The sequence below is a fragment of the Nakamurella lactea DSM 19367 genome (assembly GCF_000426645.1).
Classification (GTDB): domain Bacteria; phylum Actinomycetota; class Actinomycetes; order Mycobacteriales; family Nakamurellaceae; genus Nakamurella; species Nakamurella lactea.
On sequence record NZ_AUFT01000001.1, the window covers coordinates 513,429 to 627,364 of the forward strand.

Genomic DNA, 113,936 nt, shown 5'->3' on the forward strand with positions numbered 1-113,936 from the left:
ACCCGGAAGTGCTTGCTGATGTCCACCGCTTCCAGCACCGCGGTCGGTTCCGGCCCGCTCCGCTCGTTGCCGGCACTCATGACGGATCCCTTCGCTGGATTTCCGGCCGGCCGGCGCGACCTGCGGTGTCGCGGGAGACCGGTCGGGCCACGTCCGGATCCGCCCGGGGCGGTGTCGCGCCCAGTTCCAGCGGCACCGGGCCGGTGCCGTCGTGGCGCCAGCACTGCACCTCGCGCGGGCCGGACTCGTCGGTGATCGTCAGCAGCGGTGGCTCTTCGCTACGGCAACGGTCGAGAGCAAAGCCGCAGCGCGGGTGGAACGGGCAGCCGGCAGGAACGTCCCGCAGGTCCGGCGGTGATCCCTCGATGCCGGACATCACCTGCCGCTCGCCGTGCAACGACGGGAACGATCTGGTCAGCCCGTAGGTGTACGGGTGTCGAGGTGCCCGGAACAGCGCCTTGGCCGGCGCCTTCTCCACCAGCCGACCGGCGTACATCACCGCGATCGTGTCGGCGATCTCGATCAGCAACGACAGGTCGTGGGTGATGAACAGCACGCTGAAGCCCAGCCGCTGCCGCAGCTCCATCAGTTCTTCCAGGATCTCCCGCTGGATCACCACATCCAGCGCGGTCGTCGGCTCGTCCATGATCAGCAGGCTCGGCCGCAGAGCCAGCGCGAGCGCGATCATCACCCGCTGCCGCATGCCACCGGACAGTTCGTGCGGATAGCTGGACAGTCGGTCCTGGCTGATCCCCACCAGGTCGAGCAGTTCGATCGCCCTGGCCCGGCGTCGGCGACCCGACATCGAAGCCTCGTGCGCCTTGAGCACGTCGTCGATCAACGTGCCGATTCGCAGCACCGGATTCAGTGCGTGCAAAGCGCTCTGGAAGACGACGGCGATCTGCGACCAACGAACCGCGTGGATCACTCGGGGATCCGGGCTGAGCAGATCGATCGTGCGTGGGCGCACCGTGCCGGGAGCGCCTGTCGGCCCGTCGGCCGGCTGCTGGAAGCTGCCCTTCGGCCATTGGTAGAAGCGAACCTCACCGGCGGTGATCACCCCCGGGTCACGCAACAGTCTCGTCACCGCATAGGCCAGGGTGGATTTACCGCTGCCGCTCTCACCCGCCAGCCCGATCACCTCGCCACGATGAATGGTCAGATCCACATCGTCGACCGCGTGCACCGGTTGATCGCCGAGCCCGTAGTCGACGCTGAGCCCGCGGATCTCCAGCAGCGTCTCGGCAGGCGCCGGCGTCGTTGCGGCAGGCGACGCCTGGCGCTCGGCGATGCTCATCTGCCCTCCCCTGAGGTCGCGGGCGCGGCCGAAGGGACGGTGCGTCGGCCGATTGCCCGGGCGGAGTCGTGTCGCACAACCGGAGTGAATCCCAGTTGTGGTCGCAATTTCACCCCGAAGGCCTTGCGTGCCTGACGCCCGCCGTCGGCCACCCTCAGCCTGGGATTGATGTACTCGTCAACGCCGAAGTTGATCAGCGCCAAACTCGTTCCGAGCAGCGCGATGGCGATGCCGGGCGGGATGTACCACCACCAGAACCCCGACTGCACAGCGGAACTGGAGGTCGCGTCGAACAACATGGTCCCCCAGTTGTAGTCCGCCCCCGCGCTCACTACGGTGAGGAAGCCGAGGCCGACGTAGGTGCCGATGGCATAGATCGTGGTGAACAGGAACGAGGAAGCGATCACCGCGGTCAGGTTCGGCATGATCTCGGCACGAATGATCCGCCAGGTGCTCTCGCCGCTGATCTTGGCGGCTTCGACGAAGTCGCGGCTGCGGATCGAGAGTGCCTGGGCGCGGAGGACTCTCGCTCCCCAGGCCCAACCGGTCAGCGCGATGATCACGCTCACCACCACCGGGTTCCCGGTCCGATCCGGACCGAGGAAGGCACCGATGGCGATCAATAGCGGCAACGCCGGGATCACCAGAAAGATATTGGCCAGCATGGAGAGCACTTCGTCGACCAGACCTCCGATATAACCGGCCGCGATACCGATCACCACTGCCAGCAGGGTCGCCAGCGCGCCGGCGAGCAGCGCCACGATCATCGTCGGTCGAGTGCCGGCGAGCAGCTGGGAGAAGATGTCCCCACCGATGGTCGTCTGCCCCAGCCAGTGCAGACTGCCCGGCTGTTGCGAGGGCGCGGTCGACCCTGGCAGCGGCGGCCCTTCGAGCGGTCCGAGCGCGGACGGGTCGTGCGGGGCGATGATCGGGCCGATGATGGCCAGCAGCACAAAGATGCCCAGCAGCACCAGGCCGACCAGCATCTTCTTCGAGCGTCCGAGCCGCAGCCGACGTCCGGCTCCCTTACCGGCCGGCGGGATCGCCCCCACGGCCGGGTCCGCGGCGATGTCGATGGTTGCCACGATGGTCAGGCCTCCCTTCTGGTGCGCGGATCGAGCGCGACGTACAACAGGTCGGCCAGGAAGTTGGCGGCGAGCACGACCAGAGTGATCACCAGGAAGATGCCCTGGACCAAGGTGTAGTCCAGGCTCTTCACCGCGCTGAGCAGAATGAAGCCGATGCCCGGGTAGGAGAAGACGATCTCGGTGAGCACCGAGCCGCCGACGACGAAACTCAGCGCCATCGCAAAGCTGGACACCTGCGGCAGTATCGCGTTGCGCGCCGCGTACCACATGACTCGGCGACGTGGCAGACCGGCGGCCTCGGCGAGCAGCACGTAGTCCTCGTCGCGCACCGTCACCACCATGTTGCGCATGCCGATGATCCACCCGGCGAGCGAGGCGATGACGATCGTCGCCGCCGGCAGGATCCCGTGGTACACGGCATCTTTGATGAACGCCCAGTTCCAGCCGATGGTGCTGTTGAGATAGTCGTAGCCATTGATCGCCGGGAACCAGCCCAGATGGACGGAGAAGATCAGCACCAGCAGGGTGGCCAGGAAGAAGTACGGCATCGCCTGCAGGAAGGTGGTGACCGGTAGCAGCGACTCGAGCCAGCCACCGCGCCGCCAGGCGGCGAGCATGCCGATCGCGGTGCCCAGCACGAAGCTGATCACGGTGGCGATGCCGACCAGGACCACCGTCCAGAAGAAGTGCTCGGCGATCACCTTCGTCACCGGCACGTTGCCCATGCTCATCGAGTAGCCGAGGTCGCCGTGCAGGATCATCCCCCAGAAGTGCAGGTACTGTCCCCACAGGCCTTGCCCGGTGCCGACCCCGTACTGCAGTTCGAGAGCCTGGATCGCCTGCGGCGGAGCGCTTTTCATCTGAGCGAGAGCGGTCAGCACCGGGTCACCGGGCACCATCCGCGGGATGAAGAAGTCAAGGGTGACGGCAGCGACCGCTGCCACCAGGTAGAAGACGACACGACGCAGGAAGATGCGCACCCCTCACCGCCTCCCGTCGTGGCATCGGAGCCGACGCCGCGGGCTCACGCCGTCAGCTGTCCACTGCACGCCCGGTGCTCCGACGATCTCGGTGGACGTGCCATCGGTGGTGGTGATCGCACCCGACTTCGCCGTGGTCCCCGTTGTGCGCCGCGCCGGCCGGCGACAGAGCGTGTCCGAGATCGACGGGCCCGCGACCGTGGCCATCGTGGGCGCTTTTCCGATCTGGTACGCCGAGGTGGCAACACTCCAGATGAAGTCACCGGGAAACACCTTCGTGGTCATCCTTGACGACGTCCTTTCGACTTCCTGGACGGACAGTAACGGTTGGAGCGCCGCACCATCGCAATTCGGGCCTCTCGACAGTGGCGACGGGATGCCTTGCGCCACTGTGTTTTTGCCTAATGCAAATCGTTATCCAATTGTCTCCCAGGGCGAAAGGTTGACCCGGACACAGCCGGATCCACCGATCGAACACTAGGAGGATTCGCGAATGATCAGGGTTGTGGGAATGACATGACGACTGTGCGGAACCGTAGTGCCATTGACGAAAGACATCAACATCTGCGCCGCTGCTTCGCCCATTTCACGCAGCGGCTGATGCACGGAGCTGAGCGTGGGAACGGTCACCTCCGCCAGCGGAACATCGTCGAATCCGACAACAGCGACGTCATCGGGGATCCGGCGACCGGCGGCCAGCAGCGCACGGATGGCACCGGCTGCCGACAGATCGTTGTGGGCGAACACCGCGTCGAACGGCAATCGGTCGGCCACCACCTGCTCGACCGCCCGTACCCCGCCGGCCAGGGTGAACTCGCCGTCCAGGACCAGTTCCGGCTCGACCGACAGACCCTCGCCGGTGTACACGTCAGCGAAGCCCTGCAGCCGTTCGACGGTGCAACCGAACTGCTCCGACCCGCGGATCACCAGCGGCCGGCGGCGGCCGGACCCGAACAGATGGCGCGCGGCCGACGCGGCCCCGGCGTAGTTGGTGGTGGCCACCGAGGGAAAGCCCGGTTGCCTGGCCCGGTCGTCGATCATCACCACTGGCAGTCCGTTGGCGTGCAGTCCGGCGATGTAGTCCGTGGTTCCCTCGGGTTCGATCACCACCAGACCGTCGAACGAACGCGCCGACACCTGGGAAGCGAACCTGCGCATCGACGCGTCGCCCTGGTTGCAGGTGAAGAGCATGACGCCGCGGCCGGCGGCCTCGACCGCATCGATCACGCCCTGCAGCATTTCGCCCATCCACGGCCAGGTCAGCGACGGGATCAACACTCCGACCACGTCGGTGCGACCGCGAGCCAGGCCCACGGCGCCCGAACTCGGCACATACCCGAGTTCCTCGATCACCTGCCGCACCCGGCTGGCGGTCACCTGGTCGAGCTCACCCTTGCTGTTGAGCACCCTGGACACCGTGGTCTTGCTGACCCCGGCGCGAGCGGCGACATCGGCGATGGTGATCCGCATCAGCCCTGCCCTCCCGGCGTCGATGGCGAGTGAGTCCGAATCCGTTCCCGGTTTCGCGTGCCGGGCTACCCCTGAGTCCCGGCCCCGGTGTCAGGTTGTGGTGCCGACCCGGCCCCGGAAGCGGTTCCGGAACCGGTTCCGGGGCCAGTTTGGTCGCCTCTTGGCCCGCCGTCAATCACGAACCGGTAACGATCGGGACATCCGCGTGTGCCGGTCGGCGGCCTCACCCGACCGTCAGCGCCGACGCTCCGAGCCGCCGCCTGCGCAGCAGTTGGCCGTAGCCGACCTGCCACAGCACCGGCACCAGTAGCAACCAGCCGACGGCCGCAACGGGCAGTCGCGGGGCCAGCAGGCCGATCACCACTGCGGCCAGCGAGCTCGGCACCGCCCAGCCGAGAAGCCAAGCAAGGCTGGCGTTTCCGGCGATTCCGCAGACGGCGCCGACGGCGAAGTGCAATGCCAGCCCGCCGCCAAGCACCCAACCGATCACCGTCGGCAGCGACTCGCTGCTGTGCACCAATCCGCCGAGGCCGGCCGCCACCCCGACCAGTCCCAGGGTCGACAGCAGGTGCAGCGGCAGGCCGAATCTGGGCGGCAGATCGGCGAAGGTGGTGTGCGGGGCGCCGGCGAAGCCGTAGACGAAGGTCAACCACCACAGGCCGATCAGCAGTACGAAGCCGGTGATCGCGGCGGTGTCGAAGGTGTTGGTCCACTCCTCGGTCGCCGCCGCGAGTACCAATTGGGTCACCGACTCGCCGAGCACGATGATCACGAACAGGCCCAGTCGTTCGTCCAGGTGCGACCGATCGACATCGACGGCCACGAACTCCGCGGGTCGCTCACCGATTCCCCGTTGCGGCTCGCCGATCCCCCGCCGCGGCCCCCGATCCCGTCGTCGGCCCCGATCCCGCCGCTGGCCCCGATCCCGCCGGTCGCGCCGCTGCCGCTGCGCCCGCTCGGTGGCTGCCTCCACTGCCTGGTCGGCGTCCAGGCCGCCGCGCAGCAGGACCAGCAGCAGTTCCAGCACCAGGCCGGCCGCCCACAGGTAGTACTTGCCGGGAGCGTGTACCCAGAACGAGACGATCCACGGCGCGGAGGCTCCGCTGGTCTGCAGCAGCGGCCAGGAGGCCAGCACCCGCCCGGTCCGCATCGCGTTGCCGGACACGATGCCGCGCAAGGCAAGTACGGCGAACAGGAAGAGGTTGGCCCGCTGCGGATGATGCAGCGGCACGGTCGCGACCATCACCGCGATCAAGAACATCGCGATCACCAGCACCCTGGTTCTGGTCCGCTCGCCGGCGACGTTCGTGTACATCACCACCAGCACCCAGCTCAGCCAGATCGTCCCGTACATCAACGCCAGCAGGCCCACGGCGCCCAGACTCGGGTCCGTCAGGAGTCCTTCGGTCAGCACTGCGACCGCGGCCACCACGACCAGGTCGAAGAAGAGTTCTAGCCAGTTCACCGACTCCGGTCGATGGCTGTCAACAGGCCTGTCCGTCACCGCCGGAAGTATCCCCGCCCGGAGCCTTCCGTGCATCCGCGCCGCGACGGGTCTTGACCTGTGGGCTCCGACGGTATCTGATAGGACAACTTCCCTAACAATTAACGCCGAACCCGCCCATCGATGCAAGGAGAAGCCATGAGAACCCCGCACCGCCTCCGCGCCGTCACCGCCGCCCTGTCGGTCGCCGCGCTGTTGACCGCCGGCGCCTGTTCGTCGGATTCCGGCACTGCCGGGACGTCGACACCGTCGGCCGCCGGCGCCTCGCCGGCTGCCGCGCAGTCGTCCGCCGGCGACCCGACGAGTGAAGAATCCTCGACGGCCGCCGCCGATCCGACGACATCGGCCGGCGACTCGTCCGCCGCTCCCCCCGCAACGTCGGCCGCCGCGCCCGTCAAGGACGTGACGCTGACCGTGTGGATGCAAGGCGACACCTTGAAGGACATCGACATCACGGCCCTCAACAAGGAGTTCCAGGCCGCCCATCCCGGGGTCACCGTTGATCTGCAGGAGCAGACCTGGGGCGAGTACACCACCAAGGTCACCACTGGCCTGGCCGATACCTCCGGCGGTGCACCGGATGTGCTGGAGCTGGGCAATACGCAGGTCGCCCAGTTCGCCGGCGCTGGTGCGCTGCTGGAGTTGAGCGCCGACGACTTCGACAACTCGAAGACCTGGCTACAAGGGCTGAAGGAGTCGGCCACCTACGACGACAAGCTGGTGGCGGTGCCGTACTACGCCGGGGTTCGGGTCGGCATCTATCGCACCGATCTCGCCGAGCAGGCCGGCATCAAGACGCCGTTCAACTCGCTGGACGAGTTGGAATCGGCCGGCGCGAAGCTGCTGGCCGCCCATGGCGATGACGGCTCGTATTCCGGGTTGTACTTCCCGAGCCAGTACTGGTACGAGGGCATCTCGTTCATCTGGGACGCCGGCGGCGAGATCGCCGTGCAGCAGAGCGACGGCAGCTGGAAGGGCGCGCTCGACTCCCCCGAGTCGAAGGCGGGGCTGGCCAGGCTGAAGAAGCTGGTGGACGCCACCTCCCGCGGCGGGGAGGGTCAGAACGAGGCCGACGACGCACTGGTGATGGCGCAGGAGCAGGCGGCCATGTTCATCGACGCGTCCTGGAAGCCGGGCGTGGTCACCGCCAAGGAGGACGGCAACCCGAAGCTCGAGGGGAAGGTCGGCATCTTCGTGGTTCCGGGTAGCAAACCTGGGACGGTCATGCCGCAGTTCCTCGGCGGGTCAGACATCGCTATCAATGCCAAGACGCCGAACGCCGACCTGGCCAAGGCCTACACCAAGCTGCTGACCGGCCAGAAGTACCAGCAGGTGTTGGCGGGCAAGGGATACATCGCCAACTCGACCTCGTTCAAGCCGAAGGCAGGCGACGCCACCGCCGCCATCGTGGTGAAGGCCGCATCCACCGGCCGATTCGTCCCGAACTCGAAGAACTGGACCAAGGTCGAGGACGGGCAGGTGCTGCAGAACATGTTCGACGCGGTGCTCACCGGCTCCAAGTCGATCGACGATGCGACGGCCGAAGCCAGTGCGGACGTCACCAAACTGCTCAACGGCTGACCGCACCCGATGACCACCACCACCTCAGCCGACCTCGCACCCGGGGGCCGCCGTGGCCCCCGGGGCGGTCCCGGCGGCCCCCGGGGCGGTCCGCGCTGGACGCCCTACGCCATGGTCGCACCGCTGATCACGGTGCTCGCGCTGGTCCTGCTGGTACCGCTGGTCCGGCTGATCATGGTCTCGGGACAGGAGTACGGGCTCGACCAGCTGATCGGCGGCAAGCCGGTCCGTTGGGTCGGCCTGGACAACTTCGTGAAAGTCCTGACGTCCCAGGACTTCTACGACGCGCTCTGGCGAACGGTGAAGTTCGTGGTGGTCTCGGTCGCCCTGACGATCGGTCTCGGGCTGGCCCTTGCCCACCTGCTGGCCAAGGTCTCCGCGCCGGTCCGGGTGTTCCTGCTGCTGTCGCTGGTCACCGTCTGGGCAATGCCGCCGATCATCGCGATGCCGATCTGGCGGTGGCTGATCGACCAGCGGTTCGGCGTGCTGAACTACGGCCTGTACAAGGCCGGGCTGCTCCCGACCCGGACCTTCAACTGGTTCGCCGAGCCGTTCACCGGCTGGATGGTGATCACCGCCATCGTGGTGTGGGGCGCGCTGCCCTTCGTGGTGATCAGCCTGCATGCGGCGATGACGGCGGTGTCCGCCGATCATGTCGAGGCGGCCCGACTGGACGGTGCCGGGGCGTGGCGGGTCTTCACCGCCGTGACCCTGCCGGCCATTCGCTCCACCCTGCTGATCGTCACCACGCTCTCGATCATCTGGAACTACCGGGTGTTCGCCCAGATCTGGCTGTTGCGCGACATCGGGGCGAACAAGGATTCGTACTACACCCTTGGCATCTGGTCGTACGTGGAATCGTTTTCCAACAAGGACTTCGGGTACGGAGCTGCCATCGCACTGGTCAGCGTTGTGCTGCTGGCGGCGCTGTCTGCGGTGGCGGTGCGGCACGTGCTGCGCAGCGCCGCCGACGAGAACGGGAGCTGACCGATGGCGATCTCCACCGCGCCGGATCCGGTGCGCATTCCGACGGCGTCCACCCCCGGGCGTCCGCCGCGTCAGCGCCGTCGTTTGGGTCGAACGGTGCGCCGATCCGGATGGAATCTGCTGGGCGTGCTGGTCGGTCTGGTGATGATCTTCCCGGTGTACTGGATGGTCTCCAGTTCGTTCAAGACCGGGATCAACCTGCGTCGGGTGACGCCGCAGTGGTTCCCGTCGCCGTTCACCTTCGACTCCTATGCCCGGGCCTTCGCCCAGCCGCGGTTCCTCGGCAGTCTGCTGAACAGCGTGCTGGTGGTGACGGGTGCCGCACTCGCCGCATTGGTGATCGGCTTCCTGGCCGCGCTGGCGCTGGCGCGGATGAACTTTCGCGGCCGGGGCGCGCTGGTGATCCTGGTGATCGCCATCCAGATGGTGCCGATCGAGGGCCTGATCATCCCGATGTACCTGATGCTCAACAAAGCCGGGCTGACGGATTCCGCCTTTGGCCTCATCCTTGCCTACCTCTCGTTCGTGCTGCCGTTCACCGTCTGGATGCTGCGCGGCTTCATCGCCGCGGTGCCCAAGGACCTCGAGGAGGCGGCCATGGTCGACGGCTGCAGCCGGGGCCAGGCGTTCCGCCGGATCATCCTGCCGCTGGCCGCGCCCGGGTTGGTCGCCACCACGGTGTTCGCGGTGATCCAGGCCTGGAACGAGTACCTGTTCGCCTACGTCCTGCTGAAGAAGAACGACAAGCAGACCATCACCGTGTGGCTGGACACCTTCATCACCACCAAGGGCGTCGACTGGGGGGCGCTGATGGCCGCCTCCACCCTGGTCGCGCTGCCGATCGTGGTGTTGTTCGCCCTGATCCAGCGCAAGGTGGCCGCCGGCATCACCGCCGGCGCGGTGAAGGGATGACGACGACCCGGTTGCCGCGCGATCTCGTCGCAGCGGCCGAGTCGGTCCTGCTGCCCTGTTTCGACGGCACCACCGCGCCGGACTGGGTGCGCCGCAGGCTGTCCGAGTCGCTCGGTGGCGTGTGCCTGTTCGCGAGGAACGTACGGGACGACGAACAGGTGCGGGAGCTGACCCTGTCGCTGCGCGCCGAGCGGGACGAATTGGTGGTGGCCATCGATGAGGAGGCCGGCGATGTCACCCGGCTGGACGCGCCGACCGGTTCGCCGTACCCCGGGGCGGCAACGCTCGGCCGGCTGGACGAGCCACAGCTGACCCGTTCCGTCGGCTACCTGGTCGGCCGACGGCTGTCCGCGGCCGGCGTGACGTTGAACTTCGCCCCGTGTGCCGATGTGGCCTCGGACCCGGCGAACCCCGTGATCGGGACCCGTTCGTACGGACCGGATCCGGTGTTGGTCGCACGCCACACCGCCGCCTATATCCAAGGACAGCAGGCGGCCGGGGTGGCCGCCTGTGCCAAGCATTTCCCCGGTCACGGCGCGACCGACACCGACAGCCACCTGGACGTCGCGACCTTGGCCGGCGACCTGGAGTTGTTCAGGGCCGGCGATCTGCTGCCGTTCGCGGCAGCGATCGGGGCCGGGGTGGCCGCGGTGATGTCCGGCCATCTTCTGGTGCCGGCCGTCGACCATCGCCCGGCGACCGTCTCCCCCCGGTGGCTCACCGAGATCCTGCGCGGGGAGATGGGTTTCGACGGGGTGATCGTCAGTGACGCGTTGGAGATGCGCGCGATCTCCGGGCCGGACGGCGCCTCCGGAATCCCCGACGGCGCGGTGGCGGCGCTGGCCGCCGGCGCCGATCTGCTGTGTCTGGGCGGCCGGCCGCACAGCGCGGAGTTGTTGGATGCGATCACCACCGCGGTCATCGACGCGGTGCACGAGGGCCGGCTCGCCGAGCAGCGACTGTTCGACGCCGCTGCGCGAGTCCGTACGCTGAGCACGACGCCGCCGGCCGCGCCGGCAGCAACCCCGGCCGCGGTGAACCTGTCCGCCGCCGCCCGGCGGGCACTGCAGATCGCCGGGCCGCTTCCGCAGTGGTCGGAACCGGTTCTGGTGCTGCGCTGCGAGGGCACCCCGAACATCGCCGTCGGCGACATCCCGTGGGGGCCAGTGAGTATCGGAGCCGCGGTGGACGAACGTGAGTATGGTCCGGACAGCCGGCCGCCGGAGGCGGACCTGCGCAGCGCCGGCACCGTTATCGTGCTGACCAGGGACCGGCACCGGCATCGCTGGATGCGGGACTTGCTGGCCACCGTCCGGACGGTCCGGCCGGACGCGGTGCTGCTGGAACTGGGACTTACCGGGGTCGAGGCGGCCCTTGCTCCGGCGGTTGCCGGCTACGGGGCGACCATGGTCAACACACGGGCGGCGCTCGATGCGCTGGGTGCGCCGGTCGACGGGTCACAATGACCCTGATGGATCCCGATCACGACGATCAGCGCTCGACGCCTGCGGGCGGCCGCAGCGCCGATTCGCCGCGGCTGCTGCGCGAGATCAACGACCAGGTGGTACTGGGGCTGCTGCTCGAGCAGGGTCCGATGACCAGGGCAACGATCGGTCAGCAGTCCGGCCTGTCCAAGCCGACCGTGTCGTCGCTGCTGAGTCGGCTGGAGCAACGAAGCCTGGTGGTGACCACCGGCGAGATCGCCAACGGCCCGGGGCCGCGGGCGCGGATCTACGCGGTGAATCCGACTGCGGCCTACGTGATCGGCATTCACGTCGAACAGCACGGTTGCGTCGCCGCGCTGGCCGGACTCACCGGAGAGATCGTGGCCAGCTGCACCGTCGACGTGCCGGCCCGGCGCCGGTCCGCACCGGTCGACGAGATCGGCCGGGCGGTGTCCGGGGTGCTGGCCAAGGCGGGAGTGTCCGGCGACGACGTCCAGCAGGTGCTGATCGCCACCCCTGGGGTGATCGACCCGGTCACCGGTGCGCTGCGTCATGCCCGGCACCTCAGTGGCTGGGAGTCGCCGGATCTGATCGCCGAGCTGACAAGCACCTTGGGCATCCGGGTCTCGCACGGCAACGACGTGAACCTGGCGGCCGTCGCCGAAGGCGTGCACGGATCGGCCAAGGGCCAGCACGACTACGCCCTGCTCTGGCTGGATCGCGGCGTCGGGCTCGGGATGGTGTTGGACGGCCGGCTGCGACACGGCGCGCACGGCGGCGCCGGCGAGGTCGGCTACCTACCGGTACCCGGGGTCGAGCGTCCGCGGGTCGACCGCGGGGCCCCAGGCGCCTTCCAGCAGCTGGTCGGCGGGCAGAGTCTGCACGCCTTGGCCCGCCGCTACGGCATCCGCCGGCGGGAGCCGGCGGCGATCGTCACCGCGGCCCTGGCCGCAGGCGCGGCGGGCCAACCGCTGATCGACGAACTGGCTGACGGGGTGGCGACGGGCGCAGCCGCCATCACCACCCTGCTGGACCCGGGTCTGCTGGTGCTGGGCGGCCCGGTCGGGTTGGCCGGCGGAAACGTTTTGCTGGACAAGGTTCTTGTCCGGATGCGACAGATCTCCTTCGTCCGGCCGCAGGTGGTGCTCAGCACGGTTACCGCCGACGGGGTGCTGCGCGGCGCGGTCGAGGTGGCGCTGAACGAGGCCAGGACCGTGCTGTTCGGTCGGCAACGGCCGGGATTGCCGGCCGGCGCGGTCTGAGCCGGCCGGCAGACCGACCGCCGACTACCCCGCGTCGCTGGAGCGTTCGGCCGCCAGCACCTCGTGCGTCTTCGACGGCCGGGTGCCGGCCGTGGCGTTCTCGGATCCGGTGAAGGCGCCGCGATACTGCCGGGCGGGATGTCCGTGCGCCACCTGCGGTGAGTCGCCACCCAGCAGCTTCTCCCGGAAAGTACCTGCGATGTACTCGGTCTGCACCCGTCCGCGTCGTTGAAGTTCCGGCACCACCAGCTCGACGAAGTCGGTGAAGGTGCCGGGTGTGATGGCGTAGGCGATGTTGAAACCGTCCACCCCGCCGACCTCCATCCACCTTTCCAACTCGTCCGCGACCGTCTGGGGGCTGCCGACCAGCACCGGACCGAGTCCGCCGATCGAGCGGTGCTTGACGATCTCCAACGGCGTCCAGGTCCGACCGGACTTGTCGGCCTCCAGCAGTTCCAGCGTGGAGCGCAACGCATCGTTCTGCACCGCTCGCAGCGGCTCGTCCGGATCGAGATCGCCGAAGTCGAGTCCGGTCCAGCCGCCGTAGAAGGCGAGCATTCCCTCGCCGGAGGCATATTCGAGATACTCGTCGTACTTGGCCCGCGCCTTGGCATCCGTCTCGTCGGTGATCACCGTCAACAGGGCGAAGATCTTGACGTCGTCGCGCCCTCGACCGGCCTGTTCGGCCCGGTCGCGGATGTCGTCGGTGACCGCCCTGGCCGTCTCCGGCGTCGGCGGCGCGATGAACACGCCCTCCCCATGTTTGGCCGCGAATCCACGGCCGCGGGGCGACGCTCCGGCCTGGAAGATCACCGGCGTCCGCTGCGGGCTCGGCTCGAACAGCGCGATCCCTGGCACATCGAAGTACTCACCGTGATGGTTGATCGGGTGCACCTTGGTCGGGTCGGTGAACACGCCCCGCTCGCGGTCGCGAATCACCGCACCGTCGTCCCAGCTGCCCTCCCACAGCTTGTAGGTGACGTCAAGGAACTCGTCGGCCAGGTCGTAACGCTTGTCGTGGGCGACCTGGGTCGTCATCCCGAGATTGCGGGCAGCCGAGTCGAGGTAGCTGGTCACCACGTTCCAGGCGATCCGGCCCTTGGTCAGGTGATCGAGGGTGGCGAACTTGCGGGCCAGCGCATAGGGCAGCTCGTAGGTGAGCGCCGAGGTGACGCCGAAGCCGAGATGCTCGGTCACCATCGCCATCGCCGGCACCTGGAAGAACGGATCGTTCACCGGGACCTGGTCGGCGTCCACCAGTGAGGTCTCCACCGAACCGCGGTACACGTCATACACACCCACAACGTCGGCAATGAAGATCGCGTCGAACCGCCCGCGCTCCAACACCTTCGCCAGATCGGTCCAGTACTCCAGGTCCTTGTACCGCCAGGCCTGGGAGTCCGGATGCCGCCAGGTTCCCGCCGCCTGGTGACTCACGCAGGTCATGTCGAACGCATTGAGGATCATCCGTTGTTGTGCCATGCCGGGCGTTCCCTTCGTCGGGCTTCCCGGCGTCGTCCGCGGACCCGGGTTCGACGCCGAAGCTACCCGCAGCCGAATCGGAAGAACCCGTCGGAGGCTGTCCTTCCCAACCGTTGGGACGGGTGGGCCGACGCGCTCAGGGTCGGCCGATGGCGGTGATCGCGTCGACGACCAGATCCCAGAACGCCGGTGCGTCCAGGGTGATCGCCACGTCCGTGTCCAGCCGTGCACCGTCCCGGCCGAGGAAGTCGCAGACCGTCATCCCAGCGGTGAGCCGGCCGGCCAGCTCCACCTCGACGTGCGCCGGACGGACCGTCATCACCGACGGGTCGATCACCCTGGCCACCGCGCACGGGTCGTGCACCGGCGGGTCGCCGAAGCCCTGTTCCGCACGGTAGTTGGCGCCATAGGCGGCCAGCAGGTCGACCACGAACTGTGCCGCCGGCGTTCCGATATCGGAAATCCGTTGCTGCACGGCAGGTGTGGCCAGAGCCTGATGGGTCAAGTCGATGCCGACCATGGTCACCTGCCACGGCGCGGTGAAGACGATCTGGGCGGCCTCCGGGTCGACGGCGATGTTGAACTCAGCGGCCGGCGTCACGTTTCCCTTGCTGTACCCGCCGCCCATCAGCACTACCTCGGCGACCCGCTCGACGATCGCCGGACACTTGCGGACAGCCAGCGCGATGTTCGTCAGCGGAGCTGTCGGGACCAAGGTGATGCTGCCCGGCGGATTGTCCATCACGGTGTCGATGATCAGGTCGACTCCGTGTCGATCATCCAGCGGCACAGTCGGTTCGGGAAGCACCGGGCCATCCATACCGGACTCGCCGTGGATCGCCGCCGCGGTCCGGATCGGCCTGATCAACGGGACCGCGGAACCGGCTGCGATCGGCACTCCGGTCATGCCACAGACGGTGGCGACCACCCTGGCGTTGTGCGTCACCTTGTCCAGGGTCTGGTTACCACCGACCGTGGTGATGCCGACCAGCTGCACCCCGGGGTCGCCGTGCGCGAGCATGATCGCGATGGCGTCATCGTGTCCCGGATCGCAATCGATCAGGATGCGCCGCGGTTCGCCGCCCCGGTTCCCAGCAGTCATCGGTGCTCGCTCCTCGGTCTCGTCCGCCCCGTTGCATCCGCCTCGTGTCATCGCGAACCGGCGTTGCTGCCGGCCGTGGCTATCGCCAGCCTGCCTCGTTGCTGCCGGTCTCGTAGCCGACCGAGGTCCGGAAGGTCCAGTCGGAGCCGGTCTTGTGCTCGAAGGCCACCGGCGCCACATACAGCAGTTCCTCGGCGCCCAGGTCCCAGGTGTCGGACATCGCCGACGGATCCTGCAACACCTTCTGCCACACCTGCCGGCCGGAGGCGACCACCGCGCACCGCGCATACAGGAAGACCTCCTTGGACAGCGGGAACGCCGGGCTCTCCGGACCGTCGGCGGTGTCCCGGATCGGCTGCGCCATCCGATCCCGGGAATCGATCGCGTGCAGCGCGCTCGCCAGGTGCTCGGCGAAGGACTCGATCCGCTCGGTGTCGCCCTGGGTGAGGTTCTCGGTCAGCACGGCGACGCCCTCGGGCTCGGCCCTGCCGTGCAGGCCGGCGATCAGCTCCCAGAATTCCTCGTCAGTCATGGGTAGATCATGCCCGATCGACGGTTACAGCCCGGCGACCAGTGCCTTGATCTGCGGGATCCGGGCGGGAGCCATCGACAGCTCGACGACCCCACGATCCACCAGTGCCTTGACCTGTTCGGCCATCGCGGCCATCTCGCCGCAGACGGTGACCGGGACGTGATGCCGGCGCGCAGTCTCGCAGAGCGTGTCCAGTAGGCGCTGGACCGGAGGTGCCCCGACGTCCAGCAGATCGGCAACGCCGGGCTCGGTGCGTTCGGCCGCCATCGTGTAACTCGTCAGATCGTTCGATCCGACGGAGAAGAAATCCGCGATCCCGACGAACTGCTCGGCGTACAGCGCGGCGGCCGGGATCTCGATCATGATGCCGATCTGCTCGGGCGCGGCGTGCTCGATGCCCTCGGCCACCAGGGAATCGACCGCGTCGTCCACCGCCTGCCGGAACGCGACCGCCTCCGCCCGGACGGTGACCATCGGGGCCATCACCGACACCCGGTGTCCGGCAGCGGCCCGGCAGATCGCCCGCAGTTGGGTGCGCAGCATTGCCGGCCGTTCCAACAACAACCGCAGCCCGCGGATCCCGAGGAATCCGTTGTGTTCCGGGGTCACCGAAACGGAGGGGATCGGTTTGTCTCCCCCGGCGTCGACCACCCTGATCACCACCGGCCGCCGGCCGAGAACGTTCAGGATCGCGGCCAGATCTGCGGTCTGGGTGTCCTCGTCCGGGAACTCGGGCCGATCCAGCAGCAACAACTCGGTTCGCAGCAGGCCGACACCGTCGGCGCCGTTGGCCACGGCCGCCCTGGCGTCGGCCACCGACCCGATGTTGGCGGCCACCAGCACCGGGCGGCCATCGCGGGTACTCACCGGAGCGGCGGCGGCCGCCCGCAGTGCGGCGTCGGCCGCGGCATTCCGGTCGATCCGGTCGGCGATCTCCTCGAGTTCGGCGGTCGGCGGATCCACCCGCACGGCGCCGGTCGCGCCGTCGATCGCCAGGGCAGTCCCCGTCGGCACTCGATTCAGTGCCTCGCCGGCCCGCAGCACCAGCGGCAATCCCAGGCCCCTGGCCACGATCACCGCGTGTGCGGTGGTCGAGCTGCCGGTGAGCACCGCGGCGACCGCTCCTCGTTCCACCAGGGCCGGGACTTCGGCCGGGCCCAGCTCGGCTGCCACCACTATCGCTCCCCGCACCGCGTCGCCGATCCGATCCAGCCGCAGGCCGAGTTCGGCCAATACCACCAGGCCGGCCTCTTTCAGATCGATCGCGCGGGCGGCGATCAGCGCATCGCTGGACGCCTGAAGCTCCTTCGCGGCTGCCCCCACTGTCTCCCACCAGGCTCTGGTGGCCCCGCGGTCCAGCCGCGCGTACGCGGCCTCCCGCAGTTGCGGGTCGGCCACCAGGGCGGCGTGCGCCTGGCCGAATTCGCCCTGCCCGGCAAGCTGTTTCGCCGCCGATCCGATCGCGGAATCCAGCCGGGCCCGCTGCGTCGCCCGACCCGCGTCACCGACGATCCGGTCGGCGCCGGCCGGCAGTTCGTCGGGCAGGGCGGTCAGCCGGTACAGCGGGCCGAGCGCCAGGCCCGCTGAGCCGGGGACCGCCAGCACTGTGCCGTCGGCGTCGGGGCCGGGCGGCCGGTCCGCATCCGCCAACGGCCCGCCGTCGTCGGCCTCGCCGCCATCGCCGGCCTCGCCGAAGCCCCCGGAGATGGTCGCGGTCAGCCGTTCGAGGACGGCGTCCGCGTCCTCGCCCCAGACGGCGATGCGCACGGTATCGCCGCCGCGCAGCGCCAGTCCGACCACCCCCAGCACCGAACGCAGGTCCACCGTCGGCCCGTCGGACCGGCCGATCCGCACGGTCGCCGACGTACCGGCCAGGTGTCTGGCCAGTTCGGCAGCCGGCCTGGCGTGCAGACCGAGCGGATTGACCAGCACCACCTGCGCCTCACCGGTCGCCGGCGCAGCGCCAGTCCGTGAATCATCATCGGCGGGTCCGGCATCGGTGGTGTACCCGGCAGCTGCGGCCGCCGCGGCGACCGCCGCCAGATCCGCGCCGCCCTCGGCGGCAACCGCGGCGGCAATGGCGCCCTCGACCAACGGGGCATCGACGATCCGGCACCGCCCGGCCGCGGCCCCGTCGAGCCCCTCCACCGCCATCTCGGTGGTCATCAGCGCCGAGCCCAGGTCGTACAGGATGACGGTTCCGTCGGCCTGGTCGGTGCGCCGCAGGGCATCGCTGATCCGGTCGTAGGAGGTACCGATCCCACCGCGGCCGTCGCCGCCGGCGGCCGCGATGGTGACCGACGGTGCCATCTGCGCCGCGACTTTCGCTGTCCCGTCGGCGATGTCGTGGCTGTGCGAGACGAGGACCAGGGCGACGGTCATCAGCCCGCCGCTGCCGCCGCAAACGCCCGCAGTAGATATGCCGAGCTGCGGGATCCCGGATCGACGTGGCCGATGGACCTGGCGCCCAGATAGGACGCCCGGCCCTTGCGGGCCTGCAGCGGTGTGGTCGCGACCGCTCCGCCCTCGGCCGCCTCGGCCGCGGCGGCCAGCACAGCGGCCACGTCACCGCCGTTCCTGGCGGCCGCTTCCGCTGCGTCCACCGCCGGGGTCAGCGCATCGACCATGGTCTTGTCTGCCGGCTCGGCCTTACCCCTGGAGACCACGCCGTCGCGGGCGGCGCCGAGAGCGGCGGCGACGGTCGCGGCGTCCAGTTCGGCTGCCTCCCCGGCGGCCGCGGCAGCCCGCAGGAAAGCAGTTCCGAACAGCGGACCAGATGCACCGCCGACGGTCGAGATCAGCGTGGTGGCAACCAGTTTCAACACGGCGCCGGGGGTGGCGGGCACCTCGGCGTCGAGCTTGGTGATGACCGCGGCGAATCCCCTGGCCAGGTTGTCCCCGTGGTCGCCGTCGCCGATCGCCCGGTCCAGGCTGGTCAGCTCCGCCCGGTTCACCGCGATCGCGTCGGCCGCGGCCCTGATCGCGGCGGCTGTGGTCTCGGCTGTGCAGCCCATCGTCGTCCTCACCTTCCCCATCGCAGCGCCGCAGTGTGTACCGGGGCGTCCCACAACATCGTCGTCTGCTCGTCCAGTTGCAGCAAGGTGATCGACAGGCCCGGCATCTCCAGCGAGGTGATGTAGTTGCCGACCAACGACCGGCTGACCTCGATTCCCTTGTCCGCCAGATACTTCCGAGCACCGTTGTAGGCCAGGTAGAGCTCGGCCAACGGGGTGCCACCGAGCCCGTTGACGAACAGCAGGACCCGATCACCCGCGGTGAACGGCAGATCGCCGACGATCGCGGTGAGGAGCGTGCCGACGATCTCGTCGGCAGTTGCCATCGCGGCGCGTTCCCGGCCGGGTTCGCCGTGGATCCCGACGCCCATTTCGATCTCGTTGTCGTCCAACACGAACGACGGCTCGCCGGAATTCGGCATCACGGCCGGTCCGAGCGCGACCCCCATCGAGCGGACCTTCGCCGTCACGGCTGCGGCAATGGCGGCGACGGTTGCCAGATCGTCGCCACGGTCGGCGGCGGCACCGGCGATCTTCTCCACCAGAACGGTGCCCCCGACGCCCCGCCGACCCGCGGTGAAGGTCGAGTCCTGGACCGCGACGTCGTCGTCGACCAGCACGGTGGCCACCGGGACGCCGTCGGCAGCGAGCAGTTCGGCAGCGGTCTCGAAGTTGAGCACATCGCCGGTGTAGTTCTTGACGATCAGCAGCGCGCCCCGCGGACCGGCCGCCGCCTGCACCGCGGCCTGCACCTGATCGGGGGTCGGTGAGGTGAAGACCCGGCCGGGAACGGCGGCGTCCAGCATGCCGGGCCCGACGTAGCCGATGTGCAGCGGTTCGTGGCCGGCCCCGCCGCCGGAGACCACCGCGACCTTGTCGGCCACCGGCGCGTCCACCCGGACCAGGTGGGTCGGACCGGCGCCGATCCTGACCAGGTCACGGTGGGCTGCTGCGAACCCGGCGAGCGCCTCGTCGGTGAAAGTGGCCGGGTCGTTGACGAACTTCTTCATCCGCGGATCGCCGTCCCCGGCGTGCTGCGGAGCCGGACCGACAGGCAGGTGACGCAACCCTCGAGCTTCTCGAACTCGCTGATGTCGACGGCCACCGGCCGGTAGCCGAGTTCGGCGAGCACGGCGCCCGATCGTGGGGCGGACGCGGCGATCAGCAGTTGACCGTCGCCGAGGTCGACGACATGCGAGCCGGCCTCCTCGGGCATCGGCCGGAAGTGCGGGAAGAAGGACGGGTCGTCGACCAGCGGCGGATAGCCGACGATGCTGCCGTCCGGCAGCGCAGTGACCGCAGACTTCAGGTGCAGCACCTTGCTCGTCGGGACGCCGATCACGGTGTGCCCCAACGGTTCCACCAGCGATCTGAACCCGGCCAGCCCGGCGGCATCGGTGCGGCCGCCGCGGCCGACGTAGACCCGTTCGCCGACCTTCAGCACGTCACCACCGTCCAGGGTGCCGGCCGGCATCGACAGCACCCGGTAGCCAAGTTCCTGCAATGCGGCCCGGGTCCCCGCGGTCTCGCCGGCGCGCTGATCGGCACCGGGGCGGGTGATCACCGCAGTGTCGCCGAACATCACCACGGTGTCCTCGACGAACACGCCATCCGGATGATCGGCGGCCGCGGGCACCTCGACGATGCCCCAGCCGGCCGCCTGCACCGCATCCAGATAGCCGTGCCACTGACGCTCGGCCAGTCGAACGTCGACAGGTCGGCGGTCGAGATGGGTGACCAGTCCTTCGGCCAGCCGCGGTGACGGCTGCCGCACCAGTGCTCTCACGTTCGCCTCATTCATCGATCCGGTCGTGGCAGGAGGTACCGGCCGGGTCCATCTTCGTTCAGTCCGGCTCGGCTGTCGAAGCCGGAGGTGCGTACACGTCCGGCACGCCGTCGGCGTCGGCATCCAGACTCTCCTGCTCGCAGATCCGCCGGTAGACGCGGTTGCGGATCCGCAGGAGTACGGCGGACAGTAGTGCCGCCAGCACCGAGCCGAGCAGAATCCCGACCTTGGCATGATCGTCAGCCGCGGTCCCCGGCCCGAAGGCGAGCTCGCTGATCAGCAGCGACACGGTGAATCCGACCCCGCCGAGCATCGCCAGCCCGATGACGTCCCACCAACTCAGATCCTCGGCCAACGGCTGCCGGGCCAACTTTCCGACGACCAGCGTGGCCAGCGCGATGCCGATCGGTTTGCCCAGCACCAGCCCGGCGGTGATGCCGAGCATCACCGGGTCGGCCAGTGCACTGCGGATGCCTGGCAGACCGCCGATCGCGACCCCGGCAGCGAAGAAGGCGAAAACCGGAACGGCGACGCCGGCCGACAGCGGCCGGATCCGGTGCTCGAAGATCTCGGCCAGGCCGGGGCCGGCCTCCGGACCGCCGTTGGCCCGGCTCCGGAGCACCGGCACGGTGAAGCCCAGCAGCACGCCGGCGACCGTCGCGTGGATGCCCGAGGCGTGCACCAGCGCCCAGGTGATCACCCCGAGCGGCACCAGCAGGTACCAGCTCCGGACCCGTCGCTGGACGCAGAACCCGAAGAGCGCCAACGGGATCAACGCCAACGCCAGGTATCCCGGGTGCAGTTCGTCGGTGAAGAACAGCGCGATGACGGTGATCGCGAGCAGATCGTCGACGACCGCCAGGGTGAGCAGGAACGTCCGCAGCGCCGTCGGCAGGTGGGTGCTGATCACCGCCAACACGGCCAGCGCGAAGGCGATGTCGGTGGCGGTCGGGACGGCCCAGCCACGGCTGATGCCCGCGTCGCTGGTGGTGTTGACCAGCAGGTACAGCAGCGCCGGCACGATCATGCCGCCGACCGCAGCAGCCACCGGGACCATCGCCCGTCGCGGATCCCGCAGGTCACCGGCGACGAACTCGCGTTTGAGTTCCAGGCCGGCGACGAAGAAGAAGATCGCCAGCAAGCCGTCCGATGCCCACTGGCCCAACGTGAGGTCCAGGTGCAGCGACGCGGGCCCGACGACGGTGTCCCGCAGGTTCAGATAGGAGTCGGCGGCCGGCGAGTTCGCCCAGATCAGCGCCACCGCGGTGGCCACCAGGAGCAGGGCGCCGCCGACCGTCTCCTGCCGGAGCAGCCCCGCGATCCGACTGGCCTCCGGCCAACTCCCTCGTCCGAACAGGGTCCGACCGGTCCGGCGCCGGGCGGGGCGGACCGGCTCCGGCTGGGTAGGGCCGGGGGTGTCGATGGGCACGACGGGCATCTCCTTGGCTGCGGCGGCTCACTGCTGGCCCGAACCGAAGAACCCTGCGGGCACCTCGAATTCGACGCCGACCAGGCTTCCCGGCACACCGGGGTCCATCGTAGTGGCCGCCGCCGCACCGGGCAGTTGCGTACTGAAGTCCCCATCTACTCCTTTGGAGCAGGGGATCACTCGTTCGGTGCAGTGCGACTACGTAGCGCCATCCAAGCCGTTGGCCGGTGTTCGGACCCGACCTTCTCACGCGCGATCCGTTGCCGGCGCGGCATCCACGCCGGGCGGGCGGTATCGGACGCGGCTGCCGAGCCGCCGACCAATTGTCGATCGCGCTCCGGTCGTGGTTGATGTGCGGCCGCCCGGCGCCGGCGGGGTCGCCGATGGAAGGCGCTCTCCGACGGCTCCGATCGACACATCGTGGTCCGATAGTGTCTACCCTCCCCCGTATGGGGTTCCTCCGGCCGGAACTATTGAAAGCGCAGCTACAACGGCTATTCTCTAGTGGCACGTCGCGCTCCCTTCGAAGACCGCAGGGCACGGAACGATCAGTCGGGTGGCATTTCGCGGACCCACGGGATCCCCCGATCAGAGCGAGCTTGCCCAGGACAGAAGGGGGCACCATGCAGTCTGATCAGTTCGCCACGCGACTGACCGAGAGGGCATCCGGGTGGTTGTCCGAGCACGCGCCGGACCACCCCTCGCTGCGCAGTGCACACCGGGCGACGGAGGAACATCGGGTCGATGAGCCGATGGGGGACCTGGACGCCGATCGCCCGGACGAGGACACTGTCTGGCTACACACAGTCAGCGAGCCCGCAGTGCGACCCGGTCCGCTGCCGACCGATCCCAAGCAGCTGTCGAGCAACCCGGCCATCCGGCGACGGATGGCCACCAGGTACGACCATGATCTGTTGCGGGCGATCTTCACCGAATGCGCGTCGCCGACGTTCGCCTCGCTGCCGATCTCACTGGCGGCGGCGTTGCTGGACGCCCAGTTCCGAGCTCACCGGATGGATCGTCAGCAGAACTGGCCCGACGCTGTCGACCAGATCATCGAGATGCACGGCGTCCCGGCCGGCCGCCTCACCCTGGCCATCCGCGGCGACAACCTGCGAATCCTCGACCTCGGCCTGCTGACCGGCTTCCGTAACCAGGGCGTCGGTGGCGCGGTACTGACCGACCTCATCGAGGAGGCCACCGCCCATCAGCTGAACATTCGCGGTGCGCTGGCCAAGGACAACCGCACGCTGGCGCTCTACCTCCGCAGCGGCCTCGAGGTGGTCGCCGAGACCGACACCCATTTCGAGTTGGAATGGGCGTGTTGAGCGAACCGGATCAGTTCGCCGAGCCGGATCAGACCGCCATGAGAGAGCCGTTCGTCGGTGAGATCCGGGAGTTCGTCGGTGAGACGGCGCCCGCCGGGTGGGCACTGTGCGACGGCCGGGTCCTGCAGATCAACGACCACCGGACGCTGTTCGCGTTGCTCGGCAGCCAGTTCGGCGGTGACGGACGATGGACCTTCGCGCTCCCGGCGCTCACCGGATCCCGGAGCCCGGCGGCCGGTAACAAGGTCGCCAGGAACCGACGCGAGGACGACCGGAGTGCAGCGCACGGGACCGATCGTCCGCCCGGCGGCACCCGGTTCATCATCTCGCTGGACGGCTCGTCGCCGCGGCAATAGCCATCCCCGCGCGAACAGCTCATCGGTCGCATCATCACCGACAGTCCCTGCATCCCCAGCTTTATCCACAATGGGGTGAACGCCTTGGGCCGACCACGACGACTGCGTTAGGTTGCCAGGGGCAAATGGTCGGGAGGGGGCACGGATGGGCGCTGTCGTCGGGCTCTTCGGTGGCCTCGGCCTGCTGTTGATCTGGCAGGGCTTCACCTCCCCGGCCCGCCCGGCCCGGACCCGTCGGTTCGCCGAACACACCCGCGAGCAGCTCGCCCAGGCCGGCCTGAGCAACATCAGCCCGGCCCAGTTGCTGGCCAGCCAGCTGGTCTGTGCGCTGTTGGCCGCCACCGCGACCCTGGTGCTCACCCAATCCATCTCGGTGTCGGTGATCTTCGCGCTGTTCGCGGCCGCTGTGCCCCGGCTGCTGGTCACCCGGCTGCGCCGTAAACGGCAGGCCGATCTGCGCGAATTGTGGCCGGAGGTGGTCGACAACCTGACCTCCGGCGTGCGCGCCGGGTTATCGCTCCCCGAGGCCTTGACGGCCATCGGTGCCCGGGGACCGGAGGCGATGCGCGAGGCCTTCCGCCGGTTCGGCAGTGACTACCGCACCACCGGACATTTCAACGATTCCCTCAACCGGCTCAAGGCCGCGCTCGCCGACCCGGTCGGCGACCGGGTTTGCGAGTCGCTCCGGGTGGCCAGGGAGGTCGGAGGTACCGACCTGGGCCGGCTGCTGACGACCCTGTCGTCGTTCCTTCGCGACGACGCGCGCACCAGGGCCGAGTTGATGGCCCGCCAGTCGTGGTCGGTCAATGCGGCACGAATGGCGGTCTGCGCACCATGGCTGGTCCTGGTGCTGCTGGCCACCCAGAACGAGACCCTCGACGCCTACGACACCCCGACGGGTACGGCGATCCTGCTGGTCGGTGCCGCGCTGTCGATCGGCGCCTACCGACTGATGCTCCGGATCGGCCGGTTGCCGGAAGATCGGCGGGTGCTGCGGTGATCGAGCGGCAGGCGGCCAGGTGAGCACCGAATCGCTGATCGGGGCGCTGCTCGGCGCCGTCGCCGCGGTCGGCCTGCTGCTGGCGGTGCTGTCGTCACCCCCGTTGCGGCGGCGCTCGCTGGCCGACCGGGTCGCGCCGTACCTGACGGAGTCCGACGTGCCGTCCCGGCTGCTCAACTCCGGCCCGGACCGCAAGAGCTCGACCCTCGGCCGACTCGCCGGTCCGCTGCTCAAGGACGCGGTGACCTTCCTGGACAAGGTGGTCGGCGGACAGGCGACGGTCCGGCGGCGGCTGGCCGCCCTTGATTCACCGATGACGGTGGACCAGTTCCGCACCGAACAGGTGCTGTGGGGCGCGATAGGCGCCGGAGTCGGGTTACTGATCGGGCTGCTCGCGGTGGTCACCGGCCAGTCGAACCCGGCGATCCTGGTGGTGCTGGTGCTCGCCTGCGCGACGGGTGGGGTCCTCGGTCGGGACTGGTGGCTCAGCCAGGCCGTCGCCAAACGCGATGCCGAGATGCTGATCGAGTTCCCGGTGATCGCCGAGATGCTGGCGCTGGCGGTGACCGCCGGCGAGGGCCCGATCGGTGCCATCGATCGGGTCAGCCGACTGGCGAACGGGCAGTTGGTCTCGCAGCTCGCCGGGCTGCTGGCCGAGACCAGGGCGGGCACGCCGCTGCTGGAAGCCCTGACCAACCTCCGTGACCGGACCCGGCTGGAGCCGTTGGCCAGATTCCTCGACGGCATGGCGGTGGCCATCGAACGCGGCACCCCGCTGGCCGACGTCTTGCGCGCCCAGGCGGCCGACGTGCGCGCACTGGGCAAACGTCAGCTTCTGGAATCCGGCGGCCGCAAGGAAATCGCCATGATGGTTCCGGTAGTTTTCATTGTTCTGCCGATCACCATTGCATTCGCGATGTATCCAGGGCTGATGGCTCTCACGTCGGTGGCCCAGTGACCCACTTCGGAATTCGACATCTTTCGGCCGGTTCTGGTATTTGTCTACCGACCCGAGAGACCTGCCCACCTGGCCGAATGGCCGGCCGGGCCACCGATACGAAACGCTCAACGCCGTCCCCCACCGCAGGAGGAAATGATCATGATCGACAGACTTACCTATTCAGCGTTGGCGGCGTTGTCCGTCGTCATTCGCGCCGCCTTCGGTCCGCCGGAATCGACGGACGACGAGAAATCGGACCGCGGCGACGTGCCAGGTTGGGTGATGATCACGGTGATGACGGCGATCGTGGTGATCGCGCTGCTCGCGGTATTCCGCGAACAGGTACTCAATGCGGTGAAGAGCGCCTTCGACAAGGTGAACGACTCGGGCAAGACGAAGTAGGTCCGGTCGTCGCCGGGCAGCGCCGCGCCACCGGGTCCGATCGCGGGTCGTCGGTGGCGGAGTTCGCCATGGTCACGGTGCTGTTGATGATGCTCTTCCTGGCCCTGGTCTCGCTGGGGCTGTGGGTGTATTCGCGCACCATCCTGACCTCGGCCGCGGCCGACGCCGCGCGGTACGTCGCCAACGCCGACATCCGGCCAGACCAGGCAGCCGCGAAGGTTGCCGAACTACTCGGCGACGGTGTTGTCGGTTCGACGTCGAACTCGTTGGTGTGCACCAATTCCGCCGAAGGCCGCCTGGTCGGCGTGACCTGCACGATGAAGGCGCCGGGGATCGTTTCGCTGCTCGACGGGGTGCTGCCCGACATCACCGGGAGCGGGCACAGCGCCCGGGAACTGCCGTGACGGCGGTGGCCGCCCGGGCCCGCCCGGACCAGGTCGGCGACCAGGATGACGTCCGCGGCACCGACCGGGCTGATGGCACGGCCACTGGCCGGGATGACGGGCGGGCCACCATCGAGGTGATCTTCCTGGCCGTGCTGCTGTTGATCCCCACCGTCTACATCCTGATCGCCGTGGTCCGCGTTCAGGCCGCCACCTTCGCTGTGACCCAGGCTGCCAGGGACGCCGGCCGGCTGTTGGACACCGCGCCCACCATCGACATCGGCCTGTCCCAGGCACGCGAGGCGGCCGCGATCGCGCTCGCCGATCAGCGTGTCCCCGGCGACGCGGTGACCATCACGTTCGTCGATCCCGGCGGCTCCTGCGCCGACGGTGTCCAGACACCGCCGCCGCTGGCGGCGGGCGCGTCGGTCGACATCTGCGTCACCACGGTGATCTCGCTGCCCGGCGTACCAACGGTGCTCACCGGCTCCGGCAATACGGTGACGGGCGTCTACACCCTGCATGTCGGCGAATTCCGGGAAGGCCCCTGAGGAACCCGCCCGGTTGGCTCGATGGCGCTGTGGCGTCAGCCGTCGATCTCGGCCCGCCGCGGCATGCCTTCGGCGGCGCCCTGACGAGAGGCCGCCAGCGATGCCGCCTTCACCGCCACCGCCGCCGCATCGGCCCGCGTCATCCCCTCGGCCAGGGCAGCGGCGAACACCCCGCAGAAGCAGTCGCCGGCGCCGGTGGTGTCGATCGCGTCGACCTTCGGCGCCGGGAACTCGGTCACATCAACCCCGTCCACCAGCAGCGCACCCGCGGCGCCGCGGGTGACGATCACCGCCGCCGGCCCGTCGATCGTGCGGACCGCCGCCACGATCGCGTCGGCGTCGGCCACCTCCCGGGCACCGGACAGCCCGGCGATCATCGCCAGCTCGACCTCGTTCACCACCAGCACCGCGGTGGCCGCCAGCAGCTCGGCCGGCAGCGCCCGCGCGGGCGCCGCATTCAGCACGGTGATCCCGGACGCTGCGTCGAACGCCGCCTGCACCGCCGGCAGCGGGATCTCCAACTGCGCCAGCAGCACCGCGGCCGCCGCCACCACGTCGTCGCCCGCGGTCACATCGACCGGCGACACCTGCAGATTCGCCCCCGAGCTGACGATGATCCGGTTCTCCCCCGACGGCTCCAGGATGATCAGGGCCAGCCCGGTGGCCGCGTCGTCGCTGGTCCCGAGCAGCGCGCCGTCGATGCCCTCGTCGGCGAACGCGGCACGGATCTTGCCGCCGCCGGCATCGTCGCCGAGCCGGCCGATCATCGCCACGTCGGCGCCGAACCTGGCCGCGGCGATGGCCTGGTTGGACCCCTTGCCGCCGAGGCCCCAGTCGTGCGGGCCGCCGAGCACCGTCTCCCCCGCGGCCGGCACCGACGGCGTCCGCACCCGTAGGTCCTCATTGAGGCTGCCGACTACCACGACCCGTCCGGAATTCGTCATCCGGCACGTCTATCACACCCCGACACCACCGCCCGGCGCCGGTTCACCGGCTCGGGTGGGCGGCGGTGTGGTCGGCGGCCCCGCCCGACCCGGTAGCCTGGGCTGTTGTGAATCCCGACGTCGCCACCCAGATCGAAGAACTGTCTGCCACGATGACCAGCATCGAGAAGGTCATCGATGTCGATGCGCTTCAGGCCTCCATCGACGACCTGTCCGAGCAGGCCAGCAAGCCCGATCTGTGGAGCGACCAGGAGAAGGCACAGCAGGTCACCTCGGCGCTGTCCCACGCCCAGGCCGAGATCAAGAGGATGCGGGAGCTGCGACAGCGGATCGACGACCTCGAGGTGCATTTCGAGCTGGCCGACGAGGATCCCAGCTCACTGCCCGAGGCCGAGGCCGAACTGGCGTCGGTGAACGCCGCGGTCGAGGCCCTTGAGGTCCGCACGCTGTTGTCCGGCGAGTACGACCAGCGCGAGGCGCTCGTCACCATCCGCTCGGAGGCCGGCGGGGTGGACGCCGCCGACTTCGCCGAGATGCTGCTGCGGATGTACACCCGCTGGGCCGAGCGGCACGGGTACCCGCTGGAGGTCTACGACACCTCGTACGCGGAAGAGGCCGGCCTGAAGTCCGCGACCTTCCAGGTGAAGGTGCCCTACGCCTACGGCACCCTGTCGGTGGAACAGGGCACCCACCGGCTGGTCCGGATCTCCCCGTTCGACAACCAGGGTCGACGGCAGACCTCGTTCGCCGGTGTCGAGGTGGTCCCGGTGGTCGAGACCTCCGATCACGTCGAGATCGAGGACAAGGACATCCGGGTGGACGTCTACCGCTCCTCCGGCCCCGGCGGGCAGGGCGTGAACACCACCGACTCGGCGGTCCGGATCACCCACCTGCCGACCGGCATCGTGGTGTCCTGCCAGAACGAGCGGTCGCAGATCCAGAACCGGGCGTCGGCGATGGCCGTGCTGCAGGCGAAGCTGCTGGTCCGCCGCCGCGAGGAGGAGAAGGCGACGATGGACGCGCTCAAGGACGGCGGCAACTCCTGGGGCAACCAGATGCGTTCCTACGTGCTGCACCCGTACCAGATGGTCAAGGATCTGCGCACCGAGTACGAGGTGGGAAACCCGAGCGCGGTGTTCGACGGCGACATCGACGGGTTCATCGAGGCCGGGATCCGCTGGCGCCGGTCGGCCGAACTCGCTTCCTGAGCGAAGACAGCTCAACTGCGACCAGTCCACCCATCCGGCGCCGGTCGGCCGATATCGAGCCACTGGCCGCATCCAGGATGAATCGCGCAGGGTCAGCCGACCAGCAGGAACGGCGGCCGGGCCGGCAGCGGGTCGTGCAGCATCCGCTCGGCGAGCAGCAGTCCGCCGGCCAGTGCGTCGCCGGCCGGCCCGTTGACCGCACGCCCGGCACCGGCCACCGCATCCAGAAAGGCGCTGAGCACCACCTCGGCGCCGAACACGCCGCCGGTGTAGCTCAGCGGCGCGTCCGTCGGCAGCCCGGTCGCGGCGGTCAGCAACGAGTCCGCCAGCTCGGCCCCGGCATCCCGGCAGATCCGCAACGCCTCCGGATCGGTCGCGGCCGCCGCCGTGACGGTCGGGGCGAACCCGGCGAGCAGCTCGGTGGCATCCTTTCTGGACATCACCTGCTGTGGCCAGCGCTCCTGCGGCCCGAAGTGTTGCAGCGCAGCAGATCCCATCGGAAGATCGGCTAGCGCGGCGCCATTGTCGCAGGCCCGGACGACGGATTGCAGACCGCGCAGCCCGATGGCGGCGGCCGACCCTCTGTCGCCGAGCACGAAGCCCCAGCCATCGACCCGACGGTAACGGCGATTGAAGTCGCTACCGAAGGCGATCGCCCCGGCGCCGGCCGCCACCACCGCCCCCGGCCGCACCGATCCGATGGCACCGACCAGCGCGGTGACCGCGTCGATGCACACCACGGTGCGCCGGGCGTCGAGGTCCAGCAGTTGCCGCAGCACCTCATCCGGGCTGGCCAGGCTCATGATCCCGCGGGCGCCGAAGACCAGCACGTCGACCGGGGTGTCCGGCAACCCGGCAGCGGTCGCGGCCACCAGCGACGTCACGTCCAGCCCGCCGGCGCCGATCCGAGCCCCTTGATCGGTACGCACCGGCCCGGTCACGCCATCGACCGACAGCACCGACCGCATCCCGGAGCCACCGACGTCCACCGCAGCCAGCACCGTCATGGGCCTATTGTTCACCGTTCACTTGCTCATGCCCGCGGTCAGGCCGGCCACGATCTGCCTGGTGGCCAACAGGAACAGCACGATCAGCGGAATGGTGGTGATCACCAGGCCGGCGAAGATCGCGGAGTAGTTCGCCGAGTTCTCGGCGAAGAACTTCGTCAGCCCTACCGGCAACGGGTATTTCGTTTCGTCCCGCAACAACACCAGCGGGAACAGGAAGTCGTTCCAGATCGGCACGAACCGGAACACCGCGACCGTCACCACCGCGGGCCGGACCAGCGGCAGCATGATCCGCACGAACGTCTGCCAGGCGTTCGCCCCGTCCAGGGCCGCCGCCTCCTCCAGTTCGGCCGGCACCTGCCGGAAGAAAGTGGCGATCACGAAGATGGAGAAGGGCACACCGGAGGCGCCGTACAGCAGGATCAGCCCGAGCCGGCTGTCGATCAGTCCGAGCGCGTCGAACAGGTAGAAGATCGGCAGGATGGCCAGATGGATCGGCATCATCAGGCCGGACAGGAACAATGCCTCGATCCCGCGGAACCAGCGCGACTTCACCCGGGCCAACGCATACGAGGCCATGGTGGCGACCGTGGTCGACACCAGCACCGCCCCGAAGGTGATGATCAGCGAATTGACGAAGTACCGCGCCATGCTGCCGTCGGTCCAGGCCACCCGATAGCTCTGCCCGTTGGGCGGCCAGGGCGCACCCAACGGGTCGGTGACCAGCTCGGCATTCGTCCGGAAGGAGTTGGTGACCATCAGCACCAGCGGCAGCAGCGCCAGGATCGCGTAGGTCCACAGCGCGACACTTCCGATGGTGCCGCCGACCGGTTTGGTCACCGACCGGTGGCGCTGCGGTCGCACGGGCGGCGGCGACGGGCGGGTCCGGATCTCGGTGGCGCTCATGCGGTGATCTTCTGTTCGTGCCGGCGCAGTACCGAGGTGGCGGCCAGCGCACCGCCGAAGATGACGATGAACAGCAACGTGGCCAGGGCTGACGAGACCCCGATCGCGTTCGGGTCACCGGAGTCGAAGGCCGTGCGGTAGAACAACAACGACATGAAGTCGGTGGCTCCGGCCGGGTTCCCGATCGATCCGCCGATCGCGTACGGCAAGGCGAACGCCTCCATCGCGAAGATGAACGTGAGCACGCTGACCGTGCCGATGGCCGGCACCAGCAGCGGGAAGGTGATCCGCCGGAAGGTGTCCCAGTGCCCGGCGCCGTCCACCCGCGCCGCCTCCGACAGCTCCTCGGGGATGCCGCCGAGCGCGGCGCCGTAGAGCAGCACCGGGAACCCGATCCACTGCCACACGCTGATCGCGATCACCACCCAGATCGCCAGGTCGGGGTCGCCGAGCCAGGGCAGGGCCAGCGACTCCAATCCGATCTTGCCCAGCAGGGTGTTGACCGGCCCAAAGTTCGGCGACAGCAGCAGCGTCCACAGGTAGCCGATGACGATCGGGCTCACCAGGTACGGGATGGCGTACAGGGTCTGCAGCGCCCGTCGGGTCCGGTTCCGGCGGTACAGCAGGAACGCGATGCCGAGTCCGACGGTGTTCTGGATCAACATGGTCCCGGCGAAGAACAGCACGTTGTGCAGCAGGGCGCGCGGAACCTGGGTGGTGAAAGGCGGTTTGGTGAACAGCGTGACGAAGTTGTCCAGCCCGACGAAGCCGCCGCGAGCGGTGCCGCCCCAACTGAAGAACGAATACGAGAACGCCGTCAGCATCGGGTACAGCAGGAACATCCCGAACAGCAGCAGGGCCGGCGCGACGAACAGCAGCCCGGTGCTACGTCGCATGCCGTCCCTGCCCGGCAGGAACGTCCCGGCCGACCCGCAGGGCCTGGCTCACGAACCCGGCTTGAACCATGCGGCCAGACCGTCCTGCAGATCCTTGGCCACGGCGGCCGAATCCTTGTCGCCGAGCAGCAATTGCTGGATCCCGGTGCCGAGCAGGTCGGTACCACTGGGCGTGCCGTAGCGGAAATCGGTGAGCAGCAGGTAGGGCGTCGGCGAGTTCTTGTAGTTGTCGGCCATCTGCTGCAGCAACGGATCCGAGTAGGTGACGCCCGGTACCGCCGACAGCTGCTTGACCTCGTCGACCACCTGCTGTCCGAAGTCCTTGGTGGCCATCCACTTCAGCAGTTCCAGTCCCGCCTCGGAGTTCTTCGACTTGGTGGACAGGCCGAAGGCGCCGTCGGCGTACCCTGGGGTTACCGGTGTGTCGGACGGCGATCCGTCCGGCGCCGGCACCTGAAAGACGCCCATCTTCAGGTCGGGGTTCTGGTTGCTGAAGAAGCCGAGTTCGAACGAACCACCGGGGAACATCGCGGCACCGCCGTTGGTGAACAGCGACTGGGCGTCGGTGTATGCCACACCGGTCACGTTCTTCCCGAACGCGTCCTTGAGGCCGTTCACCACGTCCAACGAGGCGACGAAGTCCTTGTCGGTGAACGTCTTGCTGCCGTCCAGCACCGCCGTCTCGAAGGCGGTGCCACCGAATCTCGGGGTGGCCAGCACCTGGTGCACGATCGGCAACGTCCAGCCGTCCTTGGCACCCACCGCTATCGGCGTCACGCCCTTCGCTGCCAGCTTCGAGATGTCGTCGGTGAACTCGGCCCAGGTGGTCGGCGGCGCCTCGATCCCCGCGCTGCTGAAAAGGTCTTTGTTGTAGAACATCTGCAGCGTCTGCACGGCCAGCGGGACGGAGTAGAGCTTGCCGTCCTTCTTGCCTTCGGCGCTCTTGATCACGTTCTCGTCCCAGCCGGTCAGATCCACCTTGCCGTCCAGCGGCACCAGCGATCCCGACTCGATGGTCGGCTGCAACTGACCGTACGAGCGGACCTGCGCGATGTCCGGGCCGTCCGAACCGGCCAGCCCGGTGGCCAGAATGGTGTTGTACTCCGTGCTCTTGAACGTCTTGACGGTGATCTTCACGCCGGGATGCGACGCCGTGTAGGTGGCGAAGATCTTCTCGTACGCCTTCTGATCCTCCACCCGCCATGACCAGATGGTCAGATCGCCACTGGCACCGCCGGCGGCCGAACTCGCATCGCCACCGCCGGCGGCCGAACTCGCGTCCCCGCCGGCGGCCGCCGAACTCGTGGTGTCGGAACTGCTGGCCGGCGAGCAGGCCGCGGCCAGCACGGCCGCGAGGCCGGTGACGGCCAGGAACTTCCGGTTGCGGTTCATCGCTTCTCCTCGGTGTTGTCCGTCATCTCGGGATCGTCCGTCGTTCTGGAGCCGTTCGTCGTGCCGGGCTCGTTCGTCGTGCCGGTGTCGTACGCCGGGTCGGGTCCGGACTCCGGCGGCCGCAGGGGGGCGGCCCCGTTGGCCCCGGCCATGGCGGCCGCCACCGACCCGTCGCACTGCTCCAACAGCTCGCGGGCCCGGTCGCCTTCGATGCCGGCCAGCAGACCGAGCAGCGCGGGCTTCAATTCGCCGTCGGCGGCGGACAGGGCGGCCCTGGCGACGTGGTCCGGCGCGCCGGTGGCCTGCACCAGGATCCGCACCACCCGGCCGCGGAGCTTCGCGTTGGTCGCCCGCATGTCGACCATCAGGTTCGACCAGGTCCGGCCCCGCCGGATCATCACCGCCGTGGAGAACGCGTTGAGCACCATCTTCTGTGCGGTGCCCGCCTTGAGCCTGGTGGAGCCGGTGATCACCTCGGGTCCGGTGTCCACCGCGATCAGGTATTCGGCCAGCGCGGCCAGCTCCGCGGACGGGTTGGAGGTGACCAGCGCGGTGAGCGCACCCACCTCTCCGGCGACGGTGAGCGCGGCGCCGACGAACGGAGTGCGGCCGGAGGCGGTGAGGCCGATCGCCACATCGTTCGCGGTCAGCTCCGCCGCCGCTTCCCGGCCGAGCTCGACACTGTCCTCGACGTTCTCGGCCGCGGTGACCAGCGCGCTCGGGCCACCGGCATGGTGGGCGATCACCAGACCGGGCGGAATGTTGAAGGTCGGCAACAACTCCGCGGCGTCCAATACGGCGAGTCGGCCGGAGGTGCCGGCCCCGAAGTAGTGCACCCGGCCACCCCGGTGCATCCGTTCGACGGTGGCGTCGACCAGCTCGGCGATCCGCGGCAGGGTGGCAGCCACCGCCTCGGCGACCTTCGCGTCCTCGGCATTGATCAGTTGCAGCACACCGAGCGTCGAGCGGGTGTCGATGTCCTCGGAGTCCGCGAGGCGGTCCTCGGTGGGCGAGTCCACGTCGACTTCGTCTGGCATTCGTCAGACGTTAGTTTCCTCCGCAGCGTAGGTCAACGACGTTAACCATTTACGTCGGTGTGTCGCCGGTGACACCGCCGGTCCCGGCGCCGGTGGTCAGCCGGTCAGGTGATGGCCGGCGACCGACCGACGGGTCTGGGCGACCGCATCGGTGACTCGTTCCAGGTCGCGTTGCGCCACCGCGATGTACAGGCAGTCGACCACGGTGAGCGCGGCGATCCGGCTGGCGGTCGCCCCCGAGCGCAGCGGCGTCTCCCGGGCGGCGGTGGTGAGGGTGATGTCCGCCCGCGCCGCCAGCCGCGACATCGGGAAATTGGTGATGGCGATCGTGGTGGCACCGCAAGCGGCGGCCTGTTCGATCACCTCGACGGTTTCCGCAGTGGTGCCCGAGTGCGAGATGGCGATCGACACGTCGCCGGCCCGCAACAGCGCCGCCCCGGTCAGCGCGATGTGCGGATCCGCCGTGCAGGAGGTGAAAACCCCGATCCGGTGTAGCTTCTGCTGCAGGTCGCTGCCGACCGTGTAGCTGGCCGCGATGCCGAAGATCTCCACCCGACCGGCCGCCGCCACGGCCTCGGCGGCCCTGGTCAGGCTCCCCCGATCCAGTTGCTGAGCGGTGTCCTCGACCGCGCTGGCATCGGCGAACGAGACCTTGGCGATGATGTCGTCGATCGTGTCGTCGCCGCTGATGTCGGTGGTCGGCGCCGACCGCATCCGCTGCTGGGCCGATTCCTCGGCCAGCGCCAACCGCAGCGCCGGGTAACCGGTGAGCCCGAGTCGACGGCAGAACCGGAGCACGGTTGTCTCCGACGTGCTCGCCGCAGCGGCCAGCTCGGTGATGGTGAGCCCGGCGGCGGCCCTGGCGTCGGCCAGCACCTGCTCGGCCACCCGGTCCTCGGCCGGCGAGAGCGTCGGTCTCAATCCGCGCAGCCGGATCAGCAGAGGTGCGCCGTTCGGGGCGGCGGGCTGGGCAGGATCGGCGTGATCGGCGCGTGCCATGAACACACCGTAGCGACCTCGGTCGGCCGAACGGCTATTCGACGTCCATCACGGTCGCGTCGGTCAGTCGCCGAAGCTCGTCGAAGGTGGTGCGGAACACCGCGTCGGGATGCCCCGCGGCGGCCCAGATCACCTGGTACCGGGCCAGCCAGGCGTCAAGGTAAGCGGGAATCGGGGCCGGATGACCGACCGGCGACACTCCGCCGATCACCTGACCGGTGCTCCGCCGCACCAGTTCGGGCGTCGCCCGGCCGAGGGCGCCGACCCCGATCGCGGCGGCCACCTTCGCGGTGTCGACCCGATGGGCACCGGAGGTGAGGATCAGCACCGCGGCGCCGTCGGCGTCGAACACCAGCGAGTTCGCGATCGCGCCGACCTCGCAGTCGAGGGCGGCGGCGGCCGCCGCCGCGGTCTTCACCGGTGCGTCGAAAACCCGGATGACGTCGCTGACGCCGCCGGCCGCCAGCGCGGCCCGGACGCCGGCGATGGACGGGTGCTCCGCTGCTTCCTCGGACCGTGTCATCTCAGCCGACCGGGTCCATCGGCGCGCCGCCGACTTCCAGATAGTCGTTGTCGGGCAACGCCGGCAGGGTCGCCGCCGGGGCATCGAGATAGAAGTACGCGACCGAGGCGATGTCGTCCGTCAGCGGCCGGTAGCGGTGGCCGGACTTCCAGCCGAGCGCCTGGATCTCCACTCGCAGGTCCTGCTGGAAGTGGATCGGATCGGCGATGTGCCAGCGATACATGCCGAACCGCTGCTGGCTGACGTACAACCCGTCCGGTTTGAGCACCTGGTGCAGGCCGAGGTACGGCGTCGAGAACTCGGTGTAGCCCTGCCCGGGCACGTCGAAGTTCCAGGCACCGCCGAAATAGTCCTCGGTGCCGGTGCCGCAGATGGTCGGGAAATCCTGGTCGCCGTCGGTGTAGAACTTGATCTCGCCCTCGCCCCACCAGCCGGGGTTGTTGACGCCCCAGGCGAGGTAGGTCCCGACATATTTGCCGTGTCCGGTCACGCGGTCGACGATCGGATGACATTCCCGATAGGGCAACGGGTTGCTGCGGTGGAACTGGGTGTGCAGGTAGCCCAGTCCCGAGGCGTCGCCGCCGGTCTCGTAGGTGATCTGGTAATAGACGACGACGGTCTGCGCCGACCGGTTCTCCAGCGTCAGCCGCGCACCCGAGGTGAACGGCATCGGCCAGTAAGAGTTGAAGCCGCCGTTGGGGTTGGCCGCGATCATCGACGAGCTGAGCTGCCCGAAGGTCCCCCAGCCGTTGCCGAAAAAGTCGCCGTAGGGCACCTCGATCGCCGGTGTCTGAGCGCCGTCCCAGTAGGCGCGCAGGATCAGCGAACGCCAGTTGTCCCGGTGGGTGGTGAGCCAGAGGTGGGTGATGATGCCGGCGCCGTCGATGTTCGCCAGGTCGTAGCTCGCCCCCGGCTCGATCTCCACGCTCGGCGAGACCTTCCAGCCCCGGCCCAGCTCCGCCGCGCAGTCCTTGCCGGTGCCCTCGGTGGCCCTGCCGCCGCCGCCCTTGGCGCCGTCGAAATTCTCCGGGCTGATCGACCAGGTCTTCGCCGTCGACAGCCGCGCGACATCGCTCAACGGACCCATGTTCGCTCGCTCATTGAGAACTCCTTCGACGTGACTCGGTCCGGAACCGTCGGGCTGACGGAACCCTAACAGGAGCAATCGATTACCCCTCTGATGACCGGCGGCGGCCGCCGACTCGTCGCGTCACCCGCGATGGGTGAGCCATCCGGCGGACCGGTGGCCGATGCTGGTTCCCACCGGATTCCCAGCTGGGGAGGTTCACGTGAGACTGTCCACTACCTCGCGCTGTTCGCGTCCGTGAACTCGGCCGGGGAGGGCGACCGCGTCGACCTGCACAGCCGCGGCTACCTGCGCTTGCTGCTCGTCACCGCCCTGCTCGGCGTTCCGCTCTCCCTGATCGCGTTCGGGTTCCTGGTGGCCGTGCACCAGCTGGAGCACGTGGTCTGGCAGACGGTGCCCCACGCACTCGGCTTCGCCGAGCCTCCGGCCTGGTGGCCGATCCTGACCATCGGCATCGCCGGCGCCCTGGTGGCGCTGGCCGTCACCCACCTGCCCGGCCGGGGCGGTCACGCCCCGGTGGAGGGCCTCGGCGCCGGTGCCATGCCACCGATCGAACTACCCGGCGTGCTGTTGGCCGCTGCCGCCAGCCTGGTGGGCGGAGCGGTGGTGGGACCGGAGGCGCCGCTCATCGCGTTGGGCAGCGGACTGGCCCTGCTGGCCGTCCGTGGTAGCCGCACGGCCAGGAACGGCACCACCGCGACCATCATTGCCGCGGCCGGCTCGGCGGCCGCGATCTCGGCCATCTTCGGCAATCCGCTGGTCGCCGCGGTGATCTTCCTCGAGGTGCTCGGTCTCGGTCGCCGTCAGCTGATGCTGGTCGTCCTGCCCTGCCTGCTGTCCAGTGGAGTCGGCGCGCTGCTGTTCACCGGGATGGGCCGCTGGACGGGTCTGGAGATCGGCGCGCTCACCATCGGCGAACTCGAGCCGAGCCGGCTGCAGGCCATCGACGTCGTGCTGGCGATTCCGTTGGCCGCCGTGGTCGCGCTGGCCACCTGGTGCGCCCAGGTCGCCGGACGTCGGACCGCTCGGTTGGCCGCCTCCCACCCGTTGCCGGTCACGGTGGTCGCGGGCGGCATCGCCGGCGTCAGCGCCTGCGTGTACGCGGTGATCACCGGGCATTCGCCGATGGAGGTGGCGCTGTCGGGTCAGGCCACGCTCCCCACCCTCGCGACCGACCCAGGGGCCTGGACCACCGGCGCCCTGGTGGCACTGCTGCTGTGCAAGGGAGTGGCGTATGCAGTCTGTCTCGGTACCTTCCGCGGCGGTCCGGTGTTCCCCGCCGTCTTCCTCGGAGCTGCCCTTGGCGTCCTCGCCGAGATCATTGTCCCTGGGATGACGCCACTCTCGGCGTTGGCCGTCGGCCTGGCCGCCGGGGCCGCGACGACCGGCCTGCCGGTGACGAGCGTGATCATGGTCGTGCTGCTGCTCGGCGACGCCGCCGCCGGCCAGATGCCGGTGGTGATCCTGGGCGTCGTCACGGCCATGGTGGCGCTGGAATTCCTCCCGAGTACGCAGCACACCGATTGGCGAACCGATAGCCACGCGGAGGTCCCGACATGAGTCGGGTGAACCCACCGTTCATCGGTGGGCGACCGGCGGGCACGAGACTCCTTGGCGCGCAATGAGTATCGGGAGTACTGCCTGGTCGCGGCCGGTCGCGAGCTTCGCCGGACTGCTGGTCGCCTATTACGCCTTCCCGGTCGACTGGAGTGGATCTCCGGTGCTGATCGCGATCAGCCTGGCGCTGACGGCGATCGGGCTCGCCGTCCTCAGCTGGATGATGGTGATCGAGCTCCGGCGTCTGCACGCCGGCCAGGAAGGCCGGGCCACCGGCGTCCTCATCCTGATGCTCGGGGTCCTGATCATGGTGTTCGCCATGAGCTTCTACCTCCTCGAGCGACTCGCGCCCGCGCAGTTCAGCGGGCTGGTCACCCGGACCGACGCGCTCTATTTCACCCTGACCACCATGACGACGGTCGGCTTCGGCGACGTGCACGCCCAGGGCCAGCTCGCCCGGGTGCTCGTCTGCGGCCTGATCGTCTTCAATGTGGTGGTGATCGCCGCCCTCGTGCGCGCCCTCACCAGCCGGCGCACGCCGACGCCCTGAGTTGCTGCTGCGCCTGGTCCGTTACTGCGGCGTGCCCTGGTGCCGCCGCGGTTCGGCCCAGCTGACCGGGATGTCCGCCCCTCCCTCTTGGGACACGCGCGCGCCCATCTGGACGTAGGCGGCGCCCGCCGGGAAGATCCGGCCGCTCACCAGCGCCTGCCCCATCGCGAACGTCGTCGCGCCCGCCATCATGCCCGGTGGGACGACCGAGAACAGCCGGTTCAGCTCGGCGAGGTCGGAGGCCGCGTTCATCCTCATCAGCAGCAGGTTGTCGCACTGGGACACGACATTCTCGTGGACCTTGCCGGGCCGCTGGGTGGAGACGAGCAGGTAGAGCCCGTACTTGCGGCCCTCCGCCGCGATCTGCACCGCCCGCTCGGTGGAGACCTTCGAGAGCGGCTCGACCGGGTCGGCGGAACAGATGTTGTGCGCCTCGTCGATGACGACCAGCACCGGCTCGCGGGCGTGACGTCGCTTCCACAGCGCGGCCAGGACGGCGTCCGCGACCAGGCGCTGCTCCTCCATCGTGGGAAGTGAGCCGAGGTCGACCACCGTGCACCGGGAGGTGGGTGCCGCAATCTCCTGCAGGATCGATGGCTCGTCCTGACTCCACACCGACCAGTCGAGGACACCCAGATTTCTGGCCCGCATGCCCAACTGCCGCAGGCCGATCGATGGGGACTCGAGCAGCTCGGACAGACTGGTGAACAACGGCCGGCCGGCCCCGCGGGCGGCGAGCAGCTCGGCGAGCGCCGAGTACTGCTCGAGGTCGACGACGGGGTCCAGCCCGAGGACGGCCGCCTGGGTGCGCGGGTCGAGCTCATCGAACCGCAGCCGCAACTGCCGGTCGGCGAATTCCGCCCCCCACACCGTTACCTGGTCGCCCACCTCCTGGTAGCGCCCCGCCAGCTCCGGATCAGCGCCGACGCGCAGCCGACCGATCCCCCGGTAGTCGGAGTTGGGGTCGAGGATCACCACCGGCAGGGTGGTATCGGCCAGTACCCGTTCGAGCAGCAGCCCGAGCGAGTAGGTCTTGCCCGAGCCCGATTGACCGCACATGAACGTGTGGCGATTGAATCCACCGCTCTCCAGGTCGGCCGGTACCCCGGGGACCAGCATCAGCTCTCCGACCGTCAGTGCTGCCCTGGTCGGCCGGCTGCCGGCGAGCCACGCCCGTACCTCATCGGGCCGGGCCGGCCTGATCCGGGCGTCGTGGAACGGTGCTCCCCGGTCGGCCAGCACGCCGCTGCCAACGGCCAGTCGCAGCATCATGCTGGTGCTCGACCCCGGCGCGCTCTGGATCTCGGCGCTGATCGAATGGTTCGTCAGGTCGGTGACCTGCCCCAACCGCGGCGAGTCGGCCGCCTCCAGCACGACGTACCCGCCACATCGGAGCTCGAGGCCGTGCAGCGAGGCCTGGAACTCGAAGGTGCGGCCGTCCACCGACGTCGCCAGCGGGAGCGTCTCGCGCTCGATGCCCTCCCGCACCTCTCGGTAGCGGGACAACTGCTTCGCCATCCAACCGACGGTATCGTCGCCGTCCGCGGCAGCCGCCTGCGTTGCCATCTCAGCGTCCTCCCTGTCCTGCCGCGGCGTCGCGGACCATGGGCCGTGGCGCCAACGGTAACCCCGACTCTCAGCCGTGACGAGAGTTCTTCGGGACCAGCTCGAACGTTTTGGGGTGGGCGCCCCGCGCTCGATCGCGGGGCCGCGGCAACGGCGGTGACAACAAGGCCGACGACGGGCTGACGGCGTGGATCCGGCACGCGGGCCGATGAACCAGTCAGGCCCGGAATCCGCAGATTCCGGGCCTGACTTTTTCTTGTAGCGGGGACAGGATTCGAACCTGCGACCTCTGGGTTATGAGCCCAGCGAGCTACCGAGCTGCTCCACCCCGCGTTGGTAACACCACCCTATCAACCATCCGGCGCCCGACCAAATTCCCGGCGCCGGGGCCGCCGCTCCCCGCTGCAGGTAGCGCAAACCTGTCCGGGTAGCGCGATTCTCACCGCGCGTCCCGGCAGCGTTGCGCTACCTGCCAACGGGTTCTGGGTCAGCCGCCGGCCGGCGTGGTGGGGGCGGCACTGCCGGTACCGGTACTGCCGTTGCCGGGCGCCGTTGATGTACCGGTGGACGATCCGGCTGCCGGTTTGGCCACCTTGATGTAGGCCTCGACTGCCTGCTCCAGCTTCTTGTTGGCAGCGCCGATCTTCTCCAGGTCACCGGACTTCTTCGCCTCGTCCAGCTGCTGCAGGGCGGCGTTCATGGCTGCCACCAACGCAGCCTCGTCCGGCGGCAGCACCACAACGGTCGAGCCGCCCGTCGGCGTGCTGGACGAGGTGTCGGCCCCACTGGAGGTGACGATGGCTGCCGAGCCGGTCGCCCCTGGGTCGGCGCCACCGCCGGCACCGGGTTGGATCTCCACCTTCTGCTTCTTGGCCGCGTCCAGCAGCGCGTCGGCCAGCGTCGCCCCGCGACCCACCCGGTTGGAGAACCACACCAGCACCTGACCCAACTGCGGGTACGAACTGGTCGAGACACCGCGCAGGTACAGCGGTTCGACGTAGAGCAGACCGTTGTCGATGGGCAACGTCAGCAGGTTGCCGTACTCCACCTTGGCCTTGCCGCCCTGGATCCGGGTGGCCACCCAGTTCGCGATGTCCTGGTCCGCATTGAACAACTGCTGCACCAGTTTCGGACCCGGTGTCTGAGTCGACGTCGGGAACTCGAGCACCGTCAGTTTCCCGTACTCCTTCGGGTCACCGTTGGCGGTCACGTAGGCCGCCATGAAGTCACGTTCGAACCCGGTGAGGGCGCTGGTCAGCTCGAATCTGGAATCCGTCTGGCCCGGCAGGGTGACCTGCAGGTAGTACGGCGGCTGGGCCGCCGTCACACTCTGTTCGGTCGGATCGTCCGGTTCCTTCCAGAAGTTCGACGCCCGGAAGAAGGTCGCCCCGTCGTTGACGTGGTACTTGGTCAACAGCGACCGCTGTACCTCGAACAGGTCCTGTGGATAGCGGAAGTGTGACCGCAACTCCGGGGTGATCTGGTCGCCCGGCGTGATGACGCCCGGGAACACCGACGACCAGGCCTTGAGCACCGGGTCGTTGTCGTCGACCTGGTACAGCTTCACCGAACCGTCGTAGGCGTCGACCACGGCCTTCACCGAGTTGCGGATGTAGCCGACCTCGGTCGGGTCCTGCGCCTGGGTGGCGCCGCGGGCCGACAGCGAGTTGGTGGTCGCCTCGGCCAGCGACATCTGTTGCGAGTACGGATAATTGGCCGCCGTGGTGTAGGCGTCGACGATCCAGACGATCTTCTTGTCGACCACTGCCGGGTACGGCTTGGTGTCCACCGTCAGGAACGGCGCCGCCTTCTCCACCCGGTCCCGGACCTCGCGGTTGTACATCACCTTGCTGGCGCCGTTGATCTGCGACGAGAACAGGAAGTTCGCCTCGCCGTAGTACGTGGCGAAGACCAGCCGCTGGAACAGGTTCGACACCGGCACGCCACCGGTGCCCTGGTAGGTGTAGCGATCGGCACCGGTGTCGTACTCCTGCGCCGCCTCGCCGGCCGCAGCCCCCACGATCGCGTAGTTGTTGGTCAGCTCGCCGTAGTAGATCCGCGGCTGGTCGACCGGGATGTCGCCCTTGTTCGACAGGTCGGAGACGGTGAAGTCTGGATAGCCGTCGATCACCGTGTTCGCCGGCGCGGCGACGAAACCGTTGCCGTGGGTGAACACCATGTGCTGGTTGATCCAGTCGCGCTGGTTGTCGGCCAGCTTGTCGATGTTGATCTCCCGGGCGGCGACCACGTAGTCCTGGACCTTGTTGTCGACCGTGTACCTGTCCACTGACAGCTGGTCGGGGAAGCCGTAGAAGTTCTCCAGCTGCTGCCGCTGGGTGAAGGTGTCCGACAGCAGGTTCGGGTCCAGCAGCCGGGCGTTCGGAATGGTCTCCTTGTCCTTGGCCAGCGCCGCCGGGTCGCCGTCGGTCTTCTCCTTGTAGTCGACGTACGTCACCTTGTCGGAGGTCAGCCCGTAGGCGGCCTGAGTCGCTTCGATATTGCGCGTGATGTACGGCGGCTCCTTGGTCAGCCCGTTCGGCTTGACCACCACCTGCTGCAGGACCAGCGGCCAGACGCCGCCGATCAGCACGCTGGAGAGCACCAGCAGGGCCAGCGCGATGGCCGGCAGCTTCACCGAACGCAGGATGGCGCCGACGATGAAACCGACCGCGCAGATCCCCGCGATCACCATCAGGATGATCTTCGCCGGTAGCACCGCATTGACGTCGGTGTAGGAGGCGCCGGTGAAGCTGCCGCCCCGATCCGAGAACAACAGGCTGTACCGGTCGAACCAGTACTGCACCGCCTTGATCAGCACGAAGACGCCGATCAGCAGCGACAGCTGCAGGGTGGCCGCCGAGGTCACCTTCCGGCCCGCACCCTGCAGTCGGATGCCGCCGTAGATGTACTGGACCAGCAGCACCGCCACGAAGCACAGCGCGGTGATGACGAACGCCCAGCCGAGCACCAGCTGGATCATCGGCAGCCGGAAGACGTAGAAGCCGACATCGTGCCCGAACTGCGGATCGGTCTGCCCGAAGTCGCCACCGTTGAGGAACAACTGCACGGTGGCCCACTGGCCCTGGGCGGACAGGCCGCAGATGATGCCGACCACCGCGGCGATGCCGATCGCGAACAGCCGCGGACGGGTCGAGATGATCGTCCGGTACGGCGCCAACGGGTCGTTGCTGTCGCCGGTCGGCACGAAGACCGGACGGGACCGATAGGCGAACAACATCGCCAACAGCAGCAGGCCGCCGGCCAGCACACCGACGATCAGGAACATCAGGATCCGGCTGATCGCCTGGGTGGTGAACACCTCGCGGAAGCCGACCTCGCCGTACCACAGGAAGTCGACGTAGATGCCGACGAACTGGAACCACAGAATGGCCAGCACTGCCAACGACACCACGGCGATCAAGACCCGCTTGGCTCGCTTGGACATCGTCGGGATACCGATACCGGGCCGCATGCCCACGCCGCTGACTCCTCAATTCGACAGTCCCCGGGTTCCCGGGCACACCGAGGCACGCATCTGCGCCCTCGGTTGACCAACTGTAGAGGGCCTGGATTGGTTCCCGGCCCGTGCAAGGATCGGCGGGTGAGTTCCTCCCCCGAGATCCCGCCCGATGCCGGTGGTGACACCGGTGGCCCTGTCGTTGACCCGGCGATCGACCAGGCGACCTCGACCCGCTTGCCCGATTGGTGGGAGGACAACGACCTGGCGGCGGCCGTCGCCGAGGCCGAGCAGTTCGCCGGCGAGGCCGGCTGGGACGCCCCACCCCGGTTGTTCGCGCTGGTCGTCACCGACGAACTGCGGGCCGCGCAACCGGACCTGACCGCCCACCTGGCCGACAACGGCCACTACACCCCGATCGCGCAGGACGCGCTACCGGCGGGCGATCTGGAACAGGCATTGGCCGGCATCGAATGGCCGGCTTCCGTCGCGGGTTGCGTCCTGGTGCAGGAGATCCTGGTGGTGCCGCCCGAGGTGGCCGATGAACTGGCTGACGATCCGGCGGCCGCGACCCGCGCCGCCGCTCACCCGGCCCGCACCGAGGCCCGGCTGACGGCCGGCGTCATCCGCGGGGTTCCCGGTGGCGCCTGCCTGCTCCGGGTGCGGCCGCCATCCTCATCGGCGCCCGAGGCGGCGTCCGTGCCCCTGCGCGGGGCCGACCTGGCCCCTGGCCTGATCGCCGCCCTGCAGGCGACCTTCCACTAGTGGGTGCACCGGGCATCGGGTGCCGGCGGTCACCGCGTCAGCAGCCGGCCGGGGTCTTGCCGTTCTTGAGATCCGTCATCGCCGCCATCGCATCGTCGAGGGTGGACACCTTCACCAGCTCGAGTCCGCTCGGCACCCTGGTGAGCGCCTCCTGACAGTTCGGCGCCGGCACCAGGAACACCGTCGCGCCGGCATCCCTGGCGGTGATCAGTTTCTGCACGATGCCGCCGATCGCCCCCACCGCAGGCGATTTGGAGGCATCGGCGTACGGCTGGATCTCGCCGGTGCCGGCGATGAAGTGCCCACTGGTCAGTTCGCCCGGCGTCAGTTTGTCGATGATGCCGAGGGTGAACATCAGGCCGGCCGACGGCCCGCCGATCCGGTCGAGGGTGATGTTCACCTGGAATGGCGCCGACGGCCGTTGCTGCGGCTCGATGCCCAGGCCCTTGGTCTTGTCCTGCGGGTTTTCGCCGAGGGTGATGGTCTCGGTCAGCTTCTTGCCGTCGCGGTCGACCACCAGCTCGACAGCGTCACCGGGTTTGGTGCCGGCCATCACCGTCAGCAGGCCTTTCAGGTCGTTGACGGCGGTGCCGTTGACCGACAGGATCCGGTCCTGCGGCTCGAGTTTCCCGGCGCTCGGGGAGTTGTCGATGACGTTGCCCACGTACAGCACCTGGGGGTAGCCGAGATAGGTGAGGGCGGAGATCTCGGCCGCCGACTGGGACTCCGCGAACATCTGGGCGTTCTCCTTGTTCACCTGCTCGACGGACTTGTTCGGCGGGAACTGGTCCTCCCGCGGAATCAGCGCGTAGCTGCCCTTGCCCCAGAGGCCGAGGGCGGCGAACAGCGGCAGCCGGTCGGTGATCGAGATCGCCGTCATGTTCAGGTGTCCGGACGGCTTCTCGTCGACCGACGCCGGGATGTCGTCGCCGGTGAAGGAGATCATCTCGGTCCCGTTGACCGAGCCGAGCGTGTCGAAGGTGACTCCCGGTCCTTCCGCGACGTAGGGCACCGGGATGGCCGCGCCCACCGCGATCAACGCCAGCGTCAGCACACTGCCCACCAGCAGGACGCGGCCGCGCACGGACATTCGGGTGAACCAATCCATCCGGCAACTGTAGGAGGTCGGTCCGGGTGCGGCCGCCACCGCGCTGCCGACCCGCGGGCGCTGGACCGTTCGCTCTGCGCGATAGCGAAGGCAATCAGCTGCCCGTCGGCGCGCTCGGCTGCGTACCGTGGAGACATGACGAACCTGCCATTCGGCTTCAACACCGGCGACGGCGACGACGACCCGGACCAACGTCCCGGCGGTTCCGGCGCGGGCGGCTTCGGGCCGGAAGGCTTCGACCTGAGCCAGTTGGGCAGCATGCTGTCCCAACTCGGACAGATGATGTCCGAGGCGGGCGGGCCCGGCGGCACCGCGGCCGGTCCGGTGAACTACGAGATGGCACAGAAGATCGCTCTGCAGGCGATTCCGGCCTCGCACCCGGCCAGTGCGGTCGACGTCGACAAGGTGCGGGAGGCGGTCCAGCTGGCCGAACTGTGGCTGGACGCCGCCACCTCGATGCCGGTCGCCACCCGCACGGCGACCGCCTGGTCGGCCCGCCAGTGGGTGGAGCAGACGATGCCGAACTGGCAGGCGCTGTGCACCCCGATCGCCGAGCGGGTCGCCTCGTCCTGGACCGAATCGCTGCCGCAGGAGATGGCCAGCCAGGTCGGGCCGCTGCTCGGCATGCTGGGTTCGATGGGCGCGATGACGTTCGGCACCCAGCTCGGCCAGGGTCTGGCGCAACTGTCCGGCGAGGTGCTCACCTCCACCGACGTCGGCCTCCCGCTCGGCCCGTCCGGGACGGCCGCGCTGCTCCCCCGCGCGATCGCCGAGTTCTCCCAGGGTCTGAGCATCGACGAGGACCAGGTCCGGCTGTACCTGGCTGCCCGCGAGGCAGCCCACCACCGGCTCTACGCCGCGGCCCCGTGGCTGCGCGACCGGGTGATCGCCTTGGTGCAGGCCTACGCCTCCGGCATCGCCGTCGACTTCTCCGAGATGGAGGATCTGGCGCAGAAGTTCGACCCGCAGAATCCGGCAGCCATCCAGGAGCTGCTGAGCGGTCAGGGCATGGCCGAGGGCATGTTCGAACCGAAGATCAGCGCCGGCCAGCAGACCGCGCTGCGCAACCTGGAAACCCTGCTCGCGCTGGTCGAGGGCTGGGTGGACACCGTGGTGACGCAGGCGGTCGGCGAACGCCTGCCCGGCGCCGGCGCCCTGCAGGAGACCATGCGCCGCCGGCGGGCCGCCGGCGGTCCCAGCGAGCAGGCCTTCGAAAGCCTCATCGGGCTGCAGATGCGACCCCGTCGGCTGCGTGCCGCCGCCGAGCTCTGGCAGGCGGTCGGCGAGTCCCGGGGCAACGACGGCAGGGATGCCCTGTGGGCCGATCCTGACCTGCTGCCGGGCGCTGACGATCTGGACGACCCGACCGGATTCGTCAAGCGCGACAAGGAGTTCAACGAACTGTTGGCCGGTCTCGACGGGCTCGACGACCTCAGCGGGCTGACCATCGGCGACGAGGCGAAGTCCGAGACCGAGAACGACGGGGATGACGAGACCGGCGGCGATGACGGAGAGGCCAGCGGGTCCGGCGACCAGCAGCCGCCGGACCCGACGCTGCGCGACGTCTGAGCTACACGGCGCTGGAGGACTTCCAGAGGTTGATGCCGCCGTCGACGGCGTGCTCGTCGATGGCCGTCAGCTCGTCGGCGGTGAACTCGAGGTTGCCGAGCGCGCCGAGGTTGTCCTGGAGCTGACGCACCGAGCTGGCACCGACCAGCACGCTGGTCACCCGTTCGTCCCGCAGCGCCCAGGCCAGCGCCAGCTGGGCCAGCGACTGGCCGCGGCCGGCGGCGATGTCGTTGAGCGCACCGATGTGACCGAGTGCCTCGTCGGACAACAGGCTCTTGCTCAGCGATCCCTCCCTTGCCGCCCTCGAGTCAGCCGGCACGCCCTTGAGGTAGCGGTCGGTCAGCATCCCCTGGGCCAGCGGGGAGAACGCGATGCAGCCGATTCCGCCCTCGCCGAGCACATCCAGCAGGCCGTTCTCGATCCACCGGTTGAGCATCGAGTACGACGGCTGGTGGATCAGCAGCGGTGTCCCCATCTCGGCCAACAGCTGCGCCGCCTGCTCGGTGCGCTCCGGTGAGTACGAGGAGATGCCGGCATACAACGCCCGGCCCGACTGCACGGCGGTGTGCAGCGCCCCCATCGTCTCCTCGAGCGGGGTATCCGGATCGGCGCGATGCGAGTAGAAGATGTCGACATAGTCCAGCTTCATCCGGCGCAGCGAATCGTCCAGGCTGTTCAGCAGGTACTTGCGGGAACCCCAGTTGCCGTACGGGCCCGGCCACATGTCGTAGCCGGCCTTGCTGGAGATCACCAGCTCGTTGCGGTACGGCCGGAAGTCCTGGGTGTAGATCTGCCCGAAGTTCGACTCGGCGGTGCCGTACGGCGGGCCGTAGTTGTTGGCCAGGTCGAAATGGGTGACGCCGAGGTCGAAGGCGCGGCGCAGGATCGAGCGCTGGGTGTCCAGCGGAGTCACCTCGCCGAAGTTCTGCCACAGACCCAGCGACACGGCGGGCAGCAGCAGCCCGCTGCGTCCGGTCCTTCGGTACTGCATGGCGGATTCGTAACGGTTTTCGGCGGCAACGTAGGTCATGGTGCAAATCCTGCCACCGATCCAGCCGGCTCAGCCCAGCAGCCCGGCCTCGTGCGCCAGGATGGCGACCTGCACCCTGTTGGTGGATCCGGTCTTCTCCAGCAGCTTGGAGACATGGGCCTTGACCGTCGCCTCACTCATGTACAACTCGCGGCCGATCTGGGCATTCGGCCAGCCGCGACCGACCGCGACCAGAACCTCCGACTCACGATCCGTCAACGCCGTGAGCCTGTGCAGCGCAGTCTGTTTGCGCCGATCACGGGAGTCGGCGGCGTAGTGGGTGATCAGCCGGCGGGTGACCGTCGGGGCCAACATCGCCTCGCCGGCCGCGATCACCCGGACGGCGTTCAGCAGTTCCAACGGCGGCGTGTCCTTGAGCAGAAAACCGGACGCCCCTGCCTGCAGCGCCCGGAAAACGTAGTCGTCGAGATCGAAGGTGGTCAGTACCAACACCTTCGGACCGTTCGCCAGGTCAGCCAGCTGACGGGTTGCCGTCAGCCCGTCGGTGCCGGGCATCCGGATGTCCATCAGCACCACGTCCGGCCGGTGCTCGGCGACCGCCCGCAGTGCCTGAGCGCCGTCGCCGGCCTCGCCCACCACCTCCAGGTCGGCGGCCGACTGCAGGATCATCCGCAGGCCGGCCCTGACCAGCTGCTCGTCATCGACGATCAGTACTCGGGTGGCAGTCATGACCGCCCAGTCTGCGCCAGGGTCACCCTGGCCGGCCAGGGCAGGTCCACTCGGAGCTGCCAGCCACCGTCGTCGGTCGGGCCGGACGAGAACGTCCCGTCGAGCAGGTCGACCCGTTCCCGCAGGCTGTCCAGGCCCGACCCGGAGCCGGGCAGCAGCGTCTCCGCACTGACCGGCCGCCGGTTGGCCACCACGACGATCAACCGGGAACCGGCGGATCCGCTCACCCGCACGCTGGTCGCTGCACCTCGCGCATGCTTGTGCACATTGGTCAGCGACTCCTGAATGACGCGAAATGCGGTGCGCCCCAAGGCCTCCGGCAGATCTGCGACGATCAGTTCGGAGTCGATGCGAATGCCGGCCGCGCGGGAAGCTGCGATCAGGCGCGGCACGTCGCTGTATCCGGGCTGCGGAGCGAGGGCCGTCCGCTCACCGTCGGCGCCGGCGGTGCGGAGCACCCCGAGCACGCCGCGCAGGTCCTGCAGCGCCTCGTGCGCCGTCGAGCGGATGAGCGCGGCGGTGTGTTCGACCTGTTCGGCCGGCGCCGACGCATTCACCTCAAGTCCGCCGGCATGCAGCGCGATCAGCGAAACCTTGTGGGCCAGCACATCGTGCATCTCGCCGGCGATCCTGGACCGCTCCGAGACCCTTGCCTGGGCCGCCCGCAGTTCTCGTTCGGACTCGGCCCGCTCGGCCCGATCCCGCAGCGACATCAGCAGATCGCGTCTGGCGCCGATGTAGGCGCCGCCGGCCGCCAGCGCGATGGTGAAGATGGCGAAGAAGACCACCGCATCCCAGGATTCACCGTCAGCCCCCCACGCGCCCAGGTTGTAGGCGCCCAGGTGAACGATCGCCAGCACGAACAGCGCCGGCCCACGGCGCCTGATCGCGGTCGAGAACAGCCCGATGGAGGCCAGCGGGAACACGCTCGTCAGAGCCATCACCAGGCAGCCGACGACGGTCAGCAGCACCGGGCGGCTGCGACGCCACCACAGCAGGACGATGGCCGATCCGGCCAGCACGATCGACCACTGCCGCCCGACGATACCGAGCTGAACTCCGTCGGACAGCGTCATCCCCGCGGTGATCGCCACCGCGACCGCGATGAAGACGACGTCGTGCGTGCGCGGACTGATCCGTCGCCAGATCGCGGTCGCGGCAATCCATCTGCCGCGGCCCCAGCGCAGCAACGCCCAGTCGTCCACCCGCCCAGCCTACGAAGCAACCGCGCCCGGCGCCGCCGCCGAAGGTTCAACAGACCGCCGGCGAACCGCTACTTTCGTCGGGGGTAGCCGCAGACGAAGAGTCGATGTGCCGGGCTGGGTGCTGCGGCAACACTCGATTCCATGATCACCGTTGAGCACCTGACCAGACGCTACGGCCGCTTCACCGCCGTCGACGACATCTCCTTCCACTGCGCACCCGGCACCGTTACCGGCTTCCTCGGACCGAACGGCGCCGGCAAGTCCACCGCACTGCGCGCGCTGACCGGGCTCACCCCGCCGACCTCCGGAACCGCGACGATCGCCGATCGCCGGTACGTCGACCTGCCGAACCCCGGCCGGGTGGTCGGCGTGATGCTGGACGCCGCCGCCCAGCACCCCGGCCGGACCGGCCTCGAGACCCTGCGACTGTCGGCCACCATGCTTCGGGTGCCGACGGCCAGGGCCGGCGAAATGCTGGAGCGGGTCGGGCTGGCCGACGCCGGCAAGCGCCGGGTCGGCAACTACTCGCTGGGCATGCGACAGCGGCTGGGCATCGCCAGCACCTTGATGGGCGATCCGGAGGTGCTGATCCTGGACGAACCGGCCAACGGGATGGACCCGGAAGGCATCCGCTGGATGCGTGGGCTGCTGCAGGACTTCGCCGCCCGCGGCGGCACCGTCCTGCTCTCCAGTCATCTGCTGGGCGAGGTGCAGGCAACGGTCGATCACCTGGTGGTGATCGGCCAGGGCCGGATCGTCGCCCAGGGCGCGTTGAGCGAGCTGCTCAGTGGCCACGGCACCGTCGTGCTCGGGCTCTCGCCGGCGGGTCTGCGGACCGCGTTGGAATCCGCCGGGCTCAGCACGGTGCCGGCCGCCGACGGTCGGTGGAAGGTCGACGGCACCGCCGAGCAGGTCGGCCGGGCCGCGGCTGCGGCCGGCGAGGTGCTGCTGGAGTTGCGAGATGCCGACTCCGCTCTCGAGGACCTGTTCTTCGAGCTCACCGACTCCGTCGATCGACGGCACGCAGCCTGATCCCGTCAGCCACCCTCACCACCGAACACCCCCTTCAGGAGATTCCTCATGAGCACCGCAACTGCCCCAGCGGTACGCACACCGCAACCGGTCCGTTCACCGATCCGACCCGTCTCGTTCCTGTCGATGCTGCGGGTCGAGACCCGCAAGCAGATCGATACCAGGGGCGGCCGCTCGCTGCTGGCGATGATTCTGGCCTTCGTGGTGATCATCACCGCCTGGTACGGCATCGACCCACCGGACGGCACCATCCGGTTCAACCAGTTCGCTCCCCCGGCGCTGCAGATCCTGGTGATGTTCGTGCCGGTGATCGCGATGCTGGCGATGACGGTGGAGTGGACCCAGCGGACCGCGCTCACCACCTTCACCTTGGCGCCCCGCCGGCTGCCGGTGATCGCCGCGAAGTATCTGTCCGCTATCGGGCTGACGATGGCCGTGGTGGCCGCCTCTATCGCGCTGATGGCCGCCGGCGCGTGGCTGGCCGGAACCGTCAGCGGCGTCGGCACCGATTTCTCCGGCCTCGGCACCGTGGTGCTCGGACCGGTGATCAACGGCCTGCTGACGACGATCATGGCCGCCTCGATCGCGCTGGCCATCGGTCAGACCGCTATCGCGATCGCCGTCTACTTCGTCCTGCCGACGGCGTTCTCGTTCCTGGCCTTCTCGCTGCTGAAGGGCGCCGCCCCGTGGTTCGACGTCTTCACCGCGTTCGAGCGGCTGTCCGGCTCCGATCCCTGGACGGACCTGCCCAAGACGCTCACCTCGGTCGGAATCTGGGTGGTGTTGCCGGCAGCGATCGGCATCACCAGAGCTCTGCGGCGCGAGGTGAAGTAGCCATTTCTCGCCCCGGCGGTCGCGCCGGTCAAGTCACAGGCGTCACAATCGGCCCGCAGATCACGTCGAACGCCTGCCGTTTTGTTCCTAACGCCTCATTTATCATTGACTGTCCGAAACCTAAGCGTGCGCCTACGCTCCGCCGAGCGTGCGGACAGGTAGCGTGAGCGGCGATTCCGAGCACGATGCGCTCGGACCCCCTCGGGGAAGACAGCAGAGAGGAAGTGCCATGGCTGAGACCTACAACGGCTACTGCGTCAAGTGCAAGGAGAAGCGCGACTTCGAGGGCGAGGTGCACGAGACCAACGGCCGCCGGATGGCCAAGGGCATCTGTCCGGTCTGCGGGACCAAGATGAACCGGATCCTCGGCAAGGCCTGACCCACCTCCTTGCCGGCGCCCGCCGGCACGCTCCTCGACGCCGGATCGCTCACGCGGTCCGGCGTCGAGCAGTTTCCGGTCACTGCTCGGGTCCGGCTCACGTCGATCGCCTCGCGGTTGCCTGTGGACAACTCGGGGTCGGGCCCGGCGAATGTGCCAGGCTGCCCAGAACGTCGAGACTGAGGGGGCGGGCGATGACCACGATCGGGATCCCGGCACAACCCGCAGCCGGCCGGCCACCGGTCCCGACAGGTCCGCAGCTGCGGCTCGGCGCCGGCGTCCGGGTCATTCAACGCGACCGCCGCCGGCTGCAGATCGGCACCGATGCACCGCGCCGGGTGATCGTGCAGAACCCGCCACCGGCCGCGGCCGAGGTGCTGTCCGGGCTGGACGGGAACGAACCGGCCGGGCAGGTGATGGACCGGGTCGGCAGCCATCCGCAGCTGTGGGGCGATCTACTGGTCCAGCTGGTCGACGCCGGGCTGCTCGGTCGATCCGGCACCGGACCGGTCGCCGACCGGTTGCTCGGCCACGAGGCGGAACGCGCCCACCTCACGCACCGGTACGGAACGCACCAGGCTGACGTGCTGCTCGGCCGGCGGGCCGACGCCATGGTCGAGATCCGTGGCACCGGTCCGGTCGCCTGCGCGATGGCCCTGCAGTTGGCGGCCAGCGGCATCGGGCACGTCTACCACGCCCCCGACCGACAGCTGCGGCCGCACGACCTGCTGCCACCGGATGCCTCGCCCGGCGGCGTCGACGACCGGGCCAGGCTGGCGGCCCGGCTACGCGCGGTGTCCGAGCGGATCCAGGTGCATCCGGTGGCCGGGCATCAACGGGCCGGTTTCATCGTGCTGGCCGGTGACGGGCCGGCGGATGCCGCGGCGGCCCGGGCCCTGGTCGCCGAGGACGTCCCGCACCTGGCCGTCTCGGCCGGTGCCGCCCGGGCAGTGGTCGGGCCGCTGGTGCTGCCCGGCATCTCCAGCTGCCTGTGGTGTGCCGAGTTGACCAGGACCGACGCCGATCCGGGCTGGCCACTGGTGCGGCAGGCCATGCTCGACCGGCCGCAGCCGCCGCCCGCGGTGCTGGCGGCCGGTGCCGCCGCGATTGCCACCGCCGAGGTCCTCGACCTGGTGCAGGGGGTGCAACAGCCCAGCACGGTCGACGGCACCGTCGAATGGGGGGCGGCCGGCCTGCCACGCCGGCGGAGCTGGCCGCGGCGTCCCGACTGCGGCTGCGGCGCGAACCACGGATGACGGGCCGCGGTCGGACGGGCCGCGGTCGGCTGCGCGGCGCGAGCGCGATTTCGGCACCCTGCGCCGCAGTCGACTGACACAATGGCCTGGTGTCCGAGATTCCACGGGGTGCCCTGGGAAGGACTGCCCGTCTCGCCAGCCTGCCGCTGTCCGCCGCCGGCCGGTTCACCATGGGCTGGGGACAGCGGATGCTCGGCGCCGACCGCGCCGAAGTGAGCGTTGAGCTGCAGCGCCGGACGGCCGAGCAGCTGTTCGAGGTGCTGGGCACTCTCAAGGGCGGCGCGATGAAGTTCGGCCAGGCCCTCTCGGTGTACGAGGCGGCCATCCCCGACGAGTTCGCCGAGCCGTACCGGGAAGCACTGACCAAGCTGCAGAACGCCGCTCCGCCGATGCCGGCCGAGCGGGTGCACCGGGTGATGGCCGAACAGCTGGGCCGCGGCTGGCGGTCGCATTTCGCCGAGTTCGACGCCGGCGCCGCGGCCGCAGCCAGCATCGGCCAGGTGCACAAGGCCACCTGGAAGGACGGCCGCGAGGTCGCCGTCAAGATCCAGTACCCGCGGGCGGAGGCGGCCCTGCGGGCAGACCTGACCCAGCTCAGCCGGGTCGCCCCGCTGTTCGGCCTGCTGATCCCCGGGGTGGCGGTGAAGCCGCTGCTGGCCGAGATGCGGGATCGGCTGATGGAGGAGCTGGACTACGCGGCCGAGGCCGACAACCAGCGGGCGTTCGCCGCCGAGTACGACGGCGATCCCGACATTTTCGTCCCGAAGATCGTCGCCAGCGCTCCCCAGGTACTGGTGTCCGAATGGGTTGACGGCGTCGGCGTGTCATCGATCATCGCCACCGGCACCACACCGCAGCGTGACCTGGTCGGACGGCTGCTCACCGAGTTGCACTTCGGTGCCCCGGCCAGGGTGGGGCTGCTGCACGCCGACCCGCACCCGGGCAACTACCTGCTGACGCCAGACAACCGGCTCGGTGTCATCGATTTCGGCTCGATCGCCCGGTTGCCGGACGGCTCTCCCCCGGTGATCGGCGAGGTGTCCCGGCTGGCGCTGGAACGGCGGGCGGACGAGGTCCTGGATCTGCTGCGCGCCGAGGGTTTCGTTCCCGACAGGTTCGAACCGGACCCGGTGGAACTGATGGAGTACGTCGCACCGTTCGTAGAGCCGTTGCGGCACGCGACATTTCACTTCACCCGAAGCTGGATGCAGCAACAGGCCGCCAGGATGACGGACCTGTCGAGCACCGAGTCCAAGCTTGCCCGCAACCTCAACCTGCCACCGAGTTTTCTGATGATCCACCGGGTCACCTTCGGCTCCATCGGCGTGCTGTGTCAGTTGGGAGCGACCGCGCCGTTCCGGGAGATCGTGGAGCGCTGGCAGCCAGGTTTCGCCCGGTAGCGAGCAGATCGGTGGCAGGCCCGTCGGGCTACCACCACTGCTGGTCGAGCCTGGATTCGATCGCCCGCAGATGTTGCCGGGCACAGTCGTCGCAGTAGTACACCGGACCGCGGCGCGGATCGGATTCGAGTACCCAGGTGATCGGCGGCCCCGCCTGCTGCCGCCCGCACCACGCGCAGCTGACGACCGGCTGCCGACCGTCGGCGTCATCCATCCGACCACCGTACCCAGCACCACCGACCGGCCAGGGGAACGCCGCTACCCCCGCCGGCGGACGGCCGGCGGGGGTAGCGGTACTGATGCTCGTCGCGACGCGGCGAGCGGTTGCCGATCACTATCAGCCATGACGGCTGGAACGGCGTTGCTTCCGAGTGGAACGCAGTCGGCGAGCCATTCGGATGGCCTCGAGATCCCGCTGCGTCTGACGCATTCGGTCCCTCGACAGTTCTTCCATGAGCAAATGCATGGTGTGACTCCTGTAGGTGTGGGCGGACGACCGGCGGCCGTTCGCAGTGGCGCTGAGCGATTGCTCATCGCTGGTGGTGCTTCGACTTCTTCCCGATGCCTTCAATCCGTTGGGCTGCAGGGCCTTTCGGATCAGTGCGGGACGGGTGGTGGTCATGCCGCGACCTTGCGTGGCCGCCCGCGAGGCCGCTTGCGGGCGATCACGGTGCCGCGATCGATGATCTCGCCGCCCCAGACGCCCCACGGCTCACCCCGGTCCAGGGCGCCCTCGAGGCACAGGGCCTTGGCCGGGCAGTCGGCACACAGTGCCTTTGCCCGCTCCAGGTCGTCCGGCTTCTCGGCGAACCACAGGTCCGGATCGCCGATGTGACAGGGGAGATCCTCGGTGAAGATCGGGTCGATCTCGTCTGGCAAGAGCGTCTCGATCATGACTGCCTCACCTCCATGGTGTTGGTGTGTTGAGCACGGAACCGGTTGGAACCGCGCAGGTTTGGCGGGTTCTAGGTCGGTTCCGATACACCACGGCCGCGGTGTCCCGAACTGCTCGGGGACCCGCGGCCGGAGGAGAGGCGACTGGTGAGCTAACCCAGTTGACCCCCGGTCCGACCCAGGGTGGCGTCGACGACGCCGAAGACTTCGCCGGCGGCGAGGACACCGATCGTGCCCTGCGCGGCCCGCTGACGCACCGGAACGGTGGTCGGCATTGCCTTCTGAGAATCCGCAACGAAGAAGGCAGAGCTGTCGCCACCGTCCAGGAACTTGATGATGGTGGTGTTCACGACCTTGCCTCCTCTCGTTGCGGCCTGGTTCTGGTCGGAACCGGGCAGTCTCGGATGTAGCTGACGTTCAGATGTGGTGCCACGCGAAGCGGGCAAGAGCAAGACTACGACGCGTACACCCCGGTCACAACCGAATAAACGGTGATTCCGAGAAAAAGTTCTCCGGCATCCGGGTGAATCGGTGGAAGACCTACGGCGCTCGGCCCGATCGGCCGCCGGCTCACCTGGTTCGGGTCACCAGTTCGAGTACGTCCGTCCCATAGTGATCGAGTTTCGAGCGCCCGATTCCCGGAATCGCCAGCAGCGCATCGGCATCCGTCGGCCGACGCTCGGCAATCGCGAACAGGGTCGCGTCCGAGAACACCACGTACGCCGGGACCGAGTCGTCGCTTGACCGCTGTCGACGCCAGTCCCGCAGCGCCTCCACCAACTCCGGATCGGCGGTCGACGGGCAGTTCTCGCACCGCCCGATCTTGATCGCCGCCGGTGTGGCCAGCGGCCCGCCACAGATCCGGCACCGTCCCGCCGCGCGGGTCCGGCTGCCGACCGGCAGATCCGGTGCCAGCCCGGTCAGGAACCGGCTGCGGCGGCGACTGCGCCGGCCGCCCTCGGTCCGCGACAACGCCCACGACATGGCCAGCCTGGTCCTGGCTCTGGTCACGCCGACGTAGAACAGCCGGCGTTCCTCCTCCACCTGTTCCGGGGTATCGGCGTGCTGGATCGGCAGGGTGCCGTCGGTCAGGCCTACCAGGAACACCGAATCCCACTCGAGCCCCTTGGCCGCGTGTAGCGAGGCCAGCGTCACCCCGTCGATGCTCGGCGCATGCTGCGCCTCCGCACGTTGTTCGAGTTCGCCGACCAATTGGGGTAGCCCGGCGGTTGCCTCGGCGTCGGCCAGTTCCTCGGCGATCGACACCACGCCGAGCAGCGAGTCCCACCGGTCGCGCAGCGCTCCGGCCGGTGGCGGATCGTCGGACAGCCCGATCGGCGCCAGCAGTCGGCGCACCGTCGTCACCAACTCGGGGTCGACGGCTGCCGCGTCCGGATCGTCGGCCTGGCCGTTGGCGGCCCCGGCCTGCTGCGCCGCACCGCGCAGGGTGACCATCGCCTGGCGCACTTCGGCCCTGGCGAAGAACCGCTGCCCACCCCGCACCACATACGGCACCTTCGCCGCCGTCAGCGCCTGCTCGTAAGCCTCCGACTGGGCGTTGATCCGGAACAGCACCGCCATCGACGACGCCGGGCTGCCGCCGTCGATCCTGGCGGCGATCTGCCCGGCCACCGCGGCCGCCTCGGCCGGCTCGTCCGGGAACTCGTTGAATGTTGCCTCGGGCCCGTCCGGCAGCACCGCCGTCAACTTGAGCCGCAGCCGGGCGGCCGAGCCGGTGGCGCCGGCGATGATCCGGTTGGCCAGCGTCACCACCTGCGGGGTGGACCGGTAGTCGCGTTCCAGCCGGACAACCGTCGCCTCCGGGTACTTGCGGTCGAAACCGAGCAGGTACTTCGGCGACGCACCGGCGAAGGAGTAGATCGTCTGGTTGGCGTCGCCGACAACGGTCAGCTGGTCGCGGCCGCCGAGCCAGGCATCCAGCATCCGCTGCTGCAGCGGCGTCACGTCCTGGTACTCGTCGACCACGAAACACCGGTAGCGGGCCCGGAACTCGCGGGCCACCGACTCGTCGGTCTCCAGGATCGCGCACGCGTGCAGCAAAAGGTCGTCGAAGTCCAACTGCTCCGACTCGCTCTTGATCGACTCGTACACCGCGAACACCTTCGCCGCGGTCTCGACCGCAACCGGGGTGTCCCGCAGGGTGGCGGCGACCGCCTGTTGGTAGGTGTCGGGCGCGGCCAACGTCGCCTTCGCCCACTCGATCTCCCCCGCCAGGTCGCGCAGGGTGGCGGTGTCGGTGCCGGCGCCGACCCGGCGCGAGGCCATCGCGACCAATCGCATCTTGTTCTCCAGCACCGGCCACAGGCTGCCGCCGACCGACCGCGGCCAGAAATAGCGCAGCTGCTTGAGGGCCGCCGAGTGGAAGGTGCGGGCCTGCACGCCGGGCACGCCCAGCGCGCGGAGCCGAAGGCGCATCTCGCCGGCCGCCCTGGTGGTGAAGGTGACCGCCAGCACCTCGGACACCGGGTGCGCGCCGGTGGAGATCAGCCTGGCGATCCGGTGGGTGATGGTGCGGGTCTTGCCGGTGCCGGCGCCGGCCAGCACACAGACCGGGCCGGACGGTGCGAGCACCGCCCCTCGTTGCCCGTCGTCCAGGCCGGCCAGCAGATCCGTCACGAGAGCCGCCCTCTCGCGCCTCGGGGACTGCCCTCCCTCGGTGCTGACGGTTCGTTCGTCAACTCGCTCACGCCCGCCAGTTTCGCACACCTGTACTACCGAGGGTCAAGTTGTCCACACAGCTCGGTCGCTGACGGCTCACCCCGCCGCGGCCCAGCCTTCGATCATCCGGCGGGCGATCGAGATCGAACCGGACAACACGATCTCGGCGCCGCCGGTACCGGGCCCGGCCCAACCGGCGCCGTTGCCGTCGCCGGCCAGGATCCGCCGGACCGTTTCCCGGCTGACCCAGTGCGCCTCGGAGATCTCCCCGGCCCGCGGATGCAGCTCGATGCCCGGCTCGGCCCGGGCGGCGAAGCCGATCATCAACGAACGGGGAAACGGCCAGGGCTGGGAGGCCAGGTAGTGCACGTCGGTGACGGGGATGCCGATCTCCTCGCCGATCTCCCTGACCACCGTCTGCTCCAACGACTCACCGGCCTCGGTGAAGCCGGCCAGCACCGAGAACCGGCCCTTGGGCCAGTTCGGTTGGCTGGCCAGCACCATCTTGTCGGCACCGTCGTGCACCAGCACGATCGCGGCCGGGTCGGTCCGCGGGAACTCCTGATGGCCCTGCCCACAGGTGCGCGACCAGCCGTCCGGTGCCGGCACACTCGGCTGCCCGCAGGTCGGGCAGAACGCTCCCCTGGCGTGCCAGCCGAGCACCGCGACGGCACTGACCAGCAGGCCGGCGTCGGTGTCGTCCAGCAGTAGTCCGAGTTCGCGGAGCGTGGGTCCCTCGACGTCGACGTCGGGGATCGCCCAGTGATCGACGCCGTCGACAACGCCGAGCAGCACGCCCCGGTGGGGCAACCCCGGCCCGGTGGCCGGCTGCCAGTCGGGCCGGCCGTCGACGGCCGCGATGGCGCCGGTCGGCCCCACCCGCAGCACCCTCGCATCGGGCCAGGCTGCCGTCATCCGCTCCGGCACGCGCAGGTCCTCGTCCCGGTCTGCGGTGCCACGGCTGAGCGTCGGCAGTTCGATGTCGAACGGCGCGCCGGCGCTGCCCTGCCGGGTGATACCCGGGTGCTGCTCTGTCACCCGGGATCCACGTCGCCGAGCCGTTGCAACGACGCCTCGACGGCCCCCCGGTCGCCGACCACCACCCCGGTGAAGGCGCTGGGCGCCAGATACTTCGCCGAGACCGCCGCCACCTCGTCGGCGGTGACCGCGGCCAGCCTGGCCGGGTGATCGCGCAGCCACTGCAGGTCCTGACCGGCGCCGTGGATCGCCGATACGGTCGAGGCGTAACCGGCCTGCGTCGCCAGCGAGATCGCCAGCGAGCCCAACGCGTAGTTGCGGGCGGACTCGACCTCGGCGGCGCCCGGCGCGGTCAGGGCGATCCTGCCGAGCTCGTACCGTGTTTCCAGCAGCGCAGCGGCGGTCGCGTCGGTGGCACAGTCGAAGGACACCGTCATCGCGGCGGTCCCCGGCCAGAACTCGATCGCCGAGTGGGCACTGTAGGTGTAGCCCTTGTCCTCGCGGATGTTCTCCACCAGGCGGGACGAGAAGTACCCGCCGAACACCAGGTTGGCGATCTGCAGGGCGGCATAGTCCGGCGATCCGCGACCGACCGCCGGAGCGGTCAGCCGAACCTGGGATTGCACCGACCCGTTGCGGTGCACCAATTGCACTGGCCCGCCGGTGATCGGCGGCGGGGTCGCCAGCGTGGTGGCCGGGTGGTCGGCCGCCCAGCCGGCCAACGTCGCGGCGGCCAGCCCGACCGCCTTGCCCGGCTGCAGGTCGCCGACCAGTACCAGGGTGGCGCCGTCCGGGACCACCGATCGCCGGTGCAGGCCGCCGACGGCAGCCGGCCCGACCGTGTTCACCAGCTCGGCGTCTGGCATCTCCCAGGCCGCCGGGTGGTCGCCGAATCGGCGATGCTGCAACGCCATCCTGGCCACCACGCCGGGCTGCGCCTTCGCCAGCCGCAGGTACTCGACCAGCCGGTCGCGTTCGCCGAGCACGTCCCGCCTGCGGTATGCCGGCGACGTCAGCAGCTCGGTCAGCAACCCCAGCAAGTCGGGGAGCCCGTTGGACAGCACCGACCCGCTGTACAGCAGGCGTTGCGGATCGACCGCGGTGTCCAGGTGCGCACCGAGGTCGGCCAACGCCATGTCCACCTGGAAACGATCCCGGTCGGCGGTGCCGAGCATCGCACTCGCGGCCAGTACCTCGGCCCTGGCCGCGCGCAGTTCGGTGCGCCCGCCGAACGGGATGCGCAGTCGGACCTCCACCAGCGGGGCTCCGGGTCGGCGCACCGCGACCACGCGCAGTCCGTTGTCCAGCACCGCACTTTCGGCGGCTGGTACCCGGGAGGCGCGGACCTTCATCAGCGGCGGCACCGGCCGCGGGCCGATGTCGGTCCTGGCGATCTGCTCGGCGGTCCGTGCGACGGTCCTTCTGCGCCCGGCGGCGGTCCTGGCCATCACTCGTTCTCCCCCGCTGCCTGTCTATCCGGGTCGACTGCTCGGAGCCGCCGGCCTGATCCGGCGATCATGGCTCAGGCTAGCGCCTGGGTGACCGGCGCCTGGCCCCTGGTCGGCATCCGGACGCGACGCCGGGCACAAGCGTGGCCCGACATGCACCAGCATGACGGGCCACGTTCGCTTCGCCCTGAGGGCCTCGATTCAGGCCAGGGCCTTCGCCTTGAGGCTGTCGAATTCGGGCTGGGTGATCGCACCGGAGTCCAACAACTCCTTGGCCCGGGCGATCTGGTCGGCAGGACTGGTCTGGGCCACCGACTGGATGTACGAGTCGGCCGCCCTCCGCGCGTCCTGGGCGGCCGCGATCTGGCGGTCACCCATCCCCTTTCCGCGGACGATGAGATACACCAGCATGGTGATCAACGGGACGATCAGCAGGCAGACGATCCAGATCGCCTTCCACCATCCGGACAGTTCGCGGTCACGGAACAGGTCTGCGATGACCTGGAACAGCATCATCAGATAGCAGACGAAGAAGAAGGCCCATACCAAAAGCCAGAAGAACTGCCAGAAGCTAGTCACGTCATACCCCTTTACGGTCGGCGCGGATCGCCACTCGTCGAAGCAGAGCGTACGACGTCACCCCCGACAAATGCGCGATTGGCCCGGCGTGTGAGGTTTGTTCGTTATTGGTCGTCCGGTCCGCACCGGATCTCCAGCACGGCACAGCGTTCCGGATCCAGGCTACGGGCGGCGCCCGCGACATCCGCCGGGGTGATCTCGGCGAGCATCGCCGGCAACTCGTTCAGCAGCTCGGCCCGCCCGTACAGCAGCTCAAGTCCGCCGAGGGAGCGGGTCCTGGTACCGATGTCGTCGTTCTCCCGGTAGAGGCCGGAGCAGAACCGGATCAACGCCCGGTTCAACTCGTCCGGGTGCGGCCCCGACCGTGCGACCTGGTCGATCTGGGCGGTGCAGGCATCGATCACCTCGTCGGCGGTGTGCTCGGGGGTGTGGATCGCGCCGAGCACGAACACGTCCGGGTCCCTGGATTCCAACGGCCCGCCCATCAGTCCGGGCGCGGCCCAGGCCTGGGTCGCCAACCCTTCGGTGACCACGTGCTCCTGCAGCCGGGAGGCCTCGCCGTCCGAGAGCACCCCGCCCAGCAACACGTGCGCCAGGTAGCCCGGCAGATCGTCGGCCGGGTCGGGCAGCCGCCAGCCGACGGCCAGTGCCGGTGCGGTGGCCAGCTCGTCGTGGTGCACGACCCGGTTCACCGCCGACGGGCCCGGTTCGGCGAACGATGGTCGCACCGGCGCCGGCCGGTGCGGAACGTCCGCGAAGTGCGAACCAGCCAGGTCCAGCGCCATCCCCGGATCGAAATCGCCGCAGACGGTGAGCACCGCATTGGCCGGCGTGTAGTACGAATCGAAGAACTCGGCGCAGTCTGCGACGGTTGCCGCCTTCAGGTCGACGAAGTCGCCGTATCCGTTGTGTGCGTTGGCGAACGAGTTGAACAACACCGGTGGCAGCAGGATCCACGGGAACCCGCCGTATGGCCGGTTCAGTACGTTCAGCCGGATCTCCTCGCTCACCACATCGACCTGGTTCGCCAGGTTCTCGGCGGTGATCATCGGCGCGCGCATCCGGTCCGCCTCAAGGAACAGACCGCGTTCCAGACCCGCTGCCGGCAGCACCTCGTAGTAGTCGGTGTAGTCGAAATGGGTCGACCCGTTGAACACTCCGCCCGAGGACTGCACGAGCCGGAAGTGCTCGAGCTTGGGCAGCGACTCGCTGCCCTGGAACATCAGGTGCTCGAAGAGGTGGGCGAACCCGGTGCGGCCCTGCGGCTCCGACCGGAACCCGACGTCGTAGTGCACCGCGATCCCGACCACCCCAGCACCACGCTCGGGTGAGAGCACCACCCGCAGCCCGTTGTCCAACACGTGGCGCTCGATCGGGAACTGCGGCGGCGGGATCCGTCGCTGTTTGCGGGCACGTTTCGCCGTCACGCCGGTGCTAGTTTCCACGGGATGCTCCCAGTCCGGTCCGGCCCAGTTCGGCCAGCTCCCGCCAGAGCAGCGCAACCGCCTCACAACCCTTGCGCAGCAATGCCAACGGTGCCCTCTCGTTCGGCGCGTGGACCTGGTCGTCGTCCGTCATCACGCCCAGGAACACCATCGGGGCGCCGATCGCGGCTACCAGGTCCGCCTCCGGCCCGGACCCGCCTTCCCTGGTGAGCAGCACGGTGTCGGTGTCGAAGGCCCCGCCGAGTGCGCGCTGGGTGGCCGCCGTCGCCGGATGCTGCGGATCGGTGAACAGGGGCGAGACGCCGTCCCCTTCCCAGGTCAGCTCGGCCATCAGCCCGGCCCGCACCTGGTCGGCGAAGTATCCGGTGATGGCCGCGCGGATGGCTGCCGGGTCCTGCCGGCCGACCAGCCGGAAGCTGAGCTTGGCGTAGGCGTCCGTGGGAATGATCGTCTTGCCACCTGGACCGGTGTAGCCACCGTAGATGCCGTTGATCTCGGCGGTCGGCCGGATACCGATCCGCTCGAGCGTCGAGTAGCCCGCCTCGCCCCAGGTTGCCCGCGAGTGCGCGGGACCGGCCAGCCAGGCCGTTTCGTCGAAGGGCAGTGCTGCGGTGGTCGTCCGGTCCGCTTCGGTCGGCTCGATCACACCCTGGTAGAAGCCCGGGATGGTGATGTGGCCGTGCTCGTCGTGCATTCCGGCGAGCAGCCGGGCCAGCTCGGTGATCGGGTTCGGTACCGCCCCGCCGAAGATGCCCGAATGCAGGTCGACCTCCGGCCCGTGCACATGCAGTTCGCCGCTGACCATGCCGCGCATGCCGACGCACAGCGAGGGAGTCTGGGCATCGAAGATGCCGGTGTCGCTCACCACGATCAGGTCGGCGTCCAACCGACCGTCCAGATCGGCCAGCAGGTCGGCGATGTGCGGGCTGCCGGACTCTTCCTCGCCCTCGACCAGCAGAGTCAGGTCGACCGCGGGGGCGCTCCGCCCGGTGGCGGCAAGGTGCGCGGTGAGACCGAGCAGGTGAAGGCCGATGTTGCCCTTGTCGTCGCTGGCGCCGCGACCGTACAGCACCTCGTCGATCACCATCGGTTCGAACGGCGGGTGGGTCCAGCGGTCCTCGCCGTCGGCCGGCTGGACGTCGTGGTGGCCGTAGACCACCACCCGCACGGCATTCGCGTCGCCGGAGGGCCAGTGCGCGTAGACCGCCGGCTGGTAGGGACCCGAATCCAGCACCTCGACCTGTGGAAACCCGGTACGCCGCAAGGCCTGTGCCAGGAATTCGGCGCTGGCCCCCACTTCCGGCAGTCGGTCCGGGTCGGCGCTCACCGAGGGGATCGCCACCCATTGCGACAGGGTCGTCACCCAGGCGTCGAATCCGTCGGCCACAGCCTGGCGTTCGCTCGTCATGCCCCTGACCCTATGCCCGCGCCCCGGGCCGGTCCGCAGCCGGGCGCGGCGGCCATTGTCGGTGTGTCGGAGCAGGATGAACGGCATGAACACAGCCCTGCCTGCTGATCCCAAGGACGTCCTGCAGCGCTATCTGAACCGGAACCGCGAGGCCCTGGTGTGGAAGGTGCAGGGACTGTCCGAGTACGACGTACGGCGCCCGATGACACCGACCGGCACCAACCTGCTCGGCCTGATCAAGCATCTTGCCGGTATCGAGGCGGGCTACCTGGGTAGTTGCTTCGGCCGGCCGCTGCCGGACGAACCGGCCTGGTTTGCGGCGATGGACGAGGAGGAATCGGAGCCGAACCTCGACATGTGGGCGACGCCGGACGAATCTACCGACGACATCGTGGAGCTGTATCGCCGGGCCTGTGCCCACGCCGACGAAACAATCGCCGCGCTGGATCTGGAAACGGTGGGCGAAGTTCCCTGGTGGGGGCCGCAGGCCGGACCGGCCACCCTGCACCGCCTGTTGGTGCACATGATCGACGAGACGGCCAGGCACTGCGGCCAGGCGGACATCGTTCGCGAACTGATCGACGGGGCGGCCGGCGTCCGGCCTGGCGGCAGCAACCTCCCGAGCGAAGACCCCGGCTGGTGGACGACCTACCGGGCGAAGGTGCAGGCCGCGGCCGATCGGTTCGCGCCCTGAGCGGCCGTCCCGGTCAGTGGGTGGCTGTCACCTTGTTCAGCCCCTGCGGGGCGTCCGGATCCGAGCCCAGCGCGAGCGTGGTGCGGATGGCCAATTGCTGGCCGCGGACCACCAAGGGGATGACGGCCAGCGCCTCACCGAGGTTCTGCGGCGTCGGCACGCCGACCGCACCCGGGACACCCTCGGCGACGTCCGGGTGCCCGACGCCGATCACCGGGGAGCCGAGATCGACCGCGGCCCTGACGGTATCGGCGACGTCGGCCAGCACCGGGCCACGCGCGCCGTAGGCGACCACCACCACATCAGGGGAGGAAACCGTCAGCGGACCGTGCAGGAAGTCGGCGCTGGAAAAGCCCTCGTGGATCCGCCGGGTGGTCTCCTTCGCCTTGAGCGCTCCCTCGAGCGCCGCGGCATAGGTCAGACCGCGAGCCAGGTGGATGCCGACCGGGTGCGCGGCCAGCAGTTCCACGGCCCGATCCAGTGGGGCGACGTCTGCGAGGGTGTCGGCAACCGTGTCCGACAGTGCCCGCCAGGCGGCGGTTCCGCCGGTGTACGCGTCCAGATCGGTGCCGTCCGCGCACACCGCCTCGGCCAGCAGGCAGACCAACGCGAGCTGTCCGGTCACCGTCTTGGTGGCCGGCACGGCCAGTTCCTTGCCGGTACCTACCGCGAGGGTGACGGACGCCGCCTCGGCCAGCGGCGAGTCGGCCTCGTTCGTCACCGCGACGACGGTCGCGCCGACCGCGGCCGATTGCTGTGCCACGTCAACGATCTCGGGGGTACGTCCGCTCTGCGACAGGGCAACCACGAGGTGATCGCGGAGGTCGGCGACCCGGTGGTAGCGGGTGATGATGGACGGCGCTACCATGCTGACCGGCAGGCCGGTGGCCAGCTCCAGCAGGTATCTGGCGTGCACCGCGACGTTGTCGCTGGAACCGCGGGCGATCATGCTGATTCCGCGGAGCCGATCGGGAAGCACGGCCCGGATGCCGGCCTGGATCTCCTCGCGCCTGGCCACCAGTCGGGCCAGTACCTCCCGCTGCTCTGCCATCTCAGCGGTGACCTGTGTTCCGGGCATCTGCACTCCGCTCCTACGTCGCTCTGTCCAGTGTGTTCGGCGGCCGGACCACCCGCACGGCGTGCTCACTCGCTGTTTGCCGCTGCGCGATACGCTCACCAAATCAGCAATATCGTACAACGCTTGCCACCGCGCGGCGGCGTCCGATCCGTGGCGGCATGGCAGCCCGGGGTACGAGAACCAGATGTTGGTGCTGATTGGGCCGCCCGCGGCGAACGGCGGGCCGTCGCCGCTGCCCTGCAGGACGCGCATCGTCTGCAGAGCGCGGGTCAGGTCGGCGTGCCAGGAGGATCAGGGATCGCCCACATCAGCGGTCGAAGCCGAGCTTGCGCAACTGCTTCGGATCCCGTTGCCAGTCTTTGGCGATGGTCACATGCACATTGAGGTACACCTTGGTACCGATCAACGGCTCGATCCCCGCCCTGGCCCGCCGGCCGATCGCCGCCAGCCGGGAACCCTTGGGGCCCAGCACGATCGGCTTCTGCGAATCACGCTCCACGTACAGCGTGACAAACACATCGGTCAAGTCGTCGCGGCCCTCGCGGGGCAGGATCTCGTCGACGGCGGCGGCCAGCGAGTGCGGCAGTTCGTCGCGGACCCCTTCCAGCGCGGCCTCCCGGACCAGCTCGGCGATCAGCGATTCGAGCGGCTCGTCGGTGAGCTCGCCGTCCAGGTACAGCGGTGGGCCCTGCGGCAGGTGCCGCATCAGCACGTCGGTGACCTGGTCGACCTGGAAACCGGACTTCGCCGAGACCGGGATCAGGTCGGCGAACTCGCGGACCTTGGACAGCGCCAGTAGCTGTTCGGCCACCTGCTGCTGGGAGACCTTGTCGGTCTTGGTGACCACACCGATCACCGGCGTGCGCGGTGCCAGTTCGGACAGCTCACCGGCGATCCGGCGATCGCCGGGCCCGATTCGCTCGTCGGCCGGGATGCACAACCCGATCACGTCCACCTCGGCGAAGGTACTGCGCACGACGTCGCCGAGCCGCTCGCCGAGCAACGTGCGCGGCTTGTGCAGCCCAGGGGTGTCGACAATCACCAGCTGCCCGTCGTCGCGGGTGACGATGCCGCGGATCGCCCGCCGGGTGGTCTGTGGCTTGTCCGAGGTAATGGCGATCTTGCTGCCCACCATGGCATTGAGCAGGGTCGATTTCCCAGCGTTCGGGCGGCCGACGAAGCAGGCGAACCCGCTGCGGTGCGTCATTCGCCGCGTCCGGCGTCGACCCGCTTGCCGCCGCGGCGACGGAGCTCGGGTTCGGTGCGCACGGCGTCCTCCGTAGGTTCGTCCGGACCAGGTCCGGAGGGGTTGGTGCTGGATCCGTCGACGGTATCGGTCGTCTCGGTCTCGCCGGCGGAGTCGGCACTGGTGCCGCCGGCCCGGCCAACTCGACCCTGCGCATCGTGCTCGCTCGGTGCGGTGATCCGCCGCACCAACACGCTGGTGACCCGCGGCCGGCCGCGACGATCGACGCCGGGTTCACCGATCAGCTCCAGACCCTCGATCTCGGCGCGGGCGCCGGGCAATGGCACCCGGCCGAGGAGTTGGCCGAGCAGGCCGCCCACCGTTTCCACGTCCTCGTCCGGCAGCTCGACGTCGAAGATCTCGCCCAGATCCTCCACCGGCAACCGGCTGGACACCCGCACCCGGCCTTCGGCCAGGTGCTCGATCGGGTCCGGGGTCTCGACGTCGTACTCGTCGGTGATCTCGCCGACGATCTCTTCCAGGATGTCCTCGATGGTGACGATCCCCGCGGTGCCGCCGTATTCGTCGACCACGACCGCGAAATGTGTGCGGCTGCGCTGCATCTCGGCCAGCAGGTCGTCGACCGGTTTGGAGTCCGGGACGAACACCGGCTCGCGCATCAGTTCGGAGACGACCGGCCCCTTCTCCCCCGGTTGCAGGGTCAAGGTGCGGGCGATCAGGTCCTTGATGTAGATGATGCCGACGATGTCGTCGATATCCTCGCCGGTCACCGGAACCCTGGACAGACCGGACTTCGAGGCCAGCTGCAGCGCCTGCCGCATTGTCTTGCGCTGTTCGATCCAGACCATCTCGGTACGCGGCACCATCACCTCGCGGACGATGGTGTCGCCGAGCGAGAACACCGAGTGCAGCATCTCGCGTTCGGACTCCTCGACCACCCCGTTGAGTTGCGCCATGTCGACCAGTTCGCGCAGTTCGATGTCGGAGGAGAACGGCCCCTCCCGGAAGCCGCGGCCCGGGGTGATGGCATTGCCGACCAGGATCAGCAGGCCGGCGATCGGCGACAGGAAGGTGGCCAGCCTGGCCACCGTGCCGGCGGTGAACAGCGCGATCGGGGTCGGGTGTTGGCGGCCGAGGGTGCGCGGCAGCACCCCGATCACCACGTAGGTGACGACCAGCATCACCACGACCACGCCGAACAGCACCAGCGGCCGGAAACCCCAGGTGGACAAGGCAACTGCCGCAACCAGCACGGTCGCGGTCAACTCTGCGCCGACCCGCAGCAACAGCAGCAGGTTCGTGTAGCGCGGCTTGTCGGCCACGATCCGGCGCAGCGCCTGGGCGCCTCGTCGACCGTCGCGCTCGGCTTCCTCCACCCTGGCCGGCGAGACCATGGTGATGGCCGCGTCGGAGGCTGCCATCAGCCCGGCGAACGGGACCAGCAACGCTGCGATCACCAGCAGGACAACGTCCACGGTGCTCACGATCTGTTGCTCACTCCCTGCCGGCCGGCCGCCCGGTCGCGACATCGTCGCGCCAGGCGTCGAGTATGTCGTTCTGCAGGCCGAACATCTCGCGTTCCTCTTCTGGCTCCGCGTGGTCGTAACCCAACAGGTGCAGCACGCCGTGCACCGTCAGCAGGTGCAGTTCGTCGTCCAGCCCGTGGCCGGCCTGCTCGGCCTGGGTGGAAGCGACTGCCGGGCAGAGCACCACGTCGCCGAGCAGCGCCGGACCCGGCCCGGCCTCGTCCGGCCGTCGTGCCGTGTCCAACTCGTCCATCGGGAAACTCATCACGTCGGTCGGACCGGGTTCGTCCATCCACTTGATGTGCAGTTCCGTCATCGCCTCGACGTCCAGCAGCAGCAGGCTCAGTTCGGCCTGCGGGTGAATGTCCATGCGGTCCAACGTGTATCGCGCGACGGAGATCAGCGCGTGTTCGTCGACGCCGATACCGGATTCGTTGGCGACCTCGATCGTCATCGGTGTCCTCGAGAGCCGCGGGAGTCGAACCGGGACCGGTCCTGCCGGTCCGGCGCCGGCGGATTGTCGACGTCCCACCGTTCGTAGGCCCCGACAATGTCGCCGACCAGCCTGTGCCGCACCACATCCGCCGAGGTGAGCGTCGGGAAGGCGATGTCCTCGACGCCGGTGAGGATCTCCCGGACGACCTGCAGGCCGGATTTCTGTCCACCGGGCAGGTCGATCTGGGTGACGTCGCCCGTCACTACGATCTGCGAGCCGAACCCGAGCCGGGTGAGGAACATCTTCATCTGCTCGGGCGTGGTGTTCTGCGCCTCGTCCAGGATGATGAACGCGTCATTGAGGGTGTTGTGGGTGACCAGGAAATCGTCAGTCACGTACAGCGAATCCGCGGCGGCCACCTGGATGCACAGAGTGTCCTGGACGCCGACCGGTTCGATGGAGTCGATGAAACGCATCGGCCGGCCGCCGCCACCAGATGTCGTGAAGAGTTCCTGTTTGCGGGTGAGGCGAAACGGTTCGACGCCGGGCGGCAGTCTGATGTCCAGTACGTGCGCGTCATGGTTGTACGGCGCGGGGCGGCCATTGGCTCTCCCCGGAGTGCGGGCGTCGGCAGGGCCGGTGCGGGCGTAGACGACGCCACCCAGCGACTGCACGAGAAAGACGACATCGTCGCGCAACTGGTCGGAGTTCGTCGTGTACTGGATGCGGCAGGAGCGCCCACGCTGGGTTACCGGGCCACCGTCGGTATCGAGCAGTCCCTGCAGGATCGCGTGCCGGACGGCAAACGAGTTGTGCAGGTAACTCGTCGGAATGAATCTCGTGGATGAGTTGGCACCGGCAAGTTCCAGCTCACGCAGCACCGCAGTGAGGGGGTTTGCGACGATGACGCCGCCACGTCCGCCGCCTCGGCTCCGCAGCGTGTAGTCGTATCCGCCGAGACCGACGACCTCGACGCCGTCGCCGCGTAGACCACTCGCATCGAGAGCGTCCTGAAGTCGTTCGACGAGTTCCGGATCCGCTGACGAAAAGGCGGGGGTCGTTGTCGTCGTGATACCGCCGTCACCGAGCAGCAGGCCAAGGGCATATGGATCGAGAGGGATGTCCTGCGGCACCATCTCGCACGGACCCATCACAGGCAACTCGTAACGATGGAAGTGTGCCTGACGCAGCGAGCCGATCATGTCCTTGGTCTGCACAACACGGGAGCGCGTAGCTCGGCCGTCTTCCCGAGTACTCACCTGCCACAGGTGCTCGCCGCAGGCCAGCGTTGAGGCACCGTCCTGGGTGCTCACCCGATAGACGTCGCGAGGACCCTGCGGATAAACCCCGAGAACTGGCGTAGGCCCGCCGTCGGAACCGATCACCAGATCGCCCACCCGCAGCGATCCGATGGCGCGGAATCCGTCCGGCGTGAGCACCTTCGCGTTGTAGGGCTGCGCGCGGCCACGCATGTATGCCAGCGGTGCGACCTCGATGGTGCCGGCGGCCATCAGCCGCGGGATCGACTCCGGGTCCAACATGTCGTGCAACGCGTCGTACAGCGGCCGCAGGTAGGGATCGATCTTCTCGTTCAACGTGCCCGGCAGGTAGCCGAGCCGCTCGCCGGCCTCCACCGCCGGCCTGGTCAGGATGATCCTGGTGACCTGCTTGGCCTGCAGGGACTGGACCGCTTTGGCCATTGCCAGGTATGTCTTGCCGGTACCGGCCGGGCCGATCCCGAAGACCACGGTGTGCTTGTCGATGGCGTCGACGTAGCGCCGCTGGTTGAGGGTCTTGGGCCGGATGGTGCGGCCACGCCGGGAGATGATGTTGAGTCCGAGTACTTCGCTCGGGCTCTCGGCTCCCGACGCATGGGCTCCGGCGTTCTCGGCGGTCGCAGTGGCGTCCAGCATGCCGACGGTGCGGCTGACGGCGTCCTCGGTGAGCACCGATCCGGACTCCTGCAGCGCGATCAGCTCCTGCAGCACCTTCTCGGCGAAGGCGACATCGGCGGCCGAACCCTTCAGGGTGATCCGATTGCCCCGCACGTGGATGTCGGCGGCCAACTGCTGCTCGAGCCGACGCAGGATCACGTCCCGGGAGCCGAGCAGCCCGAGCATTGCCCTCTCGTCGGGGACGACTACGGCTGATTCGGTGGGTCCAGAGGCATTCTTCGACCGTCGTGGCGTTGCCACCGAGGTGTCGACCGCCTGTGCGAACGGGTCCTGACCGTGGGAGAGACCGCGATCGCTCGCGGCCGAACTGGTGTCCGGCACCTGGGTCGTTGCCTGCTTCCTGCCCTGCACGGGCGCTGCCTGCGGAATCTGATCCTCCCATTCTAACGGCGCGGTCGGACGTTGGCCCGACAGTTTCGCCGAGCGCGATCTTCGCCCACGGGACAGCGCCGGGATCCGGATCAGAACATTGCGACCGCCGGGTCGATGCCCGGGAGGGTGGCGCGGCCGGCCAGCGCTCGGGCGAACGCGATCGCGTCGTAGGTCGGTAGACCTACGCCGTCGAGCCCGATGGCGCCGGTCGCCGGAAAGTCACCGCCAGCCGGCCCGGTGAGTCGCACCGACCGCCTGTTGTCGACGCTCCACTCGGACACCAGGTCGCCGACGATCACCCCGTCGTGCCCGGCGGTCGGCGCCGGGTCCCGGCCGACGGCGCGACAGATGTCCAGCCGATGCATCCAGCAGTCGCGGGTGTAGATCGGTCCCAGCAGGTAACCGAACGACGCCGCACCCAATGGTGCGGGGAAGCGGACGGTCAGCCGGCGGATCGGCGCCGGGATCCTGGACCGGGCGCGTACACCGCGGGCCGCCGCATCGGCCAGCGCGGCTCGCAGTTCCACCAGCGACATCGACTCCCGCTCCTGGATCTGTGTCTCGTTGACCGCCGCCATCCGTTCCCGATCCCCCTGGCGCGCCTTGCCTTTGCGCTGCTGACGAATCTGCTCACGGATCGACGCGGTGGCCTCGGCGGCACCGATCAGGTGAGCGACCACGTCGCGCACCGTCCACAGTTCGCAGTCGGTCGGCCTGTTCCACTCTTCGTCACCCAGCTCGGGCAGCAGCGCCAACACCTTCCGATACTCGTGTTCGGCGAGACTCATCCATTGCGCATGGGTCAGGACGTCACGGGCCCGTTGCGGTGTATGTGTCATCTCGACTCCCGGAGAACATGGTCGGCGTACATCTGGACGGCCGGCCCGACCAACGCGGTCCACCGGCTGCCGCCCGGATCGTTGGACAGCTGTTGGGCGGCAAGGCCACTGACCAGGGCCGTCCAGATATCGAGGTGCGCCGGATCGGTGATGCCGAACTTGGCGAACTCCTCTCGTTGGACGGCGACAACTTCCTGGGCGACGGCGTACGCCGGGGCGGACGGCTCGAAACCGGGAACGGTGCGTTGGAACAACAATTGATGCCGGACCGGGTCACTGACGCAGAAATCGAGAAACGCCGTTGCGGCCGATCGCAACGCCTCACGGGGCGTCCCGTCGACATGCACAGCACGCATGGCGGCGAGGAACTGGCGGTTCCCGTCGGCGAACATCTCGTCGTAGATGGCGTGTTTCGACCGGAAGTAGGAATACAGGCTGGGCGCTGTCACACCGACGGCGGCGGCGACGTCCTTCAGCGAGAACCCCGTCAGTCCCTTCAGCCGGGCGAGCGACCAACAGGCGGCGAGGATCTGCTCGCGGGCTCGTTGATGACGCGATGGCGCACTGAGCACGATGTCGACCTAAGTCCGACCGGATTCGAACTGCATTCGGCAATCCTAATACCATTCGATACCGGACACCAGACCGCACCGACCATTTGTCAGCGAACGCATGATCCACTGGGTAGGTGGCGCACAACGGGGTCCTGACGTACCCGGCATTTGTCCGCTTCTGGATCGCCGATGCCGTGTCGAATCTCGGCACCTTCGTTTCCGGGCTGGCCCTGCAGCTGCTGCTGATCCAGACGATGCACGCGAACCAGACCGAGCTCGGGCTGATCCGGACCGCGCAGTGGCTGCCGTACCTGTTGTTCGGCCTGTTGGCCGGCGTGCTGGTCGACCGGGTGCGGCGCCGGCCGGTGCTGATCGTCACCGACGTGTGCTGCGCGCTGCTGTTCTGCGCGGTGGGTGTGCTGGCGCTCGCCGGCGTGCTGACGGTGCCGGCGTTGGCGGTGCTGGTGTTTCTGGCCGGCGTCGCATCGATGTTCTTCCGGGCCGCTCACCAGTCGTTGCTGCCGAGCCTGGTTCCGTTGCCACTGCTGCCGGCGGCGACTTCCCGACTGGAGCAGACCTGGAACGCGGCGCAGTCGGTGGGTCCGCTGGTGGCTGGAGCGCTGGTGCGGTTCCTGTCCGCGCCGATCGCCGTGCTGGCGGACGCGGCGACCTACGCCGTCTCCGCAGCGGTGCTCGGCACTGTCCGGGTGGCCGAGCCGGTTCCGGAGCGGGCACCGGACCGGCACCTCTGGCGGGAGCTGAAGGAAGGCGCCGGTTGGGTGTATCGGCACCGAACACTTGCGCCGTATGCGATCTCGCTGCACCTGTGGTTCTTCTTCAATTCCCTGGTGACCACGGTGCTGGTCTTCTTCGCGGCCGTGGACCTACAACTGGACGCGCTGACCATCGGACTGGTCCTGGCCTGCGCTGGGGTCACCGGGGTGTTGGGCGCCGGTCTGGCGCCGCGGCTGGGCGATCGGTTCGGGCTCGGCCGGGTGTACACGGCGGCCGAGTGGCTGAGCCCGGTCGCCTACCTGGTGGTGCTATTCGCCCGACCGGGCTGGGCGGGGATCGCCGCCCTGGTCTGCAGCCAATTGCTGTTCGGGCTCAGCCTCGGCCTGAAGGGCCCACTGGAGGGCAGCTATCGCAACGCGGTGACGCCGGATCGCTTGCGGGGACGGATGAATGCCACCATCCGTTCGCTGAACTGGGGGTCGATCGCGGTTTCCGCTCCGCTCGGCGGGCTGATCGCTGCCACCTGGGGCAATCGCCCGGCCATCGCGGTCGGGATCGTGGGGTTGTCGGTCGCGGCGCTGGTGGTGAACGTGTCTCCGTTCCGCTCGGCCAGGATGCCAGAAGAAGTGGCCGGAAGCTGACCTCAGCCGGTGGCCCCCGGGCCGAGGCGACCGGCGCTGTAAGAAACGATCGGGAGCCGGTGCAGGCCCCGGATACCGACCACCGCCGCCGGGATACCAACCGCAGCCACCACCAGCATTTGCACCACGCAGGTGACAAGAACGGTGTCGCGCAGCGGGTCTTCGACGGAGAGGACGACAGCCAGGTCGGCAGCGGTGGCCGCGCGCCACAACAGAGCGGCCGCGGCAAGGCTGGCGATCGCAAGCAGCCGTCCGACGTCTGCCTCATCGCAGGGGCGTCGCCGTGACAGCAGCAAGGCCGGTGCCGCGACGACTACGGCGACGCACCACAGGCCAGGTTCGTCGATCAGCGCCGCGGTCACGCCGACCGGGAAGTGCCGAGCCAACGGGAGCGCCTGCAGCGCAACGATTCCCGCAGTCCAGGCGATCAGCCAGGGTCGCCGCACAACCTGTGGCGTGTCACGCCGGAAGGCGCCGATCGCTGCGATGACGGTCACTTGTACCAGCAACGGCACCCAATAGCCGAGCAGTCCAACGAACTCCAGGCTGCCCGCCAACAATGGCACCATCGCGATCGCTCCGAGCAGTTGGGCAATCCTGGCCCGACCGAAGACGACGAACACGAAGGCCGGAATCCACAACACCGGCGCATTCGGGGCGATGACCTGCCAGAGGTTGCCGCTATTGATCGGCTCCGCAACCTCCGGCTTCGGCCACCACGGCGTGCCGCCCCAACGGGCCTGCAGCATCAGCGCGGCCCACAACGCCAGCATCAGCAGACCGAGCAGCGCGACGTTTCTGGTGGCCTCGGCGCGGACCCGGTACCGCGCGGGCGCATCGACGCCACCCCACCGCAGACGCAGCGCCAGGCTCAGCACACTGACCTTCTCGGCCAGGCTGGGCCGACCATAGGTTGCGGTGACGTCGGCGAGCTCGGGCTGTTCGGAGTAACGACTCTCCACGAAGGTGTCGACCATTTCCTGTTCGCGAACAGCTCGATAGGCCGGCGGCAGCACCCGCAGCAGCCGTCGATAGCGAGCTTCCAGCAGGCCGGAGTCGGCGTCCTGATTCGTCATACCGCCTCCCCGGCCGCAGGTTCGGCGCCAACGCCGGCCGCCCACCCGGCCAGCCGCTCGGTGGCAGTCCTGGCGTTCGCCGCCTGCCGGGCAGCCTCTCGCGCCAGCAGGCGATGCCCGTCGTCGGTGAGTCGGTAGTAGCGCCGGAACCTGCCGCTGACAACCTCTTCCCGGTCGAGTTCGACCGCGCCTTCGGCGGCCATTCGGTCCAGGACGCCGTACAGCGTGCCGACCCGTGGTTTCACCCGCCCGTCGGACAGCTCGGTCACGGCTTTGAGAATCGAGTAGCCGTGCAGCGGCTGTCCAACGAGCGCCGTCAGCACGAAAAACGCCTGTTCGGTCATCCAGCGTGGTGGCATTCACCGAATATACTGCTGAACAGACTATTGGCCAACGGGGCTGACGATTCAGCCGGCGGACCGCAGCACGCCGAGCAATCCGTGGGCCTCATCGTCGGGCCCTGCGCTGAACCACACGTCCGAGGTGGCGGCGGAGGTGCCGTTGCCCGGCATCAATGCCCAGAGCCCGTCGATCTCGAGCGGCCGGCCGGCGGTGTTGCGCAGCGTTGCCAGCTGCCGTCCGGTCCACGGGTTGTAGGCGTGGATCCGACCGTCACCGAAGTTGCCCACCAGCAGGGCGCCACTGAGGCCCCCGAAACCGGCCGGGGCGATGGTCATTCCCCAGGGCGAGTTGAGCGCGCCACGCCGGATCAGGTGCGCGACGAACCGGCCGCTGCGGTCGTAGGCATTGACGAAGCCGTGACCGGCGCCGGCCACGTCGTCCTTGCCCGCCCGGTCCTGCTTGGCGTAACTGACCAGGACCCGATCGCCGACGACCGCGACGTTGAACGGCGCGTACCCGTGCGGGATACCGATGCTGCGGAACGCGTGGTTCCCGGTGACCCGCTGGAAGTTCGCGTCGAACACATCGATCCGGGCGTGGTGGAAGTCAGCTGCCAACAGCCGCGGCGCCATCGGATCGGCGATCAGCGCGAGCCCCTTGTAGACGGCGCCGGGGCTGTGCGCTACCGTCACCGCCTCCGTGGCGGTGCCGGTTGGATTCCAGCCCGCCAACTCACCGTTCTCGGTGGCGAACAGGAAGCGCGCGGCGCCCGTCTTGCCGCCGGTCGACAGGGTGAATCCGGTGGTGCTGTTGAAGACCGTTCCGGTCGGCGCGCCGTCCGGAATGCTGACCACCAGCGGGTTGATCGTCGGCGGGTCGCCGGCCAGGTACAGCGTGGACAGACCGGTACCGTTGTCGGCTGCCCAGACCGGCGTGGTCGGGCCGGCCGTCAAGCCCCACGGGTTCACCAGGTTCGGGTCGGTGACGGCCGCCCATCCCGGCACGTCGGACACCAGATTGACCTGGCTGTACTCGATGTCGGCCGGATGATGGTGCCGGTGATTCGGATGCGTCGCTGCTGCCGCCGGAGCTGTGGCGCTGACGATCAGGGCGGCAGCCGCCGCGATTCCCGTCACCACTGATGTGCGTCGCAAGTGCGCTGACGATGTGCTCATCGGGCCTCCTCGGGGCCGGGCGCAGCGCGCCTCGGCCGGCCGCTGTGACACCCACCCATCACCACGAGGCAGCATTCCTCCGGGTTCACCGCCACCCGCCGTCGCTCGGGCCGCGGGCCGTTCGGCCCGGCCGGGCCGAACGGCCCAGCCGGGGCGACCCCCAGCTGTGCGGCCAAGATCAGCCGCGCGGCCAGGCTCAGCCGGGCGGCCAGTCGAACGGTCGGCCACCCAGCAGGTGCAGGTGGGTGTGGTGCACGGTCTGTCCGGCGTCATCCCCGGTGTTGAATACCATCCGGTAGCCGGGCTCGACGATGCCCTCGTCGGCGGCGATCCGACCGGCCGCCTGCACCAGCTCGCCGACCGCAGCCGGGTCGGCGGCGGCCAGGGACGCAGCGTTCGGCGTGTGCTCGAGCGGTATCACCAGGATGTGGGTCGGGGCCTTTGGATCGATGTCCCGGAAGGCGAGTACGTGCGCGTCCCGATGGACGACGTCGGCCGGGATGTCGCCGGTGATGATCTTGCAGAACAGGCAATCTGCGCTCATGCTGGCGACGCTACCGCTCGACGGAGGGCGCGCTGCTACTCGTGTGCAGGGTCAGACGCGTCCTGGGTCAGACGCCGTGCTGGCCGGAAGAGGTGCCGGGTCAGCCGTTGATGGCGATCGTTCCCGAATAGTCGGGAAGCGCGGACGGCAGTGACGCCGTCCTCGCCCGACCGGAGTCGATCTCGTTCGCGAGGGTCAGGGTCGCATAGGTGTCCCCGACGGTTCGGGCCGGCGGTCCGGGGGGCGGAATCGGTGCGCTGGTAACTCCGGCGCCGATCGGCGAGGCGCCGGCCGTGCCACCCGGGCCGAGCAGAACTGCGGCCGCGGCGATCGGAACAGCCAGTCCGGCAACTACTTTCCTCATGCTGACCTCCAGCTCGGTGGGGCGGTGAACCGGCCATGCGCAGGCCGGCATGAGTGGCGTCCGCCACGGAAGACAGTGTCCGGCACGCGACATCGGTGGATGGCCCGCCGGGGTGACTGTCTTCCGTGGCGACAACACCAACTCTGGTCGGCGTCGCTGAGCTCGGGCTGTGCGAGCGCCCAGCGGCACCTTCGAGGATTCAGTTCAGGTGCGGCCAGTCGAGTATCTCGATCATCTGGCGGCGTTTTCGGCCGACTGACCGCAGCTGAGCTGAACCCGGTTGGTGCAGACAGTGGTCTCGACCGTCACCACCGCACCGTCAGGTCTGACCCGGCCCGCCGAGCATCTCCAGCGCCAGGTCGCGGCAGCGGAACCAGGCCGGATCGCCGGGTTCGATCATGTCGTAGTGGCCGATGTCCGGAACCTCGTACAGCTCAACGGGATCGCCCGCAGCCACCGCCGCCGCGGCGTACCGGCGGGACTGGTCGACCGGCACCTCGTCGTCGTCGAGGCCGTGCACCAGGGTGATCCGGGCGCCGTCACCGACGTAGTTGATCGGCGAGGCGTGCCGGTATCGCTGGGCGACCGAGCCCGGCTCCCCACCGAGCAGGTCGACGACCGCGCCGTGCCCGACCCCGCCGTTCGCGGCCGCGACCAGGTCGAGCACCCCGGCCTGACAGACCGCACCGAGGATCGGGTTGTGATGGTCTCCCGGCGCCACCGCACCCGGGGTGGCCGGCCGCAATGCTTCGCGGTGGGCCAACCAAGCCGCCAGGTGCCCGCCGGCCGAGTGGCCGAGGGCGACGATCCTGGCCACGTCGAGCCGTCCACGTGCGGTCAGCTGGCCGAGGGTGTCCAGTGAGTCGACGGCCCTGGCGACATCGGTGAGCGTCATCGGCCAACCGCCACCGGCCGGGTCGGCCACGTCACCGCGATTGGACCCGACGAACGGCCGGCCCACCCGCCGGTATTCGATCGCTGCCGCGGCCACCCCCTGCTCGACCAGGCTGCGGCACAACGGATCCGCGTATTCGATGCCGTACCGCTGACGCCAGAAGCCGCCGTGGATCACCAGCACCACGGGGAGCGCGTCGCCGGCCTCCGGCAGGTGCAGGCGGACGATCTGACTGGGGTGGTCGCCGTAGGCATAGTCGCGAGGAGCGGGGGTCACAGCACGATCAGACCAGATTCCGGCGCCTGGGTCACGCCCAGCGGGGGGTGAGGACGCCGAGGGCGCCGAGGGCGACGGCGCCGGCGGTGGACGTCCGCAGCACCTCGTGGCCGAGCCGGACGGCGATCGCACCGGCGGCGGCGAACGCCTCGATCTCCTCGGGGGCGACCCCGCCTTCCGGCCCGACGACCAGCAGTACCCGGCCGGAGGTCGGCAGCGTGACGTCGGTCAACGGACGCGACTGCGCCTCGTGCAGCACCAACGCCAGGTCGAACCCGGCGATCAGCTCGGTCACCTCGGCCGTCGACGCCAGCTCACCGACCGCCGGCAGCCAGGGTCTCCGCGATTGCTTACCCGCCTCCCTGGCCACCGTCCGCCACTTCTGCACGCCGCGGTCGGCCTTCGGGCCCGCCCAGCGGGCCACGCACCTGGCCGCCTGCCAGGGCACGATCGCGTCGACGCCGGCCTCGGTGAGCAGGTCGACGGCCAGGTCGCTGCGCTCCCCCTTGGGCAGCGCCTGCACGACGGTGACGGTGACGACCGGCTGCGGCACCCGGGTGACCGCCTCGACCCGCAGGTCCAGCGTCCCCTTGCCGGCCGAACCGTCTCCGACAACCGTTGCCAGGCAACGTGTTCCCCGGCCGTCGGTGAGCACCAGCCGTTCGCCGGGTCGGGTCCGCCGGACCGTCGCCGCATGCCTGCCCTCGACCCCGTCGAGGACGAAACTGCCGACACCGGGAGCCTGGTCGACCAGGTACCAGGCCTCTCCACTCACGATGAGCTCAGCGGCCGACGAAGGAGTCCCGGATCCTGGAGAACAACCCGCCGGACGTCCTGGTCGCCAGCTGCGGTTGTTCCTCGCCGCGCAGAGTGGCCAGCTCGCGCAGCAGCTCGGACTGCCGACCGTCCAGACGAACCGGCGTGACCACCTCGATGTGCACCATCAGGTTGCCGGCCCCTGACCCTCGCAACCGCGGCATGCCCAGCCCGCGCAGGGTGATCACGGTGCCGGACTGTGTCCCCGGCTGGATGTCCAGTTCCTGGGTGGTCTGCAGGGTCTGCAGCTGCATCGAGGTGCCCAGCGCCGCCGCAGTCATCGGCACCTGCACCGTGCAGTGCAGGTCGATGCCGTCACGGGTGAACGACTCGTGCGGGATCTCCTGGACCTCGACGTACAGATCGCCGGGCGCGCCGCCACCGGGTCCGACCTCGCCCTGGCCGGCCATCCGGACCCGGACACCGTCGCCGACGCCGGCCGGGATCACCGCGCGGACGGTGCGCCGGGTGCGCACCCGGCCGTCGCCCTGGCACTGCTGGCACGGCTCCGGGATGACCTCGCCGAACCCGCGGCAGACCGGGCAGGCCCGGGAGGTGACGACCTGGCCGAGCAACGACCGCTGGACCTGCTGGATCTCGCCGGTGCCGTCGCAGGTGTCGCAGCGGGTCGGCGAGGTGCCGGGAGCACAACCGGTGCCGGTGCACATGCTGCACAGCGCTGCGGTGTCGACCACCAGGTCCTTGGCCACTCCGGTGGCGCACTCCTGCAGGGTCAGTTCGACCCCGATCAGTGCGTCGTCACCCTGCCGGGTCCGCGACCGCGGACCACGGGATCGTCCGCCGCCTCCGCCGCCGCCGAAGAACGCGTCCATGATGTCGCCGAGGCCCATCCCGCCGAACGGATCGCCCATCCCGCCCATGCCGCCGTTGCCGCCGGACAGCGGGTCGCCACCAAGGTCGACAACCTGACGCTTGGCCGGGTCGGAGAGCACCTCGTAGGCGGCGGTGACCTCCTTGAACTTCTGCTGTGCCCCAGGATCCGGGTTCACATCCGGGTGCAGTTCCCGGGCGAGCTTGCGATAGGCCCGCTTGATCTCGTCCGCACCGGCGCTCTTGGAGACGCCGAGCAGGCCGTAATAGTCACGTGCCACCTGCTGCACCGATTGCCTTCCGTTCGCTGAATCTTCAGATATTGCCGACTGCTGGGTGTCGCTGGTTCAGGCTGCCGTGCCGGTCACCGGCCGGCGACGATCTCGCCGACATACTGCGCAACGGCCCGGACCGCCGCCATGGTTCCCGGATAGTCCATCCGAGTGGGACCGACCACAGCCAGCCCGCCCATCAGCACCTGACCGCTGCCGTATCCGCCGGCCACCAACGACGAGGCCGACAGGTTCGCGTCGTCATTCTCCTCGCCGATCGACACCCGCATGGCCGCCGGGTGTTCCAGCACGGCCAGCAGCTTGAGCAGGGTGACCTGTTCGTCGAGGGCCTCGAGCACGCCGCGCAGGGACGGCCAGTCGGCGAACCCACCGGTGATGTTGGAGGTGCCGGACAGCACCAGCCGTTCCTCCGGGTGCTCGACCAGGGTCTCCAGCAGCGCCGCCACCAGGTCGGTGAGGACCTGGCGTTCGTGCGGTTCGGCCGCCTCGGGCAGGTCTCTAATAGCCTCTGCGGCGTCGGCGAGTCGGCGGTCGGTGACGTGCTCGGCCACCAGGCGGCGGAGGGCGGAAACGGCCTCGGCATCGACCGGTTCCGGCGTCTCGACGATCCGTTGCTCGACCCGGCCGGTGTCGGTGATCACCACGGCCAGCAACCGGCGCGGAGCCAGCCCGACCAACTCGATGTGCCGGACCACCGACTGGGTCAGCGTCGGGTACTGCACCACTGCGGCCTGGTGGGTGAGCTGGGCCAGCAACCGGACCGACCGACGGAGCACGTCGTCCAGGTCGACCGCCTCGGACAGGAACGACTGGATCGCCTTGCGTTCCCCCGCCGACAGCGGCTTCACCTGCGAGAGCCGGTCGACGAACAGCCGGTAACCCTTGTCGGTCGGGATCCGGCCGGCCGAGGTGTGCGGCTGGGCGATGTAGCCCTCGTCCTCCAGGATCGCCATGTCGTTGCGGATGGTCGCCGAGGAGACGCCCAATCGATGTCGTTCGACAAGATTCTTAGAGCCGACGGGCTCGTGGGTGGCGACGTAATCGGCGACGATCGCCCGCAGCACGTCGAAGCGGCGGTCGTCCGCGCTCATCTCGCCGTCACCTCCTACCGACCTCACCCGCCCTGTTGGGCGCCCACCGCGACGCGGGGGACCACGGCGGGTTGGCAGTCAGGTGCCCTGCTTGCCAGTGTAGTCGGACTCCCCGGCCCGATAGGCTGACGCTCTTCGGATGAGAGGCAGTAGATGATCTTCAAGGACGTCCGCGAGGGCTGCCCGTATCCGGACCATGGCATGTCGGCCCGCGATTGGGCCCGGTTTCCACCCCGCCAGGTGCGGCTGGACGAGCTGATCGCCACCAAGCGCGAGCTCCGGCTGGACACCCTGCTTGCCGAGGACTCGACGTTCTACGGGGACCTGTTCCCGCACGCGGTGCTCTGGCAGGGGTCGATGTACCTGGAGGACGGCCTGCACCGGGCACTGCGGGCGGCGCTGCAGCGGCGCACCGTCATCCACGTCCGGCTGCTCGACCTGGACGACCTGCGCGGCACCACCGGCTGAATTGGATTGTTCGCCGGCGGCGCTCGACTGCGGTCACCAGCCGGGCTCCTTCGTCGCCCTGCTTGTGTCCTCGCTTCGCTGTGCCGGCGAACGGGAAGGATCCTCGCTATTGCAATAGGCGGAGGGTCAGGCCGTCGGCGAGCAGCCGGCCGCGGACCGTCAGCACCAGCCGACCGGCCTGCAGTGCGTCCGGGTCCAGCAAGCCGCCATCTGCTTCCCGAACCGCTCGCTGCCGGCCCGCGGCGTCAAGGGTGGCCACCGGGAGACCCTCGGCCAGCCGCAGCCGGAGCAGCACGTCCTCGAGGTGCCTGGCCGCCGGCGTCAGCAGCTCCCGCGAATGCGCCGGGGTGCCGCCGCCGGAGAGCCGGGAGCCGTAGGTCGCCGGGTGTTTGACGTTCCACCAGCGCACGCCGCCGACGTGTGAATGTGCCCCCGGCCCGATCCCCCACCAGTCGCCGCCGCGCCAGTAGGCAAGGTTGTGCCGGCAGCGGGCGGCCGCCGAGCGCGCCCAGTTCGACACCTCGTACCACTGGAAACCCGCTGCGGTCAACAGGTTGTCGGCGAGCAGGTACCGATCGGCGAGCACATCGTCGTCGGGCATCGGCAGCTGCCCGGAGGCCACCTGGCGGGCCATCCTGGTGCCTGGCTCGACGATCAGCGAGTAGGCCGAGACGTGGTCGACCCCGGCATCGACGGCCGCCTGCAGCGAACCGCGGAAATCGTCGTCGGTCTCGCCGGGGGTGCCGTAGATCAGGTCGAGACTCAGGTGCTGCAGGCCGGCCGCGCGGGCCCAGCCGACCACTTGCGCCGGTCGGCCCGGGGTGTGGGTGCGGTCCAGAGTGGCCAGCACCTGCGGTGCGGTGGACTGCATGCCCAGGGACAGCCGGGTGAACCCGCCTGCCCTGATCCCCTGCAGGAAGGCCTGGTCGGTGCTCTCCGGATTCGCCTCGGTGGTCAGTTCGGCGTCGTCCGTCAGCCCGAATTCGTCGCGGATCGCGTCGACCACGGTGACCAGTGGGCCGGCACCGATCAGCGACGGTGTGCCGCCGCCGACGAACACCGTGCTGACCTCGCGTTCGTCGCCGAGTGCCCGCAGCGTCCGGCCGGCCAGCGCCACCTCGGACAGGGCCGCATCCAGCCACGAATCCGGGGATGACGAACTGCCGAGTTCGCCGGCCGTGTACGTATTGAAATCGCAGTAGCCGCAACGGGTCGCGCAGAACGGCACGTGCAGGTACATCGACAGGGTGCGATCGGCGAGCCCGTCGGCCGCCGATTCCGGAAGCGACCCGTCGGCGGGGACCGGATCGCCGATCGGCAGGGTTGATGGCACCTACCCAGTGTCCTCTGGCTCGCCGGCCGCGCTCGACTGCGGTCGGTATCTTTTGGTCCGCCGGCCGCGCTCGACTGCGGTCGCGCGTCAGGCTCCTTCGTCGCCCGACGCGCGTCCTCGCTTCGCTGTGCCGGCGAACGAAGGCGTAGCGGGGTTGTCCCACTACCTCGCTGCCACTGCCCTCTGTGCCTTGTCCTGCTTCTCGATGGCCGCGCCCTCGACGTCGACGTGCGGCAGTACCCGGTGCAGCCACTTCGGCATCCACCAGGCGCCCTTGCCCAGCAGCGTCAGAACCGCCGGGATGACGATCATCCGCACCAGGAACGCATCGGCAAGCACACCGACGGTCAGGGCCAGCGCGATGGACTTGATCATCGAGTCGCCGCTGCCGACGAACCCGCCGAACACCGCGGCCATGATGGTCGCCGCCGCGATCACCACCGGTGCGGACCGACGGAAACCGTGCCGGATGGCAGCGACCGGGTCGTCGCCGTGGGCATAGGCCTCGTGGATCCGGGACACCAGGAAGACCTGGTAGTCCATCGACAGGCCGAACAGGATGCCGACCACGATGATCGGCAACAGGCTCATCAGCGGCGCCGGTTGCGTCACCCCGAAGACGTCACCCAGCCAGCCCCACTGGAACACCGCGGTGGTGACGCCCAGCGCCGCGCCGTAGGACAGCAGGAAGCCGATGGTCGCGGTCACCGGGACCAGGATCGAGCGGAACACCAACAGCAGCAACAGCAACGCAAGACCGACGACGACCACCAGGTACAGCGGCAGCGCCGAGGCCAACGTCTCGTCGACATCGATACCGACCGCGGTGGTACCGGTGACCCGCACCTCGACCCCGGCGCCGAAGTTCTTGTCCCGCAGCGTGTTGACCAGATTCGCCGTGGCATCGTCGGTGGGTCCGGTGGTCGGGATCGCGGTGAACAGCGCGACGCTGCCGTCGGCACTGGCCTGCGGCGCGGTCACCAGAGCCACTCCGGGGGTGGTCTGCACCTGCTGGGCGACGGCGGCGGCCTGGGCCGGGCCGTTGTCACCCTCGACCAGGATCAGCAGCGGCGCGCTGAGTCCGGCGCCGAAGTTCTCGGAGATCAGGTCGTACGCCTGCCGCTGCTGGCTGGCCGGATCGGCGGTGCCGTCGTTGGGCAACGCGGTCTGCATCGACAGCACCGGCGCCGCCAGGACGCCGAGCAGCACGACGCCGCCGACCGCGGCGAGCCCGGCCCGGCCGGTCAGCAGGTTCGCCCAGCGCTGCAGGAATCCGGTCCTGCCCGTCTTCTCGACCGCGTTCCCCACCGTGGTCCCGTGGGCGCTGTCGACCGGGGCTGCCCCTGCACCCGGATCGACGGCCGCGGCCTCGGCAGCCCTGCGCTCGGACTTGCGCAGTACCCGGGCGCCCATGGTCGTCAGCAGGGCGGGAACCAGCGTCAATGCGACCAACACCGCGATCACCACGGTGGCTGCGGCGGCCAACCCCATCTCGGCCAGGAACGGGATACCGACGACCGAGAGCCCGGCCAGCGCGATCACCACGGTGAGACCGGCGACCACGACCGCGGACCCGGCGGTGCCGGTGGCCCGGCCGATCGCCTCCTCCACCCCCCGGCCGTCCCGCAATTCGGATCGGAACCGGGCGAAGATGAACAAGGCATAGTCGATCCCGACCGCCAGGCCCAGCATGATCGCCAGGATCGGGGTGGTCGACTGCAGGTCGATGACGCCGGTCAGTGCGGTGATCCCAGCGGCGCCGATGCCAACGCCGATCAGCGCGGTGAGCAGGTTGGCACCCGCCGCGGCCAGTGACCCGTAGGTGAGCAGCAGCACCAGGAAAGCGATCACCACCCCGCCGATCTCGGCGGGGCCGGCCACCTCGGGCACCTGCTGGAAGGCGTTCCCGCCGACCTTGACCTCGAACCCGGCCGACCGCGCCGCCTCGACGGCCTGCTGGACAGCGGCCAGCGACTCGTCCGAGACGTTGCCCTGGGTCTGCGCGAACGTCACCCTGGAGAAGACGATCCGGCCGTCCTTCGAGACGATCGGCTGCTGCGGATCCAGCGGATTACTGGCGCTCTCCACCTCGGGCGCGGCGCCCAGCGCCGCGACCGTCCGGCCGATCTCGGCGGCGACCTGCGGATCCTTGACCGTCGTGCCGTCAGGGGCAACCATCACCACCGTCGCCGTCGCGCCCTGCGCCGCGGTCGCCGGGAACTTCTGTTCCACCGTGGTCAGTGCCTGACTGGACTCGGCGCTCGGGATGGAGAAGGAATTGGCGGTCGGCCCGGACAGGGTGACGGCTGCCACCCCGACGCCGGCGAGCACCAACAGCCAGGCGATGATCACTGCGATCCGGTGCCGGGCGACCGACAGGCCGAGTCGTTGCAGCATTCGTGCCATTGCTTGCTCCTCGTTCGATGCCCGGTGCGGGCGGTCTGTCAGGGTGACGTGCGGATGTCGGGCGTGCGGATCCGGTGTCCGGTCAGGCTTTCGGGTTCTGCTCGGCGGCGAGCGGCCCGATGACGCCGGCCGCCAGTTCCACCAGTAGGGGTTCGAGCCGGCCGCCCAGGTCCCGGTGTTCCGGATGTCGGGCGACCACCACCCCGGTGCAGATCAGTTCCAGGGCGAGGATCGCCCGGACCCGAAGTTCCACAGACGGCGCTGGGCCGGCGACCAGCTCGATGATCCGGTCCCCGGTGTCCCTCATCTTCGAGGCGAACGATTCGGGACCGGGCTGCAGTTCGTTCAGATCACGCAGCAGGTACTGGACCAGCCCCGGGTACTTGACGGCCGACTCGGTGATCAGGGCGAGCAGCCGACGGCGGCGATCCGGACCCTCGGGCAGCGCCGCGCCCAGCGACTGGATGTCGCTGACGGCACCTGCGATCAGCCCGTCCACCGCGTTCAGCAGCGCCTGCTTGCTCGGGAAGCGATGCAGCAGACCGGTCTTCGAGTAACCGACCGCGTCGGCGATCTGCTGGACGGAGGTGCGCTCGAAGCCGTGCACGGCGAACAGACCGGCGGCGGTATCGACGATCTCGGTATCGATCTGCTCGTGCGTCGGCCGCACCCGACCTCCCTTGCAGTGCGCTTCCGGCCAGCCGGCCGGCCGGGACCATATTGGTCCCTCCTGGACCAGGATGGTCCATCTGGCATCGGAAGGCAAGACGCGCCCGGGTGGTGTGCGCAACGTCTCCACACCCGATGGCAGGATCGGCAGCACCGCGCGGCGCTCCGGCCGCCCAGGCTCTTGGAGGCTCGATGGATCCGCTGGTGCGCACCGATATCGCCGGCGATGTCGCCACGATCACCCTCGACTCGCCGCGGAACCGCAACGCGTTGTCCCGACAGCTGCGCGCCGAACTGACCGCCGCATTGGATCGGGTGACCGACGATCCCGCCGTCCGGGTGGTGGTCCTGACCCACAGCGGACCGGTGTTCTGCGCAGGGATGGACCTCAAGGAGGCCGCCGACGAGCAGCCGGGAGCCGAGGGCGTCCGCGAGCTGCCGGCCATCCTGCAGCGCATCAGCCGATGTCCGAAGCCGGTGATCGCCAGGGTGGCCGGGCCGGCCAGGGCCGGTGGCATCGGCATCATGGCCGCCGCGGACATCGTGCTGGCGGTACCGTCCGCGACGTTCGCCTTCTCCGAGGTGCGGATCGGCGTGATCCCGGCGGTGATCAGCGTGCCGGTACTGCGTCGGATGGATCCGGTCGCTGCCCGCGAGCTGTTCCTGACCGGCGCGGTGTTCGACGCCCGCCGGGCGGTCGAGACCGGCTTGGTGAATGCCGTTGCCGAAGTCGATCACCGCGACGGTTCGAGCGAGCCCGACGATGCCACCGCCGTCCTGGACGACCTGGTCGGCCGGTTCGTCAGCGACCTATTGGCCGGCGGACCGACCGCACTCGCCGGGACAAAAGCGTTGCTGGGCACCGGCAACGACGATTCGGACGAGCTGTATTCCGGTCTGCTGGAGCTGTCGGCGAGGCAGTTCGCCACCGACGAGGCGAAGGAAGGCGCCCGTTCGTTCGCCGACAAGCGGCCGGCGTCCTGGACGCACTGACCGGCTGCCGTTCGTCAGCCCCAGGTGGCGAAACCCACCGCGATCAGCAGCAGCAGTACCAGGGCGATCGTCATCCAACGCCGGGTGACGGCCGGCAACGGGCGGCGACTCACCGTCGGCCGCCGGTCGCAGCGTCCACCGGTTCGGTGTCGGTCCGGGCCTGCAGCGCCGCGTCCCGGCGGGTGTGACGGCGTAGCGCCAATTCGACGATCCGGTCGACCAGCCCGGCCAGCAACCAGCAGATCGGCACCAGCACGACCAGCAGGATCGGGATCTGCACCCAGAACGACTGGCCGGCGAGCCAGGACTCGACGGCATCGATCACGGCGTTCACGTCCACCACCGTAGTCGTCGACATCCGGGTCGCCGGTCGAGGACGGCCGGGCCCGTGCCAGGCTGGTCGTTGTGCGCGCCATCGAGTTCAGCAAGCCCACCGGTCCGCTCACCCTGACCCAGCTGCCCTCTCCGCCCTGCCCGGACGACGGAGTGCTGATCCAGGTCCGGGCCACCGGGGTCTGCCGATCCGATTGGCATGCCTGGCGTGGTCACGAGCCGGTGCCGCTGCCCCACGTCCCCGGGCACGAACTGGCCGGAACGGTGGCCGTGGTCGGCCGCTCCGTCCGGCGCTTCGCCCCCGGCGACCGGGTGACGGTACCGTTCGTCTGCGGCTGCGGCCGGTGCGAGTTCTGCATCGCCGGCGATGCCCAGGTCTGCCCACAGCAGACCCAACCGGGTTTCACCCACGACGGCTCGTTCGCCGACCTGGTGGCGATCCACGCCGCCGACTTCAATCTGGTCGCCCTCCCGGACTCGATCGACTTCATCTCGGCGGCCGGCCTGGGCTGCCGGTTCGCCACTGCCTACCGGGCACTGGCCACCCACGGTCGCCCGGGCGCCGGCGACTGGGTGACCGTGCACGGCTGCGGCGGCGTCGGGCTGTCCGCGGTGATGATCGCGAAGGCGTTGGGCGCCAAAGTGATTGCCGTCGACATCTCGGTCGTGGCGCTGGCCAGGGCGTCCGAACTCGGCGCGGACGTCACGCTCGATGCCGGCGGACTGGCCGGGCCGGACGCCGTCGCCGACGAGATCCACCGGATCACCGACGGCGGCGCACAGGTATCCGTTGACGCGCTCGGATCGGTGCCGACGGCGACCGCATCAGTGCTGTGCCTGCGCCGACGCGGACGGCACGTCCAGGTCGGCCTGTTGCTCGGCGAGCATGCCCGGCCAGCCTTGCCGATGGATCGGGTGATCGGCTGGGAGCTGTCGATCCACGGCTCGCATGGCATGCCGGCCCGCGACTATCCGGGTCTGCTCGAGTTGATCACCACCGGGCGGCTCGATCCCCGCCGGCTCGTCGGCCGGGTGATCGGCCTCGACGAGGCAGGAGAAGCATTGGCCGGTATGGATTCCGGTACCGGGGCCGGGATGACGATCGTCGAGCTGTGACCCGATAGTTCCGGCACCCGTAGTCGAGCAGGGACCGGCCGACCGCCGAAGGGCGTCGACCGGTCCCCGACCGCGGTGGTCGCTGGTCAGCAATGGTGGGTGGCGCCGTGGTCGTTCAGGTAGTAGTCGCTCACCCAGCCCTGTCGATTGGTGCCGGCGATCCGGACATGCGTCCAGGAGTAGTAGTTGCCGACCTTCGTCCCGGAGACCCAGCAGTGGTAGTAGAGCTTGGTGCTCTTGCCCGCCCACCAGTTGGCGTCGCAGCCCGTGTGCGGCCCGCTGCGGACGTTCACCGAGGTGGTCGGATGGCCGGAGCCGGCGTCCTTGTTCGGGTGGCTCACCGAACAGTCAAGAACGTTCGGTCCGACGGATCCGGACGGCCCGGCCATGGCCGGGGCGGCCGACGCGGCGCCGGCGCCCGCGGTGACGATGCCTGCCGCAAAGACGAATGCTGTCAACGTCTTCGCTGCGGAGTTGAAACGGGTACCCATGTGTCCTCCCGGACAAGTCGTGGCTTCTGACGGTCGCGGATCGACCGCCCGCCGAATGTCTACCGATGGTCGGCGGCTCAGCACGACACCTTTGCCCACTGGGGAAAACACTCGCGATCGGTGACGTCGATGTCCCGGAGCAACGCCCTGCCGAGGCCGGTCAGCCGATGCACCACCGCCGAACCGTCGCGCGAGCTGGCAACCAGACCGGCATCGCGCAACACCGTCATCTGCTTACTGGCGGCGCTCACCGACGACCCGACGAACCGTGCGATTCCACTGGTGGTCCTTGGCCGCACCAGCGCCTGCAAGCTCTGCGCCCGTGTTCGGCCGAAGAGCGCGACCAACTTCGGTGGCGGGTCCGCCGGGAAATCGGCCGCCGGCGCCGCGGGCGTTGGTGCGGCGGGATAGACCAGGATCGGCGGCAGCTCGGGATCGATCAACGTCACCGGTCGCCCCCAGCAGAAGTACGACGGCAGCAGGGTGATGCCCCGACCACCCAGTCGGATGGTGCGCTGCACGGGATAGGCGATGGTCAGGACCTCCCCGTCCCAACTGATGATCCCGGGCAGATTCGCCAGCAGGTGTCCGACTCCCAGATCGCCGACCTGTTGTCGGCGGACCGCGCGGTCGGCCGCCACCGCCTCATCGGTCCACTCCCGGAACGGCCCGATCAGCCAGTCGTGGACCCGCCGGACGGCCGCCACCAGGTCACCGCGCCGGCCGCGATCGCCGTCGGCGAGCTGTTTCACCCACTGCGGCGCCGGCCGCGATCGGTACACCGACTCCAGATCCGCCGACAGCCGGGGCCGGCCGACGGCGGCGATGGCCCCGCAGCCGGCATCCAACTCGGTGACGGACGGCGCCGGCGTCAAGGTGTCCGGGAAACTCCCGGTCGGTGGGATCAACTCGCCCAACATCGCCAGGCTGCGGCCGAGATCCTGGCTAGGCCGGCCACGCTGCCGGATCGCCTCCCGCCACGGCCGGAACTGCGGCGCGACCTGTCGCGCCCGCGCCCGGTTCAGCCCGAGCACGAGTTCCCACATCGGGTCGGCACCCGGTGCCACCCGCACCCGCTCCAGATCCTCCCGGTCGAAAATGAGTCGAAGTGTCATGCGCCCCTCCTTGTTCGACGTAGGAAAGAGTGCAGTTCGCGAAGGATTGATGTCGCTACGTACGCCGCTTCCACCCGTTTGCCGAGCAGTCGCGCTGGATCGGCCGTATCGCCGGCCTAAATTCGGGTGATCCGTCCTCGTAAGGAGCAACGACCGCGCTGCGGCGGGAGAAGGACACACGCACCCGGCCGGCCCGGCGCCTCGTCCGGACGGCAGGATGTTCTGATGACCGAGATCGACGCAGCCCGAGCCATTCTCCGCGACGCCTTCGACCGGGTCGCCGAACAGGTATCGGCGGTGACCGACGGCCTGTCCACCGACGACGCGAAATGGCGTCCCGATCCCGGCGCCAATTCCATCGCCTGGCTGATCTGGCACCTGACGAGGGTGCAGGACGACCATCTCGCCGATCTGGCCGGCACCGATCAACTGTGGACGAACGACGGCTGGCACACCAGATTCAGCCTGCCATTCGATGCCGCTGAGACCGGCTACGGCCAGAGCAGCGATCAGGTCGGTCAGGTGGTGGTCGATCCGGCCGACCTCGCGGGCTATCAGCAGGCGGTGCACCGGGCCACGCTGGAGTACCTGGACACGCTCACCGAGGCCGAACTGGAGCGGGTCGTGGACACCCGGTGGGATCCACCGGTCACCGCGTCGGTGCGGTTGGTCAGCATCGTCAACGACTGCACGGAGCACGTCGGGCAGGCGGCCTATGTCAAGGGGATGCTCGGCCGCCGGTGATCAGTTGGCGCTGTTGTTCAGTAGGCACTGTTGTTCAGTAGGCGCTGTGCGCTGTGACCACCAGGTTGTCGCGCCCGGTGATGGTCAGGAACGCGCCGTCCCTGGCCACGGTCAGCGGACCGCTGAGGATGTAGCGCAGGGCATCGGCCAGCGCCGAGCGGTTCGGCGGGCACTGCAGGAGCCAGGTGCCGTCGTAGGCGCCGGCGGTGAGGTTCGGGAAGGTTCCCGTGGTGTCGGACCACAGTTGCCCGCAGCCGACGTCGAAGACCAGGGCTCCGTGCTCGATGGTCAGCCTCGGTGGCTGATCCCAGAATTCTCCCTTTTCCAACGCGGGAAGTGGTTGCACGCCACGGGGTGTGACTATCTCGTCGATGGTGGCCATCAGCAGCTCCGGCGGGGAATCACCGGACGCAGCCGGGGATTCGGTCGGACCGGCGCCAGGTTCCTGGGAGCGCTGCGGCGTCGCGTCGGCCGGCTTCTCGGTGAGCACCATGGTCTGACCGTTCGCGGTGAGCCGCAACGTGGAGCCGGACAGTTGGAACTGCGCCGAGCCGCCGGTGAAGCCGAGTAGCCAGCTCTCCTGCTCTCCCCTGGCGTCCACGCAACCCATCGCCGTCCACGCCCCGGGGGTGAAGGTGACGGTGGACCCGTCCACCGAGTATCCGGCGCCGCCACCATTGCACCCGGCGGACAGCCCGACCTGGTCGGTGCCGAACGTCATCCTGATCCCGGGCTTCGCGATGGTCCGGCCGGTGATTTTGGTCGCGACGAAGTCGCGACCGGCCAACGGGTTCGCCAGCTTCTCCCGGATGGTCTGGCCGGTCGGCGGCGCCAGGAACGACAGGTCGACAGTGGTCGGCACGGCTGGCGGCTCGGGCTTCGTGCCGGAAAAGATGAGCACGTGCTTGTTCGCCCCTTCGTCGACCGAGATACGCAGTTCGTCGTCGCCCACGACAGCGGCCCGGACCTTTCCGGGCGCAAACGTGCCGATTCGCGCGCCGCAGATGTTGTTGGCCTCCGGGACCTGCGCCGCACCCTCGCCGAACACCACCACACCGTCGGTGACGGTCGCCGGCAGCGTCAGGGTCGGGCACGGCAGCGGCCCGCTGCCGAGCTGATGCTCCGTGGTGCCGTTGACGGTGAGAGTCTCGTTGGTGAACCTGATCCAGGCATCCGGATCGGCCGGCAGGCGCATCGGCAGGTCGTTGTTGATTCGTTCCGTGTAGTACCAGGTGGTGCCGAGAACCGGTCGGCTCAGACTGGAGAACGATTCGGACGAACTGGTGGCCGGCGAACTGACCGACGAAGAACCCGGTGACGAAGGCCCGGCGGACGAGGAAGCCGGCGAGTCGGGTGAGCTCTGCCCGACGGGGCCATCGGTCGGACGTGATGACCCGCCCTCGCCCGGGGGCTCCGGCGCCACCGCACATCCGGCCAGCAGGATCGCCGTCAGCAGCACTCCCGCACCGATCCGACCGCAACGACGACCCATCGCTTTCCCTTCGCCGCACGCAGGGGTAGGGCCGGAACAGCCCGTCAGCACCTGGACGGTACCGACCCGGCCGCCGGTTGCACGACTGCTGCGGCTACTTCTTCCCCGGGTCCTTGCCGCCGGTATCGGTGGACAGTGCGGCGATGAAGGCCTCCTGGGGCACCTCGACCCTGCCGACCATCTTCATCCGCTTCTTGCCCTCTTTCTGCTTCTCCAGCAGCTTGCGCTTACGGGTGATGTCGCCGCCGTAACACTTGGCCAGCACGTCCTTGCGCATCGCCCGGATGTTCTCGCGAGCGATCACCCGGGAGCCGACGGCCGCCTGGATCGGCACCTCGAACTGCTGCCGCGGGATCAGCTCACGCAGCTTTCCCGTCATCGAAACGCCGTAGGCGTAGGCGGAATCGCGGTGCACGATCGCCGAGAAGGCATCGACGGGCTCGCCCTGCAACAGGATGTCGACCTTCACCAGGTCGGCCACCTGCGTGCCCGACTCCTCGTAGTCGAGCGAGGCGTAACCGCGGGTGCGGGACTTGAGCGAATCGAAGAAGTCGAAGATGATCTCGGCCAACGGCATGGTGTATCGCAACTCGACCCTGGACTCCGACAGGTAGTCCATCCCGCCGAGCTGGCCACGACGGTTCTGGCAGAGTTCCATGATCGCGCCGATGTACTCGCTGGGGCTGATGATCGTCACCTTGACCACCGGCTCGCGCACCTCGGCGATCTTGCCGGCCGGCCAGTCGCTCGGGTTGGTCACCACCAGTTCGCTTCGATCCTCCATCGTCACCGTGTAGACCACCGTCGGCGCCGTCGAGATCAGCTCGAGATCGAACTCCCTTTCCAGGCGATCACGGGTGATCTCCAGATGCAGCAGCCCGAGATAGCCGCAGCGGTAACCGAAGCCGAGCGCGGTGGAATTCTCTGGCTCGTAGGTCAGGGCCGCGTCGTTGAGCCGCAGTTTGTCCAGCGCGTCGCGCAGCAGTGGGTAGTCGCTGCCGTCGATCGGGAAGAGGCCGGAATAGACCATCGGCCGCGGATCGGAGTAGCCGCCGAGGGATTCGGCCGCCGGTTTGACGGCCGAGGTGATGGTGTCGCCGACCTTGGACTGTCGGACGTCCTTCACCCCGGTGATCAGATAGCCGACCTCACCGACGCCCAATCCCTTGGTCGGCACCGGTTCCGGCGAGATCACCCCGACCTCGAGCAGCTCGTGGGTTGCCCTGGTGGACATCATCTGGATGCGTTCGCGCGGCACGATCTTGCCGTCCACCACCCGGATGTAGGTGATCACCCCCCGGTAGATGTCGTAGACCGAGTCGAAGATCATCGCCCTGGCCGGGGCGTCGGGGTCACCGACCGGCGGCGGTACGTCCCGCACCACCCGGTCCAGCAGCGCGCCGACGCCTTCGCCGGTCTTGCCGGAGACCCGCAGCACGTCGTCCGGGTCGGTACCCAGGATGTGCGCGATCTCGGCGGCGTAGCGCTCCGGCTGGGCCGCCGGCAGGTCGATCTTGTTGAGAACCGGGATGATGGTCAGGTCGTTCTCCATCGCCAGGTACAGGTTGGCCAGGGTCTGCGCCTCGATACCCTGGGCGGCATCGACCAGCAGCACGGCACCCTCGCAGGCGGCCAGCGACCGGGACACCTCGTAGGTGAAGTCGACGTGGCCAGGGGTGTCGATCAGGTGCAGCACGTACTCACCCTCGGCCGCGACGGTTGCTGCATCGGCCGTGGCCGGATCGGCCCGCACCGTCCAGGGAAGCCGGATGCTCTGGCTCTTGATGGTGATGCCACGTTCGCGCTCGATGTCCATCCGGTCCAGGTACTGGGCCCGCATCGCCCGCCCGTCGACCACCCCGGTGAGCTGCAGCATCCGATCGGCCAGCGTCGACTTGCCATGGTCGATGTGCGCGATGATGCAGAAGTTCCGGATCTGCTCGGGCGGCGTGAAGGTCGTCCGGTGAGCGATCGAGGGGGCGGGCTGATTCACGGTGTGGACGCGGTCTCTCCTGGTCGGGACTGGCCGGCGGGGCGCCGGTGGTCTCCAGTTTCCCACGACCTGTCCGCACGGGAAGCCATCGGTGAATTTGGCACTCTCACGGCCGTGTCGGTGCGATTCCGACCGTTTTGACTGCTTAGATTCACGGTATGACACAAATCTCGATCCAGCGGCGCCGCACCGTGTGGGACGTCGTGCTGGGCATCCTGCTCTTCATCGGCGGACTCGTGGTGCTGGGCGACGTGGTGGTCGCGACCGCAGTGAGCGTCCTGTTCATCGGATGGGTCGCGGTGATCACCGGCGTCATCGGCGTCATCGGGTCCCTGTTCAAGATCGGCAAGGGCGGTGGCTTCTGGTCCGCCCTGATCGGCGGCGCGCTGGTCGGCGTGCTCGGCGTGCTCATCCTGCGGTTCCCGTTGGCCAGTGCCGGCGCGATCACCCTGATAGCCGGCATGGTCTTCCTGGTCAGCGGGGTTGTCCGACTGATTGCGGGCTTCGAGCGCACGCCGGCCCGGTGGGCACTGCTCATCAGCGGCGTGGCCAGCATCATCCTTGGCCTGATCGTGGTGTTCAACCCGCTGCAAGCGACCCTCACCCTGCTGGGCGTCCTGCTCGGGATTCAGCTGCTGATCGACGGGCTCACCATGCTCATGTTCGGCCGGGTGCGGGTCGAGACCAGCACGCAGCCCGCCGCCTCCGACTCGGCCGTCTGACTCCCTGACTCAGCCCGGGCTGACGCCGGCCGCTCGACGGCGGCGTCAGCCCGGAGCCCAGAGTCGATCGGCGTCCCCGGCGGCGAGCCGACCGCGGTAGACGTCGATCTTGTGATCGATGTCCCTGGTAGCCCGGTCAGCCGCCGATGCCGTAGCCACGGATCACCTTCTGATCGACCTTGTTTCCCTCGGTGTCGGTTCCGCTGGCCCAGAAGGACACGGTTGACGCGCCCTCCTTCGGCGCAGAGAACCGGTAGTGATACGTCGATCCGGACGTGCTGACCGGCCTGACCGTGGTCCAGTGGGAACCGTCGTCGAAGCTGACCCGCAGCTTCAACGTCGCAATCCTGGCCCGAACCGTGTTGTCGAAGGGGTGGTAGCCGGTGATCGTGAAGGTCCGGGTTCGGCCGGCCGGCACGGAGTTGTCGAGATCGACCCCGGCGTCATAACGAAGGCCGAACACCCGAAGCGGCGCACACGGGGTGGCGTAGAAGGCGAAGTAGCCCGCCAGGCAATTGGCATACTTTGGCCCGGTGGCCGCCGGAACGGCTGATCTGAACGTCCAGGCAGATTCGACCTGCTGCGGGTAGCTGCTGATGTCCCAGGCCCGCCGCGCAGTACCCGTGATGCGATATCTTGCCGGCGCGTCGGGCACCCGGAATGTCACGAACGGGATGGTGAACCAGAGTACGGGGAACTTGCGCACCTCAGGAGGTACCACCTTCCCGTTCCGAGTCAGTTGGAATTCGTTGTCCAGCCGACCTGGGGCGACCGCTTTACCGTCCGGACCGACGTAGTCCGCGAACGGCAGAATCACCGAGCCGGACCGACAGAAATTGCAGGTGTTCACTGCGATCGGCGCGCTCAGTTCAGTCCTCGTGTAGACAGCGGCACCTGGTACCTGCGGTGCAGCAAACCACTTCTGGGTCCGGGCGCCGGCACGATCGAACACGTCGAGAGAGGATTCCTTCGGCGTGATCGCAGGTTGGTACTGATAGAGGTCTTCGACGTCCCGGGTCCAACCGACGTCGGCAGTCACCGGGCCGATGTACTCGGTCACTACATCCTGGCTATTCACCTGGACCGGCGCCGGCATGACACCCACGACGCCGCTGGGCAGATTCACCTGCCAGGTCAGGGCAGCTTGACCGGGATGCTCGGAATAGATGCGGTCGTCGATGCGGAACAGCTGCCGTTCGGAGACCTGGTGCCTGGCTACGAAGGTCCCGCTTCTGCTGAAGACGAGTGGATACAGATACTGCGGACTGTCGTGAGCATCGACCGACACCTGCGCCGGTCGATGCGCCAGACGCGCGGCCAGACTCTTCCCTTCCCGGAATGACAGTCCGAGGGTCGGGATCGGGTACTCCGGCCAGCCGACGGTCTGGGAGTACCCGAGGAACTCCACGCCGGGCGCGGCGTAGGCGATCACCGCGCGGGCGCCGGCTGCCTGCGCGAGTTGCACGCGGTCCAACGCGTTGCCGGTGCAACCGTTAAATGGGCACAGGTCCGTGAGATCGAGTAGCGCGACTTTGCCGCGCAGGTTCGCCTCCGCGAAACCCGCTGCGGTTCCGTTGCCGACCGATACGAGATCGGTACTGAACCGGCCGTCCAACATCGCCGGCTCGACATCCGAATACCCGGACCGGCCGTACTCCCGGTACCAAGGATGCAGGGTGATCGCTCTCGAGTTCTGCCCCTTGGCGTGCACCTTCATGGTGACCGGCGAAGATCCCAGCAGGGTCACCGTGTGAGTGTCAAGGGTGCCGATGGTCGGCCTTGGTACCGGCAGTACCCAGGCGTGCTGGTGGGGGTAATACACACTGACCGACGGGGCGATCGAGCCGATGGTGTCGATGCCCTTGCGGATATAGCCGGTGTGCAACACGACTGACGTCGCGGGCTTCGGGGTGGACACCGTCACTTCCTTGGCGCGGCGCAGGTCCAAGGTCACCGTGGTGTCGCCGTCCACCGTGAATTGAGCATTGGTCGCCACGATGGCGTTGGCCTGCCCGTCGGCGTCGATCCAGACCACCGGCACGTGGAAGCTCCACGGCCCCGGAACGAGTTGCGTCGTCGTGTCCGGTCCACTATCGCCGAAGACCGCGTAGCCGAGGTCGTCGCGATCGTCCACTCGCATGAAGATGCCAGTGCCGAAACGGATGTCGTGGGCTCCTGCTGGGGCAATGATGCGGACCCGGGTGGCAGCCCTGACCGGTGCCACGCTCACCGCCAGGGCCGTAGCCACCTGGACGTCGCCGGCCGGATCGCCGGCCACGATGCGACCCTGGTACCAGCCGGCCTTCGCCAGGATGGGATCGAAACGAACCGGGACCTCGGCCGTGGCGTGAGCGGGAACAGCGACGCTGGATGCTGCGCTCAGGGTTCCCGGTGGCGCGACCTGCCCACGCCGGTCCGTGATACTCAGCTGCAGGGCCAGCGTGACCGGACGGTCGGTGTTGTTGGTGTAGGACACATTTCGGGTGACCGGGCCACCGTCGGCGTCGACCTCACCGAAGCTGATGTTGCCGCCGCCGTAGATGTTCTGCGAAGCGGCCCTGGCGACGTCGAGGCGGCCCGAGCCCTGGCCGAAGGCCTGGTAGCCATCGTCCTTGCCGGTGCTGACCAGCGCGCCCTTGAGCTGCCGGCCGGTCCAGTCGGGGTGTTGCTGCACCAGCAGGGCGGCCGCCCCGGCAACGTGCGGGGTGGCCATCGAGGTGCCGGACAACGTTGCGTAGCTGGTGCCGACCCGCGGACCGAGGTCCGTGCCGGCGGCGCGTGCCGCCGTGATCGAGACACCGGGGGCGGCGATGTCGGGCTTCACCGTCCGGAAGTCGGACTTGCCCGCGCCGAAGTCGATTCTCGGGCCCCGGCTGGAGAACTCCGCGAGGTGATCGGCCTTGTCGACGGCGGCGACCGTGAGTGCCGAGTCGGCGACGCCCGGACTGTTCAACGTCCCCGTTGCCGGACCGGTGTTGCCGGCTGCGACCACGAACAACGTCCCGTACTGCGCGGACAGGGCGTCAAGGGCCTGGCTCTTCAGATCGTCGAGCCCGTCGGCCCTCAGCTCCGAGCCGAGGCTGAGGTTCACCACCTTGGCACCGTTCTCGGCCGCCCACTCCATGCCCTCGATGATGTCGGAGTCGATTCCGAACCCGGTGTCGGTGAGGACCTTGCCGATCATCAGCTTCGCCTTGGGAGCGACGCCCTGGTATTTGCCGCCGGAGGCGGCGCCGGAGCCCGCGATGATCGAGGCAACATGGGTTCCGTGACCGTAGGCGTCCTGAACAGACGGCTCCCGGGTGAAGATCTTGGTCGCCGCGATCCGTCCGGCGAAGTCAGGGTGCTGCAGGTCGATGCCGGTATCCAGGACGGCAACCGCGACCCCCGCGCCGTCGTAGCCGGCGGCCCACACCTGCGGTGCCCCGACCATCGGCACGCTGGTGTCGAGCGAGGCGGTGACCCGACCATCGAGCCATACCTTGGTGACACCTGCGGCCAGGGTCGACCGGCCGGACCTGGCGGTCGGCGGGTTCAGCGTGGACCACAGCTGTTCGACGTCGTCCTTCGCCGCCGTCACCACGACGGCGTCGACACTGGGCAGCGCTGTGCCGGCCTTGGTTGCAGGCAAGGCGGCGGCGGCCTTGGCCAGGCGACCTGACCGGCGGGTCGCGTCGCTGTAGCCGACGATCAGCGGCAGCGACTGGGTTTCCGCATCGGTGTAGCCGTTGTGCGCCAGGTATGCCACGTCGAACAGCCGCGGGTCGAGCCGATCGGCAGCCAGCAACCCCAGTGCATCAGAAGGCACCACGTTCAACTGATCCCCATGACGCATCGTCATGAAGGTGACGGGTAGTCCGTCCGGTCGGGGCGCCGTTGTCACCACCGTTGCCGTCGCATCGCCGCCGTCCGCCGCCTGGTGGAATGCGACGACGTCGCCGGTGATCAGCGTGACGGTCACCTCGCCCGCCACCGGAGCCGTCGAGACCGTCGGCTGCGCAACGCTTTGCGACGCGGTGACGGCCTGCTGCGGCACGGGCGGCGCAGAACGAGTTGCGGCCGTGGCCGAACCACCGAACCCGGGCGTCAGAACGACGGCGGCAGCGCACCATGCTGCCATCCATCTCCACCGTCTCGCCGATGTCATCAATGCTCCGTTCCGTTGGGCCGACCGCCGCCGAAGAGGCGGCTGCACCCGGACTATCGCAGCGATGCACCACGCGGCGGAACAGCCCGAACCCGCCTGAGTACGCCGTGGCGCAAACAGGACACCGACCGTGAACCCGATAGCGTGCGGTTCATGTCGGGAAACCACCACGCTCTTCACGTCCTCGGGATCACCGGCGACGCACTTCGGGTCTACGAAGCACTCCTGGCCAGATCGCCGGCGAGTGCCGATGATCTGGCCGGAGTTCTCAACGAGCCGGCTCCGGGCGTGATCACTGGGCTGCTCGCCGATCTCGATCGGCTCGGCTTGGCCACGTCACTTGCCGATCGACCGGACGAGCACATTGCCATCCGACCAGACATCGCGATCGAGGCTCTCCTGCTCGGCGCCGAACTGGCGTTGGCCGAAACCCGTCGGGACCTGACGCGGTTGGCCACTCGTCATCTGGCCTCCCTGGCGGAGCCGGAGTCGGGCATCGGCGTACAGGTGCTGATCGGCGCGGAGAACATCCTGCAATGCCAGGACAATTGCTTTCGCACCGAACACTCCGACATCTGTTACGTCGATGCGCCGCCCTACATCTCGGACCCCAATCAGCTGAACACCCTGGAAGTCGACCAACTGGCCAGTGGGTGTCGGGTGCGGGTCCTCTACAACCGAGGGTCGCTGAACCTGCCGACCAGGCTGCCCGATCTGGAAGCCGGGATCAGCGCGGGAGAGGAGGCCCGGATCGGGGACCTCCCGATCAAGATGTCGATCTACGACAACACCCAGGCGATCCTGATCGGCGCCGGCAACGGGGTTCCCGAACATGCCCTCTACCTGCGCAACCCCATCTTGGTGCGCGGTCTCCGGGATCTCTTCGATGCGAGCTGGGAGGATTCGGTCGGGTTGAAACTCGGGGAGCACACCACCTTCCAGGACCCCGGACCGAACGACACCGATCGAATACTGCTGACCAAGCTCGCCGCGGGAGCCACCGATACCGAGATCGGTGCAGAACTGGGCTGGACGGAGCGAACGGTGCGCCGGCATCTGGTCGCGATCTGCGAGCGGCTCGGCGCCACCACCAGGTTCCAGGCCGGCTACCAAGCGTATCGCCGTGGCTGGCTCCGCGATGCCGATCGGTCCACGGCATGATCGCGTTGGATCCGGTGGACCTGGCTGTCTACGAACGGGTGTTACGCCGACCCGGTATCACCGGCGACCAACTGGTCGTGGATCCGGCCGAATCCGGAGCTGTCGGGGCCGCACTGGACCGATTGCTGCAGAACGGCTACCTCAGTCCGACCGGGACCGGGTACACCGCCACTCCGCCTGCCGCGGCGCTGGATTCCATCCTCGGCCGGCACGTCAACTCACTGACGAAGGCCAGGGCCTACACCTCGGAGCTGTTGCAGGACAGACAACACGCATTCACCGGTCAGCCTGCGGTCGTCGAGGTGAAGAGTGCGCCGGGCCTGCACCGGCAGCTCACGCAGATCAGGGCGACGGCCGAGCGGCAGGTCCGGTACCTGGGCGGATCCCCGGATCACGACGGACTGACGATCGGTGAGGATCGCGACCTGCTCGCCCGCGGAATCACCGTGCGTGCCATCCACGATCGAAGGATCGTCGGCGATCCGGCCGCCCTCACCGGTCTGTCCCTGCTGATCGAGAACGGTTACTCGGCGCGGGTCTCACCGCGCATCCCGCTTCGGATCTGTCTGGTCGATGATCGCGTTTGTGTGGTCACGCTGTCTGCCGCCGAGGCGCCACCGCAAGCCTTGATCGTGAATGCCGGTGTGCTGTTGAACGCACTCGCTGCCTTGTTCGAAATTTGGTGGGCGCGATCGATCCCGCTGCAGATCCCGAGCGCACCTGCCGAACCCCAGGCCGACCAGCGCGATCCCAACACCGACCATCAGTTGGTCGCAATGATGCTGTCCGGCTTGACGGATCAAGCGATCGCTCGTCAATTGGGCGTCAGCCCCCGCACCGCCCAGCGCCGCTCGGCAGACCTGATGAGGACGCTGGGAGCGAGCAGCCGATTCCAGGCCGGCGTCCAGGCGGCGATTCGCGGGTGGCCAGCACCCGGCAACCGCGACGGCACGCAGCGCTAGCCTCCGGCGTGTACGGACGTCGGTTCACGCGTACGAGCTGGCCTGCATGGTGTACAGCTCGGCGTAGGTACCTCCGGCGGCCATCAACTCCTCATGGCTGCCCACTTCGGCGACCCTGGAGCCGTCGAGGACCACGATCAGGTCGGCCATCCGCACGGTGGAGAACCGGTGCGACACCAGGATGGTGATCCGCCCGACGTCATGGCCATCGGTGCCCACGGTGCCGGCGTCTCCTCTGGCCGCGGCGGCGAACCGTTCGAAGAGGGCATGTTCGGTCTCCGCATCCAGCGCCGCCGTCGGCTCGTCCAGCAGCAGCAACAGGGGCCCGTGGCGCATGTAGCCCCTGGCCAGCGCGAGCTTCTGCCACTGACCGAAGCTGACATCGACGCCGTCGTCCCAGGACGGGCCGAGCTGGGTGGACAGCCCCGACGACAGCTCGTCGATCACGCCGGCGGCCCCGGCCCGATCGAGCGCACCGGACACCTCGGCGGTGTCGGCGAGGTGCGGCAGGTCGCCGAGGCCGACGGTGTCCTGCGCCCGGAACTCCAGCCGGGCAAAGTCCTGGAACGCCCCGGCCAGCCGGTCCCGCCACTGCTGGACGTCGATGTGGCTGATGTCGACGCCGTCCGCCGTGATCCGCCCGCCGGTCGGCGCGTACATCCGGGCCAGCAGCTTGACCAGGGTCGACTTGCCCGCGCCGTTCTCCCCCACCACCGCGACCACCAACCCGGCCGGCAACGTCAGGTCGATGTTCTCCAACACCGGTCGCAGGGTGCCGGGGTAGGCAAAGGTCACCGACTCGAAGGTGACGCCGTCCCGCAACCGGTCCGGCGCCGCCAGCTCGGAGTGGGAATTGGCCGCCGCGGCGAAGTCCTCCAGCCAGCACAGCCGCTGCGCCGAGTCGAGCCAAATGCCGCGCAGGAAGCCGAGTTCGCCGACCGCGCTGCCCACGTAGGCGGACAACCGGCCGCCGGCGGTGAGCACCAGCACCACGGCGCCGGGTCCGGCGCCGTGCGGCCCGGCCACCCACCAGACGGCGGCCACGAAGGCCAGGCCGAAGACCGCCCACGCCGCCGTCAGCCAGCCGGCGCTGGCCAGCTGCACGGTCCGCTGCGGTCCGAACCAGCGCCACCACGCCTCCCGCCGCCGTCGGAGCAGATCATCCTGGTTGCCGGTGACCCTGAGCTCCTTACCGGCCGGCGCTCCGGTAGCCGTGGTGAACAGGTGCCGGCCCAGCCGGCCGTGGATGGCGACCGATTCCTCGGTCGCCTTCTCCACCTTCGGCCGCCAGGTCGCCACCACCAACAGCGGCAGGGCGGCGACCGGAAGGAACAGCAGCAGCGGGTGGATCGCCGCCAGCAATACCGCGACGAAGGCGAGCCGGACCAGCCAGCCGAGCATGGTGAACATCGAGCCGAACAGATGGTCGAGCGCGAACACCCCGGTCCGCAACACCGCGATCCGGTCCAGATAGCTGGGCCGTTCGTGATGTTCGACAGTGGCCACGCCGGCCTGCAACGCGGCGACGTGGCCCTGGAACATGATGTTGAGGCGGTCGCCGAGCCGCCGTTTGGTGCGGTCGAGAGTCACCTGCAACGCCCACATCAGGGTGGCCGAGATGGCCAGTCCGAGGGCACCGACCAGCAGCTGGCCCCGGCTGTGCTCGACGACGCCGTTGGTCATCAATGCCAGCCAGATTGCCACCAGCACATCGGGCAGCGCCTGCAGCAGGGTCACCGCCAACGACGTCAGCAGCAGTCTGGGCTCCGCCCGATAGCCCAGCCGCAGCACCCGCAGCATCGAGGCCAACGGGGCAGGCATCGGCCCGGCATCGTCCGCCGGCGGGCCGGCCGCCGCGTCATCCCGAGCATGATCAGAGCGACTCATGCACGACCTCCTCGCCGTGCTCGTCGACCTCGACGAACCTGCTGGCCTGCAGCTCGTACATGTGCCGATACCGGCCGCCGAGGGCGATCAGCTCGTCGTGACTGCCGGTCTCGACCACCTGTCCGTGCTCGACAACGCAGATCCGCTGGGCCAACCGCACGGTCGAGAACCGGTGCGAAACAAGGATCGTCGTCGTGTCGACGGTGGCCTCCAGCAGGCGCCGGAAGATCTCGTGCTCGCCGCGCACGTCGAGCATCGCGGTCGGTTCGTCCAGCAGTACCACCTTCGCGCCGCTGCCCACCTTGGCGACCGCTCGGGCCAGCGCGATCCGTTGCCATTGACCGCCGGACACATCGATACCGCCCGGATAGCCCTTGGCCATCGGCGTGTCCGGCTCGGCCAGCCGTTCGGCACCGGCGGCGCGCAGCGCGTCGGCGAGCAGCGCGTCGTCAGCCCCGAGCGGTGCGACGTTCAACCGCAGCGGCAGTTCGTAGCGGACGAAGTCCTGGAACACGGCCGCCAACCGCTCACGCCATCGCGGCAGGTCCAGGTCGCGCAGATCGACACCGTCGATCTCGATGGCACCGGAATCGGGGTCGTACAGCCGGCACAGCAGTTTGGCGACGGTGGTCTTGCCGGCGCCGTTCTGGCCGACGATCGCCATCGAGGTGCCGGCCGGAATGGTCAGGTCGAAGTGTTCCAGCACCGGGTGCCCGACACCGGGATAACCGAAAGTCACGTCCCGGAAACGGATCTCCGGCGCGGACGCGGGCGCAACCGCCCCGCCGGCCGGCCGGCCCGGCGACAGCGCCCCGCCGGCGGCCATCGCCGGTTCCAGCGTGTTGAGTGCGACCACGGGCGCCGCAGCACCGTCCATCGCCCAGCTCAGTCCGCCGAACGCGGTGGCGCTGGCGCCGAAGGCCGCCCCGGCGTAGGTGACGACGGCCTGCAACCCGATCGCGCCGTCAAAGGCCCGGCCGGCCAGCACCCAGAACACCAGCACGTTGCCGGCCAACACGAGCACCAGCGCACCGACCAGCGAACGTTCCCGGATCTTCGTCGCCCGGTACTGCAGGTCGTGCAGCTGCAGGCGGTGCCGGGTGAACCGCTCCAGCAACCACTCGCCCAGACCGAACAGCCGAACCTCCTTGGCTGCAGGCGGTTCGGTGGCGAGATTGTAGGCATAGTCGGTATGCCGGCGGGCCGTCTTGACCTCGGCCGTGTTCCGATCGCGCCACACCCCACTCTCCCGGAGCAGCCAGTGCGTGCTACCCCAGGCGGCCAGCAGCACCAGTGGCGCCCACCAGACCAGGCCGAACAGCACCACCGCCGAGGCGATCCCGCCGAGCAGCGTCACCAGACCGGCCGCAATGAAGTCCATGTTCAGGTACATCGGCGGGCCGGTCCAGCCCAGATCGAAGTCACGCGCGGTGGTCAGATCGTTGGTCAGGTCGCCGCGTTCCAGATGACCGATGCCGTCGGGACCGGTGGTTGCCGTCATCAACCGCTCGTTGAGCACTCCGCTGAACCGGTGTCCGAGCAGCGTGCCCACCACCTGGTGCACCGGCGGCGCCACCTGCGAGGCCAGGAAGACAACCGCGAACCCGACCAACGGCGGGCCGAGTTCGGCGCCCTGCTGGACGCTGCCGACCAGCCACCCGGTGGTGACGGCGATAGCCGCCGGGATCAGCGCCCGCACCAGCAGGATCGCCCACCAGAGTGTCGCCATCCCGGTGACGGATTTCGCCATCGCCGCGAAGAACTGCCACGACGGTCGCTCCCGCACACTTCCTAGGCTGGCCACCCGGCACACCATAGACAGTGCCTACGACAGCCGCTTGGCCGAACCGGCTGCCGGCCCGGCCCGGCCCGGCCCGGCCCGGAGAGTCGGCGGCTCGGGCAGCGTCCCGCAGCCAACCGTGTGATGCTGGCGTGGTGACACGTCCGAGACCCGGTGCCCGCCGGTCCAGATTGGTGCTGCTCTCGACGGATGAGCTCCCGGTCGCCGCGCTCGGCGTGACACTCCGACGAGGAGATCCCGATGGCTGATCACCAGAACGTCCCGATCGATCCGACGCTGACGGACCTGTACAAGGATCTGCATCGGCATCCGGAACTCGGCTTCCAGGAGCACCGCACCGCGGAGATCGTCGCCGATCGCCTCCGGAAGTCCGGGTACGACGTGACCAGCGGCATCGGTCGGACCGGTGTGGTCGGAATCCTCAAGAACGGGTCAGGGCCGACCGCGTTGCTGCGCGCGGACATGGATGCACTGCCGGTCAAGGAGGACACCGGCCTGGACTACGCCAGCACCGCGACCGCGACCGACGGGAGCGGCAAGACGGTCCCGGTCGACCATGCCTGCGGGCACGACCTGCACACCACGTGTCTGCTCGGTGCCGCCGACGTGCTCGCTCAGGATCGGGCGAGTTGGGCCGGCACCTTGCTCGTGGTGTTCCAGCCCGCCGAGGAACTCGGCAGTGGCGCGCAGGCGATGGTGGACGACGGACTGTACGACCGATTCCCCAAGCCCGACATCGTCCTCGGCCAGCACGTGGCACCGCTGCCGGCGGGAAAGATCGCTGGCCACCCCGGAGCCTCCTATGCGGGATCGGATTCGCTGCGGGTCCGACTGATCGGACGAGGGGCGCACGGCTCCATGCCGCAGGCGTCGATCGACCCGATCGTGATGGCCGCGGAGACGGTGCTACGTCTCCAGACTGTCATTTCCCGTGAGATCCCGAGTACCGCGACAGCCGTCTTGACCGTCGGGTCGATCCACGCCGGTGACGCGGCGAACGTCATCCCCGGCGAGGCCGAGTTGCAGCTCAACATCCGCAGCTACACCGACGACGTTCGGCAGCGCATCCTCGGCGCGGTCGACCGGATCGTCCGGGGCGAGGCCTCGACGGCGGGCGCCACCGAGGAGCCAACCATCACCGAGATCGAACGGTTCCCCGTCGTCATCAACGATCCAGCCGCTTTGGCCCGGACGCTGGACACGTTTGCTGCGTGGTTGGGGGCCGACAACATCCTGGACCCCGGTGCGGGAGCGGGCAGCGAGGATGTGGGCATCCTGGCGACGGCGGCGGGTGCGCCGCTGTCGTACTGGCTGCTCGGCGGCACCGACCCGTCGCTGTTCACCACCGGCGACATGAACGATCCCGCGCTGCTCACGGTGCCGTCGAACCATTCGCCGCACTACGCGCCGGTGATCGACCCCACCCTGGCGAACGGGGTCACCGCGCTCGTCGCCGCGACCCGGACGTGGCTGCCGGCCTCTTAGGGCGATCCGCTGCCCGGGAGTCAGTCGATCCTGGCGATCACCGTCCCCTGGCTGACCTCGCTCTCCTCCGCCACCAGCAGATGGATCACCCCGGCAACCGGCGCCACCACCTCGGCATCCACCTTGTCCATCTGCACCTCGGCCAGCAGCGTCTCGGCGGCGACCTGCTGCCCGTCGGTGACGTACCAGGTGGAGAGCAACCCGGTGGCTTCCTGTTTCTCCTGCGAGAGCACCGGGAACACGACGTCCGTCACGCCATCACCGCCCTGATCGCAGCAGCGATCCGGTCCTGGCGCGGCAGTGCCGCGTACTCCAATGCCCTGGCATACGGGATCGGCACGTCCGGCACCGCCACCCGCTGCACCGGTGCGCGCAGCATGCCGGGATCGACATCGGTGACGGTGGAGGCGATCTCGGCCGATAGTCCGAACGAGAGATAGTCCTCGTCCACCACCACCAGCCGGCCGGTCTTGCTCACCGAATCCAGGACTGCCTGCCGGTCCAGCGGCACCAGCGACCGCAGGTCGATCACCTCGGCGTCGATCCCGCTGCCGGCGAGTTCGTCGGCCACGTCCAGGCAGTGGTGTACCGACAAGGAGACCGTGACAACTGTTACGTCGCTTCCTTCCCGCACCACGTTGGCCTTGCCGATCGGCACCAGATACTCGCCCTCTGGCACCACATCGATCGACCGGCGGTTCTTCGACATCCACGGCAGTCCCATCACCCCCTTGTGGAACATGTAGACCACCGGCGAATCGTCCCGGATCGCCGACGCCATCAGTCCTTTCGCGTCCGCCGGGTTCGATGGCACCACCACCTTCATGCCGGGCAGATGGGCGAACGTGCCCCACAGGCACTGCGAGTGCTGGGCGCCGTCGGAGTAGCCGCCGCCGACGGCGGTGGCCAGCACCATCGGGACCTTCACGTTGCCGCCGGATTCGTAGTGGATCTTGGCCATGTGGTTGTAGATCTGGTCGAAGCAGACCCCCATGAAGTCGACGAACATCAGCTCGGCGATCGGCCGCAGGCCCTCGGTGGCCGCGCCGATGGCCAGCCCGATGAAGGCGGTCTCCGAGATCGGGGTGTCCAGGATCCGGTCGGGGCCGAACTGCTTACCCAGCCCGGTGGTCGAGGAGAAGATGCCGCCGTAGGCATCGACGTCCTCGCCGAGGTAGATGACATTCGGGTCGCGCTCCATCTCCAGCGCGATCGCCTCCACCATCGCCTTCGAGGTGGACAACCGCCGTTCGGCGGCCGGTGTCGCGGTTTCCGTTGTCGTCATGGCGATCAGTCCTCTTCGGCGTTGTCGAGGGCCGAGTCGGCGTTGTCGAGGGCCGAGTCGGCGAAGATGTTGTCGAGCAGGTCTGCTGGGTCCGGTTCCGGGCTGTCCTTGGCGAAGGTGATCGCCGTCTCCACCCGCTCCGACGCCTGCCCCTTGATCCGGCTGACGTCATCGGACGTCAGCACCCCGGCGTCGATCAGAACCGTTTCGTAGCGCGGGATCGGGTCCCAGCTCGGTACCTCGACCAGTTCGGGGCGGTAGCCCTGGGCATCGCCCTCGAAATGTCCCAACAGCCGCAGTGTGCGCACCTCGATCAGGCTCGGGCCTTCGCCGGCACGGGCCCGCCGGACGGCCTCGCCGGCCGCCGCGTGCACGGCCTCGACGTCGTTGCCCTCGACGGTGACGCCCGGCATGCCGTAGCCGGACGCGCGGTCGGCGTTCGAGGCGACAGCGGTGGACTTACTGCGCGGCACCGAGATCGCCCATTCGTTGTCCTCGATCACGAACACCACCGGCAAGTTCCACAGCGCGGCCAGGTTCAGCGACTCGTGGAAAGCACCCTGATTGGCCGCGCCCTCGCCGACCACCGACACCGCGATGTGGTTGCCGCCCTTGCGTTTGAAGGCGAACGCCATGCCGAGCGCCGGCGGCGCACCCTCGGCGATGATGCCCGAGCAGGAGAAGTGGGTGTCCGGGTCGAACAGGTGCATGTGACCGCCCCTGCCCTTGCCGAAGCCGGTTGTCCTGCCGAAGATCTCGGCGGCCATCTTGTTCAGGTCCATCCCGTGCGCGATGGCGAAATGGTGCGGCCGGTGGGTGGCCGTCACCGCGTCGTCCGTGGTCAGGTGGGCGCAGACACCGGCGGCGACCGGCTCCTGGCCGCTGGACAGGTGCATCTCACCGGGCACCAGACCCTTGCCGATGTCGAATCCTGGCCCCTTGTCGGCGTGGTACTCGCGCAGGATCGCATCCTCGAAGGTCCTCGAGAGCACCATCGTCGCGTACAGCTCCTGCCGGTCCTGCGCGCTCAGGGTGCCCGGGTTACTGGTGGTCGCCGTCATCGCGCCCGCCTCTCTGCCTCGGATCGCCGACCGCCGGTGCGGTCGACCTCCCTGCAGAGTGGCCAGCCAGGCACGCACGGGCAACGGCGGGATTCAAGATGGTGGAACTGGGCCGGCCGTACCCGGCCCGGCCCGGCTCGACCTGTCCGGCGCGGCCCGATCAACGGTCGAGATCAGGCGCTGTCGGCGAGTTCCAGCAGCCGAGCCGCCCTGGTCAATGCCGTCAGCCCGCTGCTGACGGACTGCAGCCGGCCGGCCGGTACCGAGATCGCCACCGCTCCGGCACCGGTCCTGGTCCGGATCGGCACCGCGACGCACGCGATACCCAGCGTGTACTCCTCGCGGTCGACGACGAGCCCGTCGCCGGCCGCCAGCTCGGATTCCAGCCGTGCCGGATCGGTGTGGGTGCGAGGGGTGAGATCCACCAGCCGATGCTCGGCCAGGAATCCGCGTCGCTGGTCGATCGGCAGCACGGAGAGCACCGCCTTGCCGATCGCGGTGGCGTGCGCCGCGTCCTGCAGGCCGACCCACAGGTCGGCCCGTGGCGCTTCCGGCGAGTCGACGATGTCGACGATCCGGATCGTGCCGTCGGCATATTCGGCCCAATAGGCGGCCGCGTGCAGGTCCGCGTGCACCGTCCGCAGGATCTGCCGACCACGGCTGCGGCCGACGCCGGTGCCGCCTGGCTGGCCGAGCCGACCGGCGTGATCGCCGAGCAGGTAGCCGTCGGGATCCCGGACCAGATAGCCCTCGTGCACCAGGGTGCGCAGCAGGTTGTAGGTGGTGCCGAGGGGCAGGCCGGTGAGCCTGGACAACCGCTTGGCCGTCACCGGAGCCCCGGCACTGCCGACCAGATCCAGCAGGTCGAGGGCACGCACCACCGACTGGATGAGAGTTGGCTGCATCGTCATCGACACTCCCGCGCCGTCGTTCCGCCCACTGTATCCCGGTGTGACCGACACCACGGACGCACCGTGCGGGCAGCGATCCGGGCGCCGTCGTAGCGCCGCCCGGCTCCCGTCCGCCGAACCCGCGGTGGCAGGGTGAACGGCATGACGATTGTTGCGATCACCGGTGGCCATGTTGTTCCGATCGAGGGCGAGCCGTTCGACGGCACCGTCGTGCTGACGGACGGGGTGATCTCCGCGCTCGGGCCCGACGTACCGGCACCCGACGGCGCCGAGGTGATCGACGCCGCCGGTCAGTGGGTGCTCCCCGGTTTCCTCGATGCGCACACCCACCTGGGCGTGCACGAGGAGGCCGAGGGCTGGGCCGGGCAGGACACCAACGAGATGACAGACCCGGTCACCGCTCAGGTGCGGGCGCTGGATGCGATCAACCCGGCCGAGATCGGCTTCACCGATGCCTTGTCCGGCGGCGTCACCGCCGTCTGCGTCAATCCCGGATCCGGCAACGTGATCGGCGGCCTGTGCGTTGCCATCCACACCAGCGGGCGCACCGTCGACGAGATGGTGCTGAAGTCGCCGGCCGGCCTCAAGTCGGCGCTCGGCGAGAACCCGAAGCGGGTCTACGGCGACAAGAAGCAGACCCCGTCCACCCGACTGGGCACCGCCGCGGTGCTGCGCAAGGCCTTCGTCGACGCGCAGAACTATCAGGCGAAGCTGGCCAATGCTGCCGGCTCCGAGGACGACCCGAAGCAGTTCGACGGACGCGACCTCAAGCTGGAGGCCCTGGTCTCGGTGCTCAACAAGGAGATCCCGTGGCGCCAGCACAGCCATCGGGCCGACGACATCGCTACCGCGTTGCGGGTGGCCGACGAGTTCGGTTACGACCTGGTGATCGACCACGGCACCGAAGCCCACCTGATCGCGGATCTGTTGGCGGACAAGAACATCCCGGTGCTGATCGGCCCGCTGTTCACCACCCGCAGCAAGGTGGAGCTGCGCAACAGGTCGCTGGCCAATCCCGGCAAGCTGGCCGCCGCCGGCGTGGAGATCTCGATCATCACCGACCACCCGGTGGTACCGATCCACTTCCTGATCCACCAGGCGACCCTGGCGGTCAAGGAGGGCCTGGATCCGGTGATCGCGTTGCGGGCCATCACCATCAACCCGGCGAAGGTGATGGGCGTTGCCGACCAGGTCGGCTCGTTGGAGGTCGGAAAGCTCGGCGACGTCGTGCTCTGGTCCGGCGATCCACTGGACGTGATGCAGCGGGCGTTGCGGGTCTTCATCCGCGGCGAGCAGGTCTACACCCACCAACCGCAGTGATCAATGGCCCGGTGCCGGTTGGTCAGGCCGGCACCGGGCGTCCGCCCGCCCGATAGTCGGTCGGGCTGACGCCGTACTCGCGTTTGAACGCGCTGGAGAAGGTGAAGGGGCTGGCGTAGCCGACCCGGCGGGAAACCGCGCCGACGGCCGCGCCCGGATCCGCCAGCAGGTCGGCGGCCAGCGCCATCCGCCGCCGGGTCAGGTAGCCGATCGGCGCCTCGCCGAGCACGTCGGTGAACCGGCGGGCCAGCGCCGCCCTCGACAGGCCGACTGCGGACCCGAGCTCGGCGACCGTCCACGGATGTTCCAGCCGCTCGTCCAGCAACCGGACGGCCCTGCCCACCAACGGATCCTGGCCGGCGGCGAACCACCGCGGGGCCGCATCGCCGACCCTGGCGAACTGCGCCCGGACCGCGTCGATCACCACTACATCCAGCAATCGGTCGAGCAACGCCTGCTGGCCGGGCAGGTCCCGCAGGACCTCGGTGGCCAGCAACTGCACTGCCGGGCAACTCCACTCGCCCTTGCGGTGGACCACCAGCCTGGGCAGCGCGTCGACCACCGCCCGGCCCACCTCGCCAGCCTCCGGGTAGCTGCTGACCAGGAACACGGTCGATCCTGCCGGATCGTTGCCCCAGGTGCGCACTCCCAGATCCATTGACTCGCAAGGGTTGTCGAGCGGGTCGTCGAGCGGGTCGTCGAGCGGATCGTCGGCGAGGCCACGACTGGTGGCGCCGTTCACTGCGACCGTCGGCCGGGTTCCCGGACGGTCCGCGGCGGTGTAGGCGGGACCGCGGGTGAGCAGCGCGATGTCCCCGGAGCACAGCTCGACCTGCTCGCCGTCGTCCTCCAGCAGCCACAGCCGCCCGGCGGTCACCGCGATCAGGGTCAACGCGGCCTCGTCCTCCACCCGCACCGCGAACGGCGGCTCGAAGATCACCCTGAGCAGGAACGCGTCCCTTGCCCGCGGCCCGTTGAGAAATCCGGTGACGGCATCCATCGGCCCAGATTAGGGCAGCCAGACACCGATCGCGAGCGTTTGCACTATGAAACCGAGCCTTCGGACTATGGTTCGTCTCCCGGGTCGACGATTGACTGGGTCCATGACAACCACGCCGAACACCTCGACCGAATCCGCCCCGGCCTCGCCCGGCCGGCCCCTTCCGGCCCGCCCGATGCTGATCGCCGGCGGCGCCGGCCACACCGGAAGCCGGGTGGCGGCCCGCCTGATCGCCGCCGGCCAACCGGTCCGGATCGCCTCCAGATCCACCACCGAAAGACTGGACTGGACCGATCCGTCGACCTGGCCGGCCGCACTGGACGGCACGTCCGCCGCCTTCATCGCCTACTCCCCCGATCTGGCCTTCCCGGGAGTGCCGGAGATTCTCTTCGGCTTCGCCGAGCGGGCCAGGCAGGCGGGGCTGCGCCAACTGGTACTGCTGTCCGGTCGCGGCGAGCCGGGCGCCAGGGATTCGGTCGAGGCAGTCAGGGCGGCCGGCGTCCCGACCACTGCGTTGTATTCCGCCTGGTTCGCCCAGAACCTCAGCGAGAGTTTCCTGGTCGAGCAGGTGCTCGCGGGTGAGATCGCCCTGCCCGCACCGGATGTGGCCGAGCCGTTCGTTGACCTCGACGATCTCGCCGA

105 protein-coding genes and 1 tRNA gene (2 of these 106 cut by a window edge) are annotated in these 113,936 nt (G+C 69.0%); 34 read left to right on the forward strand and 72 right to left on the reverse strand.

Annotation, left to right across the window (positions count from 1 at the left end):
• The 7 genes from K340_RS0102550 to K340_RS0102580 all read right to left on the reverse strand — a co-directional run.
• Positions 1 to 80: the 5' portion of an oligopeptide/dipeptide ABC transporter ATP-binding protein gene (locus K340_RS0102550; RefSeq protein WP_029135544.1), read on the reverse strand. The gene continues 946 nt to the left of window position 1, outside the view; only the first 80 of its 1,026 coding nucleotides appear in the window; it begins with the start codon at positions 78 to 80; the stop codon falls past the left edge of the window.
• Positions 77 to 1,297 carry an ABC transporter ATP-binding protein gene (locus K340_RS27005; protein ID WP_084613939.1) on the reverse strand — a complete coding sequence of 407 codons (1,221 nt, stop codon included), beginning with the start codon at positions 1,295 to 1,297 and terminating at the stop codon, positions 77 to 79. The genes K340_RS0102550 and K340_RS27005 overlap by 4 nt, the downstream gene beginning before the upstream one ends.
• Positions 1,294 to 2,391 (reverse strand): ABC transporter permease, encoded by a 1,098-nt coding sequence (locus K340_RS0102560; protein ID WP_051264960.1) that lies wholly within the window; start codon positions 2,389 to 2,391, stop codon positions 1,294 to 1,296. Before K340_RS0102560 ends, K340_RS27005 begins: the two co-directional genes overlap by 4 nt.
• Complete coding sequence (locus tag K340_RS0102565; protein ID WP_029135546.1) at positions 2,388 to 3,365, reverse strand: ABC transporter permease; 978 nt, start codon at positions 3,363 to 3,365, stop codon at positions 2,388 to 2,390. The genes K340_RS0102560 and K340_RS0102565 overlap by 4 nt, the downstream gene beginning before the upstream one ends.
• Positions 3,366 to 3,368: 3 nt before the next feature.
• Complete coding sequence (locus K340_RS0102570) at positions 3,369 to 3,650, reverse strand: family 1 glycosylhydrolase (RefSeq protein WP_029135547.1); 282 nt, start codon at positions 3,648 to 3,650, stop codon at positions 3,369 to 3,371.
• 192 nt (positions 3,651 to 3,842) lie between these two features.
• Positions 3,843 to 4,835 carry a LacI family DNA-binding transcriptional regulator gene (locus K340_RS0102575; RefSeq protein WP_029135548.1) on the reverse strand — a complete coding sequence of 331 codons (993 nt, stop codon included), beginning with the start codon at positions 4,833 to 4,835 and terminating at the stop codon, positions 3,843 to 3,845.
• A gap of 223 nt (positions 4,836 to 5,058) precedes the next feature.
• Positions 5,059 to 6,339 carry a low temperature requirement protein A gene (locus K340_RS0102580; RefSeq protein WP_161632040.1) on the reverse strand — a complete coding sequence of 427 codons (1,281 nt, stop codon included), beginning with the start codon at positions 6,337 to 6,339 and terminating at the stop codon, positions 5,059 to 5,061.
• Positions 6,340 to 6,477: 138 nt separating this feature from the next.
• Here K340_RS0102580 and K340_RS27010 point away from each other — a divergent pair, with 138 nt between their 5' ends.
• From K340_RS27010 to K340_RS27015, 5 genes are all read left to right on the forward strand, one after another.
• The gene (locus tag K340_RS27010) at positions 6,478 to 7,920 is read left to right on the forward strand and encodes an extracellular solute-binding protein (RefSeq protein WP_051264851.1); all 1,443 of its coding nucleotides are present in this window, start codon (positions 6,478 to 6,480) and stop codon (positions 7,918 to 7,920) included.
• Positions 7,921 to 8,031: 111 nt separating this feature from the next.
• A complete protein-coding gene (locus tag K340_RS0102590; protein ID WP_051264853.1) occupies positions 8,032 to 8,907 on the forward strand; it encodes a carbohydrate ABC transporter permease in 876 nt (291 codons plus the stop codon).
• Between the two features lie 96 nt (positions 8,908 to 9,003).
• Positions 9,004 to 9,819 carry a carbohydrate ABC transporter permease gene (locus K340_RS0102595; protein ID WP_211229224.1) on the forward strand — a complete coding sequence of 272 codons (816 nt, stop codon included), beginning with the start codon at positions 9,004 to 9,006 and terminating at the stop codon, positions 9,817 to 9,819.
• The gene (nagZ, locus tag K340_RS0102600; RefSeq protein ID WP_029135552.1) at positions 9,816 to 11,285 is read left to right on the forward strand and encodes a beta-N-acetylhexosaminidase; all 1,470 of its coding nucleotides are present in this window, start codon (positions 9,816 to 9,818) and stop codon (positions 11,283 to 11,285) included. Before K340_RS0102595 ends, nagZ begins: the two co-directional genes overlap by 4 nt.
• 5 nt (positions 11,286 to 11,290) lie before the next feature.
• A complete protein-coding gene (locus K340_RS27015; protein ID WP_161632041.1) occupies positions 11,291 to 12,526 on the forward strand; it encodes an ROK family transcriptional regulator in 1,236 nt (411 codons plus the stop codon).
• A gap of 24 nt (positions 12,527 to 12,550) precedes the next feature.
• Here the strand turns inward: K340_RS27015 and K340_RS0102610 are convergent, their stop codons facing one another.
• From K340_RS0102610 to nhaA, 8 genes are all read right to left on the reverse strand, one after another.
• The gene (locus K340_RS0102610; RefSeq protein ID WP_029135553.1) at positions 12,551 to 14,008 is read right to left on the reverse strand and encodes an LLM class flavin-dependent oxidoreductase; all 1,458 of its coding nucleotides are present in this window, start codon (positions 14,006 to 14,008) and stop codon (positions 12,551 to 12,553) included.
• A gap of 136 nt (positions 14,009 to 14,144) precedes the next feature.
• The gene (uriH, locus tag K340_RS0102615; RefSeq protein ID WP_029135554.1) at positions 14,145 to 15,110 is read right to left on the reverse strand and encodes a uridine-preferring nucleoside hydrolase UriH; all 966 of its coding nucleotides are present in this window, start codon (positions 15,108 to 15,110) and stop codon (positions 14,145 to 14,147) included.
• A gap of 79 nt (positions 15,111 to 15,189) precedes the next feature.
• Entirely contained in the window at positions 15,190 to 15,642 is a 453-nt protein-coding gene (locus tag K340_RS33765) for a DUF4240 domain-containing protein (protein WP_051264859.1), read from the reverse strand.
• Between the two features lie 24 nt (positions 15,643 to 15,666).
• Entirely contained in the window at positions 15,667 to 18,024 is a 2,358-nt protein-coding gene (dhaM, locus tag K340_RS0102630) for a dihydroxyacetone kinase phosphoryl donor subunit DhaM (protein WP_029135555.1), read from the reverse strand.
• Positions 18,024 to 18,656: a dihydroxyacetone kinase subunit DhaL gene (gene dhaL, locus K340_RS0102635; protein WP_029135556.1), complete on the reverse strand. Its 633-nt coding sequence runs from the start codon at positions 18,654 to 18,656 to the stop codon at positions 18,024 to 18,026. Before dhaL ends, dhaM begins: the two co-directional genes overlap by 1 nt.
• Positions 18,657 to 18,664: 8 nt before the next feature.
• The gene (gene dhaK / locus K340_RS0102640; protein ID WP_029135557.1) at positions 18,665 to 19,666 is read right to left on the reverse strand and encodes a dihydroxyacetone kinase subunit DhaK; all 1,002 of its coding nucleotides are present in this window, start codon (positions 19,664 to 19,666) and stop codon (positions 18,665 to 18,667) included.
• Positions 19,663 to 20,457 (reverse strand): dimethylargininase, encoded by a 795-nt coding sequence (gene ddaH, locus K340_RS0102645; RefSeq protein ID WP_029135558.1) that lies wholly within the window; start codon positions 20,455 to 20,457, stop codon positions 19,663 to 19,665. Before ddaH ends, dhaK begins: the two co-directional genes overlap by 4 nt.
• 43 nt (positions 20,458 to 20,500) lie before the next feature.
• Positions 20,501 to 21,865 carry a Na+/H+ antiporter NhaA gene (gene nhaA / locus K340_RS0102650; protein WP_051264962.1) on the reverse strand — a complete coding sequence of 455 codons (1,365 nt, stop codon included), beginning with the start codon at positions 21,863 to 21,865 and terminating at the stop codon, positions 20,501 to 20,503.
• A 629-nt stretch (positions 21,866 to 22,494) separates the two neighbouring features.
• On the opposite strand from nhaA, the gene K340_RS27030 reads away from it, so the two are divergent.
• The 7 genes from K340_RS27030 (at position 22,495) to K340_RS0102690 (ending at position 26,831) form a co-directional block, all read left to right on the forward strand.
• Positions 22,495 to 23,199 (forward strand): GNAT family N-acetyltransferase, encoded by a 705-nt coding sequence (locus K340_RS27030; protein ID WP_037362241.1) that lies wholly within the window; start codon positions 22,495 to 22,497, stop codon positions 23,197 to 23,199.
• A gap of 38 nt (positions 23,200 to 23,237) precedes the next feature.
• Positions 23,238 to 23,555, forward strand: coding sequence for a phage tail protein (locus tag K340_RS33770; protein ID WP_084613995.1), 318 nt, complete (start codon positions 23,238 to 23,240; stop codon positions 23,553 to 23,555).
• Between the two features lie 145 nt (positions 23,556 to 23,700).
• The gene (locus tag K340_RS0102670; protein WP_029135560.1) at positions 23,701 to 24,555 is read left to right on the forward strand and encodes a type II secretion system F family protein; all 855 of its coding nucleotides are present in this window, start codon (positions 23,701 to 23,703) and stop codon (positions 24,553 to 24,555) included.
• A gap of 19 nt (positions 24,556 to 24,574) precedes the next feature.
• Positions 24,575 to 25,513: a type II secretion system F family protein gene (locus K340_RS0102675; protein WP_029135561.1), complete on the forward strand. Its 939-nt coding sequence runs from the start codon at positions 24,575 to 24,577 to the stop codon at positions 25,511 to 25,513.
• Between the two features lie 141 nt (positions 25,514 to 25,654).
• A complete protein-coding gene (locus tag K340_RS0102680; RefSeq protein WP_029135562.1) occupies positions 25,655 to 25,897 on the forward strand; it encodes a hypothetical protein in 243 nt (80 codons plus the stop codon).
• A 53-nt stretch (positions 25,898 to 25,950) separates the two neighbouring features.
• Positions 25,951 to 26,301, forward strand: a complete 351-nt coding sequence (locus K340_RS0102685) for a TadE family protein (protein WP_029135563.1) — start codon at positions 25,951 to 25,953, stop codon at positions 26,299 to 26,301.
• Positions 26,298 to 26,831 carry a hypothetical protein gene (locus tag K340_RS0102690; protein ID WP_051264863.1) on the forward strand — a complete coding sequence of 178 codons (534 nt, stop codon included), beginning with the start codon at positions 26,298 to 26,300 and terminating at the stop codon, positions 26,829 to 26,831. The genes K340_RS0102685 and K340_RS0102690 overlap by 4 nt, the downstream gene beginning before the upstream one ends.
• Before the next feature lie 35 nt (positions 26,832 to 26,866).
• Here K340_RS0102690 and K340_RS0102695 read toward each other — a convergent pair whose 3' ends face one another.
• On the reverse strand, positions 26,867 to 27,775 hold the full coding sequence (locus K340_RS0102695; RefSeq protein WP_029135565.1) for a ribokinase: 909 nt from the start codon (positions 27,773 to 27,775) through the stop codon (positions 26,867 to 26,869).
• A 107-nt stretch (positions 27,776 to 27,882) separates the two neighbouring features.
• Here K340_RS0102695 and prfB point away from each other — a divergent pair, with 107 nt between their 5' ends.
• A complete protein-coding gene (gene prfB, locus K340_RS0102700; protein ID WP_029135566.1) occupies positions 27,883 to 28,983 on the forward strand; it encodes a peptide chain release factor 2 in 1,101 nt (366 codons plus the stop codon).
• Between the two features lie 92 nt (positions 28,984 to 29,075).
• On the opposite strand, the gene K340_RS0102705 is transcribed toward prfB, so the two are convergent.
• The 8 genes from K340_RS0102705 to K340_RS0102740 all read right to left on the reverse strand — a co-directional run bounded on the left by K340_RS0102705 (position 29,076) and on the right by K340_RS0102740 (position 36,830).
• The gene (locus tag K340_RS0102705; RefSeq protein WP_029135567.1) at positions 29,076 to 29,990 is read right to left on the reverse strand and encodes a BadF/BadG/BcrA/BcrD ATPase family protein; all 915 of its coding nucleotides are present in this window, start codon (positions 29,988 to 29,990) and stop codon (positions 29,076 to 29,078) included.
• Between the two features lie 18 nt (positions 29,991 to 30,008).
• Positions 30,009 to 30,896 carry a carbohydrate ABC transporter permease gene (locus K340_RS0102710; RefSeq protein WP_051264865.1) on the reverse strand — a complete coding sequence of 296 codons (888 nt, stop codon included), beginning with the start codon at positions 30,894 to 30,896 and terminating at the stop codon, positions 30,009 to 30,011.
• Entirely contained in the window at positions 30,893 to 31,792 is a 900-nt protein-coding gene (locus tag K340_RS0102715) for a carbohydrate ABC transporter permease (protein ID WP_029135569.1), read from the reverse strand. Before K340_RS0102715 ends, K340_RS0102710 begins: the two co-directional genes overlap by 4 nt.
• Before the next feature lie 48 nt (positions 31,793 to 31,840).
• Complete coding sequence (locus K340_RS0102720; protein ID WP_029135570.1) at positions 31,841 to 33,184, reverse strand: extracellular solute-binding protein; 1,344 nt, start codon at positions 33,182 to 33,184, stop codon at positions 31,841 to 31,843.
• Complete coding sequence (locus tag K340_RS27040) at positions 33,181 to 34,221, reverse strand: N-acetylmuramic acid 6-phosphate etherase (protein WP_084613941.1); 1,041 nt, start codon at positions 34,219 to 34,221, stop codon at positions 33,181 to 33,183. The genes K340_RS0102720 and K340_RS27040 overlap by 4 nt, the downstream gene beginning before the upstream one ends.
• A 96-nt stretch (positions 34,222 to 34,317) precedes the next feature.
• On the reverse strand, positions 34,318 to 35,220 hold the full coding sequence (locus tag K340_RS0102730) for a MurR/RpiR family transcriptional regulator (RefSeq protein WP_029135571.1): 903 nt from the start codon (positions 35,218 to 35,220) through the stop codon (positions 34,318 to 34,320).
• 34 nt (positions 35,221 to 35,254) lie between these two features.
• Positions 35,255 to 35,743, reverse strand: a complete 489-nt coding sequence (locus tag K340_RS0102735; protein WP_029135572.1) for a YbaK/EbsC family protein — start codon at positions 35,741 to 35,743, stop codon at positions 35,255 to 35,257.
• A 1-nt stretch (position 35,744) separates the two neighbouring features.
• Complete coding sequence (locus tag K340_RS0102740; RefSeq protein WP_029135573.1) at positions 35,745 to 36,830, reverse strand: glycoside hydrolase family 172 protein; 1,086 nt, start codon at positions 36,828 to 36,830, stop codon at positions 35,745 to 35,747.
• Positions 36,831 to 36,962: 132 nt separating this feature from the next.
• Here K340_RS0102740 and K340_RS27045 point away from each other — a divergent pair, with 132 nt between their 5' ends.
• Both K340_RS27045 and K340_RS0102750 read left to right on the forward strand, forming a co-directional pair.
• Complete coding sequence (locus tag K340_RS27045) at positions 36,963 to 38,390, forward strand: chloride channel protein (protein ID WP_084613996.1); 1,428 nt, start codon at positions 36,963 to 36,965, stop codon at positions 38,388 to 38,390.
• Positions 38,391 to 38,550: 160 nt separating this feature from the next.
• Positions 38,551 to 38,937 (forward strand): potassium channel family protein, encoded by a 387-nt coding sequence (locus K340_RS0102750; RefSeq protein WP_161632042.1) that lies wholly within the window; start codon positions 38,551 to 38,553, stop codon positions 38,935 to 38,937.
• Positions 38,938 to 38,958: 21 nt separating this feature from the next.
• On the opposite strand, the gene K340_RS0102755 is transcribed toward K340_RS0102750, so the two are convergent.
• The 3 genes from K340_RS0102755 to K340_RS27050 all read right to left on the reverse strand — a co-directional run bounded on the left by K340_RS0102755 (position 38,959) and on the right by K340_RS27050 (position 43,981).
• Entirely contained in the window at positions 38,959 to 40,503 is a 1,545-nt protein-coding gene (locus tag K340_RS0102755; RefSeq protein ID WP_051264867.1) for an ATP-binding protein, read from the reverse strand.
• Between the two features lie 259 nt (positions 40,504 to 40,762).
• A tRNA-Met gene (locus K340_RS0102760) sits at positions 40,763 to 40,836 on the reverse strand.
• 154 nt (positions 40,837 to 40,990) lie between these two features.
• The gene (locus tag K340_RS27050; protein ID WP_084613942.1) at positions 40,991 to 43,981 is read right to left on the reverse strand and encodes a UPF0182 family membrane protein; all 2,991 of its coding nucleotides are present in this window, start codon (positions 43,979 to 43,981) and stop codon (positions 40,991 to 40,993) included.
• Between the two features lie 123 nt (positions 43,982 to 44,104).
• Between K340_RS27050 and K340_RS0102770 the strand changes: the two genes are divergently transcribed.
• Complete coding sequence (locus tag K340_RS0102770) at positions 44,105 to 44,725, forward strand: PPA1309 family protein (protein ID WP_084613943.1); 621 nt, start codon at positions 44,105 to 44,107, stop codon at positions 44,723 to 44,725.
• A gap of 37 nt (positions 44,726 to 44,762) precedes the next feature.
• Here the strand turns inward: K340_RS0102770 and K340_RS0102775 are convergent, their stop codons facing one another.
• Complete coding sequence (locus K340_RS0102775) at positions 44,763 to 45,833, reverse strand: YlbL family protein (RefSeq protein WP_029135577.1); 1,071 nt, start codon at positions 45,831 to 45,833, stop codon at positions 44,763 to 44,765.
• Between the two features lie 135 nt (positions 45,834 to 45,968).
• Here K340_RS0102775 and K340_RS27055 point away from each other — a divergent pair, with 135 nt between their 5' ends.
• A complete protein-coding gene (locus K340_RS27055) occupies positions 45,969 to 47,402 on the forward strand; it encodes a zinc-dependent metalloprotease (RefSeq protein WP_037362246.1) in 1,434 nt (477 codons plus the stop codon).
• A 1-nt stretch (position 47,403) separates the two neighbouring features.
• On the opposite strand, the gene mgrA is transcribed toward K340_RS27055, so the two are convergent.
• Genes mgrA through K340_RS27060 form a run of 3 tightly spaced genes read right to left on the reverse strand, consistent with a single transcriptional unit; the run spans position 47,404 to position 50,327 of the window.
• Positions 47,404 to 48,432 (reverse strand): L-glyceraldehyde 3-phosphate reductase, encoded by a 1,029-nt coding sequence (mgrA, locus tag K340_RS0102785; protein WP_029135578.1) that lies wholly within the window; start codon positions 48,430 to 48,432, stop codon positions 47,404 to 47,406.
• A 30-nt stretch (positions 48,433 to 48,462) separates the two neighbouring features.
• The gene (locus K340_RS0102790) at positions 48,463 to 49,122 is read right to left on the reverse strand and encodes a response regulator transcription factor (RefSeq protein WP_029135579.1); all 660 of its coding nucleotides are present in this window, start codon (positions 49,120 to 49,122) and stop codon (positions 48,463 to 48,465) included.
• A complete protein-coding gene (locus K340_RS27060; RefSeq protein WP_154674037.1) occupies positions 49,119 to 50,327 on the reverse strand; it encodes a sensor histidine kinase in 1,209 nt (402 codons plus the stop codon). The genes K340_RS0102790 and K340_RS27060 overlap by 4 nt, the downstream gene beginning before the upstream one ends.
• A gap of 141 nt (positions 50,328 to 50,468) precedes the next feature.
• Here K340_RS27060 and K340_RS0102800 point away from each other — a divergent pair, with 141 nt between their 5' ends.
• The 5 genes from K340_RS0102800 to K340_RS0102820 all read left to right on the forward strand — a co-directional run bounded on the left by K340_RS0102800 (position 50,469) and on the right by K340_RS0102820 (position 55,228).
• Complete coding sequence (locus K340_RS0102800; RefSeq protein ID WP_029135580.1) at positions 50,469 to 51,359, forward strand: ABC transporter ATP-binding protein; 891 nt, start codon at positions 50,469 to 50,471, stop codon at positions 51,357 to 51,359.
• A gap of 48 nt (positions 51,360 to 51,407) precedes the next feature.
• Complete coding sequence (locus K340_RS27065; protein WP_051264869.1) at positions 51,408 to 52,193, forward strand: ABC transporter permease; 786 nt, start codon at positions 51,408 to 51,410, stop codon at positions 52,191 to 52,193.
• Between the two features lie 229 nt (positions 52,194 to 52,422).
• Positions 52,423 to 52,572 carry a DUF5679 domain-containing protein gene (locus K340_RS36380; protein ID WP_169726898.1) on the forward strand — a complete coding sequence of 50 codons (150 nt, stop codon included), beginning with the start codon at positions 52,423 to 52,425 and terminating at the stop codon, positions 52,570 to 52,572.
• Between the two features lie 194 nt (positions 52,573 to 52,766).
• Positions 52,767 to 53,828: a hypothetical protein gene (locus K340_RS0102815; protein ID WP_029135581.1), complete on the forward strand. Its 1,062-nt coding sequence runs from the start codon at positions 52,767 to 52,769 to the stop codon at positions 53,826 to 53,828.
• Positions 53,829 to 53,917: 89 nt separating this feature from the next.
• Positions 53,918 to 55,228 (forward strand): ABC1 kinase family protein, encoded by a 1,311-nt coding sequence (locus K340_RS0102820; RefSeq protein WP_029135582.1) that lies wholly within the window; start codon positions 53,918 to 53,920, stop codon positions 55,226 to 55,228.
• Positions 55,229 to 55,256: 28 nt separating this feature from the next.
• Here K340_RS0102820 and K340_RS0102825 read toward each other — a convergent pair whose 3' ends face one another.
• The 9 genes from K340_RS0102825 to K340_RS27070 all read right to left on the reverse strand — a co-directional run bounded on the left by K340_RS0102825 (position 55,257) and on the right by K340_RS27070 (position 64,659).
• Complete coding sequence (locus K340_RS0102825; RefSeq protein ID WP_029135583.1) at positions 55,257 to 55,442, reverse strand: hypothetical protein; 186 nt, start codon at positions 55,440 to 55,442, stop codon at positions 55,257 to 55,259.
• Positions 55,443 to 55,846: 404 nt separating this feature from the next.
• Positions 55,847 to 56,122 carry a WhiB family transcriptional regulator gene (locus K340_RS0102830; protein WP_037362249.1) on the reverse strand — a complete coding sequence of 92 codons (276 nt, stop codon included), beginning with the start codon at positions 56,120 to 56,122 and terminating at the stop codon, positions 55,847 to 55,849.
• A gap of 152 nt (positions 56,123 to 56,274) precedes the next feature.
• On the reverse strand, positions 56,275 to 56,472 hold the full coding sequence (locus K340_RS0102835; protein WP_029135585.1) for a hypothetical protein: 198 nt from the start codon (positions 56,470 to 56,472) through the stop codon (positions 56,275 to 56,277).
• Positions 56,473 to 56,692: 220 nt separating this feature from the next.
• A complete protein-coding gene (locus tag K340_RS0102840; RefSeq protein WP_029135586.1) occupies positions 56,693 to 58,759 on the reverse strand; it encodes an ATP-dependent DNA helicase UvrD2 in 2,067 nt (688 codons plus the stop codon).
• A gap of 138 nt (positions 58,760 to 58,897) precedes the next feature.
• Positions 58,898 to 59,839: an NAD(+) diphosphatase gene (gene nudC / locus K340_RS0102845; RefSeq protein WP_245599409.1), complete on the reverse strand. Its 942-nt coding sequence runs from the start codon at positions 59,837 to 59,839 to the stop codon at positions 58,898 to 58,900.
• Complete coding sequence (locus K340_RS0102850) at positions 59,836 to 61,227, reverse strand: M16 family metallopeptidase (RefSeq protein ID WP_051264871.1); 1,392 nt, start codon at positions 61,225 to 61,227, stop codon at positions 59,836 to 59,838. Before K340_RS0102850 ends, nudC begins: the two co-directional genes overlap by 4 nt.
• Positions 61,228 to 61,428: 201 nt before the next feature.
• The gene (locus K340_RS0102855) at positions 61,429 to 61,806 is read right to left on the reverse strand and encodes an SHOCT domain-containing protein (protein ID WP_029135589.1); all 378 of its coding nucleotides are present in this window, start codon (positions 61,804 to 61,806) and stop codon (positions 61,429 to 61,431) included.
• 104 nt (positions 61,807 to 61,910) lie between these two features.
• Entirely contained in the window at positions 61,911 to 63,233 is a 1,323-nt protein-coding gene (locus K340_RS0102860; protein ID WP_407662196.1) for a M16 family metallopeptidase, read from the reverse strand.
• 7 nt (positions 63,234 to 63,240) lie between these two features.
• Positions 63,241 to 64,659 carry a M20/M25/M40 family metallo-hydrolase gene (locus K340_RS27070; RefSeq protein WP_051264873.1) on the reverse strand — a complete coding sequence of 473 codons (1,419 nt, stop codon included), beginning with the start codon at positions 64,657 to 64,659 and terminating at the stop codon, positions 63,241 to 63,243.
• Between the two features lie 85 nt (positions 64,660 to 64,744).
• On the opposite strand from K340_RS27070, the gene K340_RS0102870 reads away from it, so the two are divergent.
• The gene (locus K340_RS0102870; RefSeq protein ID WP_029135591.1) at positions 64,745 to 65,353 is read left to right on the forward strand and encodes a DinB family protein; all 609 of its coding nucleotides are present in this window, start codon (positions 64,745 to 64,747) and stop codon (positions 65,351 to 65,353) included.
• Positions 65,354 to 65,366: 13 nt separating this feature from the next.
• On the opposite strand, the gene K340_RS0102875 is transcribed toward K340_RS0102870, so the two are convergent.
• The 7 genes from K340_RS0102875 to K340_RS0102905 form a co-directional block, all read right to left on the reverse strand.
• A complete protein-coding gene (locus tag K340_RS0102875; RefSeq protein ID WP_161632044.1) occupies positions 65,367 to 66,431 on the reverse strand; it encodes an SIS domain-containing protein in 1,065 nt (354 codons plus the stop codon).
• A gap of 307 nt (positions 66,432 to 66,738) precedes the next feature.
• Positions 66,739 to 67,638, reverse strand: coding sequence for a GTPase Era (era, locus tag K340_RS0102880; protein WP_029135593.1), 900 nt, complete (start codon positions 67,636 to 67,638; stop codon positions 66,739 to 66,741).
• The gene (locus tag K340_RS27075; RefSeq protein WP_407662197.1) at positions 67,635 to 69,059 is read right to left on the reverse strand and encodes a hemolysin family protein; all 1,425 of its coding nucleotides are present in this window, start codon (positions 69,057 to 69,059) and stop codon (positions 67,635 to 67,637) included. The genes era and K340_RS27075 overlap by 4 nt, the downstream gene beginning before the upstream one ends.
• Positions 69,060 to 69,132: 73 nt before the next feature.
• Positions 69,133 to 69,618, reverse strand: a complete 486-nt coding sequence (gene ybeY / locus K340_RS27080) for an rRNA maturation RNase YbeY (RefSeq protein ID WP_084613946.1) — start codon at positions 69,616 to 69,618, stop codon at positions 69,133 to 69,135.
• Positions 69,615 to 71,720, reverse strand: a complete 2,106-nt coding sequence (locus K340_RS37390; RefSeq protein ID WP_084614000.1) for a PhoH family protein — start codon at positions 71,718 to 71,720, stop codon at positions 69,615 to 69,617. Before K340_RS37390 ends, ybeY begins: the two co-directional genes overlap by 4 nt.
• A gap of 296 nt (positions 71,721 to 72,016) precedes the next feature.
• Positions 72,017 to 72,766, reverse strand: coding sequence for a maleylpyruvate isomerase family mycothiol-dependent enzyme (locus K340_RS33775; protein ID WP_084613947.1), 750 nt, complete (start codon positions 72,764 to 72,766; stop codon positions 72,017 to 72,019).
• Positions 72,763 to 73,338, reverse strand: coding sequence for a TetR/AcrR family transcriptional regulator (locus tag K340_RS0102905; RefSeq protein ID WP_051264878.1), 576 nt, complete (start codon positions 73,336 to 73,338; stop codon positions 72,763 to 72,765). The genes K340_RS33775 and K340_RS0102905 overlap by 4 nt, the downstream gene beginning before the upstream one ends.
• Positions 73,339 to 73,454: 116 nt before the next feature.
• Here K340_RS0102905 and K340_RS0102910 point away from each other — a divergent pair, with 116 nt between their 5' ends.
• Positions 73,455 to 74,696, forward strand: coding sequence for an MFS transporter (locus K340_RS0102910; protein ID WP_029135596.1), 1,242 nt, complete (start codon positions 73,455 to 73,457; stop codon positions 74,694 to 74,696).
• Between the two features lie 2 nt (positions 74,697 to 74,698).
• On the opposite strand, the gene K340_RS0102915 is transcribed toward K340_RS0102910, so the two are convergent.
• From K340_RS0102915 to hrcA, 9 genes are all read right to left on the reverse strand, one after another.
• Positions 74,699 to 75,772 carry a hypothetical protein gene (locus K340_RS0102915; protein ID WP_029135597.1) on the reverse strand — a complete coding sequence of 358 codons (1,074 nt, stop codon included), beginning with the start codon at positions 75,770 to 75,772 and terminating at the stop codon, positions 74,699 to 74,701.
• A complete protein-coding gene (locus K340_RS27095; protein ID WP_211229228.1) occupies positions 75,769 to 76,131 on the reverse strand; it encodes a PadR family transcriptional regulator in 363 nt (120 codons plus the stop codon). The genes K340_RS0102915 and K340_RS27095 overlap by 4 nt, the downstream gene beginning before the upstream one ends.
• A gap of 48 nt (positions 76,132 to 76,179) precedes the next feature.
• Positions 76,180 to 77,289 (reverse strand): TIGR03118 family protein, encoded by a 1,110-nt coding sequence (locus K340_RS0102925; protein ID WP_029135598.1) that lies wholly within the window; start codon positions 77,287 to 77,289, stop codon positions 76,180 to 76,182.
• A gap of 196 nt (positions 77,290 to 77,485) precedes the next feature.
• On the reverse strand, positions 77,486 to 77,833 hold the full coding sequence (locus K340_RS0102930; RefSeq protein WP_029135599.1) for a histidine triad nucleotide-binding protein: 348 nt from the start codon (positions 77,831 to 77,833) through the stop codon (positions 77,486 to 77,488).
• A 100-nt stretch (positions 77,834 to 77,933) separates the two neighbouring features.
• Positions 77,934 to 78,197 (reverse strand): hypothetical protein, encoded by a 264-nt coding sequence (locus K340_RS0102935; RefSeq protein ID WP_154674038.1) that lies wholly within the window; start codon positions 78,195 to 78,197, stop codon positions 77,934 to 77,936.
• A gap of 319 nt (positions 78,198 to 78,516) precedes the next feature.
• Positions 78,517 to 79,368 carry an alpha/beta hydrolase family protein gene (locus tag K340_RS27100; RefSeq protein WP_037362254.1) on the reverse strand — a complete coding sequence of 284 codons (852 nt, stop codon included), beginning with the start codon at positions 79,366 to 79,368 and terminating at the stop codon, positions 78,517 to 78,519.
• Between the two features lie 31 nt (positions 79,369 to 79,399).
• Positions 79,400 to 80,143 carry a 16S rRNA (uracil(1498)-N(3))-methyltransferase gene (locus tag K340_RS0102945; RefSeq protein ID WP_037362256.1) on the reverse strand — a complete coding sequence of 248 codons (744 nt, stop codon included), beginning with the start codon at positions 80,141 to 80,143 and terminating at the stop codon, positions 79,400 to 79,402.
• A gap of 7 nt (positions 80,144 to 80,150) precedes the next feature.
• Positions 80,151 to 81,296 (reverse strand): molecular chaperone DnaJ, encoded by a 1,146-nt coding sequence (gene dnaJ / locus K340_RS0102950; RefSeq protein WP_029135602.1) that lies wholly within the window; start codon positions 81,294 to 81,296, stop codon positions 80,151 to 80,153.
• An 83-nt stretch (positions 81,297 to 81,379) separates the two neighbouring features.
• Positions 81,380 to 82,399, reverse strand: coding sequence for a heat-inducible transcriptional repressor HrcA (gene hrcA / locus K340_RS0102955; RefSeq protein WP_029135603.1), 1,020 nt, complete (start codon positions 82,397 to 82,399; stop codon positions 81,380 to 81,382).
• Between the two features lie 153 nt (positions 82,400 to 82,552).
• Here hrcA and K340_RS0102960 point away from each other — a divergent pair, with 153 nt between their 5' ends.
• Positions 82,553 to 82,867: a type II toxin-antitoxin system VapB family antitoxin gene (locus tag K340_RS0102960; protein ID WP_029135604.1), complete on the forward strand. Its 315-nt coding sequence runs from the start codon at positions 82,553 to 82,555 to the stop codon at positions 82,865 to 82,867.
• Between the two features lie 106 nt (positions 82,868 to 82,973).
• Here the strand turns inward: K340_RS0102960 and hemW are convergent, their stop codons facing one another.
• The 3 genes from hemW to K340_RS36520 all read right to left on the reverse strand — a co-directional run bounded on the left by hemW (position 82,974) and on the right by K340_RS36520 (position 87,276).
• A complete protein-coding gene (gene hemW, locus K340_RS0102965) occupies positions 82,974 to 84,200 on the reverse strand; it encodes a radical SAM family heme chaperone HemW (protein WP_029135605.1) in 1,227 nt (408 codons plus the stop codon).
• Between the two features lie 162 nt (positions 84,201 to 84,362).
• Positions 84,363 to 86,606: an MMPL family transporter gene (locus K340_RS0102970; protein ID WP_029135606.1), complete on the reverse strand. Its 2,244-nt coding sequence runs from the start codon at positions 86,604 to 86,606 to the stop codon at positions 84,363 to 84,365.
• Positions 86,607 to 86,688: 82 nt separating this feature from the next.
• Positions 86,689 to 87,276: a TetR/AcrR family transcriptional regulator gene (locus K340_RS36520; protein WP_051264883.1), complete on the reverse strand. Its 588-nt coding sequence runs from the start codon at positions 87,274 to 87,276 to the stop codon at positions 86,689 to 86,691.
• Between the two features lie 191 nt (positions 87,277 to 87,467).
• Between K340_RS36520 and K340_RS0102980 the strand changes: the two genes are divergently transcribed.
• Positions 87,468 to 88,268 (forward strand): enoyl-CoA hydratase-related protein, encoded by an 801-nt coding sequence (locus tag K340_RS0102980; RefSeq protein ID WP_037362257.1) that lies wholly within the window; start codon positions 87,468 to 87,470, stop codon positions 88,266 to 88,268.
• A 109-nt stretch (positions 88,269 to 88,377) separates the two neighbouring features.
• Here K340_RS0102980 and K340_RS27110 read toward each other — a convergent pair whose 3' ends face one another.
• Positions 88,378 to 88,602 carry a hypothetical protein gene (locus tag K340_RS27110; RefSeq protein WP_154674039.1) on the reverse strand — a complete coding sequence of 75 codons (225 nt, stop codon included), beginning with the start codon at positions 88,600 to 88,602 and terminating at the stop codon, positions 88,378 to 88,380.
• A gap of 71 nt (positions 88,603 to 88,673) precedes the next feature.
• Here K340_RS27110 and K340_RS0102995 point away from each other — a divergent pair, with 71 nt between their 5' ends.
• Entirely contained in the window at positions 88,674 to 89,717 is a 1,044-nt protein-coding gene (locus K340_RS0102995) for a zinc-dependent alcohol dehydrogenase family protein (protein ID WP_037362262.1), read from the forward strand.
• Positions 89,718 to 89,803: 86 nt separating this feature from the next.
• Here K340_RS0102995 and K340_RS36525 read toward each other — a convergent pair whose 3' ends face one another.
• Together K340_RS36525 and K340_RS27120 are read right to left on the reverse strand one after the other, a co-directional pair.
• Positions 89,804 to 90,208, reverse strand: a complete 405-nt coding sequence (locus K340_RS36525; RefSeq protein WP_051264885.1) for an SH3 domain-containing protein — start codon at positions 90,206 to 90,208, stop codon at positions 89,804 to 89,806.
• Positions 90,209 to 90,285: 77 nt separating this feature from the next.
• On the reverse strand, positions 90,286 to 91,323 hold the full coding sequence (locus tag K340_RS27120; RefSeq protein WP_051264887.1) for a winged helix-turn-helix domain-containing protein: 1,038 nt from the start codon (positions 91,321 to 91,323) through the stop codon (positions 90,286 to 90,288).
• Between the two features lie 225 nt (positions 91,324 to 91,548).
• Here K340_RS27120 and K340_RS0103010 point away from each other — a divergent pair, with 225 nt between their 5' ends.
• The gene (locus K340_RS0103010; protein WP_084613950.1) at positions 91,549 to 92,067 is read left to right on the forward strand and encodes a mycothiol transferase; all 519 of its coding nucleotides are present in this window, start codon (positions 91,549 to 91,551) and stop codon (positions 92,065 to 92,067) included.
• A gap of 34 nt (positions 92,068 to 92,101) precedes the next feature.
• Here K340_RS0103010 and K340_RS0103015 read toward each other — a convergent pair whose 3' ends face one another.
• Positions 92,102 to 93,559 carry an META domain-containing protein gene (locus tag K340_RS0103015; protein WP_084613951.1) on the reverse strand — a complete coding sequence of 486 codons (1,458 nt, stop codon included), beginning with the start codon at positions 93,557 to 93,559 and terminating at the stop codon, positions 92,102 to 92,104.
• 94 nt (positions 93,560 to 93,653) lie between these two features.
• Positions 93,654 to 95,552, reverse strand: a complete 1,899-nt coding sequence (gene lepA / locus K340_RS0103020) for a translation elongation factor 4 (RefSeq protein WP_029135611.1) — start codon at positions 95,550 to 95,552, stop codon at positions 93,654 to 93,656.
• A 158-nt stretch (positions 95,553 to 95,710) separates the two neighbouring features.
• On the opposite strand from lepA, the gene K340_RS27125 reads away from it, so the two are divergent.
• Positions 95,711 to 96,274 (forward strand): HdeD family acid-resistance protein, encoded by a 564-nt coding sequence (locus K340_RS27125; RefSeq protein ID WP_051264889.1) that lies wholly within the window; start codon positions 95,711 to 95,713, stop codon positions 96,272 to 96,274.
• Between the two features lie 136 nt (positions 96,275 to 96,410).
• Here K340_RS27125 and K340_RS0103035 read toward each other — a convergent pair whose 3' ends face one another.
• Entirely contained in the window at positions 96,411 to 100,394 is a 3,984-nt protein-coding gene (locus tag K340_RS0103035; RefSeq protein WP_161632045.1) for a S8 family serine peptidase, read from the reverse strand.
• Between the two features lie 180 nt (positions 100,395 to 100,574).
• Here K340_RS0103035 and K340_RS0103040 point away from each other — a divergent pair, with 180 nt between their 5' ends.
• Positions 100,575 to 101,582, forward strand: coding sequence for a helix-turn-helix transcriptional regulator (locus K340_RS0103040; RefSeq protein ID WP_154674040.1), 1,008 nt, complete (start codon positions 100,575 to 100,577; stop codon positions 101,580 to 101,582).
• Complete coding sequence (locus K340_RS33790) at positions 101,579 to 102,544, forward strand: helix-turn-helix domain-containing protein (protein WP_051264891.1); 966 nt, start codon at positions 101,579 to 101,581, stop codon at positions 102,542 to 102,544. Before K340_RS0103040 ends, K340_RS33790 begins: the two co-directional genes overlap by 4 nt.
• 24 nt (positions 102,545 to 102,568) lie before the next feature.
• Here K340_RS33790 and K340_RS0103050 read toward each other — a convergent pair whose 3' ends face one another.
• Together K340_RS0103050 and K340_RS0103055 are read right to left on the reverse strand one after the other, a co-directional pair.
• The gene (locus K340_RS0103050; protein ID WP_211229230.1) at positions 102,569 to 104,431 is read right to left on the reverse strand and encodes an ABC transporter ATP-binding protein; all 1,863 of its coding nucleotides are present in this window, start codon (positions 104,429 to 104,431) and stop codon (positions 102,569 to 102,571) included.
• Positions 104,418 to 106,235 carry an ABC transporter ATP-binding protein gene (locus K340_RS0103055; protein ID WP_211229231.1) on the reverse strand — a complete coding sequence of 606 codons (1,818 nt, stop codon included), beginning with the start codon at positions 106,233 to 106,235 and terminating at the stop codon, positions 104,418 to 104,420. The genes K340_RS0103050 and K340_RS0103055 overlap by 14 nt, the downstream gene beginning before the upstream one ends.
• 237 nt (positions 106,236 to 106,472) lie before the next feature.
• Between K340_RS0103055 and K340_RS0103060 the strand changes: the two genes are divergently transcribed.
• Complete coding sequence (locus K340_RS0103060; protein WP_029135616.1) at positions 106,473 to 107,717, forward strand: amidohydrolase; 1,245 nt, start codon at positions 106,473 to 106,475, stop codon at positions 107,715 to 107,717.
• A gap of 20 nt (positions 107,718 to 107,737) precedes the next feature.
• On the opposite strand, the gene K340_RS0103065 is transcribed toward K340_RS0103060, so the two are convergent.
• From K340_RS0103065 to K340_RS0103080, 4 genes are all read right to left on the reverse strand, one after another.
• Positions 107,738 to 107,971 carry a lipoyl domain-containing protein gene (locus K340_RS0103065; RefSeq protein ID WP_029135617.1) on the reverse strand — a complete coding sequence of 78 codons (234 nt, stop codon included), beginning with the start codon at positions 107,969 to 107,971 and terminating at the stop codon, positions 107,738 to 107,740.
• Positions 107,968 to 109,002: an alpha-ketoacid dehydrogenase subunit beta gene (locus K340_RS0103070; RefSeq protein ID WP_029135618.1), complete on the reverse strand. Its 1,035-nt coding sequence runs from the start codon at positions 109,000 to 109,002 to the stop codon at positions 107,968 to 107,970. Before K340_RS0103070 ends, K340_RS0103065 begins: the two co-directional genes overlap by 4 nt.
• A gap of 5 nt (positions 109,003 to 109,007) precedes the next feature.
• Positions 109,008 to 110,063 (reverse strand): thiamine pyrophosphate-dependent dehydrogenase E1 component subunit alpha, encoded by a 1,056-nt coding sequence (locus tag K340_RS27135; RefSeq protein WP_051264895.1) that lies wholly within the window; start codon positions 110,061 to 110,063, stop codon positions 109,008 to 109,010.
• A gap of 173 nt (positions 110,064 to 110,236) precedes the next feature.
• The gene (locus K340_RS0103080; protein WP_037362267.1) at positions 110,237 to 110,974 is read right to left on the reverse strand and encodes an IclR family transcriptional regulator; all 738 of its coding nucleotides are present in this window, start codon (positions 110,972 to 110,974) and stop codon (positions 110,237 to 110,239) included.
• Between the two features lie 141 nt (positions 110,975 to 111,115).
• On the opposite strand from K340_RS0103080, the gene K340_RS0103085 reads away from it, so the two are divergent.
• The gene (locus tag K340_RS0103085) at positions 111,116 to 112,294 is read left to right on the forward strand and encodes an amidohydrolase (protein WP_029135620.1); all 1,179 of its coding nucleotides are present in this window, start codon (positions 111,116 to 111,118) and stop codon (positions 112,292 to 112,294) included.
• A 22-nt stretch (positions 112,295 to 112,316) separates the two neighbouring features.
• Here K340_RS0103085 and K340_RS0103090 read toward each other — a convergent pair whose 3' ends face one another.
• Positions 112,317 to 113,294, reverse strand: coding sequence for an AraC family transcriptional regulator (locus K340_RS0103090; RefSeq protein WP_029135621.1), 978 nt, complete (start codon positions 113,292 to 113,294; stop codon positions 112,317 to 112,319).
• Positions 113,295 to 113,397: 103 nt separating this feature from the next.
• On the opposite strand from K340_RS0103090, the gene K340_RS0103095 reads away from it, so the two are divergent.
• On the forward strand, positions 113,398 to 113,936 hold the 5' portion of the coding sequence (locus K340_RS0103095) for a Rossmann-fold NAD(P)-binding domain-containing protein (RefSeq protein WP_211229232.1). 361 nt of this gene lie beyond the right edge of the window; 539 of the gene's 900 nt are visible here — the first part of the coding sequence; its start codon is at positions 113,398 to 113,400; its stop codon lies off the right edge, out of view.

What these genes read in the sequence shown, in the direction of transcription:
- K340_RS27005 (WP_084613939.1), bottom strand. Translation starts at nt 1,297, where the DNA reads ATGAGCATCGCCGAGCGCCAGGCGTCGCCTGCCGCAACGACGCCGGCG.
- K340_RS0102570 (WP_029135547.1), bottom strand. Translation starts at nt 3,650, where the DNA reads ATGACCACGAAGGTGTTTCCCGGTGACTTCATCTGGAGTGTTGCCACC.
- K340_RS0102575 (WP_029135548.1), bottom strand. Translation starts at nt 4,835, where the DNA reads ATGCGGATCACCATCGCCGATGTCGCCGCTCGCGCCGGGGTCAGCAAG.
- K340_RS27010 (WP_051264851.1), top strand. Translation starts at nt 6,478, where the DNA reads ATGAGAACCCCGCACCGCCTCCGCGCCGTCACCGCCGCCCTGTCGGTC.
- K340_RS0102590 (WP_051264853.1), top strand. Translation starts at nt 8,032, where the DNA reads ATGGTCGCACCGCTGATCACGGTGCTCGCGCTGGTCCTGCTGGTACCG.
- nagZ (WP_029135552.1), top strand. Translation starts at nt 9,816, where the DNA reads ATGACGACGACCCGGTTGCCGCGCGATCTCGTCGCAGCGGCCGAGTCG.
- K340_RS27015 (WP_161632041.1), top strand. Translation starts at nt 11,291, where the DNA reads ATGGATCCCGATCACGACGATCAGCGCTCGACGCCTGCGGGCGGCCGC.
- K340_RS0102610 (WP_029135553.1), bottom strand. Translation starts at nt 14,008, where the DNA reads ATGGCACAACAACGGATGATCCTCAATGCGTTCGACATGACCTGCGTG.
- uriH (WP_029135554.1), bottom strand. Translation starts at nt 15,110, where the DNA reads ATGACTGCTGGGAACCGGGGCGGCGAACCGCGGCGCATCCTGATCGAT.
- K340_RS33765 (WP_051264859.1), bottom strand. Translation starts at nt 15,642, where the DNA reads ATGACTGACGAGGAATTCTGGGAGCTGATCGCCGGCCTGCACGGCAGG.
- dhaM (WP_029135555.1), bottom strand. Translation starts at nt 18,024, where the DNA reads ATGACCGTCGCCCTGGTCCTCGTCTCGCACAGCCACGACATCGCCGAC.
- dhaL (WP_029135556.1), bottom strand. Translation starts at nt 18,656, where the DNA reads ATGGGCTGCACAGCCGAGACCACAGCCGCCGCGATCAGGGCCGCGGCC.
- dhaK (WP_029135557.1), bottom strand. Translation starts at nt 19,666, where the DNA reads ATGAAGAAGTTCGTCAACGACCCGGCCACTTTCACCGACGAGGCGCTC.
- ddaH (WP_029135558.1), bottom strand. Translation starts at nt 20,457, where the DNA reads ATGAATGAGGCGAACGTGAGAGCACTGGTGCGGCAGCCGTCACCGCGG.
- K340_RS27030 (WP_037362241.1), top strand. Translation starts at nt 22,495, where the DNA reads ATGCAGTCTGATCAGTTCGCCACGCGACTGACCGAGAGGGCATCCGGG.
- K340_RS33770 (WP_084613995.1), top strand. Translation starts at nt 23,238, where the DNA reads ATGAGAGAGCCGTTCGTCGGTGAGATCCGGGAGTTCGTCGGTGAGACG.
- K340_RS0102670 (WP_029135560.1), top strand. Translation starts at nt 23,701, where the DNA reads ATGGGCGCTGTCGTCGGGCTCTTCGGTGGCCTCGGCCTGCTGTTGATC.
- K340_RS0102680 (WP_029135562.1), top strand. Translation starts at nt 25,655, where the DNA reads ATGATCGACAGACTTACCTATTCAGCGTTGGCGGCGTTGTCCGTCGTC.
- K340_RS0102695 (WP_029135565.1), bottom strand. Translation starts at nt 27,775, where the DNA reads ATGACGAATTCCGGACGGGTCGTGGTAGTCGGCAGCCTCAATGAGGAC.
- K340_RS0102705 (WP_029135567.1), bottom strand. Translation starts at nt 29,990, where the DNA reads ATGACGGTGCTGGCTGCGGTGGACGTCGGTGGCTCCGGGATGCGGTCG.
- K340_RS0102710 (WP_051264865.1), bottom strand. Translation starts at nt 30,896, where the DNA reads ATGAGCGCCACCGAGATCCGGACCCGCCCGTCGCCGCCGCCCGTGCGA.
- K340_RS0102715 (WP_029135569.1), bottom strand. Translation starts at nt 31,792, where the DNA reads ATGCGACGTAGCACCGGGCTGCTGTTCGTCGCGCCGGCCCTGCTGCTG.
- K340_RS0102720 (WP_029135570.1), bottom strand. Translation starts at nt 33,184, where the DNA reads ATGAACCGCAACCGGAAGTTCCTGGCCGTCACCGGCCTCGCGGCCGTG.
- K340_RS27040 (WP_084613941.1), bottom strand. Translation starts at nt 34,221, where the DNA reads ATGCCAGACGAAGTCGACGTGGACTCGCCCACCGAGGACCGCCTCGCG.
- K340_RS0102730 (WP_029135571.1), bottom strand. Translation starts at nt 35,220, where the DNA reads ATGGCACGCGCCGATCACGCCGATCCTGCCCAGCCCGCCGCCCCGAAC.
- K340_RS0102735 (WP_029135572.1), bottom strand. Translation starts at nt 35,743, where the DNA reads ATGACACGGTCCGAGGAAGCAGCGGAGCACCCGTCCATCGCCGGCGTC.
- K340_RS0102740 (WP_029135573.1), bottom strand. Translation starts at nt 36,830, where the DNA reads ATGGGTCCGTTGAGCGATGTCGCGCGGCTGTCGACGGCGAAGACCTGG.
- K340_RS27045 (WP_084613996.1), top strand. Translation starts at nt 36,963, where the DNA reads ATGGGTGAGCCATCCGGCGGACCGGTGGCCGATGCTGGTTCCCACCGG.
- K340_RS0102755 (WP_051264867.1), bottom strand. Translation starts at nt 40,503, where the DNA reads ATGGCAACGCAGGCGGCTGCCGCGGACGGCGACGATACCGTCGGTTGG.
- K340_RS0102775 (WP_029135577.1), bottom strand. Translation starts at nt 45,833, where the DNA reads ATGGATTGGTTCACCCGAATGTCCGTGCGCGGCCGCGTCCTGCTGGTG.
- K340_RS27055 (WP_037362246.1), top strand. Translation starts at nt 45,969, where the DNA reads ATGACGAACCTGCCATTCGGCTTCAACACCGGCGACGGCGACGACGAC.
- mgrA (WP_029135578.1), bottom strand. Translation starts at nt 48,432, where the DNA reads ATGACCTACGTTGCCGCCGAAAACCGTTACGAATCCGCCATGCAGTAC.
- K340_RS0102790 (WP_029135579.1), bottom strand. Translation starts at nt 49,122, where the DNA reads ATGACTGCCACCCGAGTACTGATCGTCGATGACGAGCAGCTGGTCAGG.
- K340_RS0102800 (WP_029135580.1), top strand. Translation starts at nt 50,469, where the DNA reads ATGATCACCGTTGAGCACCTGACCAGACGCTACGGCCGCTTCACCGCC.
- K340_RS27065 (WP_051264869.1), top strand. Translation starts at nt 51,408, where the DNA reads ATGAGCACCGCAACTGCCCCAGCGGTACGCACACCGCAACCGGTCCGT.
- K340_RS36380 (WP_169726898.1), top strand. Translation starts at nt 52,423, where the DNA reads ATGGCTGAGACCTACAACGGCTACTGCGTCAAGTGCAAGGAGAAGCGC.
- K340_RS0102815 (WP_029135581.1), top strand. Translation starts at nt 52,767, where the DNA reads ATGACCACGATCGGGATCCCGGCACAACCCGCAGCCGGCCGGCCACCG.
- K340_RS0102825 (WP_029135583.1), bottom strand. Translation starts at nt 55,442, where the DNA reads ATGGATGACGCCGACGGTCGGCAGCCGGTCGTCAGCTGCGCGTGGTGC.
- K340_RS0102830 (WP_037362249.1), bottom strand. Translation starts at nt 56,122, where the DNA reads ATGATCGAGACGCTCTTGCCAGACGAGATCGACCCGATCTTCACCGAG.
- K340_RS0102850 (WP_051264871.1), bottom strand. Translation starts at nt 61,227, where the DNA reads ATGGCCAGGACCGCCGCCGGGCGCAGAAGGACCGTCGCACGGACCGCC.
- K340_RS27070 (WP_051264873.1), bottom strand. Translation starts at nt 64,659, where the DNA reads ATGACGAGCGAACGCCAGGCTGTGGCCGACGGATTCGACGCCTGGGTG.
- K340_RS0102870 (WP_029135591.1), top strand. Translation starts at nt 64,745, where the DNA reads ATGAACACAGCCCTGCCTGCTGATCCCAAGGACGTCCTGCAGCGCTAT.
- K340_RS0102875 (WP_161632044.1), bottom strand. Translation starts at nt 66,431, where the DNA reads ATGCCCGGAACACAGGTCACCGCTGAGATGGCAGAGCAGCGGGAGGTA.
- era (WP_029135593.1), bottom strand. Translation starts at nt 67,638, where the DNA reads ATGACGCACCGCAGCGGGTTCGCCTGCTTCGTCGGCCGCCCGAACGCT.
- K340_RS27075 (WP_407662197.1), bottom strand. Translation starts at nt 69,059, where the DNA reads ATGGCAGCCTCCGACGCGGCCATCACCATGGTCTCGCCGGCCAGGGTG.
- ybeY (WP_084613946.1), bottom strand. Translation starts at nt 69,618, where the DNA reads ATGACGATCGAGGTCGCCAACGAATCCGGTATCGGCGTCGACGAACAC.
- K340_RS37390 (WP_084614000.1), bottom strand. Translation starts at nt 71,720, where the DNA reads ATGCTCGGGCTGCTCGGCTCCCGGGACGTGATCCTGCGTCGGCTCGAG.
- K340_RS33775 (WP_084613947.1), bottom strand. Translation starts at nt 72,766, where the DNA reads ATGACACATACACCGCAACGGGCCCGTGACGTCCTGACCCATGCGCAA.
- K340_RS0102915 (WP_029135597.1), bottom strand. Translation starts at nt 75,772, where the DNA reads ATGACGAATCAGGACGCCGACTCCGGCCTGCTGGAAGCTCGCTATCGA.
- K340_RS27095 (WP_211229228.1), bottom strand. Translation starts at nt 76,131, where the DNA reads ATGCCACCACGCTGGATGACCGAACAGGCGTTTTTCGTGCTGACGGCG.
- K340_RS0102925 (WP_029135598.1), bottom strand. Translation starts at nt 77,289, where the DNA reads ATGAGCACATCGTCAGCGCACTTGCGACGCACATCAGTGGTGACGGGA.
- K340_RS0102930 (WP_029135599.1), bottom strand. Translation starts at nt 77,833, where the DNA reads ATGAGCGCAGATTGCCTGTTCTGCAAGATCATCACCGGCGACATCCCG.
- K340_RS0102935 (WP_154674038.1), bottom strand. Translation starts at nt 78,197, where the DNA reads ATGAGGAAAGTAGTTGCCGGACTGGCTGTTCCGATCGCCGCGGCCGCA.
- hrcA (WP_029135603.1), bottom strand. Translation starts at nt 82,399, where the DNA reads ATGAGCGCGGACGACCGCCGCTTCGACGTGCTGCGGGCGATCGTCGCC.
- K340_RS0102960 (WP_029135604.1), top strand. Translation starts at nt 82,553, where the DNA reads ATGATCTTCAAGGACGTCCGCGAGGGCTGCCCGTATCCGGACCATGGC.
- K340_RS0102970 (WP_029135606.1), bottom strand. Translation starts at nt 86,606, where the DNA reads ATGGCACGAATGCTGCAACGACTCGGCCTGTCGGTCGCCCGGCACCGG.
- K340_RS0102980 (WP_037362257.1), top strand. Translation starts at nt 87,468, where the DNA reads ATGGATCCGCTGGTGCGCACCGATATCGCCGGCGATGTCGCCACGATC.
- K340_RS36525 (WP_051264885.1), bottom strand. Translation starts at nt 90,208, where the DNA reads ATGGGTACCCGTTTCAACTCCGCAGCGAAGACGTTGACAGCATTCGTC.
- K340_RS27120 (WP_051264887.1), bottom strand. Translation starts at nt 91,323, where the DNA reads ATGACACTTCGACTCATTTTCGACCGGGAGGATCTGGAGCGGGTGCGG.
- K340_RS0103010 (WP_084613950.1), top strand. Translation starts at nt 91,549, where the DNA reads ATGACCGAGATCGACGCAGCCCGAGCCATTCTCCGCGACGCCTTCGAC.
- K340_RS0103015 (WP_084613951.1), bottom strand. Translation starts at nt 93,559, where the DNA reads ATGGGTCGTCGTTGCGGTCGGATCGGTGCGGGAGTGCTGCTGACGGCG.
- K340_RS27125 (WP_051264889.1), top strand. Translation starts at nt 95,711, where the DNA reads ATGACACAAATCTCGATCCAGCGGCGCCGCACCGTGTGGGACGTCGTG.
- K340_RS0103035 (WP_161632045.1), bottom strand. Translation starts at nt 100,394, where the DNA reads ATGGCAGCATGGTGCGCTGCCGCCGTCGTTCTGACGCCCGGGTTCGGT.
- K340_RS0103040 (WP_154674040.1), top strand. Translation starts at nt 100,575, where the DNA reads ATGTCGGGAAACCACCACGCTCTTCACGTCCTCGGGATCACCGGCGAC.
- K340_RS33790 (WP_051264891.1), top strand. Translation starts at nt 101,579, where the DNA reads ATGATCGCGTTGGATCCGGTGGACCTGGCTGTCTACGAACGGGTGTTA.
- K340_RS0103050 (WP_211229230.1), bottom strand. Translation starts at nt 104,431, where the DNA reads ATGAGTCGCTCTGATCATGCTCGGGATGACGCGGCGGCCGGCCCGCCG.
- K340_RS0103060 (WP_029135616.1), top strand. Translation starts at nt 106,473, where the DNA reads ATGGCTGATCACCAGAACGTCCCGATCGATCCGACGCTGACGGACCTG.
- K340_RS0103070 (WP_029135618.1), bottom strand. Translation starts at nt 109,002, where the DNA reads ATGACGACAACGGAAACCGCGACACCGGCCGCCGAACGGCGGTTGTCC.
- K340_RS27135 (WP_051264895.1), bottom strand. Translation starts at nt 110,063, where the DNA reads ATGACGGCGACCACCAGTAACCCGGGCACCCTGAGCGCGCAGGACCGG.
- K340_RS0103080 (WP_037362267.1), bottom strand. Translation starts at nt 110,974, where the DNA reads ATGACGATGCAGCCAACTCTCATCCAGTCGGTGGTGCGTGCCCTCGAC.
- K340_RS0103085 (WP_029135620.1), top strand. Translation starts at nt 111,116, where the DNA reads ATGACGATTGTTGCGATCACCGGTGGCCATGTTGTTCCGATCGAGGGC.
- K340_RS0103090 (WP_029135621.1), bottom strand. Translation starts at nt 113,294, where the DNA reads ATGGATGCCGTCACCGGATTTCTCAACGGGCCGCGGGCAAGGGACGCG.